The organism is Microbacterium schleiferi (assembly GCF_015565955.1).
Taxonomy (GTDB): domain Bacteria; phylum Actinomycetota; class Actinomycetes; order Actinomycetales; family Microbacteriaceae; genus Microbacterium; species Microbacterium schleiferi_A.
In genome coordinates this window covers 225897-341239 of sequence record NZ_CP064760.1, presented here as the reverse complement: position 1 = coordinate 341239, position 115343 = coordinate 225897, and the positions used below count along the sequence as shown (strand labels likewise).

Sequence of the window (115343 nt, the reverse complement as noted above, 5' to 3'; positions counted from 1 at the left end):
CCGCCTCGTCGGGGAGGTCGAACAAGAAGTGCTCGAAGCGGTGCTGCGCGCGAGCGAGAGCGTCGTGACGCACCGACGCCGGTACCGCGGTGGGCTCTACGCGAGTGGCGTGATCGACCTGCTGGTCCGCGACGCCGAGAACCCGCGCTCGCTCCGATTCGCCGTCACCCGCATCCGGGAGCACCTGGCAGCCCAGCCTCTGTCGACCGGGTCGACCCGTCCCGAGCGGCTCCTCGACCAACTCGAAGCGCAGCTCGAGGAGGTCCAGGTCGCGGACCTTGCCATGGCCATCGACGACCGTCGCTCGATGCTGCACGACACGCTCACGGATGCCGACGCGCAGCTTCGCGAGATCGCCCGCGCCATCGAAGCGCTGCACTTCTCGGCGGGGCCACCCCTGCAGACCTATGCATCACTGTCGCTGACCGAGCTCACCGGAGCACTCTCGTGACGGGAACTGCCGAGCGAGCCGCCGCATGAAGTACCTCGTCTCGCATCGCACGGTCTACGAGTACAGCGAGGACGTGCGCAACAGTCTCGGCCTCGCCCACGTCGCCCCGCGCCCGGTCGCGTGGCAGCAGATCGCCTCCCACGACGTGACGATCGATCCGGAACCGAACGACGTCAGCCACGAGCGCGACGCCTTCGGCAACGTCGTGACCTACTTCCACGTCACGGCGCCCCACCAGCGCCTCATCGTGGACGCGCGCACGGATGTCACCGTCGACTCCCCCCGCTACGACGACGCAGCCCTGGCCCTACCGTGGGAGCTGTCGCGCCCGCTCCACACACCGGACACCCCGGGTGCCTGGTCGGCTGCCGAGTTCGCCGTCGCCTCCCCGAAGGCCGAGCACGTCGCCGAAGCTCACACGTACGCCGCGGCAACCTTGACGCCGGGACGGTCGATCGGGGAAGCTGCCACCGACCTCATGCACCGCATCAAGGCCGACTTCGACTACGACAAGACGGCGACGACCGTCACGAGCTCGGTCGCCGAGGTGTTGCGGACCCGCGCCGGGGTCTGCCAGGACTTCGCGCACCTCGCCCTCGCGTGTTTGCGAAGCCACGGCGTCGCCGCGCGCTACGTCAGCGGGTACCTCGCCACCCAGCCACCTCCGGGCCGGGAACGGATCGTCGGAGCCGACGCCTCGCACGCGTGGCTCGCGGTCTGGCTGCCCGGATCGGACGAGTGGCTCGCGATTGACCCGACCAACGACCAGTGGGCGAACGACCGATATGTCACGGTCGCCTGGGGCGGGACTACGGAGACGTCTCCCCCGTCAAGGGGATCATCTTCACTACCGCGAAGCGCTCGACCCTGCGCGTCTCGGTCGATGTCGCCCCGGCACCGGCATCCTGACCCGTCCTGAGGTGCTGGGGCTCCCGCCCGGTCGCGGCTCATCCGTCCCGGAGACGTCTCGACTCCCGGCCGGTCGCAACGGCGCATCCGTGAGGCAACACGCCGCCCGCCGGCCCATCCGCTCGGCGGGTCGCAGAATCCCTGCGCCGTTGCGACCACGACCGGAACGCGAATCGGCCCGAGCGCAAGCCCCCGCTGCACGGCGAGTTCGTGTGCGAGGATTCGCCCGTGAGGTCCTACACCTGCCGCGTCTGCGGGAACCGCCTGTTCTTCGAGAACTCCGTCTGCGTCTCGTGCAAGACACCGCTCGGCTACTCCCGGACAGAGCGCGACATCGTGCCGATCGACACCGACGATCGCACGTACACGGATGCCGAGGGCACGGTGTGGCACGTGTGCGCGAACCTCGGGCTGTCGGGCTGCACCTGGCTCACGACCGAGGCCGGCGGGCTGTGCTTCAGCTGTGGCCTGACCCGGACCAGACCCAACGACGCCGACCTCGAGGGCATCTCGAACTACGCCCCCGCCGAGCGCGCCAAGCGGCACCTCATCGCGGAACTGGATGAACTCGGCATCCCGATTCTCGACCGCACCGACGACCCGCGCGGCGTCGCGTTCGACCTGCTCTCCAGCGTCGCCGAGCCGGTGACGATCGGACACGCCGACGGCATCGTGACGATCGACCTCGCCGAGGCCGAGGACGCGCACCGCGAGAAGGTCCGGGCGATGCTTGACGAGCCGTACCGCACGATGCTCGGGCACTTCCGGCACGAGGTCGGGCACTACTACGAGGCGTTTCTCATCACGGATGACGAGACCCGCGCCCGCGCGCGGGACCTCTTCGGCGACGAGACCGAGGACTACCAGGCCGCGATCGACCGGCACTATGCCGAGGGTGCTCCCGCGGACTGGCAGCAGCACTACATCTCGCAGTACGCGACCATGCACCCGTGGGAGGACTTCGCCGAGACCTGGGCCCATTACCTGCACATCAGTGACAGCATCCAGACCGCTGAGCAGTTCGACCTCCTGCGGCCCGCTCCGACCGCGTCGTTCCGGGAGCGGATCACCAAGACGTGGATGCCGCTGTCAACCGCGCTGAACATGATGAATCGGTCGATGGGGTCCGAGGATCTCTACCCGTTCGTGCTGTCGACCCCGGTGCTCGACAAACTCGAGTTCGTCGCCGATCTCGCGGCGGCGTCAGGGAAGGCGCCAGCCGCCGAGGTCGACTAGCCCGGGGCGAGCGTCGCTAACACGCTGGGGCAGGCGTAGCTAACTCCTCAATATCAGCGGTGGGACGCCTGTCCACCGACCTCCCAGCGGTGGTTTGACGCCGAGCATGAGGAGTTCGCCACGGCGGGCGGCTACCGTCGCGCTCGCGCCCGCCGCCGGGTGTGGTCGACCACGATCAGGGCCGCTCCCGCGACGAGCAGAATGGCCGGCATCGCCCAGGATGGCGCGGCTGCGGCACCCGTGTCGGGAAGCCGCGTCGACGTGGGGCTCGGGGTGGGGGTGGGGGTCGGGGTCGGAGCGGCGAAGGTGTCGGTCACCGTCACCGAGACTGTCGAGGATGCAGCGGCGACGACGGATGCCGGGACGATCGTGGTCGAGGCCAGCACGGCATCCGCGGTGTGGCCGTCAGCCGTCTGGCTCGCGGTGCATGTCGCCCCGGCGGGAACGGCCGAGAGCGTCACGACGCGGGTCGTGCCGGCGGCAGCACCCGCGGGCAGGGTCCCGGAGTCCTCGATGACGGTCGCGCCATCGTCGCAGCGGGCCGTCACCGAGATAGCACCCTGTCGACCCGCGGCGGCGCCGGCGACCGTGACATCGACAGCGAACCAGCCGGCGGCCATCGGTGAGATCGCGGCATCCGCACGGATCGGAATCGTCGCCTGAGCGGCGAGGATCAGCTTCTGCGCGCTGCTTCGGCCAGGGTTTCCCCGTCGTAGAGGAAGACGTTGCCGGCCTCGACGGTCTGGGATGTTTCGAGCGTGAATCCCTCATCGGCGGCCGTCGACACGTACCGGGCCCACAGCGAGGAACCCTGCGCCACCGCGGCGCCACCGGCGACGGGCGCGGTGCCGGCGGCATCCGAGAACATATCGAGTCCTCGGATCGAGATCGTCGATGATGACACCGATCCGCCCACGGCGAAGGGCCCGACGATGTCGCCGGTCGTGGGCACAGTTCCGCTGTCGGGTGTGATCGTGAGGGTCGGCAGCGGCGGCGCGGGCGTTGATCCGCCAGCCAGAGCCGTCTGGGTTGCCTGGACGATGTCGCGGATCGCCGCGTGCTGCGCCGGATAGCCGAACTGCGGCACGACGAATTGATCGGTGAAGTACCAGATCGCGCCCTGGACGGCGGCGACCTTCTCGGCATCCGTCGACAGGGCTGGCATCCCGGACACGACCGGGTAGTAGTTGTTGAGGATGTAGGTCACGTAGTCGAGATTCGGCACGTTCGCCGAGGTCCAGTCCCCGAGTTCGTAGTGCACGCCGATCTCGGTTTCGGTGGCCAGGTCGATGCAGTAGGTCAGGATGTCGCCGGGGCTACTCGACTCGGGATCGTTGAGCACGATCTGCGCCGTCTCGACGGTGCGCCCCGATCCGGTGATCGTCGTTGGATATGGAGTCTGCGGATCCGTGATCGCTGTCTCCTGTGCACCGTAGAGACCACCCTGGTGCCGCATCGCGACGATGGTCGCCTCGGTCGAAGGCTGCGGCGGGTCACCGACACCGGGACCTAAGCCCGGTTCAGCAAGGGCGGGGCCGGCTCCCGTGCCGACCAGGATGGCGGCGATCAGGGCTGCGGCGAGGACGGTTGGGGTGGTGCGCATGGGGATCCTCCGCGTGCCACTCTCCCACATCCGTCGGGTCGCCCGCCGTGCCGCGGCCCCGGGCTACTTGCATGGTGTCGGCGCCCATGGACGCGCAGCAGGGCGCGACGCGCTCACTGCGCGTCTGGCTCCCCTGCGTAGTAGTCCACAGCATCCACGTCACGGAAAATCGTGGTCGGTCGCGCCCTGGTGTACGCCATCGTCTTGCCGGAGTCCGGGTATCCGATCACATCCGGGTCGCCGGTCGTGTCCACGTCGACATAGCGCAGCGGCTCCGGCCCGGTTGCAGTGATGCGGTGCGCGCCTGCCGGCCCGGGCGGAAAGACGACGACCTCTCCCGGCCCGACGTCAAACTCGGCGTCCGGGGTGCGCACCCGACCCGTCCCCGACAGGATGACGTACGCCTCCGTGATGCCCGCGTGCCAGTGATAGGGGAAGGCTGACTGCCCCGGGGGATCTCCATGAACGCCACCTGAAGTTGCGTTCCCTCCTTGGGGACGACGACGTGCTTTGCGAACGTGAAACGCCCGCGATCCGAGTGCCGCGCTGGGAAGTCGTTCTGTCGTCCGTGTACCACCTGGTCGAGTGCCATGGCTGCTCCTTCGCTCGGAACGTCACGGTACTGGACCAGGCGGCTCACGTCGATGGCGGCTACCGCGTTGCGGGAACGCCGATCGCGACACCTGCGCGGCGCACGGTGTTCATCCGCGTCAACGCCGCAACGAACTCCGCAGTTTCTGCCGACGTTCGCAAGAATCCGGCCCGCCGGTGCGATTCAGGGCAGACTCTGCGGACTTCGCGACCAAGATCCACGACATCCGCGACCGGCAGTATCCGCGACGGGGCCGGATGTCGGGGGTGCGCGCGAAGATAGGGGGATGGCGGATGTGCTCGAGAGGTTCGGTCCTGCCACGCAGGACTGGTTCCGCGGCGCCTTCACCGCACCGACGCCCGCCCAAGCCGGGGCGTGGGAGGCGATCTCGGCTGGCCGGCACGCGCTCGTGGTCGCCCCAACCGGGTCGGGCAAGACGCTGTCGGCGTTCCTGTGGGCCATAGACCGGGTCTTCCGCGAGAAGGCTGAAGGCTCGCAGGATGCCGCGGGCACCCGCATCCTCTACATCTCGCCGCTCAAGGCCCTCGGCGTCGACGTCGAACGAAACCTCCGCTCGCCGCTGGTCGGTATCGATCAGGCAGCACGGCGCCGCGGCCTCACCCTCCCCGGAGTCTCGGTCGGCGTGAGATCAGGCGACACGCCCTCGGCGGAGCGGCGCAAGCTCGTTGCTTCGCCTCCCGACATCCTGATCACGACGCCCGAGTCGCTCTACCTCATGCTCACGAGCCAGGCAGGTCGAACGCTCACCGGCGTTCATACGGTGATCGTCGATGAGGTCCACGCCGTGGCCGCGACCAAACGTGGCGCGCACCTGGCGGTGAGCCTCGAGCGCCTGGACGCCATGATCCGCGCCGAGAACCCGGACGCGGCACAGGTGCAGCGCATCGGACTGTCAGCCACCGTGCGGCCGATCGACGAAGTCGCGCGGTTCCTGGGCGGCGCTGCTCCCGTTGAGATCGTTGCGCCGCCGGCATCCAAGACCTTCGACATGCGCGTCACCGTGCCGGTCGAAGACATGCTCAACCCGCCGCCAGCCGCGACATCCAGCACCGGAGGCCCGGGCGGCCGGTCGACGGATGCCACACCGCCGACGCCGGCATCAGGCGAGGACTGGTACGCGCCGTCCGGGGGCGGCGCGACCCGCCCCGAGAACACCGAGATGACCGGATCGGTGTGGCCACACGTCGAAGAGGCGATCGTCGACCGCGTCCTCGAACACCGGTCAACGATCGTCTTCGCGAACTCCCGGCGCCTGGCGGAGCGCCTGACCGCGCGACTCAACGAGATCTACGCCGAACGGCTCGGGGTGGAGCTTCCCCCGCCGGCCATCGCCGCCGCGATGCCCGCCCAGGGCGGACAGACTGCCGGGGCCGGGCCCGTCCTCGCGAAGGCGCACCACGGCTCGGTCTCCAAGGAGCAGCGGGCGCTCGTGGAGGAAGAGCTCAAGGCCGGCATCCTGCGGTGCGTCGTTGCCACCAGCAGCCTGGAGCTGGGCATCGACATGGGCGCCGTGGACCTCGTCATTCAGGTCGAGGCGCCGCCGAGTGCGGCATCCGGCCTGCAGCGCATCGGCCGCGCCGGGCACCAGGTCGGCGAGATCAGCCGCGCCTCGCTGTTCCCCAAGCATCGCTCGGATGTGCTGCACACCGCGATCGTCACGGAACGGATGCTGGCGGGCCAGATCGAGGCCATCCAGGTGCCGCAGAACCCGCTCGACATCCTCGCGCAACAGACCGTCGCAGCATCCGCGCTTGCACCCCTCCACGTCGAGGAGTGGTTCGAGACGGTCAAGCGCAGCGCGCCGTTTCGGGCACTACCGCGATCGGCTTTCGAGGCCACCCTCGACCTGCTAGCGGGCCGCTTCCCGTCCGACGAGTTCGCCGAGCTCCGGCCCCGCGTCGTGTGGGACCGGGATGCCGGCACCCTCACCGGCCGCCCGGGCGCGCAACGCATCGCCGTCACAAGCGGCGGCACGATTCCCGACCGCGGCATGTTCGGCGTGTTCGTGGCGGGCGAGAGCCAGAACGCCCGCGTCGGCGAGCTCGACGAAGAGATGGTCTACGAGTCGCGGGTGAACGACGTCTTCACGCTGGGCACCACCAGTTGGCGGATCGTCGAGATCACGCACGATCGGGTGAATGTGCTTCCCGCGTTCGGACAGCCCGGGCGGGTGCCGTTCTGGCATGGCGACGGGATCGGCCGCCCCGCTGAGCTCGGCGAGGCCCTCGGCGCCTTCACCCGCGAGATCGCGGCCGCAGCGCCCCCGTCGCTGACGCGCGACTCACGGGTGCCGGGCTCGAGCCGAACGCGAAGACCAACCTGCTCGCGTACCTTGCCGACCAGCGCGAAGCCACCGGTACCCTTCCGACCGATCGGAGCCTCACCGTCGAACGTGGCCGCGACGAGGTCGGCGACTGGCGCGTCATCCTGCATTCCCCGTATGGAATGCAGGTGCACGCCCCCTGGGCTCTCGCGGTCAACGCGCGAATTCGGGAACGGCTCGGCGTCGAAGGGTCTGCGGTCGCGAGCGACGACGGCATCATCGCGCGGGTTCCCGACACGACGAGCGAACCGCCCGGCGCCGAGCTGTTCGTCTTCGATGCCGACGAGCTCGAGCCGCTCATCACACAGGAGGTCGGCGGTTCGGCGCTGTTCGCATCGCGGTTCCGCGAGTGCGCCGCGCGGGCGCTCCTGATGCCGCGCATGAACCCGAACCGCCGCAGCCCGCTCTGGCAGCAGCGGCAGCGGGCCGCCCAACTCCTCGAGGTCGCGCGGCGGCATCCGACCTTCCCCGTGATCCTCGAGACCCTGCGCGAAGTGCTGCAGGACGTATACGACGTGCCGGCGCTGCTTCGGATCACCCGCTCGATCGCCGACCGCCGCATCCGCCTCATCGAGGTCGAGACCCCGCAGCCCTCGCCGTTCGCCCGCGACCTGCTGTTCGGCTACGTCGGCGCGTTCATGTACGAAGGCGACTCGCCGCTTGCCGAGCGCCGCGCCGCCGCCCTCGCCGTCGACCCGGCGCTGCTGTCGGAACTGCTCGGCACCGTCGAGATGCGGGAACTCCTCGATCCCGACGTCATCGCGCAGTTCGAAGCCGAGGCTCAGCACGTCGCGCCCGACCGCCGAGTCCGTGGTCTTGAGGGCGTGGCCGACCTGCTCCGCCTGCTCGGGCCACTGTCGGCGGCCGAGGCCGCCGAGCGACTGGTGTCAGCATCCGGTACCGCCACCGAGAGGGAAACGTCCGAGGCTGAGTCCCCCGGCCCCGCGGCAACTGTCGCCGAGGCCAGGGCCCACCTCGAGACGCTCGTGGCCAGTCGCCGGGCGATCGAGGTCACGATCGCGGGTGTCGACCGGGTCGCCGCCATCGAGGATGCCGGCCGTCTGCGCGATGCGCTCGGTATTCCGCTCCCGGTCGGCATTCCGGTCGCGTTCCTCGAACCGGTCGCTGACCCCTTGGGTGACCTGGTCGCCCGTCAGGCCCGCACGCACGGGCCTTTCACGACGGCTGCCGTCGCCGAGCGGCTCGGCATCGGCAGCGCCGTCGCGCGGCTCACTCTGCTGCGGCTCGAAGCGCAGGGCCGCATCACGAGCGGATACTTCCTGCCCGCGTCGTCCGCGCTCGACGGCGGTGAGAACGAGTGGTGCGACACCGAAGTGCTGCGTCGCCTGCGGATGCGCTCACTCGCCGCGATCCGCGGGAGCATCGAACCGGTGCCGCAAACCGCGCTCGCCCGCTTCCTCCCCGCCTGGCAGCACCTGACGCGCCCCTCGAGGGCGTCGACGGCGTGCTTGCCGCGATCGAACAGCTGGCCGGCGTTCCGGTCCCTGCGAGCGCCTGGGAGTCCCTCATCCTGCCGGGGCGCGTGCGCGACTATCGCCCCGCGCTCCTGGATGAGCTCACCGCGACCGGCGAGGTCATCTGGTCGGGGCACGGGACACTCCCGGGGCGAGACGGGTGGATCGCGCTGCACCCCGCTGACACCATCTCGCTGAGCCTTCCCACCCGAGCGAGCGACGACATCGCCGCGGATTCGCTCGAGGCCGCCATCCTTGACGCGCTCGCCGGCGGCGGGGCGTACTTCGCGGGGCAGCTGCGCGCTCTGACGGATGCCGCGAACGAGCAGTCGGTCGTCGAGTCGCTGTGGGCCCTCACCTGGGCGGGACGGGTCACGAACGACACGTTCGCTCCCGTGCGCGGTCTGCTCTCGGGCGGATCGCAGGCGCATCGCAGCGCACGTCGCGCCCCCGCGCGCGGATGTTCCGCGGGTCATCCATCGCCGCGACTCTCCCTCGTCCTGCCGCGGCCGCCCCGCGCGCGAGCACGGGAGGTTCGGGAGCGAGCGGACGCTGGTCGCTCCTCCCGGACGCCGAGCCGGAGCCCACCCTCCGCGCGGCGGCGACGGCAGGCATCCTGCTCGACAGGTACGGCGTCGTCACCCGCGGGTCGGTGCAGAGCGAGGCGGTGCCCGGAGGGTTCGCGCAGGTGTACCGCACCCTCGCGGATGCCGAGCGCGCCGGGCACTGTCGCCGCGGGTACCTCGTCGAAAGGCTCGGCGGGGCCCAGTTCGCGGCATCCGCGACCGTCGACCGCCTGCGCGAGTTCGCTGCCGTTCCTGACCCCGCACCACTGACGGCGATCACCCTCGCCGCCACTGACCCCGCGAACGCCTACGGCGCCGCGCTCGCCTGGCCGGCGATCGACGGCGTCGGCCACCGGCCAGGCCGCAAGGCAGGAGCTCTCGTGACGCTCGTCGACGGCGAACTCGCGCTCTACCTCGAGCGCGGAGGCAAGTCTGCCCTCGTCTTCAGCGCCGACGACGCGGTGGTGACGGCCGCGACAGCCGACCTCGCGGCGACCGCGCGAGTCCGACACCTCGACACCCTCACCGTCGAGCAGGTCAACGGCGAGCCTGTCTACGGCACCGCGTTCGCGCGAGCACTGCGAGATGCAGGCTTCGTCGAGACCCCGCGCGGGCTCACCCTGCGCAAAGCGTCGGGGTCGCCGCGTGCCTGAGGGCGATACCGTCTTCCGGGCGGCACGGATGCTGGATGCTGCGCTGGCCGGCGGAACCGTGACGCGATTCGACCTGCGGGTGCCGCAGCTGGCGACCATGGACCTCACGGGCGAGACCGTCCACAGTGTTGTCCCGCGTGGGAAGCACCTGCTGGCCCGGATCGGGTCGTGGACGCTGCACTCGCACCTCAAGATGGAGGGCGAGTGGCACCTCTACCGCCCGGGTGAGCGCTGGCGGGCACCCGCCTTTCGGGCGCGGGCAATAGTCGCGACGACGGATGCCGAAGCCGTCGGGTTCGACCTCGCCGAGCTCGCGCTGGTTCCCACCGACCGTGAGAGCGAGCTCGTCGGATACCTCGGACCCGACCCCCTGAGCGACGCGTGGAACCTCGACGAGGCGGCCCGGCGGGTGGGCGCCGACTCGCGAGCTATCCATGTGGCTGTCCTCGACCAGCGCAACGTCGCCGGGTTCGGGAACGTATACGCCAACGAGATGCTGTTCGTGCGCGGCATCCATCCCGAGACGCCGGGAACCGACGTCGACGCGCGGGGCGTGCTCGAGGTCGGCACGCGGATGATCCGCGCGAACCGCGACCGCGTCGAGCGCACCTTCACGGGAGTCGACCGCCGCGGTGAGCGGATGTGGGTCTACGGCCGCGAGAGGAGGCCGTGTCGCCGATGCGGGACGCCGATCCTATCGGGCTCGCTCGGCGCCGACCCGACGCGGGAGCGCAACGTCTTCTGGTGCCCGCGCTGCCAGACGTGACTCCCGCGTCGGCCGCGGGGCAGATCGGTCAGTGCCCGATGTAGCGGCCCGGACGATGGTTCATGGCCAGCACCAGGTTGAGCACGACGGCACCGAGCGCGCTCAGCACGACGTTGGGCCACGGCACCACCAGCAGAGCCGCGGCCACGATGATCACGTCGAAGATCATCTGGGTCCATCCGGCTCGGAACCCCCACCGGTCCTGCACGATGAGCGCGACGATGTTGATGCCGCCCAGGCTCGCCCGGTGCCGGAACAGGATGAGCAGACCGACCCCCGCCAGCAGGTTCCCTCCGAGAGTCCCATAGATCGGGTTCAGATCCTGGATCGGGAACAGGGCGTGATGCACGACCGACCAGCTCGAGACCATGGCGATCGCGATCGCGGTGCGGATCGTGAAGCTCCAGCCGCGCTGCCAGGCCGCGAGCGCAGCGAACGGCAGATTGATGATGAGGAACAGCATCCAAAACGGCAGGCCGGATGCGTACTGGATCAACAGGGACAATCCGGCAGTGCCACCGGTCACGGCCTCGGATGCTTGCAGCAGGTAGAGCCCGAGCGACGCGGTGAACGTGCCGGTGAGGATGCCGAGGATATCCTCGGCGGGCGAGTGGGCGGTGGCACGCTCGTCGAACACGAGCGTCGGCGTGGTCTCCGGGGCGGGACGTGCGTGCTGTTCCGGGGTCGCCGGTTCAGCATCGGGCGCGTGGCCGAGATCGTCGGTTGGCATGCCTCCCATTCTCTGCCAATCCGAAATCGCAACCGTTCCGAACAGTTGTCAAGCCGGGAGACGACGAACCCGAGATCCGGCACCATTGCCGCTACGCACTCATCAGCGGCACACGGATGCAGGGGAATGAATCTCCGTACCACGGCGTTGGGGATCGTACTGGGGCCGAACGGCCCCGTGGAGGAGATCGTGGGCAAGAACTACGTCGACATCGAGAACGACCACGGCGAGACACTGCGGTATCGCAAGCACGCCAACGGCCGAGGACTGATCGCGCACGGGGCCAAAGTGCACCCGACGGCGATCGTTGAGGCTGGCGCGTATGTCGAACCGGGAGTTCAGATCGCCGCGGGCGCACGCATCGGACGTGGCGTGTGGGTCGAGTCCGACGCGCTGATCGGGCCGGAGGTCATCGTTGCGCCGCACGCGCACATCGGCCCCGGCGCAGCGATCGGCGCCGGCGCCAAGATCGGCATCCGGACGGTGATCGGCGCTCATGCGCGCGTCGCCGTCGGGTCTCTGCTCGGCGACGACGAAACCATCAGCGAGAACGAACGCGTCGCTACTGACCGTCGCGGCCTCCGACTCGCCGCCTGAGGCGGCAGCGACGGCAGCCGTCGTTCGCGACGGCGGGAGCGAACCCGAGGGCGAACGGCCCGGACGCCGAGCACCCGATGCCCGCGAGCGCCAGATACCCTGAACGGCATGGGAAGGCGCGACCGATCGAACCGGAAACAGGACGCTCCTCCAGCGACACCACCGGCCGAGGTCTTCCGGCTGGGCGCCGTTCCCGGTGCGACGCCGGGCAAGTGGATCTCGCTGTGGCGCGAGCGGATGCCGCGGACGCGGCTCGACCTGGTTGAGATCGCCCCGACCGATCAGCGATCGGCGCTCCTAGGAGGGCAGGCCGACGCGGCTCTGATTCGCCTGCCGGTCGAGAGGACGCACCTGCACGTGATCGCGCTCTACGACGAGGTTCCGGTGGTCGTCATGTCCACGGACTCCGCGCTGACGGTGGCTGAGGAGCTGTCGCCCGACGACCTTGCCGGTGAGGTGCTGATCACGGCGGACGATGACGTGCTTGGTTGGCCCGTTGCGGGCACCCGGGAGCCCGCGTTCGCGGCTCCGGCTGAGACGAAGGCTGCCATCGAGCTGGTCGCGACCGGCGTCGGCATCCTGATCGTCCCCATGTCACTCGCGCGGCTGCACCACCGCAAGGACGTGACCTACCGTCCTCTCACGGACGGCCCGACCTCGACGGTCGCCCTCGCGTGGCCCGAGGATCGGACCACCCCCGAGGTGGAGACCTTCATCGGCATCGTGCGCGGGCGCAGCATCCGTTCCTCCCGGTCCTGATCCGCGGCATCCGGCGGCATCACCCACGGGCGCAGGCGAACTCCGCAAGGCAGGACGATTCACCCCCGAATCCTCCTACCTCGGTGATTTCTCCGACCTCGGCGACGGGCCGCCGCGAGTGGTGGGGCGACGCCGCGTGCCGGAGACGGGGTCAGGTGGCACCCTGGGGCGGATGCCGAAGCAGCTCGACCCGCTCGCGAACGTAGCTGTCGGCATCCGTGAAGCCCCCCGCGGCGCTCCAGCGCACGCGGAGCTGCCCATCGATGACAGCGAGCGGCAGATCCGCGGATGCCGGTTCGTCGAGCGTCGAGACATCGAGCCGGCGCCACCCGAGGTGCACGGCGGTTCCGGGCAGGATGCCGCCGCGAAACGCGGCCTCTGCCAGCCCTGCCCGCGCGCGCTGGGACTCCGCCGTGTATCCCCGCCGCGCCGGCTCGCGCGAGCGCACGACCTCACCCGTCGCGTACAGGTCCTCGGCGCCGAGGAGCAGAACACCGAGGTGCCAGACCTCGTCGCGGAGCGCGACCCGTGGCGAACGCGGGATGCCGAGCATCCGTGGCGTCACGACCTCGCCGAGCAGTTCCCGCGGAGTATCAGCGAGTTCGGCTCGCGCCCCCGCGAGAAGCTCGGTCAGGTCACCGGGTCGCACCGGGTCACACCGCGTCGTCGAGCTCAGCAGGGACGGGGCGGACGCGCTCGCCCCGCAGCAGCATGCCGACAAGCGGATAGATCAGCACCGACAGCATCCCCGCGGTGACGAACAACGCCGCCTGCGCCGATGTGAGGAGCTTCTCGTCGACGCCGATCGCGGTGACAGCAACGATGATCGGCAGCCCCGTCGCGCCGAGCAGCCCGAGGGCGACGCGGTCGCGAACGCTCGAGCCCGGCGGCGCGACGAGCAACGAGGGAAGCCCGCGCACGATCAGCAACGCAAGGAGCACCACGGGCACGAACAGCAGCAGCATGGGATTGGCCAGCAGCGCGGCAAGGTCGAAGGTGACACCGGTGTAGATGAAGAAGATCGGCACAAGGAACCCGAACGCGATGCCCTCGATCTTGCTCTCGACGGCTTCGCGGTTCTCCTCCGACGCGTCGCGCATCATCAGCTGCCACACGATGCCCGCGGTGAACGCACCCAACAGGATGTCGAGGTCGAGCGCGATGCTCAGCGCGAGCAACGCGCCCAGGATGAGGAAGACAACACGGATGGCGTACTGACCTGACGTGTGCAGGGTCGCGCTCACGACTCGGTGCATCATGCCGTGGGGGATGCGGAAGGCCAGCCAGATCGCCAGCCCGGCGATCACGAGGAAGCCCGCGAGCACGATGGAGGCTACGCCGGGGTCGCGTCCGCCCAGGAAGACAGAGATCGCGACGAGCGGTCCGAACTCGCCGACCGCGCCGACGGCCGCGACGGCCTTTCCGAACGGGGTTTTCAGTTCGCCGGCGTCGCGAAGGATGGGAAGGATCGTCCCGAGGGCCGTCGACGACAGCGCGATGCCGATGATGATCGCCGCCCCCAGCGGACCCACGAACAGGCCGATGAGGATGCCGATCCCGAGCGAGAGGAGCCATCCGACGGCGGCGTTGCGGCCCGTCCGTCCCCGGAAGGCCGCGAAGTCGAGCTCGGCCCCGGCGACGAAGAACAGCATCGCCAGCCCGAACTGCGCCATCGTCGCGAGAAACTCGATCGGTTCGACCCAGGCGAGAACGGACGGCCCGACCAGAATGCCGAGCACGAGTTCGAACACCACGATCGGAACCGCGAACCACCGCCCGATCACCCGAGTCACCAACGGAGCGAGCGCTGCCAGAAGGGGAACGATCAGGAGGTTCGCGGCCATCCCCTCACGATAGCGAGCGCGACGCCGCCCGCGGCTCAGGGTCGGGCGGGGCCTACGATCGCGGCAGAGTCGGGGGCGAGGGTGATGAAGGATGCCGCGCCTGGCGATTCATGCCGGAGTGCGGCTTCAGCGCTCTCAGCGAGGCCTGAGGCATCCGGAGTTCCCGTGTGCAGCAGAACCACGGCATCCGGCGGGGCCGCGAAGGTGTGCGATGCCCCGGTGAGGTTCACGAGTACCGAAAGCTCGCCGCGTTGGAGTACGAACCACCGTGCTCGCGGGTCCTCACTGTCGGCGCCGCTTCCCGACAGGGCGTCGCAGTCGGCGAACAGCGGGTCCGTCAGCTCGGGCCGCTCCCGACGCAGAGTCGCGAGGTCGCGGTAGAGCTGCAGCAGTCGCGCGTGGTCGACGCCCACCTCCGGCGAGGTGGATGCCTCGGCCCAGTTCAGCGTTGACCGGCGGAACGTTTCGGGATCCTGCGGATCGGGCACGATCGCCGGGTCCCAGCCCATGCGCGCAAACTCCTCGACGCGACCGGTCGCGGTAGCCTCGCCGAGTTCTGGCTCCGGATGCGACGTGAAGAACTGCCACGGCGTGGAGGCCCCCACTCCTCGCCCATGAACAGCATCGGCGTGCCCGGGGTGGTGAGGGTGAGGACGGCAGCGATGGCGAGCCGGTCGGTGGAGAGGGTCTGGCTGAGCCTGTCACCGGCGGCGCGGTTGCCGATCTGATCGTGATCCTGGCCGAAGGTGACCAGGCGCCAGGTGGGAACCGCGGGCGGGATCGGGAAGCCGTGATCGCGCCCCCGGAACGACGAGTAGGTGCCGTTGTGGAAGAACCCCTCGGTCCAGACCTTCGGGAGGGCGCCGAGCGCGCCGAAGTCCTCGTAGTACCCCACGGTCTCGCCCGTGATCGCGACGTGCAGCGCGTGGTGGTAGTCATCGCTCCACTGCGCGGTCAGCCCGTATCCGCCAGCCTCCCGCGGCAGGATCAGGGTCGGATCGTTCATATCGGACTCCGCGATGAGGCTCAGCGGCGTGCCCTGATGGGCGGAGAGCGCGTCGGCGGCCTCGGCGAGTTCCTGCAGGATGTGGGTCGGGCTCTCGTCGTGGAGAGCGTGGACGGCATCCAACCGCAGTCCGTCGACGTGATAATCGCGCAGCCACATGAGCGCGTTCTCGACGATGTAGTCGCGCACCTCGCGCGCGTCCAGGTTGACCGACAGACCCCAGGTGTTGCGGGCGGCATCTCGCAAGTACGGCCCGAACTCGGGCAGATAGTTGCCGCTCGGCCCGAGGTGGTTGTAGACGACATCCTGGATGACCGCGAGGCCCGCGGCGTGCGCGGCATCCACGAACCGCTGGTAGGCCGCGGGGCCGCCGTAGGCCTCGTGCACGGTGTACCAGAGCACGCCGTCGTAGCCCCAGTTCCAGACGCCGTTGAAACCGTTGACCGGGAGCAGCTCGACGTGCGTGACCCCGAGCGAGACGAGGTGATCGAACCGCTCGATCGCCGCATCCAGGGTGCCGTCGGGAGTGAAGGTGCCCACGTGCATCTCGTAGATGAGGCCGCCCGCCAGTTGGCGCCCGGTCCACGCGGCGTCGGTCCACGAGAAGGCGTCGGGGTCGAAGAACGCGGAGGCCTCGTGCACGCCGCGGGGCTGGCGACGCGAGCGCGGGTCGGGGCGCAGGTCATCACTGTCGCCGAGGACGAACCCGTACTCCTCACCGTCGGCCAGGAGTACCTCGGCAGCCCACCACCCGCGCACCCCCAGCGTCATCTCCAGATCCGGATGCCCAGGTCTGCGCATCCAAACCCGCTCCGCTCGGGGCGCCCAGACGTCGATCATGCGTCCTCCGTTCGTGTCAGCGCTTCCCCCAGACCCGAGACACCGTGGCCTGCGTCAGACACCGCGCGAGCCGGGGTGTCTGGACGCACGGCAGGAGTCTCGCGGGTCAGGAGTGCGACCGGGTAGTCGCGCAGAACCTCCGCCACCGGCAGCTCGCCGCCGGGATACGCGCGTCCCGTGAGCGCGTCAGTCCAGGTGCCGCCCGGGATCAGCATCCGGGTATCGCCCCAGCCGCCCCGCGAGGCAAGCCCGACGGGGAGGCGCGTAGCCACGGCGATCGCCCCGCCGCGGTCGAACGCGATGGCGTGGTCGGATGCGTCGCCGAGCAGCTCCACGGGAAGATACCGCGTGAACAGCTCGGGATGCTCGCGGCGCAGCCTTAGCGCGCGCGAGGTGACGAGAAGCTTCGCGGCCCCGGCCCCGTCGATGGGGGCATTCGTCCCTCGTCGGCGCCACGGTTGAGGTCGGCGAGCATCGCCGCGCGCTGCTCGAAGTCGACGGCGCGGCGATTGTCGGGGTCGACGAGCGAGGTCTCCCACAGCTCGGACCCCTGGTACACGTCGGGAACGCCGGGCCCGGCAAGCTGGATGAGCTTCGCCGTGAGGGAATTGCTCCACCCGGGCTGGGCGATCTCGGCGACGAAACCCTCGACCCGTTCCCGGCCCGGACCATACGCGGCATCCACGACCGCGTGCATCCGTCGCTCGAAGTCGGCATCCGGATTCCACCACGTCGTCGCTTCCGCAGCCTCGCGCGCGGCCTTCTCGGCGTAGGCGTGCAGCCGCTCCGGCGTTGCCGGCCACGAGCCGATGATCGCCTGCCACAGGAGCGCGTCGAACGGGCCATGGCCCGTCGAGGCGATACCGCGCAGCTCCTCGAGCACGGCAGCCCAGCGATGCGGGATCTCGGCGAGCACGGAGAGCCGCGCGCGCACATCCTCGCCGCGCTTGGTGTCGTGCGTCGACAGCGCCGTCATCGATGCGGGCCGCTGCGCCTGCCGCCGGGCGAACGCCTCGTGTAGGCCCGCGACGGGTAGCGAGAACACCGACGGGTCGCCGCCGACCTCGGTGAGGGTGCCGAGCCGGGTTGCGCGGTAGAACGCGGTGTCTTCGACCCCCTTGGCCATGACCGGGCCCGTCGTCTGTTGGAAGCGGCGCGCGACCTCGAGCGTCGGGTCGGCCAGCAGCGGCGCAAGGGCCTCGATCGCTTCGCGGAGGTCGGGGCGCCGTTCGGATGCCTCGGCGAGCGCGGCCACGAGCGCCTCGCGCCCGGCCGGGAGGTAGGAGCGGTACACCGGGAAGCACGCGAGGATCTCGGCCAGGGCGTCTGCGGCATCCGCGACCGGCTCGGGAAGGCACCGCACGAGCCGGTTGATCTCGCTCCGCTGGATGGTGTCGGCGATCATGCGTTTGGTCTCGTGGATGAGATCTGGCCAGGTCGGTGTGGGTGGCAGGTCAGTCGCGCTGCGCAGGCGCTCATCGAGCGCGTCGAGCGCCCCTTCGCCGTCGGGGTCGATGAGGACGCGATCGATCTCGGCCATGGCGTCGTAGCCGGTCGTGCCGTCGGTGTCCCACCACGCCGGGAGCAGCTCCGGATGCGGCGTCGCGCTGTGCTCGAGGATCTTCTCGACCAGCGTGTACCGGCGCCCGGTGAGCGCGCCGAGTTTTTCGAGGTAGCCGCCGGGGTCGACCAGCCCGTCCGGGTGGTCGATACGCAACCCATCGGCCAGCCCCTCACGGAACCACCGGGCCACCTCCTTGTGGGCCTCGTCGAACACGACGGGGTCCTCGACCCGCACGCCGGCGAGAGTCGAGACCGCGAAGAACCGGCGGTAGTTCAGCTCGGATGCCTCCAGCTGCCAGAACAGGAGCTCGAAGTGCTGGCGGGCGAGAACCTGGCGCACGGCATCCGGGTACGAGGTCGCCTCCGCCGGAGCCGTGCCCTCCGCAAGCGGAAAGACATGGTCGAAGTACCGCACGGTGCCGTGCGGTGCGAGCGCCGTCGGCGCCGGATCCACCCGGATCTCCATCGCATCGATGACCTCGTCGGCCTCCGATCCGAGCACGGGCACCCGCACCCTGCCGCCGCCGAACTCCCAGTCGATGTCGAACGCGGCGGCGTAGCGAGAGTCCCGCCCGCGCAGCAACACGTCCCACCACCACGGGTTCTGGGTCGGGTCGGAGATGCCCATGTGGTTGGGGACCGTGTCAATGAGGATGCCGAGCCCGGCCGCGCGTGCGGCAGCCGTGAAGCGTTCCAGGCCGTCACCGCCGCCCCGGGCTGGATCCACCCGCGTGGGGTCCACGACGTCATAGCCGTGATCAGAGCCGGCCGTGGACTGCAACAGGGGCGAGAGGTAGACCCAGCCCACGCCGAGATCGCGAAGGTAGCCGAGGACGGCCGCGGCGGCATCCAGGTCGAACGCGGCGCGGATCTGCAGGCGGTACGTCGACGTGGGATGCATCACTACCTCGTCATTTCCTCTTTGGGAGCAGCTCCCGGTACCTCGTCGATCTGGATCGTGCCCGTCGACAGCGACGCCGCGACGAACCTGTCGACCTCGACCTCTTCCTCGACGTGCTCACTCAGGACCACCACCGACTTGGAGGCGAGCTCGACGCCCGCGCCCGGGCGGACGGGTTCGGTGTTGGCGAGCGTCCCGGCGGTATCCACCAGCACATCCCAGTTCGGGCTGAACTCCACATCGGGGAGGATGAACTCCACCGGCTCGTCGCCGGCGTTGAACAGGATGAGGAAGTGCGCATCGGTGATGGGCTCGCCGCGTCGGTCCCGCTCCCGGATGCCGTTGCCGTTGAGGAAGACCCCGATCGACCGACCGAATCCGGAGTCCCAGTCCTCGGGCTGCATCTGCGTGCCGTCGGGCCGCAGCCACACGATGTCGGGGATGCGCTCGACCTCTTCACGGCGCACGGGGCGGCCGTCGAAGAAGCGGCGGCGGCGGAACGTGGGGTGGTCGCGGCGCAGCCTGGCCAGCGCTGACGTGAAGTCGATCAAACCCGAATCGACGTTCTCCCAGTCGATCCACGTGAGCTCGTTGTCTTGCGCGTAGCCGTTGTTGTTCCCCCGCTGGGTGCGGCCGAGCTCGTCACCGTGCAGCAGCATCGGCACGCCCTGAGACAGCAACAGAGTGGCGATGAAGTTGCGCTGCATCCGTACCCGCAGGTCGTTGATCTCCGGATCGTCGGTCGGGCCTTCGACCCCGAAGTTCATCGAGCGGTTGTCGTCGGCGCCGTCGCGGCCGTCCTCGCCGTTGGCGTCGTTGTGCTTGTGCTCGTACGAGACGAGGTCGCGCAGGGTGAACCCGTCGTGGGCGGTGACGAAGTTGATGGATGCCACGGGCCACCGACCCGAGTGCGCGTAGAGGTCGCTGGAGCCGGTCAGCCGGGAGGCGAACTCCCCGAGAGCCTGGGGCTCGCCGCGCCAGAAGTCGCGGACGGTGTCGCGGTACTTGCCGTTCCACTCGGTCCACTGCGGCGGGAAGTTGCCGACCTGGTAGCCGCCGGGGCCGACATCCCAGGGCTCGGCGATGAGCTTGACCTGGCTGACCACCGGGTCCTGCTGCACGAGTTCGAAGAAGGTCGCGAGCCGGTCGACGTCGTAGAACTCACGGGCAAGAGTTGCCGCGAGGTCGAACCGGAAGCCGTCGACGTGCATCTCCAGCACCCAGTACCGCAGCGAATCCATGATGAGCTGCAGCGCGTGCGGGTTGCCGACATTGAGGCTGTTTCCCGTGCCGGTGTAGTCGGTGTAGTACCGCTTGTCGTCATCTTCGAGCCGGTAGTACGCCTCGTTGTCGATGCCGCGGAACGACAGCGTCGGCCCGAGGTGGTTTCCCTCAGCGGTGTGGTTGTAGACGACATCCAGGATCACCTCGATGCCGGCCTCATGAAGCGCCCGCACCATCCCCTTGAATTCCTGCACCTGCTGACCACGCTGGCCGGAGGAGGCGTACGTGTTCTGCGGTGCCAGGAAGGCGATCGTGTTGTAACCCCAGTAGTTCGACAGACCCTTGTCTTCGAGGATCGAATCGTTGATGAACTGGTGTACCGGCAGCAGTTCGATCGCCGTGACACCGAGCCGCTTGAGGTGCTCGATGATCAGCGGATGCGCGATCGCGCTGTAGGTGCCGCGGATCTCGTCCGGAATGTCCGGGTGGCTCATCGTCAGGCCCTTGACGTGGGCCTCGTAGATGAAGGACTCCGAATACGGGATGCGCGGCGGGCGGTCGCCGCCCCAGTCGAAGAAGGGGTTGATGACGACGCCCTTCATCATGTCGGCGCCGGAGTCGTCGTCGTTGCGGGAGTCGGGGTCGCCGAAGGTGTAGCCGAAGACCGATTGGCCCCAGTTCACCTGGCCGTCGACGGCCTTGGCATACGGGTCCAACAGCAGCTTGTTCGGGTTGAAGCGCTTGCCGGATGCGGGGTCATACTCGCCGTGGACGCGGTAGCCGTACCGCTGTCCCGGCGCGACGTTCGGCAGGTAGGCGTGCCAGACGTAGGCATCCACCTCCAGCATGTCGACGCGGGTCTCGCGACCGCGCTCGCCGAACAGGCACAACTCGACACGATCCGCGCCCTCGCTGAAGAGCGCGAAGTTGGTGCCGTTCCCATCGAAGGTCGCACCCAACGGATACGCCGACCCAGGCCACGTCTGCACTCGGTACCTCTTCCTGATGGGGTTCCCACACTAGTCGAGCCGTGATTCGGGACGGGGGTGGTTGCTGTCGGCAGCACCGCCCTGGTAGAGCGTGGAGCGTGTGGGGGTCGGCGTGAGGTTCAGACCTCGAGGGTGCGAGGCGGGGCGGGGCGGATGCCGTGCACCTGCCGGTGCAGGCGCTGCATCCGTTCGTCAAGTTCGGCGGCGCTGGCTGCGGCATCCTTCAACTCCGCGAGGAGCGTCTCGGGCACCTGGCGGTCGAACTTGTAATAGATCTTGTGCTCCAGGCTCGCCCAGAAGTCCATGGCGATCGTGCGGAACTGCACCTCGACCGGCACGTCCACCCGGCCCGTCGAGAGGAACACGGGAACGCGCACGATCGCATGCAGGCTCTTGTAGCCGTTGGGTTTCGGCGCGGCGATGTAGTCCTTGACCGAATGCACCTCGATGTCGTCCTGCTGCGTGAGCAGATCGAAGAGGCGGTAGGTGTCGGCCACGAAACTGCACGTGACCCGGATGCCGGCGATGTCGGTGATGTGCGTGCGAATCGAGGAGAAGTCTCCGTCGATGCCTTTGCGTCCCACCTTCGCGACGAGACTATCGGCGGATTTCACGCGACTGGAGATGTGCTCGATCGGGTTGTAGTCGTGCAACTGCAAGAACTCGTCCCGCAGAATCTCGACTTTCGTCTCGATCTCTTTCAGCCCGAACTGGTACGGCAGAAGGAACCGCTGCACCTCGTCCCGGGCCGCGCGCAGTTGCGAGAGCGAGACGGTCACCTCGTCGGATTCCAGCTCCGGGAGCTGGGGGATCGCGGGGTCCGTGGCCGGCGCGTGACTCATGCCTCCAACCTACGAACCGCGGGTACGAGATCGCTGTGAACCGCGCTCCGGATGCAGGTTCCTGGCCCGCCCCTGCAGTCGCACGGTCGGGGAGAGCGCGTGTCAGGCGAGGACGGTCGCGGCCTGACGGGCGGCGCCCAGGGCGACGTACTCGGCGGGGGTCGGGACCTCTACCGGCATCCCGAAGACCGATGGGGCGATCACGCGGACCGCTTCGGACTGCGCGCCGCCGCCGATCAGGAGCGCCCGCCGGAGCGGCACGCCCAGATCGCGCAGCGCATCCAGCCCCGCCGCAAGTCCCGAGAGCATGCCCTCGACCGCGGCGCGCGCAAGATTCTCGCGGGTCGTCGAGGCCAGCGTCATGCCCGTCAGCGATGCCGTCGCGTCAGGGAGGTTCGGCGTGCGCTCGCCCTCGAAGTAGGGCACGAGGGTGAGGCCTGCAGCACCGGGCTCCGCGGCGAGCGCCAGGGTGCTCAGCTGCGCATGGTCGGCACCCAGGATGCCGCCGATCGCGTCGAGCACCCGGGCGGCGTTGAGGGTCGCAACCAGCGGGAGGAAGTGGCCGCTCGCATCCGCGAAACCGGCGACCGTGCCGGACGGATCGATCGTGCGCTGCGCACTGACCGCGAAGACCGTACCGCTCGTTCCGATCGAGACCACGACATCACCGGGACCGGCGCCGACCCCGAGGGCCGCGCCCGCGTTGTCTCCCGCGCCGGGGGCGACACGACGTCCGTCGGCATCCAGGACCCACTCACGCGGTCCGAGCACCCGCGGCAGCACGGCATCGTGGCCGAGCGCCGCCAAGAGGAGGTCGCGGTCGTAGCCGTCGTCCACGAGCTTCCCTGACGCGTCTGCCTGCCAGTCATCCGGCGACCAGTACCCGGTGCCCGAGGCATCCGAGCGGTCCGTCACGAGTTCTTCGAGCACGGGCCCGCGCGGTGAGTCGCCGCGGGGGCCGAACCCCCGCAGCCGCCACGTCAGCCAGTCGTGCGGCAGGGCCACGGCGGCGACCCGCGCGGCATTCTCGGGCTCGTGGTCGCGGAGCCACCGGAGCTTCGTGATCGTGAACGATGCCACCGGCACGAGGCCTGTGCGGTGGGCGAGATGCTCGGCGCCGAACTCGGCGATCAGGTCGGCTGCCGCACTGGCCGATCTGGTGTCGTTCCAGAGCAGCGCCGGACGGATGACCTGCCCCTCGGCATCCAGCACGACCATGCCGTGCTGCTGGCCGCCGACCGACCACGCAGCGACATCGTCGATCCCGCCGGCCGCGGCGATCGCCTCCTGCAGCGCGTCCCACCAGGCGACGGGGTCGACCTCGGTGCCAGCCGGATGGCTCGCACGGCCCTCGCGCACGATGACGCCGCTGTCGGCGTCCATGATCACGACCTTGCACGACTGCGTCGACGAGTCGACGCCCATCACGAGTGCCATCGCTTCTCCTCAGGTGTTCTCGGGCGCCGTCGCGGTCGGTAACTCCTCAACGTCGGGGGCCGTCGGGCCGGATCGGCGAACCACATCCGGCCCGAGCCGCGAACGATGAGGAGTTAGCCGCCGCGGGCAGCAGAGCCGGCGCGGTCGTTCGGTCGCTTAGCGGGCGCCCATCAGGTGCTCGGTGGCGAGCTGCTGGAGGCGGACGAAACCGAAGCCCTTGGCGCCGAAGTACTGCGACGGGTCGAAGTCCTCGTAGGCCGACCGGTCAGCGAGCAGGTCGTCGTAAGACTCACCCGCACCCAGGGTCGTCACCGACAGCTCGGGAACACGGGATGCCTCGAGCGCCTCCTGCACCTCGGGGTCAGCGCGGAATGCCTGCGCCCGCTCCTTCAGGAGCAGATAGGTGCGCATGTTCGCGGCGGCAGAATCCCACACGCCGCTCTCGTCCTCGGTGCGGCTGGGCTTGTAGTCGAAGTGGCGCGGACCCTCGTAGGCCGGCCCACCGTTCGGGCCGCCGTTTTCGAGCAGGTCCACGAGGGCGAAGGCGTTGTGGAGGTCACCGTGACCAAACACGAGGTCCTGGTCGTACTTGATGCCCCGCTGGCCGTTGAGATCGATGTGGTACAGCTTGCCGTGGTAGAGCGCCTGGGCGATCCCGGCGGCGAAGTTCAAGCCTGCCATCTGCTCGTGGCCGACCTCGGGGTTCAGGCCCACGAGCTCGGGCCGCTCGAGCGAGTCGATGAACGCGAGCGCGTGCCCGACGGTCGGAAGCAGGATGTCGCCGCGGGGCTCGTTGGGCTTGGGCTCGATCGCGAAACGGATGTCGTAGCCCTTGTCGGTCACGTAGTCACCGAGGAGGTTGACGGCTTCGCGGTAGCGCTCGAGGGCGGCACGGATGTCTTTCGCGGCGTCGTACTCTGCGCCTTCGCGCCCGCCCCACATGACGAAGGTCTTCGCGCCGAGCTCGGCAGCAAGGTCGAGGTTGCGCAGCACCTTGCGGAGCGCGAAGCGGCGAACCTGGCGATCGTTGGAGGTGAAGCCGCCGTCCTTGAAGACGGGAGCCGAGAAGAGGTTGGTGGTGACCATCGGGATGATCAGGCCGGTGTCGGCGAGGACCTTCTTCAGACGATCGATCTGCGTCTGGCGCTCGGCGTCGGTCGACCCGAAGGCGAACAGGTCATCATCGTGGAAGGTGAGGCCGTAGGCGCCGAGCTCGGCGAGCTTCTCGACCGCATGGACGACATCCAGTGCCGGTCGGGTCGGCCCACCGAAGGGGTCGGCGCCGTTGTAGCCGATGGTCCAGAGACCGAAAGAGAACTTGTCGGCGGGGGTGGGCGTGGGCATGACTGCTCCTTTGCACGAGGCACGCGGGTTATGTTGTCAAAGACAACCTATACCACGACGGATGCCGCCGCCATCCCCTACAGTGAACGCATGATCGAGCCGGGAACCGACAGCGTCAGGACCCGCAATCTCGCTCGCATCCTCGGACAGGTTCATCTCGAAGGGCCCCGGTCGCGCGCGGCATTGACCCTCGCGACGGGCCTCAATCGCTCGACGATCGCTGACCTGGTAGCCGAGCTGTGCGCACGCGGTCTTGTGACCGAGACCGCACCCGACCCGTCACGACGCGTGGGGCGCCCCTCGCCGATCGTCGCGGCTGATCCTCGGATCGTCGCGATCGCCGCCAACCCCGAGGTCGATGCCGTCACGATCGCCGCGGTCGGCCTCGACCAGTCGATCGCCGCGCGGCTCCGGATCGAGCGCACCGAGCTCGTCTCACCCGAAGAGACGGCGGCGCTCGTGGCCGAGACGATCGCACACTGGCGGGACGCCGCCTTGTCAGCTCACCGCATCGTGGGCGTGGGTGTCGCGGTTCCCGGGCTCGTCCGGGCGCGCGACGGCCTCGTGCGCACCGCTCCCCACCTCGAGTGGCACGACGCACCGATCCGCGAACTCGTGGCCGATGCCACGGGGCTGCCGACAGCCGTCGACAACGACGCGACCCTCGGCGCGATCGCCGAGCACCTCTACGGCGCCGCCCGGGGCCTCGAGCATGTTGTCTATCTCAACGGCGGCGCCAGCGGCATCGGTGGGGGGCTCATCGTCCACGGGATGCCGGTGCGCGGTGTCTCCGGCTACGCCGGCGAGTTCGGCCAGAACCGCCCTGGCATCGCCGCCACGACCGACCAGCAGGCCCCTGAGGGCGTCCTCGAAGACGAGGTCAGCCGCGCGCGTCTCCTGCGGACGCTCGGGCTCACAGGCGTTGACGATCCGACGCTGGCGGCGGCCCTGGCAGCATCTGGCGACCCCGCCGTCGCAGCCGAGACCGACCGGCAACGACGAGTCCTCGCGACCGCGCTTGCCAACGCCGTCAATGTCCTCAACCCCCGCGCGATCGTGCTCGGTGGCTTCCTCGCGATGCTCGCCGAGGGCGCCGCCGACCAGCTCACCGGCCTCGTGCGGTCGCAGTCGATGCCCGCGAACGCCGAGGATGTCGACATCCGCGCTGCGGTCCTCGCGGATGATCGACTTCTGATCGGCGCCGCCGAGGCCGCGTTCGCGGGGCTGTTGGCAGATCCCCTCAGCCAGCTTCGGGATCGCCCTGATCCGGAAGCAACGCGGTAACAGCGTCCAGCAACTCCACCTTCGAGAACGGCTTGGTCACGACGGCAGAGAATCCCTGCGCACAGGCGTAGTCGTGCTCGGCAGGGTCTGACCGAGCGGTGAGAAGAAGCAACGGCATGGAGGCCAGTGCGGCATCCGCCCGGACGGCCTGCGCGACCGCGATACCGTCAAGGCCGGGCATCATCCAGTCGACGACGGCGAGGTCGGGTTTGGCGGACTGGATAGCCTCGAGTCCCGACGTGCCGTCGTAGTACTCATCGACCTCATGGCCTGCGCGCTCGAGACGGATCGCGACGAGGCGGACGATGTCCGCGTCGTCATCGATGACAATAATGCGCGCCACCCGACCCCTCCGTTTCGCAAAAGACTGCTTCAGACCTGCGAAAGGCCTTGCTGTGAGCCATGCTAGTCCGAAGGGGTGGGCAGGTCAGAAGGGATCGTGAATGACGCGGCCTAGCGTTGCAGCGACGGTTCGCCTGGCGCCGCCGGTCTGGCGAGCGGTCTTCGTCACCGGACTGGTCGCGCTGGGCGGGGTACTCGCCGTCGTGTTCGCTCTCGAGCAGCGTGGCGAGATGAGCCTCGCCTGGTGGTGGCCGACGGCAGCCATCGGCGCCGTCGCGGCGGCGGCGTCACCGCGACGATGGCGATGGCTGACCGCGATCGGGGTGGGTCTGGCCTCAGGCGTGGGCTCGGCCGTCGCCGGTCGTCCCCTGCTGGTGATCGTTCTGGGCGCGATCGGCACGGCGGCCGAGGCGTGGCTGGTTGCCACGGCCCTCTCGAGCGAACAGGACCGCCCTCGGCTGACCACGCTGAGGGATGTCGGCCGTTTCGCGATCGCGGCGATCAGCGGCGCCGCACTCGTGGGGGCCCTGATGGGAGTCGCTCGCGAATTCAGCGGCGGCGACTTCGTCGAGGTCTTCTGGACGATCGGCTCGTCACACCTCTCGGCGATGGTCTTGATCGCTCCTCTCGGGCTCATCGCCATCCCGCGCGTGGCGTCAGTGCGGTGGTGGCGCAGCATCGTGCTGACCGTCGCGATGCTTGCAGCCACAACCGCGGCGTTCTTCCCCGGCACCCCCGTCGCGGTTCCCATTCTCGCCATGCCGCTGATGGCATGGGCGGCGGTTGCCGAGCCCATGTACTTCGTCGCGGTGCAGCTACTCGCCGTGGTCGGCACTGCTGCGGGGTTGACCGTCATCGGTGGCGGCGCGTACGCCGCCGCAAGTCCCGACCTCGCGACAGCGACAGCGCTCCAGGTCTTCACGATCTGCCTGGGCGCGACGACGCTCGCGATTTCGGCATCCCAGAACGACAGACGCGCACTCGAAAGCAAGCAGATGGCGGTGTCCCACCTGTTGCACGATGCGTTCCGACAGTCCAAGAGCGGCTTCGCGATCTTGCAGGAAGACGCTCCGGGCAAGTACACCGTTCTTGAGGTCAACGCCTCAGCCGTCGTGATGCTGCGCAGCGAATTCGAACGCTCGGACACGGGGCGGTGGCGTTTGCGCGAGGACGCGCTCCTGCGCCCCTCGCTCTCGGAGGCCACCTACGACGTCTCGGTGACGGTGGACTGGGAAGAGGTCGCACCGGGCAACCCGCCAGCCACGATCACCATCGACGCGGTCAATCGAACGGGCTTGAACCGCGTGCTCCTCGTCTCCGTGCAGGACCTGCGCCCCCTCCGCGAAGCCGAGCGGGAGATGGAATGGCGACTGGAACGAGAGCGTCAGGTCAGCAGAACGTTCCAGGCGCTCACGCAGCAGAAGGTCGACTTCGTCGCGAGCGTCACGCACGAACTTCGAACCCCGATCACCTCGATCCTCGGGTTCGCCGAGGAGCTCAGCGACACGACGGATGACCCGAGCGTTCGCGCTCAGGTCGACGTCATCCTGCGCAATGCGACGCGGCTGCGCGGGGTGATCGACGATGTTCTGCTGGTTTCCAAGCTCAGCCGCGGGCCCGCTGCGGCTGACGCCCTGCCGGTCATGGATGCGGGTCTCGCTCTGCAACGCAGCATCGAGGATGCCAAGCACAGCATCCAGCATCGCAAACTGCGGGTCGCCACGGAGATCGAGGCGGATCTCCCCGTCCACGGGCGTGAGATCGACCTCACCCGCGTGTTCACCAACATCCTCACCAACGCGATCAAGTTCTCACCCGACCGCGGAACGGTGTCGGTCGTCGCCTACCGCACCGATCACCAGGTCGTCGTGACGATCTCGGATGAGGGCGAGGGAATCGCCGACGAGGACCTGACGCACATCTTCGATCGGTTCTACCGAAGCTCTTCGAGCACGAGCCGTGGCGTGCCGGGGACAGGTCTCGGGCTCGCGATCGTCAAGGAACTCCTGTCGGTCATGGACGGCAAGATCGAGTTGGCTCGGGCAGAGCCGGTCGGCACCTGCGCGCAGATCACGCTTCCGATCGCCGATGTCGGTGCGCCCCCGCATCCGAGTGATTCGGACACGCCGGCACGCTGAGTCGCCCGTTCCCTACCGGCGCAGCGGCAGCGCACGACGATCCTTCCCGTGGCGGTCACGCCGGGTCCACCGCACGAGGGGGAACCGTTCATCCTCGACGCATACCGTGTGGGTTATGGGTGCATGGAGTGTTGAGCCGTTCGGCAATGATGTCGCGGCCGACTGGGCAGGGGAACTGGAGGAGGAGTCGGATTGGCGCGTCATCGACGACGCGCTTGCCGACGCCCTCGACACCGGTGGGGATATCGATCACGACACGGCGATCATCGCTGTCGCAGCGGCAGAGGTCGTTGCTCACGGGGTGGGCCGTGCGACGCAGCAGGATGCGTACACCGAGGAAGTCGACTCCTTCATCGCGCGCGCAGGTCGGCCGACCGATGACACTGTCGCGCTCGCGATGGCGGCTGTGACCGCGGCGTGCGGCTCGAGCAGCGAACTGGCGGCGGAGTGGGCGGGAGCCGGGGATCCGGGGTGGGGCGAGGCCATCGACCAGCTCCGTGCCGCGCTGAGCGCCTGAGCCGCGCCCGCCAGCCCCGAGGAGGCGAGCGGTGTCGCGCTAGGGTGATGATTCAGCGATCAGGGAGGACCGATGGGTACGCGGTTTCCGCACTCTGTCTACCGTCACGGTTCGGAACCGGATGTCCGGTTCACGCTGGCCAACGAACGCACCTTCCTCGCCTGGATCCGCACCGCCCTTGCCCTCATCGCTGGCGGCGTCGCCCTCGAGGTGCTCGGTCTTGCGCTGCACCCAGGTCTGCGCCTGGCAGCGAGCCTCGTGCTGATCGTGATGGGGATGATCACCCCCGCCCTGGCTTGGTTCGGGTGGCAAAGAAGTGAGCGCGCGCTGCGACTGAACAGCCCACTGCCGGGGTCGCTCCTGGGTGCGGTCACGGGCGTGGCGGTGACCGTGTCAGCAGCGCTCATCCTTCTCGCCATCGTCTTTGCGTGAACTCGCGCACCCGTGAACGACGAACTCTTCGACCCCGGCCTCCAACCGGAGCGCACCGAGCTCGCGTGGCGCCGGACCGCGTTGAGCGTCGCGGTCGGATCGGTCGTCGCTATGCGGCTGCTGCCGGATGCCCTCGGAAGTGGTTGGTGGATTCTCCCGGGCATCCTCGGGGTGATCTTCTCTGCCGTGCTGTGGCGGTGGTCACGCCGCCGCTACGAACGGCTGTCATATGCCACCGTCGACATCCGCGATCACACGCTGGTTCCCGACGGCGCGCTTCTGCTGACTCTGGCGGTCTTCGTCGTCCTGGTCGGGGCGCTCGGCATCGCCGTGCTGGTCGCGCTACCCCTAGGGTGACTGCCTCGGCGGGGCTGTTGTCGCACGCGGGATGAGCTGCGTAGCCAGGCGCACATGGCGCTCGGGCGGCTCCTCGCCGTTCATGAGCGTCGTCAGCAACGACATCGCCGCGGCTCCCAGACGCCGCATCGGTTGGCGGACCGTCGTCAGCGGCGGCGACATCCGGGATGCCTCGAGCACATCGTCGAACCCGATGACCGACAGATCGCGGGGAACCTCGAGCCCGATCTCACGCGCGACCTCGATGATTCCGATCGCCGAGAGATCGTTTGCCGCAAACACCGCTGTCGGACGCCGGGGAGAGTCCAGCAACGACAGCGCCGCGGTGCGCGCCGCATCCTGCTCGTAGAAGCCGACCCGCACGACCTCGGGGTCGTAGGGGATGCCGGAGTCGGACAGGGCGCGCCGATAGCCGGCGTCGCGGGCGCGAGAGGATCGAAGGTCGGGGCGTCCGGCAACGAAACCGATGCGACGGTGACCGAGCTCGATCAGGTACTTGACGGCCGAGACCGCGCCTCCGAAGCTGTCGGCTTCGACCGTGGGCACGCCGTCGCCCGGCCCCACGTGGGGGTCGATCGCAACGACCGGGATATCGGCGACGATCGCTTCCACGGTCGGCGTCACGATGATCGCACCGTCGATGAGGCTCCCGGCAAGTCTCGCGAGCGAGGTGTTCTCCCAGCCCGCGCCGTGGACGCGTCGGGGCGTGCTGTAGGCGAGGACGTCAAGCTCCAAAGGCCCTGCGGCGGCCCCGACGCCCTTGAGAACCTCGGCGCTGAACGGCTCGAACTCGGCGACAAGCACGCCGACGACGCCCGTGCGCACGCCGCGCATTCGGCTGGCGACGAGGCTCGACTCGTACCCCATGTCGGCGACGACACGCATGACCTTCTCGACGGTCTCGGGGGCCACGCCGTACCGGCCGTTGACGGCCTTGGAGACGGTGGCCACCGACACCCCCGCTGCCGTAGCGATGTCGGTGATCGTCGGACGTCGTGCCATGAACCGTCACACTAGCGGATCTTGAAAAGGTTTTCGAAAACGTTTGACACGTTTTGTGTGCCGTGGCGACACTGTTCCCACGTCGCCCCCACGGCACGCCGGACACGGGTAGCTCACCCGGCGAACACCGTGACCACGCAGCGGCGGCTCGATGGACGAGCCGCTCCTCAACGAAGAGAACAGGTGAGAATCACATGAGATACAGCAAAGTCCTCACAGCGTCGGCAGTCTTCGCCGTCGGCGCGCTCGCACTGAGCGGATGCAGCGGCTCGAGCGGAGAGTCGGGAGACGGACAGGTCACGCTGACCGTCTGGCAGAACTCGACGACCGGTGACGGCGTGCAGTACTGGGAAGATGCCGCAGCCGCCTTCATGGCGGAGAACCCGGATGTCACCGTCGAGGTCCAGTCGATCCAGAACGAAGACATGGACGGCAAGCTCCAGACCGCCCTGAACGCGGGCGACGCGCCCGATGTGTTCATGGCCCGCGGCGGCGGCAAGCTCGCGGACGTGGTCGATGCCGGTCAGGTCATGGACCTCACGGGCAAGATCTCGGCGGAAGCAGAGTCGGCGATGTCGTCGTCGCTGAGCGCCTTCACGATCGACGGCAAGGTGTTCGGCATGCCCCTCGCCGTGCTGCCCGAGGGCATCTTCTACAGCGAGAACCTGTTTGCCGATGCCGGGGTCGAGCCCGCCGGCACGATCGACGAGCTCGTCGATGTGAACGACACCCTCAAGGCCGCCGGCATCACGCCGATCGCCGTGGGCGCCAAGGATGCCTGGCCGGCCGCTCACTGGTACTACAACTTCGCCCTGCGGGAGTGCTCGCAGGACGCGATGGAAGAAGCTGCCCAGACACGCTCGTTCGACAACGAGTGCTGGCTGCGCGCTGGCGAGGACCTCGCCGACTTCGTCGCCACCGAGCCGTTCAACGATGGCTTCCTCACGACCCCCGCACAGCAGGGTGCCGGCTCGTCGGCGGGTCTGCTGGCCAACCGCCAGGCCGCGATGGAGCTCATGGGGGCATGGAACCCCGGTGTGATCGCTTCGCTCACTCCCGACGAGCAGCCGCTTCCTGACCTGGGCTGGTTCCCGTTCCCCGAGATCGAGGGTGGCGACGGCGCTCCCGGCGCCATGATGGGCGGTGCAGACGGATACTCGTGCTGGATCAATGCCCCGGAAGAGTGCGTCGACTTCCTGAACTTCCTGGCCACCAAGGACCAGCAGGAGGCCTACGCCGAGGCGTTCCAGACACTGCCTGCCAGCAACGAGGCACAGAGTGTGGTCACGACGCCGGCCCTCCAGTCGGTGCTCGAGGCCTACAGCGACGCCCCCTACGTCGTGCTGTGGCTCGACACGCTCTACGGCCAGAACGTCGGCAACGCGCTGAACGTCGCGGTCGTCGACCTGCTCGCAGGCAACGGCTCGCCCGAAGCCATCGTTCAGGCTGTCAACGACGCCGCCGCGCGAGGCTGATAGGCAACCATGTCCGTTAGCGAACGAACCTATCCGGTCACGGATGCGGTCGTGAGCGTCACGGAAGAGGGGGACGGCGCCCCGGCGTCGTCCCCCTCCCCGCGCTCGCGGCGACGCAGATCGTGGCGCTCGCGCGCCGAGATCGGCATCCTGATCGGGCCTGCGCTGATCGTCTTCCTGGCCTTCGTGATCTTCCCGGTCGTGATGGCCGCGTATTACGGCTTCTTCAGCTGGAGCGGCTACGGACCGGCCACCGACTTCGTCGGCCTCAACAACTACCTCGTCATCCTCACCGATCCGGCCTTCCAGGCGGCGCTGTGGCACAACGCGATCATCGTCGTGCTCTCGCTGGTGATTCAGGGCCCGATCGCTATCGCGCTCGCGCTTCTGCTTAATCGCAAGATGCGCGGTCAGTCGATCATCCGTGTTCTCATCTTCGTGCCGTACGTCATCGCCGAGGTGGTCGTCGGCACCGGGTGGAGTCTCATGCTCGCCACCAACGGTGCACTCAACGACTTCCTCGAGAAGGTCGGGCTCGGCGCGCTTGCACAGGATTGGCTCTCCAACCCGGATCTCGCGATCTGGACGCTGATGGGGATCATCACCTGGAAGTACATCGGATTCGCCGTCATCCTCTTCCTTGCAGGTCTGCAGGGCATCCCCGAGGAACTCTACGAAGCCGCCGCGATCGACGGGGCGTCGTACTGGCAGATCCAGCGGCGAATCACCCTCCCCCTCCTAGGGCCAACACTCCGCATCTGGGCGTTCCTCTCGATCATCGGATCGCTCCAGCTCTTCGACCTCGTGTACATCATCTGGGGGCAGTACGTCGCCTCGACCGCCGGGACCTCGACGATGGCGACCTACATGGTCGTGACGGGACGAAACGCCGGCAGCTTCGGCTACGGCAGCGCCGTCGCCGTCGTCATCTTCCTCATCTCGCTCGCGGTCGCCCTGCTCTACCAGCGCTTCGTGCTGCGCCGCGACACCGAGGGCGCCGTTACGGGAGGTAACAACTGATGGCTACCGCAACCCTGACCGCGCCCGGAGGTCGCACCGGTCGGCGTCGGCCCCAACGCACGCCGGGGCAACGCGCCGGCAACTTCTTCATCTACTTCCTCGCCTGGTCGCTGGTGGTGTCGATCCTCGTCCCGGTGGCCTACATCATCATCGGCGGGTTCCGCAGCAACTCCGAGATCACGCAGGACCCCGCGGGGCTGCCGGCAACGTGGCGGATCGAGAACTACGTCGACGTCCTCGTGAGCGAGGTCTTCTGGCGCGAGGTGCTCAACTCGTCGATCGCCGCCATTGCGACGACCCTGTTCGTCGTCACCCTGGGGCTCATGGCGGCCTACGTCCTGGCGCGCTACCGGTTCCGCATGCGCGGCGTGCTCTACGCCGTGTTCGCGGCCGGGCTCATGTTCCCGATGACGGTAGCGATCACGCCGCTGTACATCCTGGTGCGAAACCTCGGGCTCATGAACTCCCTCGCCGGCGTCATCATCCCGCAAGTCGCCTTCGCGCTGCCGATCACGATCATCATCCTGGTGCCCTTCCTGCAGGCCTTGCCCCGCGAGATCGAGGAAGCGGCATTCATCGACGGATGCAGCAGACTCGGCTTCTTCTGGCGCATGGTGATCCCGCTCTCGATGCCCGGGGTGATCACGGTCGGCATCCTCGCGTTCATCGCGAGCTGGAACAGCTACATGCTGCCGTTGTTCATCCTCAACAACGAGGGGAGCTTCACGCTGCCGCTCGGTGTCCAAGCGTTCGCATCGCAGTACTCGGTGGATACCGCCAAGGTGCTGGCCTTCACCTCGCTGTCGATGATCCCCGCGCTCGTGTTCTTCAGCCTGTTCGAACGCCGCATCGTCGGCGGGCTCACCGGAGCCGTCAAGGGCTGACCCACCCCCGGATGGCGCGACCGCGTCATCCGCTCGATCGAAGGAAACTGTGCTCGTGTTCGATGAACCCACTCCCGCTGTCAGTGATCGTGTGCGATCGCTGCACGGCGAGATGACCCTCGATGAGAAGCTGGCGCAGCTCGTCGGATTCTGGGTCGACCAGGGCGACGACATCGTCGCACCGCTGCAGGGCGAGATGGCGACCTCGACGCTCTACACGGATGCCTCGGCTCACGGGATCGGCCACCTCACCCGTGTCTACGGCACGCGTCCGGTCGACCCGACCGAGCGGGCGCGGTGGTTGTGGAGCGAGCAGAAACGCCTGCGCGAGAACTCGCGGCTGGGGATTCCGGCGATCGTCCACGAGGAGTGTCTGACCGGATTGGCCGCCTGGCAAGCCGCGACCTTCCCGACCCCGCTCGCGTGGGGCGCGGCATTCGACCCGGAGCTCGTTTCCGAGATGGCTGGACTCATCGGCGGCTCGATGCGCGAGCTCGGCATCCATCAGGGGCTCGCGCCGGTCCTCGATGTCGTCCGGGATCCGCGGTGGGGCCGGGTAGACGAGTGCATCTCGGAAGATCCCTACGTCGTCGGTGTCGTGGGCACGGCGTACGTCCGCGGGCTGCAATCGCAGGGCGTGCATGCCACGCTCAAGCACTTCGTCGGCTATTCGGGGTCGCAGGCCGGGCGTAACCACGCCCCCGTGCACGCGGGGCCGCGCGAGCTGGCGGATGTGTACCTCCCCCGTTCGAGATGGCAGTGATCGAGGGGGGTGCTCGGTCGGTCATGAACTCCTACGCCGAGATCGACGGTCTGCCGGCGGCGGCAACGCCCGCGTACCTCACCGATGTGTTGCGGGGCCGCTGGGGGTTCGATGGAGTGACCGTCGCCGACTACTTCTCGGTCGCCTTCCTCCACACGATGCACCAGGTAGCTGCCGATCGCGGCGAAGCCGCAGTGCTCGCGCTGCGCGCCGGCGTCGACGTCGAACTCCCCACCGGAGATGCGTTCACCGCACCACTTCGCGAGATGCTCGCGCAGCATCCGGAGTTCGTCGCCCTCGTCGACCGTGCCGTGCTGCGCGTGCTCTCCCAAAAGGAGGAGCTGGGACTGCTCGACGACGAGTTCGAGACGCCCCCGACAGCGGTCGATCTCGACTCCGCCGCCCATCGGGAGGTCGCCCGGCGCCTGGCCGAGGAGTCGGTCGTGCTGCTGCGCAACGAGGGTCTGCTCCCGCTGGGTGCCGGCCCGGGATTGCGGGTCGCTGTCAGCGGGCCGAACGCTGACGGTCACGCGGCGCTGATGGGGTGCTACTCCTTCGCGAACCACGTCCTCGCGCATCATCCGGGAACCCCGCTCGGGTTCGACGCCCCGAGTGTCCTTGAGGCCATTCGCGAGCGTTTTGCCGCCGCCGATGTGAGTTTCTCGGCGGGCTGCGCCGTCGAGGGTGACGACCGGTCCGGCTTTGCGGCGGCCGTCGCGGATGCCGAGGATGCCGACGTCGCGGTCATCGTTGTCGGCGACAGCGCGGGCCTCTTCGGACGGGGCACGGTCGGGGAAGGCAACGACGTTTCGAGCCTGGATCTGCCGGGTGTTCAGCGCGAGCTCGTCACCGCGATCGCCGCGACCGGCACGCCCGTTGTGCTCGTCGTGCTCAGCGGGCGACCCTACGCCCTGGACTGGGCCCTGGACGGACCTGACGCGGTCGCGGCCGTCGTGCAGTCTTTCTTCCCCGGCGAAGAGGGCGGACGCGCGCTGGCCCGCATCCTCGCCGGCGATGTCGCGCCATCGGGCCGACTCCCGGTCTCCCTCCCCCGGTCAGCGGGAGCCCAGCCTTACAGCTATCTGCATCCGCTGCTGGGTGGACCGTCGGAGATCACAACGGCCGACAGCACCCCGCTTCGCCCGTTCGGATTCGGCCTGAGCTACACGAGCTTCAGCTACAGCGACCTTGCGGCCACCGAGAGCGCACCCACCAGCGGGGACCTGAGCGTCAGCGTGACGGTCACCAACACCGGGAAGCGCGCCGCAACGGATGTCGTCCAGCTCTATGCCCGGACCCCGTATCGGTCCACGACCCGACCTGTTGCGCAGCTCATCGGCTTCGAGCGGGTTGCGCTCGATCCGGGTCAGAGCGCGATCATCACCTTCGATGTGCCCGGGGGACGATTTGCGGCGGCGGGTGCGGATCTCGTGCGCCGGGTCGAGCCCGGGGCTGTCGAGCTGTGGGTGGGAACGGCAGCTGATCGCGCGGCGTCCGGCTCGATGACGCTCGTGGGCGCGGCTCACGAAGTGGCGCTCGCGGATCGCCGAGTGACCACGGCACGGACCTCGCTGTCGCCAGCATCCTCGCAGCCTGCGCCCGAACTGTCCGCCGCCGGCTGAGCATCGAGCCGCGGAGCGTGCCCGGGGCCATCTGTCAACCGGGTGGTGCACACGCGTGTGCGGAGGGAAGCTGAGCGTCAGACCGCACGGAAGGGAGCTCGCTATGACGAACCCCACCCAGAAGACCCGCGAAGCCCAGACACGCAGCTCCACCGTTCGCAACGCCGATGAGCCGGCGCTCGCGCAACTCCACGACGAGCGTGAGAGCCCCCGCGCCGAGCGTGCCCTCACGCGACGGCTGCGACGGGATGCCGGGCCGGACGCCGCCCGAGCGGCCGCCGACCCCGGCAGCCAGGGCCGGCCGAAGATGGCGATGAACGCCCCGACGGTGCAGGAGGAGGTGCGCGGGATTCTCGCGCAGACGCGCATGGATCATCCGCGCGCGAACCGTCGCCGCCTCCGCGAAGTGCTGCAGGAGCGGCTCTGCCAGGCAGGCATCGACATGCCCGCCGACGAGGTGGACGCGTTCCTGGTGGCCATTCCCACGAACGAGAACCCCACCTAGCGCATCCGCGTGCGGCACCTCTTCCGCAGCGACACGCGCGCTGGCAGACTGGCGCCATGCTGATCGTCACGACGAACGACGTCCCCGGCCACACCATCACCGCCGTACACGGAGAGGTCTTCGGACTCACCGTGCGCTCGCGCCACATCGGGGCCAACATCGGCGCCTCGTTCAAGGCGCTCGCCGGCGGCGAGCTCAAGGGCATCACCGAGCTGCTTCACGAGACTCGTCTCGAGGCCCTCTCGAGACTGTCGGCCGAAGCGGAGTCGAAGGGCGGCAACGCCGTCGTCGCGTTCCGGTTCGAGACCAACGACTACGGTGACAGTGGCGGCGTCGAGGTCTGCGCGTACGGCACCGCCGTCACGATCTCCTGAGATTCGCCCGCCGCGCCCAGAGCGCGCATCACGCTGAGACGGGGAGCGGACCTGGCGCGCGGAGCCGCCGCAGTACCCGAGCCTCGACCATCGCCGGGATGAAGTGACGCAATCTCGCCTCACTGAGGGCTGCGACCTCTTCGGCGACCATGAGACGAACGCTCTCTTCGTCAGCCCACGGGATGCGGCGCACGAGACGGTCGACGGCGTGGTTCAGCGCCTCATACTCGTCTCGGGGGTTCGTCGCACTCACACGTCTAGGATGCTCCGTCTGCAGGCCCCCGAGGGCGAACTCTCACGTTTTGCCATCCTCACGAGTCCGAGCACCGGGCTCGCCCCCGGACAGTGATGATCTGCCGAGATCGCCGTGACCGGTCGTGCTCCGAATCACCGAGCCCCTGTCACGCGCCGTCGATCTCGACGAGCGCGTGATGGATACGCAAGAGGTCCACCATCATCGAGCCCACGAGGATCCAGTGATCGGACGCGGGTGTGGCAACGGTGAGCGGTGCGGTGAGGGCTGCCGGCTCGGGCCGACCGTGGCCAGGCTCGACCCCTCCCCGATCGGGCGCGAAGCGCACGTCGTGTGCCGCGCGCCGCAGTTGCTCGGCGATCGCCCCGATCGCCGGCTCACGAAGGAGCCCATCGTCATAGCGCTCCGTGAACGCGCGGGTCATGCCGACAGACTGCGTCACAATCGGGGTGAACGTGGTGACGAGCCGGTCGAGGGCGGCAAGTTCTGCGCGATGGCGGGGCGCCCGTGGATTGAGCGTGAGCGAGTCCCGCGCCGCGGCGATGGCGGCGGCCGCCGCATCCCTCGTGTCGCGTGTCGCGCGCGCCTGCGTCAGCAGCTCGTCCAGGCGGGTGCGATCCTGCTCGTGCTGCAACGCGTCGGCGAGGCGGTCAAGGCTGGCTGCCAAACCATCGGCGAGCCCCCGCACCGCGCGGCGCGCGGGATCGACCGAAAGAGGCGGCACGATGAGCACGTTGATCGCGAAGCCGATCGCGGCGCCGATCACGGTCTCGACGATGCGGTCGAACGCGTAATTGGGAGTTGCGGTCCCCAACGCGAGGACCAGCAGGGCGCTGATCGCTACCTGATTCCCTGTGCCCGGAGTCATCCGCAGCGCCCAAGCCAACAGGAGCGCGACAACCACGGCGACGGCAACGACCCACGTCGAACCGCCCAGCACAATCCCGAGCCCCGAGGCGACGATCACCCCGACGATGACGCCGACGCTGCGCTCGACCGCCTTGCCGAAGGACTGGTTCAGGCTCGGTTGCACGACGAGAAGAGCCGCGATTGCGGCGAAGACCGGCGGCTGCGCCGGGATGAGCCAGCCCGCGAGGAACCACGCGAGCACGGTCGCGACGGCAGACTTCACGACCTGCAGCAGAGAAGACCGGTGCGCACTGCGGACGGCCGAGAACATGCTCATGTCACCACCGTAGAGCGGGCGGGGCAGATGCCCTGATCGCGTCAGCCCGCGGTGGACTCACGCACGATCAGTTCCGGAGTGAACCGCACGTGTGTGTCGTGCGCACCACCGGGGTCAGACATCTCGGCCAACAGGATCTCGACGGCGGCGCGCCCGATCTGCGCGGCGGGCTGGCGTATCGAACTCAGCGGCACCACGGCGGCTGCGGCGAAGTCGATGTCGTCGTACCCGATAAGGGCGATGTCGTCGGGGACACGCAGATCGCCGAGGATCGACAGCCCCTGGAGGGCTCCGACGGCGACCAGGTCGTTGGCGCAGAACACTGCATCCGGTCTGTCACCGGGGGCGCGTCTTGCCAACCGAGAGCTGGCTTCGCGCCCAGCGATGACGGTGAGCTCAGGAGTCTCGATCAGCTCGAGTCCAGCGCCTGCGGCTTCTGCAACGGCCCGCTGTGCCCCCGCGAGACGCTCAGCGACCTGGGGAATCTCGCTCGAGCCCCCGAGGAACGCGAGCCGGCGGCGCCCCAGGGAGAGCAGGTGAGACGCCGCGAGATACCCCCCCTGCTCATCGTCCACCGACACCGAGCACAATCGCGCGTCGGTAGCTTCACGATCGAGCAAGACGACGGGAATGCCGGTGCGGGCGAGGCGGCCTGCGGCATCGGGGTCGGCAGATGCCGGCGTCACGAGCACCCCAGCCACGCGCTGCTCTCGGAACAGATCGAGGTAGGCCTTCTCCCGGTCGAGCGTGTCGTTGCTCGTCGTCATGAGCACGAACATGCCAGCCTCGGCGGCGCGCTCCTGCGCCCCCTGCGCCACCGCCGCGAAGAAGGGGTTGGCCATGTCGGGCGCGATGAGACCGATGCTGCGGCTCCGCCCGGCGCGCAGCTGCCGAGCAGCGTCGTTGCGCACGAACCCCAACTCGTCGATCGCGCGCATCACGCGTTCGACGGTGGCTGCCGACACCTTGCTGGGCTGATTGAGCACGTTCGAGACCGTGCCGATCGAGACGGATGCCGCCGCAGCGACATCCTTCACACTTACCGCCACGTCGCTCTCCTCGTCTTGCTGAAACGATACATGCGTCGTATGCTCTGAAACGATTCATTTACGTTTCACCATCGACACTGGCGCACGAACGGCGCCGCGAGAGAGGCATCCCATGGCACCGCTGCCCCCGGACGTGCTGGCCACCCTGGAAGGTCAGGGCATCGAGCTGCCCTCGTGGGCCTTCGGCAACTCCGGAACGCGGTTCCGCGTCTTCGGCACGCCGGGCACCCCGCGCGACCCGTTCGAGAAGATCGCCGATGCCGCCCAGGTTCACCGGTACACCGCACTGGCGCCGAGCGTCGCGCTTCACATTCCCTGGGACCTCGTCGATGATTTCGGCGCGCTGCGCCGTCACACCGAAGACCTCGGGGTGACGCTCGGCACGATCAACTCGAACACCTTCCAAGACGAGGACTACAAGTTCGGCGCCCTCACGCATCACGACGACCGCATCCGGCAGAAGGCGATCGACCACCACTACGCCTGCATCGACGTCATGCACGCAACGGGGTCACGCGACCTCAAGATCTGGCTCGCCGAGGGATCCAACTACCCCGGCCAGAACGACCTGCGCGCCCGCCAAGACCGTCTGCAGGACTCGCTGCAGCAGATCTACGCGCGCCTGGGCGACGAGCAGCGTCTCGTGCTCGAGTACAAGTTCTTCGAGCCGGCGTTCTATCACACCGACGTTCCGGACTGGGGAACCTCCTACGCGCAGGTTGCGGCCCTCGGCGAGAGGGCGATGGTGTGCCTCGACACCGGCCACCACGCGCCGGGCACGAACATCGAGTTCATCGTCATGCAGCTCCTCCGTCTCGGAAAGCTCGGTTCGTTCGACTTCAACAGCCGTTTCTATGCTGACGACGACCTCATCGTCGGCGCGGCGGATCCGTTCCAGCTGTTCCGCATCCTGTTCGAGGTGATCCGCGGCGGGGGACTCAACAACCCCGACGTCGCTTTCATGCTCGACCAGTGCCACAACATCGAAAACAAGATCCCGGGCCAGATCCGCTCGGTCCTCAATGTGCAGGAGATGACGGCCCGCGCACTGCTCGTGGACCACGAGGCGCTGGATGCCGCGCAGTCCGCGAACGATGTCCTGGGCGCGAACGCCGTGCTGATGGATGCCTTCTATACCGACGCGCGCCCCGCGCTCGCGCAGTGGCGCGAGTCGCGCGGTCTCCCCGCCGACCCGATGGCCGCCTATGCGGCATCCGGCTACCAACAGCGCATCGCCGCCGACCGCGTCGGTGGCACCCAGGCCGGCTGGGGCGCCTGACTCTCCCCTCCTCGCCGAGGGGTCACAACACGCCGCATCCGCGCGCGTTCGCACGGCGTGTTGTGACCCCTCGCGTACGACAACTCTCACGAAGGACATGGACATGACGAACGAGACCGTCGCTGAGCTCATCGAACGGAGCAACCGGTTGGGGCGGACCCGGCAGTGACCAACTATGCCGGGGGGAACACGTCGGCCAAGGGGACGGATGCCGACCCGGTCACCGGCGAAGACGTCGAGCTCCTCTGGGTGAAGGGCTCGGGGGGCGACCTCGGCACGTTGACCGAGAAGGGACTCGCGGTGCTGCGACTCGACCGCGTGCGTGCGCTCGTGGATGTCTACCCCGGACTCGACCGCGAAGACGAGATGGTCGCCGCGTTCGACTACTGCCTGCACGGCAAGGGGGGAGCCGCGCCCTCGATCGACACCGCGATGCACGCGCTCGTGGATGCCGCACACGTCGACCACCTGCATCCGGATGCCGGCATCGCGATCGCGACCGCCGCTGACGGCGAGCGCCTCACGCGCGAGATCTTCGGCGAGAAGGTCGTGTGGGTGCCGTGGCGGCGCCCCGGATTCCAGCTGGGCCTGGACATCGCCGAGATCAAGACCCAGAACCCGGATGCCGTCGGGTGCATTCTCGGCGGCCACGGCATCACGGCCTGGGGAGACACCTCCGACGAAGCCGAAGCGAACTCCTCATGGATCATCGCTACGGCCACCGAGTACATCGCCGAACACGGGGAACCTGCCCCGTTTGGCGGAGTTCGCCACGGCTTCGAGGCACTCCCCGAGGCCGAGCGTCGCGCCCGGGCTGCGGCTCTCGCGCCCACGATCCGGGGCCTGGCTTCGACCGACCGGGTCATGGTCGGACACTTCACCGACGACGAGCGCGTGCTCGACTTCCTGGCATCCGAGAAGGCTCCGGCGCTGGCGGAGCTCGGCACGAGCTGCCCCGACCACTTCCTGCGCACGAAGGTCAAGCCGATGCTCCTCGACCTGCCGGCCACGGCCTCGGTCGACGAGCAACTCTCGCGGCTGAAGGAGCTGCACGCCGCCTACCGCGCGGACTACCAGGCGTATTACGACGCGCACGCCGATGAGAACAGCCCCGCCATCCGTGGCGCTGACCCCCTCATCGTGCTCGTGCCGGGCGTGGGCATGTTCAGCTTCGGCGCGAACAAGCAGACCGCGCGGGTGGCTGGCGAGTTCTACCTCAATGCCATCAATGTCATGCGGGGCGCGGAAGCCCTCTCGACCTACACGCCGATCTCGGATGCCGAGAAGTTCCGCATTGAGTACTGGGCCCTCGAAGAGGCGAAGCTCCAGCGGATGCCGAAGCCGAAGTCCCATCAGGGGCGTGTTGCTCTCGTGACCGGCGCCGCCTCGGGCATCGGTAAGGCGATCGCCACCCGGCTCGCCGCAGAAGGTGCCTGCGTCGTGATCGCCGACCTCGACCTCGAGAAGGCGCAGGCTGCGGCCGCGGAACTCGGCGGCACGGATGTCGCGATCGGTGTCGCGGCCAACGTCGCCGACGAAGCAGCCGTTCAGGCCGCGATCGATGCGGCGGTTCTGGCCTTCGGCGGCATCGACCTCGTCGTCAACAACGCGGGCCTGTCGCTGTCCAAGCCCATGCTGGAGACCACCGAGAAGGACTGGGACCTGCAGCACAATGTGATGGCCAAGGGATCGTTCCTGGTCGCCAAGACCGCAGCGCGCGCGATGATTGCGCAGGGCATGGGCGGAGACGTCATCTACATCTCCTCGAAGAACTCGGTCTTCGCCGGACCCAACAACATCGCCTACTCTGCGACGAAAGCCGACCAGGCCCACCAGGTGCGCCTCCTCGCCGTCGAGCTCGGCGAGTTCGGCATCCGGGTCAACGGCATCAACCCCGACGGCGTCGTGCGCGGCTCGGGCATCTTCGCATCCGGCTGGGGCGCCAACCGCGCCGCGACCTACGGCGTCAAGGAAGAAGACCTCGGCCAGTTCTACGCGAACCGCACGATCCTCAAGCGCGAGGTCGTGCCCGAGAACGTCGCCGACGCCGTGTTCGTGCTCACGGGGCCAGAGCTCAGCCGCACGACCGGCCTGCACATCCCCGTCGACTCCGGCGTCGCGGCGGCCTTCCTGCGATGAGCGAGGAGTCCCGCGCTGCGCGAGAGCGCACCGCATCGGGAACCGTTGCGGCGATTGACCTGGGCGCGACGAGCGGGCGGGTCATGCTCGGCCAGATCGGCCCCGATGTCCTCGAACTCGAGGCCGTTGCACGGTTCCCGAACGGGCCGGTGCGGCTGGCCTCCGGGTTGCACTGGGATCTCACGCGGCTCTACGCCGAGGCTCTGGCGGGCCTCGCGAGCGCCGCCCGCGAGGCCCCCGATCTCGCGAGCATCGGGATCGATTCCTGGGCCGTCGACTACGTGCTGCTGCGCGGCGACCGGATGCTGGGCGAGCCGTTCCACTACCGGGATGAGCGAACTGCGGCGGGCATCGAGGCGGTGCACGCGCGGCATCCATTCGCCGACCTCTACCGCCGCAACGGCCTGCAGTTCCTGCCGTTCAACACCCTGTACCAACTAGCGGCAGAGCGGCAGGGCGGGATGCTGGAGGTCGCCGATCACGCGCTGCTGATCCCCGATGCGCTGGCCTTCCAGTTGACCGGCGTGCGGGTGTCGGAGTTGACCAACGCCTCGACGACAGGCCTCGTGCGCATCGCGGATGGACAGTGGGATGCGCAGTTGTGCGACGACCTCGGCATCCCGAGCTCGCTGCTGCCACCGCTCGTCGATCCCGGCGAACGCATCGGTTCGCTGCGTCCGGATCTGGCCGCAGACCTCGGCACCAGCGCCGAGGTGGTCGCGGTCGGGTCGCACGACACGGCGTCTGCGGTCGTCGCGGTTCCGATGACCGATCCGACGAGCGCGGCCTACATCTCGTGCGGCACGTGGGGGCTCGTGGGTGTCGAGCTCGAGCATCCGGTGATCTCGGATGCCGCGCGCGAGGCGAACTTCACCAACGAGCGCGGCGTCGATGGGCGCATCCGGTTCCTCCACAACGTCATGGGGCTCTGGCTGCTGAGCGAGTCCGTGCGGCAGTGGGAGAGGGAGACGGACGAAGCCATCGACCTGCCGACGCTCCTGGGAAACGCCGCCGAGGTTGCCGCTCCGGCAGAGGTCTTCGACGCCGGCGACGCCCGGTTCCTCACCCCCGGTGATCTTCCGGGACGCATCGCGGACTGGTACCGCGAGCGCGGGATGGCACCGCCCATCACGCGTGCGGCTATCACGCGGGCGATCGTGGAGAGCCTCGCGGAGGCCTTCGCGAGCACCGTACGCACGGCATCCGAGCTCTCCGGACAGCCGGTGCGCACGATCCACCTCGTGGGCGGCGGCGCGCTGAACCGGCTCCTGTGCCAACGCACCGCCGACCGGGCAGGGGTCCCGGTCCTCGCCGGACCCGTCGAGGCGACGGCGCTCGGGAACGTCCTGGTGCAGGCGAGGGCCGTCGGGCTCGTCGCCGGCGCACTCGAAGATCTGCGATACCGTGTGGTCAGGACACATCAGCCGCGGCAATACGACCCGGCTCCCTCGAGCCGCATCCGATGACGGAAAGGACACCGCGATAGTGCAGCGTCAGCTTCCCCAGCCCGCCGAGATCTTCGAGCTCATGAAGTTCAAGGCTCCCGAACTGAACGGCCGCAAACGCCGCCTGCAGTCGGCTCTGACGATCGCGGATCTGCGTGCGATCGCCAAGCGCCGCACACCGAAGGCCGCATTCGACTACACCGACGGCGCCGCCGAGGGCGAACTGTCGCTCGGCCGCGCGCGCCAGGCGTTCGAGGACATCGAGTTCCACCCCGACATCCTCACCCCGCCCCCGAACTGGACACCTCCGTCGACATCCTCGGGGGATCCTCAGCGCTGCCGTTCGGGATCGCCCCCACCGGATTCACCCGGCTCATGCAGACCGAGGGCGAGATCGCCGGCGCCTCGGCCGCCGGCGCCGCCGGCATCCCGTTCACGCTCTCGACGCTCGGGACGACCTCCATCGAGGACGTGAAAGCGACAAACCCCCACGGTCGCAACTGGTTCCAGCTCTACGTCATGCGCGACCGCGAGATCTCCTACGGGCTGGCGCGGCGCGCGGCCGCAGCGGGCTTCGACACCCTCATGTTCACCGTCGACACCCCGGTCGCAGGAGCGCGGCTACGCGACAAGCGCAACGGGTTCGCGATCCCCCCGCAGCTCACCCTCGGCACGATCATCAACGCCATCCCGCGCCCGTGGTGGTGGTACGACTTCCTGACGACCCCGAAGCTCGAGTTCGCATCGCTCTCGTCCACCGGCGGCACGGTCGGCGAGCTGCTGGATGCCGCCATGGACCCGACCATCAGCTACGACGACCTGGCCGTGATCCGTGACCTGTGGCCCGGGAAGATCGTCATCAAGGGCGTGCAGAACGTCGAGGACTCGGTACGCCTGATCGATCACGGGGTCGACGGGATCATCCTCTCCAACCACGGTGGCCGCCAGCTCGACCGCGCTCCGATCCCCTTCCACCTCCTGCCGCAGGTCGTCCGCGAGGTCGGCAAGGATGCCACGGTCATGATCGATACGGGCATCATGAACGGCGCCGACATCGTTGCCTCCATCGCGATGGGCGCGAAGTTCACCCTCATCGGACGGGCCTACCTGTACGGGCTGATGGCCGGCGGGCGACAGGGGGTGGATCGCACGATCGAGATCCTGCGCACCGAGATCGAGCGCACGATGCGGCTGCTCGGCGTCTCGAGCCTTGCCGAACTGGAACCCCGCCACGTCACGCAGCTGACCCGCCTGGTTCCCGTTGGCGTGGAATCGGCATCCGCTCGCGTCACGGCATAGCACCCGGCATCCGTCTGCCCGTGGTCCCCACCTCTCGGAGGCAGGAATAGTCCGGGTGGAAGGACGAATCACCACCGAACCCGCCTACCGTCGGGATATCTCCTACCCCCGTGCGGTAACGCCAAGCAGGGAAGTCGGCGTCCGACATCACGACCTGAGCGACACTGTGTTACGACGCGACTTGCGAGACCGATACCCAGGCGCCATCCTCGAAGCCATCGCAGCATGACGCGAAGCCTCGCGCCCGGGTATGTGACCGGGCACGCGCTGCGGCTCCCTGACAACTCAGCGGGCCGCCCTGGCTCGCCCGAACACGATCGGTCTGTCATGCGTCTGACGTCTCCGCCCGTCCCTGTCTTCACTCTCGACCGCGTCCGATTCGACGAGGACTACCGTCCCCTCGACAACACGCGCATCACCACCAACTTCGCGAACCTCGCGCGAGGAGAGAACCGCCAGGAGAACCTCCGCAACGCGATCCGGATGATCAACAACCGGTTCAACGAACTCGCCGATGGCGACAACGAATCGGCTGACCGCTACTCGGTCGACCTCGACATCGTCTCGGTGTCGATCGATCTCGATGAGGACGGCGACGGCGAGCGCTTCCCGATCATCGAAGTCCTCGAGACGACGATCGTCGATCACCACTCGGGCACCCGTCTCCCGGGCATCGTGGGCAACAACTTCTCGTCATACGTGCGGGACTACGACTTCAGCGTCGTGCTCCCCGCCCATAACGCGGGCGGATCCGGGTTCAGCGTCCCCGAGGACTTCGGGGTACTGCACGGCAATCTGTTCCGCAGCTTCGTCGCCTCGGATGCCTACACACGGCACTTCGCGAAGGCTCCCGTCATCTGCCTCAGCGTCTCGAGCACCAAGACCTACCACCGCACCGCCACGCGGCATCCGGTTCTCGGGGTCGAGTACCGCCAGGACGAGTACTCGCTGACCGATGACTACTTCGCGAAGATGGGGATGCAGGTGCGGTACTTCATGCCGCCGCGCAGCTCCGCACCGCTCGCGTTCTACCACGTTGGGGATCTGCTCGCCGACTACTCGGACCTCGAACTGATCGCGACGATCAGCACGATGGAGACGTTCCAGAAGATCTACCGACCAGAGATCTACAACGCCAACTCTGCCGCTCCGGCGCGGTTCCAGCCGAGCCTGACCCAGCCCGACTACTCGCTCACGCGCATCGAGTACGACCGCGAGGAGCGCAGCCGCCTCGCCGTCGAGCAGGGCCGGTTCGCGCAGGAGCACTTCATCGAGCCGCACCGGGAGACGCTCGAGTTGTGGTCGGCGCAGTTCTCTGCCCGCGAGTTGGAGGGGGTTCAGGCATGACGCTCCTGCCCACCTCCACCGCCGGCAGCCTGCCCAAGCCGTCATGGCTCGCTCAGCCCGAGACGCTCTGGTCGCCCTGGAAGCTGGATGACGACATCCTCGCCGAAGGCAAGCGGGATGCCCTGCGCCTGGCATTAGCCGACCAGCAGCACGCGGGGATCGATATCGTCAGCGACGGCGAACAGAGCCGTCAGCACTTCGTGACGACCTTCATCGAGCACCTTGAGGGCGTGGACTTCGAGCGCCGCGAGACGGTGCGCATCCGCGACCGGTACGACGCGTCAGTTCCGACGGTCGTCGGCCCCGTGGCGCGCAAGGCGCCGGTGTTCGTTCAGGATGCCGCCTTCGTGCGTGCCCACACGGACCGCCCCGTGAAGTGGGCGCTTCCCGGCCCGATGACCATGATCGACACACTCTACGACGCCCACTACGGCAGCCGCGAAGAGCTCGCGTGGGAGTTCGCAGGCATCCTGAACCAGGAAGCGAAAGAACTCGCCGCGGCCGGGGTCGACATCGTCCAGTTCGACGAGCCAGCCTTCAATGTCTTCTTCGACGACGTGAACGACTGGGGCATCGCCGCGCTCGAGCGAGCGGCGGAGGGGCTGACCTGCGAGACCGCGGTGCACGTCTGCTACGGCTATGGCATCAAGGCCAACACTGATTGGAAGGCCTCGCTCGGGTCGGAGTGGCGTCAGTACGAGCGGATCTTCCCCCGCATCCGCGAGTCGAGTATCGACATCGTCTCGCTGGAGTGCCACCACTCCCACGTGCCCATGGACCTCATTGAACTCATCCGCGACAAGAAGGTCATGGTCGGGGCGATCGATGTCGCCAGCACGACAGTGGAGACTCCGGACGAGGTTGCCGACACGCTGCGGCGAGCGCTGCAGTTCGTGGATGCCGAGAACCTCTACCCGTCGACGAACTGCGGCATGGCACCGCTGCCTCGTGACGTGGCACGCGGAAAGCTCGCCGCGCTCAGCGCCGGCGCCGCGATCGTGCGATCCGAGCTGGCCGGCTGAGGTCAGCATCCGTTGCCCTGCCCGCACCGAGGTAGGAAAAATCGCCGACGTAGGACGATGTGCGGCTGAAAGGTCCTACCGCGGCGATAACGCCTACCTTCGTGCGACCAATCGGCGGCGCCGCCTACCGGCTCAGCGTCCGTCCCTCGTGCGCACCGACGTAGGAGAAATCGCCGCGGTAGGACGATGTGCGCGTGAAACGTCCTACATCGGCGAGAACTCCTGCCTTCGTGCGGTCGGAGCTGACCGGCTGAGTCCGGCTACACCCGGCCGGCGACCCCGGCGATCAGGTCGACGACTTTCTCGGGTTGACGGATGCCGACAGAGAAGACGTACGTCGTCGTGAAGCCCGCCTCCCCCAGCGCTCGCACCTGGTCGGCGACGCCATCCACCGTCGACTCGGGGTTGACGCCGATCATGGCGGTCTTCTCGACGGTGTCGTAGTCGCGCCCGACGTCGTCGCAGTGAGCGCGCAGCACATCGAGTTTGCCCGTGGGTACGCCAGCGAGGGCACTTAGGTTGCAGGCATCCGCGTACTGAGCGACGAGTTTGAGGGTCTTCTTCTCGCCGCCACCGCCGATCATCAGCATCGGCTTGGTCACGTTCTGCGGCGAATTCAGCGTGCGCCCGAGCTGCCAGATCGCGCCGTCATACGGCTCTTCGGAGTCTGACCACATTTGCTGGCAGATCTGGATCGTCTCCTCCAGCTCAACGAAGCGTTGCGCGACCGGCGAGAACGGGAAACCGAGCCCGACGCACTCCTGCTCATTCCATCCCGCTCCGATGCCGAGCCCGACCCGGCCGCCCGAGAGCACGTTGAGGGTGCTCACCTGCTTGGCAAGCAGGGCCGGATGCCGGTAGATGACCCCCGTGACCAGGACGTGCAGCATCGCCTTCTGAGTGTGCGCGGCAAGGAATCCGAGAGTCGCGTAGGCCTCGAGCATCTCGTGCTCGACGGGCCCGATTCCGGGGAGCTGCCAGAAGTGGTCCATGACCGTGATGCGCTGGATCCCCGCATCCTCGGCGTGCCGGACGTGCCGCGCGAGGGTCGGGCCGAGCTGGGCCGGCCCCGAATCGAAGGTGAAGTCCGCGATGTGCAGCCCGAATTGCATGTCAGCTCCGTCCCGGGCCGGATGCCGAATCCGGCCACGCTGTCAGATTACGTCGCTGCCGGCATCCGTGGTCTCGCGCCCCACCTCACGGGCGTAGGAGAAATCCCTGATGCAGGACGATGAGCGGGCAGATCGTCCTACCCCAGGAAGAATCCCTGCCTGCGAGAGGCCGGTCAAGCCGGGGATGCCGCGTCAGGCGGCGTCGTCGAAGCCGCGCTCGCGGTAGAGGTCGATGCTCTCGCGCAGGGCCCGCAGAACGTAGGGCGGAAACTCCATGCCGCGCTCGTGCGCCCACAGCAGCTGCGCTTCGATGCGGCCGACCTCGCGCGCGTACTTGTCGAGGTCGGTGTCGAAACCGAGCGCGGTGACGACGCCGCCCATCTGCGTGCGGTAGCGATCTTGCCCGTTCGTCCCGACGAGGTTGTAGGTCTTCTCGCGCAAGACGCGAGCGAGGTACAGCTGCCAAGGGCGAAGCGCGCCGGAGTGCACGAGCTCAGTTGCGCTCATGCGGTAGAACGCGAAATGGCCGGGCTCTTGCCGACGGATGGGCGTGATGATCGTTTCGGCGATCGCGGTCTCGCCGAGCTCGGTCATCCCGCCATGGATCGTGTTGTAGGCGAGCACCGCCTGCCGTTCAGTGCTCGCGCCGGTCAGGTAATACAGCAGCCGAGCGATGTCCTGGATCGCGGAGAAATGAGCGAGTGCGCCCATGATCCGCATCTTGTATGACACGTCGAGCACTGGCTCCGCGGCGGCGCGTCCGAGGTCCTGCTGTAGCCGATCGAGGATCAGGCCGTGCTGGATTTCCTGAGGCTGCCAGACGTCCGCGTAGAACAGGCGGTCCACCTCGCTGACATCGGGCAGCAGCACGAGCAGCTCGAGCACGTTGCGGTCGACCTCGAGCTCGACGCGAGCTAGGTAGTCGATGACACGCCCGTACCGGTCGGCGACAGCTCGCGGGTCACGGATGCCGCGGTCGACGGAGTCCAGCTCGATCGGCGGATGCTCCTCGCCGAGCCTCTGGACGTGCTCGAGAATCCGCTGGGACGTCACCGGCTCAGCCATGCATCCATCATGCGGGAGAGTCCGCCCCCGTGGGGCCGCCGCCGACTACCCGGAATGTCGTCTCGCACCGGTACCATCCCTGCCATGGCTTTCATCGAGGCGAGTGGACTCGTCAAGACCTACCATCCGCGGGGTGCGCCAGTCGTCCGCGCGCTTGACGGGCTCGACCTGTCGGTGCCGGAGGGAACCGTCGCGGCGCTGCTCGGGCCGAACGGTGCCGGCAAGACAACGACGGTGAAGGTGCTGACGACCCTCATCCGACCGGATGCCGGTTCCGCGAGCATCGACGGTGTCGACGTGCTTGCCGACCCGCAGCAGATCCGTCGGATGAGTGGCGCGAGCGGTCAGTACGCGGCGGTTGACGAGAACCTCACCGGGTTCGAGAACCTCTTCATGGTGGGGATGCTCTACCACCTCGGACGGCGCCGGTCAGCGCAGCGGGCACGCGAACTCATCGAGCTGTTCGACCTCGTGGATGCCCAGAACCGGCCCGTCAAGGGATTCTCGGGCGGGATGCGGCGCCGGATCGACCTGGCCGGCGCGCTCGTTATCAATCCCCCGGTCCTGTTCCTCGACGAACCGACGACGGGCCTCGACCCGCGCAGCCGGCTCGCGCTGTGGGATGTGATCGAAGCGCTCGTCGCCGGAGGCACGACGGTGCTCCTGACCACGCAATACCTCGAGGAGGCCGACCGCCTCGCCGACTCGATCTCGATCATCGACAACGGCCGCGTGATCGCGAAGGGCACCGCAGACGAGCTGAAGTCCTCGGTCGGCGGCCAGCGCATCGCGGTCAGCCTCGTCTCCGAGAACGAAGCTGACGCAATGCGTGAAATTCTGGCACGCTACGGATCGGGGCCGGTTACCTCGGACGGAGCCCGTGGTCTGGTGGTTCCCGTGAGTAACGGCGCAGACGCGCTTTCCCGCATCATGACGGACACGGCGGCCGCAGGCGTCGACCTGCACGACGTAGGGATGCGCAGACCCACTCTGGACGACGTGTTCCTGCAATTGACAGGCCACGCCGCCGAGCAGATCGCGGACCAGGAGGAGGCGGCATGAGTGCCGAGACCGCTCGCACGGCACAACCGTCTCGTGGAACCTTGCATCCCGCGACCGGCAGCGCCTTCGTCCGTTTCCTCTCAGACGGCTACGTCACGACATGGCGCAACGTGAAGAAGCTCACTCGCGTCCCCGATATCCTCGTCTTTACTCTCATCCAGCCGATCATGTTCGTGCTGCTCTTCACTTTCGTGTTTGGATCGTCGATCCAGGTGCCGGGTGAGAGCTACACGTCATTCCTCATGGCGGGGATCTTCGCGCAGACCATTGTCTTCGGCTCCACATATTCGGGCTCTGCCATGGCGCAGGACCTGAAGGACGGCATCATCGATCGGTTCCGCACGCTGCCCATGAGCGGATCGGCAGTCCTCATCGGGCGCACGGTCGGTGACCTCGTCATCAACGTCCTGTCCCTCATCGTCATGATGCTGACCGGAGTGATCGTCGGCTGGCGGGTCACATCCTCGCCCCTCGAGTTCATCGCGGGTGTCGCACTGCTGTTGGTGTTTGCCTACGCGCTTTCGTGGGTTCTCGCCTTCCTCGGACTGATCGTCCGAAGTCCCGAGGTCATCAACAACGCCTCTTTCCTGATCCTGTTCCCACTCACCTTCATCTCGAACGCGTTCGTCCCGAGCGAGAATCTCCCCGGCCCGCTTCGGGTCATCGCGGAGTGGAACCCGGTCTCAGCCCTCGTCCAAGCGGCGCGAGAGCTGTTCGGCAATGCGCCAGCCGGCGGCGCGACGACGGATGCGTGGCCGCTGCAGCATCCGGTGGTCTATGTGCTGCTGTTCACCGTCGTGATGCTCGTCGTGTTCGTGCCGCTCTCGATCCGCCGCTTCGCAACCCTCAGCCGCTGACGCTGGTTGTCGAATTTACTGGCCTTCCGTTCATCGATTCGCTGTCGTTGCCCAGTCGGGGTCGCTCTGTGTGAGTGCGATGAGGCCACCCGCGGCGAGCATCCGCAAGAGGAAGGGCGAGGCCGGCGCGACGCGGCGTTCGATCCCGCGCGTCTCGTTGCGGAGGAACCCACCCGCAACATCCACCAGGACATGGTCGCCGTCCTCCACCAAAGCGGTCACGCCGGGCACCTCTAGCGAAGGAAGTCCGATCTCGTAGCAGTTACGGAAGAAGGTGCGTGAGAACGCATCGAACACGACACAACCGATGCGGGTCGCCCTCAGTGCCTTCGCTGCGATGGCTCGGGCGGTGTCGCACCGCGCCTGACTTCCCTGCGATCGCACACGTATGCGAGCCCGTGCGGCAGCCGAGGCGGATGGTCCTGCGCGGGGGCGCGGTCGGCGAAGACCGCAGGGCGGCCACGCGCGCTTCCGGTTCTTCACGAACGCTTCACACGGGCCGAGCGCGGCGCTTCACCAACGAGGGGTTCACTGAATCCCGATAGCACACAACAGAGAACAACCCGCAGAGGTGATCCCCATGAACACGACAACTCGAACCGCCACCGCCCTGGGTGTGAGCGCGCTCGCCGCCTTCGGCCTCGCTTTCGGTGGAACCGCGGCGTCCGCCGTAGCTCCAGAGAGCATCGGCCCGGTATCCGTGTCCGCTTCGGCCGACGTCGATGACGTCCTGACTTATATGCGTGAGGAAGAACGTCTCGCCCGCGACCTCTACGCAGCCATCGCCGACTACTACGGCGGGGCTCGCCCGTTCAGCATGATCACCCGCAGCGAGGAGCGCCACTTCGATGCCGTCGGACGCCTGCTGGAGACGTACGACATCGCGGACCCCTCCGCGGGTCTTGCGGCCGGTACTTATGCCGACGATGACCTGCAAGCCCTCTACGACGATCTGCTGTCCAAAGCGCAGACCTCGCTGGCTGCCGCGTACGAGGTCGGGATCACGATCGAGGAAACCGACATCGCCGATCTCGACGCGGCTCTCGCGGCAGACTATCCGTCCGATGTCGACCGTGTGCTGGAGAACCTGAAGGACGGTTCTCAGCGACACCTGGCCGCCTACACCGCCGCCGCAGAGGGAACGATCCGGTCCGGTGACGGTCACGAGCCGGGCGCGGGCAGCGGCGGCGAACGCAGCGGAGAGATGGGTCACCCCGGTGGCCGCGACGGGAGCGGCATCGGCCATGACGGTGGCCGCCCCGGATCGGGAGACCGCGACTGCCAGTACCCTGGCAGCTAGTCGGCCCGGTCGGCGCCTCGCCGCGCTCCGCGCGCGTCACACGCGTGCTCAGTCTGTCGCACGCGGCATCCGCATCGTGAACACAGATCCTTGCCCGGGCCCGGCGGATGCCGCCGTGAGTTGGCCACCGTGGGCCCGGGCGATCCCGCGCGCGATCGTCAATCCGATCCCCGACCCGCCGCCGCCGGTCCGACCACCCGGCACGCGGTAGAAGCGCTCGAACACCCGGTCGAGCTCCGCCGCCGCGAGCCCCTCGCCCGTGTCGGCTACGCGGATCTGGGCGCCTCCCGGATCCTCAACGACGGAGACATCGATCGCCCCACCCTCCGGGGTCGCCCGGATGGCATTTCCCACGAGATTCGTCACCACCTGTGTGATTCGATCGGCATCCACGAGCACCGGGACCTCCACCGGCGCCAGGTGAGTGTCGAGCCGGATCCCGGCGTCGTCTGCCTGCGGACGCAGTCGCCCCACTGCGGCACCGACCAGGTCGCGCAGGTCCAACTGTCGCAGCGTCAGGTCTAGGCGACCTTCCTCTGCTCTCGACAATGCTGACAGGTCGTCGGAGAGCCGTCGCAGGCGCCGAACCTCGTCGCTCACCTTGCCGAGCTGCTCGGCTTCGGGCGGCACAATTCCATCGATCATCCCCTCGACATATCCGTCGATGATGGTCAGAGGCGTGCGCATTTCGTGGGCGACCTCGCCGAGAAGGCGAGTGCGCCGGCCTTCGGTCTCGGCGAGCGTCCCCCCGAGCGTATTGACCGCTTCGGCGAGAGCAGCAAGCTCCTGATCCCTAGGCCTGTCGACCCTCGCGTCATACTCCCCGGCTGCGATCCGTTTCGTCGCCGCGGACATTTCGCGCAGCGGCTTCGCGACCCGGGCGGCGACGATGACTCCGGCACTGGCCGCGGTCAGGACGCCGACGACCAGTCCGACGGCGAGCGCCTCGGCGACGGCGATCGTCACGTCCACGATGAGCTGCTGGCGGTAACCCTGACCGGCACCGCCTCCGCCCATCGATCCCCCGCTCATCCGGACCTGCCTGTCGAAGATCACCGGGGTAAGAACCATCACGACGATGACCGTGGCGACAGCGCCGAGCACGGCGACAACGAGATGCGAGACGACCAGACGCGAACGCAACCTGTTCACGGCTTCACCTCCGGCTGCAGCAGGAACTTGTAGCCGACGCCCCGCACGGTGCCGATGATGCGGGGGTCGGCAGCATCATCGCCGAGAGTCTTGCGCAGGTTCCGGATGTGGACGTCGACGACTCTCTCATCACCGAAGAAGTCGTATCCCCATACCTCTTCGAGGAGCTGCGACCGGGAGTACACCCGTCCGGGGGATCCGGCAAGCGCTCGCAGGACGTCGAACTCCAGGGCCGACAGCGACAACTGCTTCCCGTCGACGACGACTTCGCGCCGGGCGGGATCAACGGTGAGCCCCGCGAAGCGAAGCACGCCGTCATCAACCTCGATCCCCGCACCGGGCACCCGCACACGCCTCAGCAGGGTGCGAACGCGAGCCGCCACCTCCCGCGGGCTGAACGGCTTGCGGATGTAGTCGTCGGCGCCGGTGGACAATCCGATGAGTGCGTCGGCCTCTTCCGTGCGCGCCGTCACGAGAATGACGAACACGTCAGAGCTGCGGCGCAGCCTCCGCAGCACCTCGAGGCCATCCACATCCGGGAGCTGAATGTCGAGAAGGACGACCTCGGGAGCTGTGCCATCCGTCGCCAGCGCCCGCTCGAGGGCGTCCGCGCCGGTCGCCGCCTCTGTCACGACATTCCCGTCGGCCTCCAGGTAGCCCCGCAGCACGGCACGGATCTCTTTCTCGTCGTCAACGACAAGAACCCGACGTGCCATGTCGACCTCCCGACTCCCGGCCCGGTGTCTTCACGCTAGTGCGCCGACGTCGAACGCGGCAGATCCCGCGAGTGCCGGCGGTCACGAGCGGTCGGACTGCTCACACAGCATCCAGTTCGCGATGACGGCCCGGTGGTCACTTCCTTCGATATACACGCTGTCCCAGCCCGTCGGCACGGCCCCGCGCCCAAGCACGTGGTCAATGGCGGTGAACGCGGGCACCGGCTTCTCTTGGGGCCAGGTCGGCCATGGCACCGCCCCGGCCGCCTCCGCGGCGGTGCGCAGACCCGACGTCAGATCGCGAAAGACCGGATGCGAGAACGAGGCGTTGAAGTCCCCCGCGACGATAAGGCGCTGATCGTCCGTCCCTCGGATCCACACGCCGATCGCTGCGACCCCGTCGTACCATCTGTCGGGCTGACCGATCGGCGGCGGTGGATGCACTGCAGCGAGACGGACGTCGGAGCCATCCGGAAGCGTTGCGACGGCGCTGACCTGATCGAAGACGCTCCCCGGGATCTCGGACTCGTCGCGGAGCGGGTAAGCGGAGAGAATCACGCTGCCGTTGACGGCGTAGGGACTGACTTCGCCGGTGCGGTACGGCAACTCGCTGGCGAGTCCCTGCCCCGCCAGAACGGCGTCGAGCAGAGCCTCATCGGTCTCGACCAGAATGACCGCTCCGGCTCCCGAACTCCGGACGAGCTCTGCCAGCTGCTGCGGGTCGGCACCGGCGAACTTCGCGTTGAAGGAGAGCACTGTCAGCGGCGTCGATGTTTCGCAGGGGATTGCAGCCGGGAGCGGGGTCAGGACGGGAACGACCGCAAGGACGGCAGCCACGGCTAAGACGCTGGCTGCTACCCATGCGCGCGCAAGGAGCGGCACGACCGCCAGCACGAGGAGAGCGAGGGCACCGGCGGGGAGGAGTGCCTGTGCAATCGGGACCAGCCCGCCCGCGACGAGGTCGATGTAGGGCAGGATGACGATCGGAACGGCAACCACGAGGGCGACGAGGGTCCAGAGGATCTGTCGCCGCGACCCGAGTCCGACCCGTCGCGGGCGCTGTCGGGAGCGCTCCTCCTCCGAGGGCAGATCTGCGTGGTCGTCTCGGGTCACATCGCCAGTAGATCACTCCGACGCCGGGGGAAGCTGCGAATCCGCGCCACCACCAGCACGCTGCCAGAACGACGTCGACCCGGATCGTCAGTCAGAGGTCAGCCCCCCACTGGTTCAGGCAGTCCGGCGGCGGGAGCCTGGCGGGCGAACTCCCGGGAAGCGGGGACCGCGGTCTCATCACGTAGTCGCAGATACAGCCTGAGCGAGCGATCCGCCGGCCACTCCGGATCGAGCAGGTTTCGCGGGAGACCCGGATCGAGGCGGACGAGCGCAAGCCAGTCTGCGACGAGCATCACGCGCATCGAAAGCGCCGTCGAGGCATCCCGAACAGCCGAGTCCGACCATGCGTCGATGAAGCTGATATGTGCCGCACGAATGGCGTCGATGTCCCATGCAGTTCTCACGGCATCCGCGATAGGGAACCCGTCGAGTTCGCGCGCATGAAACGCGACCAGACCGGTTCCGAGTTCGGGAAGCAGGCTCGCGAGGCCCCGCTGCAGATCAACGACGCCCGGCGCGATCCACAGTCCGTCGCGGAGCGGAGCGAACCCCTCCCAGGTCAGGGTCGAGCGTAGTCGGTGGCGCAGGGTCCGCTGCCCCTCGGGAACACTGAATGTCGCGAGCGTCCAGCCATCGCCATCCGCATGCAGCGGCTGAGGATTCCGCACGCGTTCCCCTGCCTCGGCGAGCATCGCAGCGCCCCCGGCTGTGAGGACGAATGACACTTCGCGTCCGTGCCGCTCTCGACGCAGGATCCCGTTCTGCTCAAGACGGTCCAGCGCAGCGCGCGTCGCAGGAGGCTGGATGCCGGCCCCTCGAGAACCTCGATGAACAATCCCGCCCGCACCCACGTCGCCGGCTCATCGAGCAGGTATTCACCCAACAGCGCCAACGCCAACTCACGAGGCGATCGACTGCCGAGAGGGGAGGACGCGACGGTACTCATCAGTGCGCACGCACCGCCTCGCCGCGTTTGGCGCGCTGGATCTGTTCGTAAACGTGCGTGCGCAGTTCGGTGAACCGCGGCAGGGCGCGCGTCACGATCTGGTCCCGCTCGTCGGGCAGATCGATCGCGAGATCCTCTTGCACCCAGGTCGGCGACTTCGAGAGCACCACAACGCGCTCACCGAGGTAGACGGATTCGTCGATATCGTGCGTCACGAACAGGATCGACATCCCGCGTTCGCGGTGGAGCGTGCGAACGAGGTCTTCGAGATCAGCGCGCGTCTGGGCATCCACGGCAGCAAACGGCTCGTCCATGATGAGCACCTCGGGCTGGTATGCGACGGCGCGCGCGATCGCGACGCGCTGCTGCATCCCGCCCGACAGCTGCCACGGGTAGCTCTTGGCGGCGTGGTCGAGTCCCACCGCGTGCAGGGCATCATCGATGAGCCGATCACGCTCGGCGCGTGAGAGTTTCCGGTGTCGGAGCGGCAGTTCGACATTGCCCCGAACGGTGAGCCAGGGGTAGAGGGAGCGACCATACTCCTGGAAGACCAGCGCCATGTTCTCGGGTGGCTCCGTCACCGGCTGGCCATCGAGCTCGATGACACCGGCGGTGGGTCGCAGGAGTCCCGCGATGCACTTGAGCAGGGTCGTCTTGCCGCATCCGGATGGACCCACGATGCAGACGAGCTCGCCCTGACGCATCGTGAAGCTGATGTCACCGATCGCCTCGACGATTCCGGTCGAGGACTCGTACGTCTTCTTCAGGTTCTCGACCTTGAGCAACGTGTCAGGCACGTTCCACCTCCTTGATTCCGTGATACCACCGCAGCACTCGTCTCTCGACGATGCCGAACAGGGTTGCCAGCAGCACGCCGATGAGGCCGAGCAGCAGGACACCGCTCCACATCTCGGCGATCAGATAGTTCGTCTGGAAGTACTTGATCTTGTACCCGAGCCCGGACGCGTTGTTGAACAGCTCCGAGATCACCATCAAGAGCAGCGCGACCGACAGGGACTGCCGCACCCCCGCCATGATCCGGGGGCTGGCCGACGGCAGCACGAGGTACCGCAGCCGCTCCCATCGGGTCAGGGCGAACGACTGTGCCGTCTCGGTCATCACCGAGTCGGTGGCCCGCACGCCCTCGATCGTGTTCAGCAGGATCGGCCAGATCGACCCGGCCACGATGATGATCACGCGCGCGTCGTCTCCGATGCCGAAGATGATGAGCACAGGAGCGATGATCACCGGCGGCGGAATCGCCCGGAAGAACTCCAGCGTCGGCTCGAGCAGCTCTCGCAGCCACCGCACGAGCCCGATGAGCGTTCCCGCGGCGATGCCGATGACGATCGAGAGGATGACGCCGAGCGCCAAGCGGTACAGGCTCGGGATGACGTCGGTGACGAACGCGGGCCCGATCCAGGTGTCGATGAACGCCTCAAGGATGGTCAGCGGCGGCGGGAAGAACTTCTGCGGCGAGATCCCGGTCCAGATGCCCCAGATGAGGATGAGGATGATCGGGAAGCCGAGGGCGTAACCCACCTGCACCAGGAAGCTCTTCCACCGGCGGCGGGCCGGAGGTGGGGTGACGACGGTCGTCGTGTAGAGACTCACAGCACTTCCTCCCCGCGAACCGACTGATGCCACGACAACGCGTGCCTTTCGACGAAGCGGAAGACGAGGTTGACGATGAGCCCAAGGAGGCCGGCGACGAGGACATAGGTATAGACGGTCAACCAGTCCCCGACGGTGAGCGCGGTGGTGATCTGGCTCCCGATCCCCGGGATGCCGATCACGAGCTCGGCCGTGATCGTCAGGATGAGTGCAACTGCAGCTCCCAACCGCAGGCCCGTCATGAGGTAGGGCAGCGCCGTGGGGAAGATAAGGCTGCGGAACTGCGAGATCTTCGAGAGCCCGTAGCTGCGCGCCGTGTCTCGAGCGACAGTGTCGATGTCGGCGACGCCATAGAGCACCTGCACGAACACCTGCCAGAAGGTCGCGTACACGATGATCACAAGCCCCGCCTGCGGCTGCAGTCCGAAGATCAGAATGGCGACGGGAATCAGCGCGACCGAGGGAATCGGGCGGAGGAACTCGACAGTCGTGTGGGTAGCTTTGCGGGGAAAGCGGAACAGGCCGATGACGGTGCCGAGCACGATCGCGGCCACGGTGGCGATCGCAAGTCCCGCGCCCCACAGGCTCAGGGTTCGGCCGACGTTGCGCCAGAACTCGAGATCACGCATCTCACCGAACAGGTTCGCGAGCGTATCGGTGGCGTACGGCAGGTACTGCGGGCTGACGATGCCCAGCGTCGGGATCAGCTGCCACGTGGCGAGCATTCCCACGATGCCGAGAAGACCGAGACCGATCTTGCGGGCCGATCGCGCCGCGTTGGCGCTGCGGCGTCTCCGGCTCGGTGCCGGAGCGGTGGCGGTAGCCATGGGTTTCCTTCGGGTCACATCAGACAGGGGGCAGGGATGCGGAAGGGATGCCGCCAGTGTGCGGCATCCCTTCCGTCATCTGTTACTGCTCCTGGATCAGCGTGTCGAAGTTCGGCTCCGCGTCGAGCACGCCGTAGCCGACGGCCAGCGAAGCGAGCTCCTGCAGATCCGCGACGTTCAGGTCCGCCGTGAAGACAGGAAGCGTGATGCCCGCGGCAGCGGCCTCCGGGATCTCCATGTACTTCACGAGCGCCGCACGCACGGCATCCTCGTTCTCGGCAGCCCACGACAGCGCCTCGCTCATCGCGTCGGAGTACGCCGCGACCAGCTCAGAGTTGTTGTCGATCATGTCCTGCGTCGTGATGTTGGTCAGCAGTGACAGCCCGGGGATCGTGGCCTGGTAGGGGTAGACGACGATGTTGCCGCCCGCACCCGTGATCATCGACATGAACGGGTCGGGAACCCAACCCGCGTCGATGTTGCCGGCGTCCAGCTGTGCCTGCACCTCGGGGAAGGCGACCTCGACGAACTCGATGGTGGTGGGGTCGCCTCCGGCATCCTGCACCGCCTTCATGATGGTGACATCGCCGGCGGCGCCGAGGCTGTTGACCGAGACGCGCTTGCCCGCGAGGTCGGCGGGTCCGGTGATCCCGGAGTCTCCGAGCGAGACGACCGCGTTGACATCCATGCCGGCGCTGACCGGCAGGCTGCTGGCGTAGTTGCTGATGATCACGGCGCCGAGATCCTGCAGGTTCGCGCGGAACGGGCCGAAGGGCTGACCAATGGCGAAGTCGATGTCGCCGCTCAGCAGCGCGGGGATGGCTTGCGCGCCACCCTGCGCGGGAACGACCTCGAGTTCGAGACCGTGGTCGGCGAAGATCCCCTCGTCCATCGCCGCCCAGAGAGCTCCGGTCTCGGCGATCGGGAGCGCGGCGACGCGGACCGTGGTCAGCTCCCCCGTGCCCTCGGTCATGGTTTCGGTCGGTTCCGGAGCGGCACCGGAGTCGGTGCATCCGGAAAGGAACAGGGCTGCGGCGGCAACCGCGCCGAGTGTTGCAAGACTCTTCTTCATCGGAGGCCTCTCGTTGGCGAACAGGGTGAGAGCGATACCACAGGTGCTCGGCTCGATCGTGTTCTCGCCGGCAGCACCGCGTTGTACCGTCGCAGCAATGGTGCGACGAGCCCGAGCCCTTTGTCAAGAAAAAGTGGACGACCGTCACAAAATAGTTGAACTTAGCGCCACCGAGGCATCCAACGACCCGCCGACCTCATCCCGTTCTCAGGAGTCGAAGCCGATCCCGAAAGCCCCGGCGAGCTTCAGCAGTGGCCCGTCCTTTCCGCCGTTTCGGTCGGAGGCGGCGACGGCCTGGCGCATCATCTGAATCAGCGGGTACGCGAGCGGCTCCGGCGGTATTGGAACGGGAAGGCGCCGCGACATCTTCAGCCGGGTGCGCTCGGTGTCGGCGCCCTCGAGCATGTCCAGCATGACCTCCGCACCGAACCGGGTGGCGGCGACGCCCAGCCCGGTATACCCGGCGGAGTACGCGACGCGACCGCGGCGGGCCGACCCGTGGAATGCGACAAGTTGCGTGCACATGTCGATGGCGCCGCCCCACTTGTGGGAGAAGCGGATGCCCTCCAGCTGCGGGAACGTGCGGGAGAAGTGGTCGGCGAGCCTCTCGAAGGTCTCGGGTCGCTGATCCTGCGCCGCGGCCACGCGCCTGCCCCGGTGGTAGACGGCGTCATATCCACCGAAGAGGATCCGGTTGTCGGCTGACTTGCGGTAGTAGTGGAACTCCCGCGAGGAGTCGGTGATGCCGTGCCGCTGGGTCCACCCGATGCCAGCGAGCTGCTCGGACGTGAGCGGCTCGGTCATGAGGACGTAGTCGTAGATGGGCACGGTGAACAGCCGCAGCTCCGGAAGCAGCGACGAGAAGACGTTGGTGGCCAGAGCGACGCGGCGAGCGCGTACCTCGCCCTGTGCGGTCTGGGCGACCATGAGGTCGCCATCGGCGCGAAGGCGCGTCACGCGCGTCTGCTCATAGATCTCCACGCCGAGACTCTCGGCTGCCGAAGCCAGCCCCCAGGCGAGCTTGGCCGGGTGCACATACGCGCTGCCCGCGCTCTCGAACATCCCCGCCCGGTACAGCGGCGAGTTGCCGCGTGCACGGAGTTCATCGCCCTCGAGAAACGTGGCGGTCGAGGACCTGGCTGCAGCATCCCGCAACCATGGGATCTGGTGGGGCTCGGTGGCGACGGTCAGAACGCCGGTCTCCTCCCACTCCGCATCGATGCCGTACCGGGTGATCGCCCGGCGGATCTCGCTGAAGTTCTCGTCAGCGAGCCGCATCAGCACCGGCATCTCGTCGGCGAAGTGCAGCTCCCCGTTCTCGTCCCCGTGGGTGAGGCTGGCCTCGCAGAACCCACCGTTTCGTCCGCTCGCGGCCCACCCCACGCGGTTTCCCTCGACAAGAACGACCCGCCGATCGGGCTGCCGCTCCTTGGCGACGACCGCGGTCCAGAGGCCCGCGAACCCCCCGCCGACCACGAGCAGGTCGGTGGACATCTGCCCCGACAACGAGGCTCGCGGCTCCGGCCGAGCGGGATCATCGAGCCAGAAGGGGGTCGTGGATGCCGAGGCCAGCGCTTCGCGGATGCTCCTCAGATCGGTGCGAATGTCATGCCCGTAGGCAGTCGGCGGGATCATGTGCGCCCTCTTCCGTGTGGATTGCTCGTGCAGCTCGGCCGGCGCGGATCATGACGTCCCGTCCGCGTCGACCACGATGTAGACCTTCCGGAGCGTTTCGGTCACGTGCCAGCGCGTCTGCATGCCCGCGTCGAGCCTGCAGAGGGTCCCGGGAACGATCTCGATGGTGCTCACGACACGCCCGCTCTCGACAAGCTCGACGGTGGCGCGCCCCGAGATGACCACGAAGACCTCGTCCACCTCGATGTCGCGCATCGCACCGGCGGTCATCTCCCAGATGCCCACGACCGCTCCCCCGACAGTTGCCAGGTCGACCGAGCCGGTGCGCGGCGTTCCTGCCAGGCATGCCTCGTCGGGCACGGGGTCAGTGCCGAGCGCGACCGCGCCGACCGCCATCGGTTCGAAGGGATCGACGCTCATCGGTCGGTCCTCAGCCCAGACGCTCGAGCGCCGCATCGATCACGCCGAGTCCGCGATCGAGGTCGGTCTCGGTGACCACGGCTGGTGGCACGACATGGAGACGATTCTCGGCGAAGAACCCGAGCACACCGTTGTCGAGAAGGTCCTTTTTCAGCGCCGCCATCCCCTCAGCGCCCAGCGGTTCGCGGGTTTCGGTGTCTGCGACCAGTTCGACGGCCCAGAACACGCCACGGCCGCGCACCTCACCGACGACGGCGTGGTGTGCTGCCATCTCGTGCAGGCGCGGACCCAAGACATCCGTGCCCATGCGAGCCGCGTTCTCGACGATTCCCTCGTCTGCCATGGCCTCAATCGTGGCGATGGCCGACGCCGCAGCAAGCGGATGCCCGGAATAGGTGAGGCCGCCGGGAAACACGCGGTCATCGAAGGCGTGGGCGATCAGCTCCGAGATGATGACACCGCCGAGGGGCACGTACCCGGAGTTCACCCCCTTCGCGAAGGTGATGAGATCGGGCGTGACGTCGAAGGCATCGAAGGCGAACCATTCGCCCGACCGCGCGAAGCCCGCCATCACCTCGTCGAGGATCAGCATGATGCCGTAGCGGTCTGCGATCTCCCGAACACCCGGAAGGTACCCGGGTGGTGGCACGAGGACTCCGGCGGTGCCGGGAATGGTCTCGAGCAGGATCGCCGCGATCGACTCGGGGCCCTCCGCTTGGATCGTGCGCTCGAGGTGGCGCAGCGCCCGCTCGCTCTCCTGCTCAGGGGTGGTCGCCCAGAACTCGCTGCGGTAGAGGTAAGGCCCGAAGACGTGGACATGCCCCGCGCGAACTCGTTGGGCACCCGCCGCCAGTCGCCCGTCGCGGCGATCGCAGCGCCGGTGTTGCCGTGGTACGAACGGTAGGTCGAGATGACCTTGTCGCGCCCGGTGAACAGCCGCGCCATCCGGATCGCGTTCTCATTCGCGTCCGCGCCGCCGTTGGTGAAGAAGACCTTGGCAAACCCCGCCGGCGCGCGGTCCAGAATCAGCTCTGCAGCCCGGGCGCGGGTCGCGTTGGCGTGAGCGGGCGCAATGGTCGTCAGCTGCGCGGCCTGCTTCTGGATCGCTTCCACCACGCGCGGATGCTGGTGCCCGATGTTCACGTTGACGAGCTGGCTCGAGAAGTCGAGGTAGTGGCGACCGTCGGCATCCCAGACCTCGGTACCGCTGCCGCCCACGATCGCCAGGGGAGCCAGCGATCGCTGGGCAGACCAGGAGTGGAAGACGTTCGTCCGGTCCCGCTCGCTGATGGACGCGTTGGTGTCATCGGGGGTGAGCTCCATGCTCCTAGTGTCCTCCGCAGAACAGGTTCGGATGGTTCACAATTGTCGTGCGACACGCCCCCGACTCGACAGATTGGCAAGCTCATGCCGGCAACGCTGGGTTCTCTTCTCGCGGACCGCACGTTCGGCCTGCGCGCCGTCGGCCACATCGACCCCGAGCGGCTCGACCTACCCGTGTCCTGGGTCCACAACTCCGATCTGCCCGACCCCACCCCGTGGCTCGAGCCCGGGCAGCTGCTCCTGACCGACGGAGGCCAGTTCCTGCCGCCGACCTCGGCAGAGCCCGATGCCTACTGCATCCGGCTGCGAGAGCGAGGTGTCGCCGGTCTCGGTTTCGCGACGAACGTCATCCATCCGGTCATCCCCGACGACGTGATCGAGGCGTGCCGTCGACACTCGGTGCCGCTGATCGAGGTTCCCCGGGCCACCCCGTTCATCGGGATCATCCGGCACGTCGCCGACGTCGAGGCAGCCGACCGCAGCGCGCGGCTGTCGTGGACACTGGAGTCTCAGCGCGCTCTCGCGCGCGCTGCGGTGCGTCACGACGGTCTGCGCGAGATCCTGCGCACGCTGTCGTCGCGGCTGGGCACCTGGGTCGCGCTCTTCGATGCCGCCGGGCGCCGTCTCAGCTTGCCGGGGATCGCCGATGTTCCGGCATCCGTCGAGGCCGAGGTCGACGAGCAGACCCGAATGCTGCTGCGAAAGTCGGCGCCGGCGAGTGTGCGTGTGGCGGGACCGCACGCAGCCACGCTTCAGACGATCGGACAGGCAGGTCGCCTTCGCGGCGTCTTGGCTGTCGGCGCGGACACACCCCTGGACTCGGGCCACGGCGACCTGGTCGAATCGGTGATCGCGCTCGCCAGCATCTCGCTGGAACAGCAGCGGGCCGTCTCGGATGCGCGCCTGCGGCTGCGCACCGGCGTGCTCGAGCTGCTGATCGCCGGGCGCGGGGGAGAAGCGGCGCGCTCGGGGGCCGCGGTGTGGGGTCGGATGCCGTCACCCCCGCTGCTGGCTGGACGGGTACCGGTGTTCTCTGGCAGCCAGTCACTGCTGGATGAGCTCGAGCTGATGGCCACGGCAGAGCCGGAGTCGCTCTTCTTCGCCGAACGCGAGGAGGAGCTCGTTCTGCTGGTCTCCCGGCATCGGCTGGCACAGCTGGGGAGCCTGCTCGCGGCGCACGACACGACTGCCGGGTTCGCGGAACTGGATCGGTGGGCAGCCCTGGGCCGCGCGCTGGCCGAAGCAGCGTACGCCGCCCAGTACGCGCGAGAGCCCGGCTCGGTCGAGTTCGCCGCGATCGCCGAGCACGGGGTGATGGGTACGCTCCGCCGCGGCGGTGGTGCGCTGGTTGCCCGCCGCATGCTCACTCCGCTCGATGCCCTTCCCGCCGAGCACCGCGACCGCCTCGTCGGTGCCGCGCGCGCCTGGCTGGATGCGAACACAGCGTGGGATCCGGCGGCACGGGCACTCGGCATCCATCGTCATACGCTTCGCGCGCGCATCGATGAGCTGGGAGAGCTTCTCGATCTGGATTTGTCGACCTTCGGTGCCCGCGCACAGCTCTGGGCCGCGCTGGAGCTCGCGGCTGAGAGTGGCGCCGCGACGAGCTGACCCCGGGCCCGAGACGACGCCGGGCCCAACACAACGACTCAGGTGTTCTGCGGGAACCCGAGGTTGATTCCGCCGTGGGTCGCGGGGTCGAGCCAGCGCGCGGTGACAGCCTTCTCGCGGGTGAAGAAGTCGAACCCGTGCACGCCGTACGCCTTCGCATCCCCGAAGAGGGACTTCTTCCAGCCGCCGAACGAGTGGTAGGCGACGGGGACGGGAATCGGCACGTTGATACCGATCATGCCGACCTGCACCTCGCTCTGGAACCGCCGAGCAGCGCCGCCGTCATTCGTGAAGATTGCCGTGCCGTTGCCGAACTCGCCGGAGTTGATGAGCGCAACACCGTCGTCGAAGCTTGCAACGCGCACGACCGAGAGCACCGGGCCGAAGATCTCCTCGGTGTAGGCGCGGCTCGTCACGGGAAGCGCGTCGATGAGCGTGGGGCCGAAGAAGAAGCCGTCCTCGTGACCCGTCACGACAAGGGAGCGCCCATCCACCACGATCCGCGCCCCGTCGGCTTCGGCGATGTCCACATAGCCCGCCACCTTCTGGCGGTGGGCGTCGGTGATGAGCGGACCCATGTCGGGCTCGGCACCGTCGGCACCAGCCCCGTTGCCGACGGTCAGCGCCGCGATGCGATCAGAGATCTTGGCGATCAGCTCGTCGGCGACGGGCTCGACGGCGAGCACCACGCTGATGGCCATGCACCGCTCACCAGCCGCACCGTATCCGGCGTTCACCGCCTGGTCGGCGACCAGGTCGAGGTCGGCATCCGGAAGAACGAGCATGTGGTTCTTTGCGCCGCCCAACGCCTGCACCCGCTTGCCGTTTCGCGCCGCGGTCTCGTAGATGTACTGCGCGATCGGGGTGGATCCGACGAAGCTGATCGACTCGACGACCGGTGAGTTCAGCAGGCCGTCGACGGCGAGCTTGTCGCCCTGCAGCACCGTGAAGGCGCCGGCAGGCAGGCCCGCCTCCGCCCACAGCGCGGCGAGCCACAGCGCGGCTGACGGGTCCTTCTCGCTGGGCTTGAGCACGACGGCGTTGCCGGCAGCGATGGCGATGGGAGCAAACCACAGCGGCACCATGGCCGGGAAGTTGAAGGGGCTGATGACCCCCACGACACCGAGGGGCTGCTTGAGGGAGTAGACATCGATGCCGCTGGATGCGTTCTCGGAGTACGCGCCCTTCACCAGGTGCGGGAACCCCGTGGCCATCTCCACGACTTCCTGACCGCGCAGGATCTCTCCCATCGCGTCGGAGAGCACCTTGCCGTGTTCGGCGGTGATGATGGCGGCAAGCTCCGACTTTCGCGCGTTGAGCAGCTCACGGAAAGCGAAGAGCACGCCCTGCCGCTTGGCGATCGACCAGGTCGACCACACCTCGAATCCCCGGCGGGCCGAGGCGATCGCGGCATCCGTCTCGGCCTGATCAGCCAGCGCGACGTGAGCCGTCACGGCACCGGTTGCCGGGTTGAAGACGGGCGCGGTGCGGCCGGATGCCGAGGGCTGCGGGGCCCCGTCGATCCAGTGCGGGATGGTCGGGATGTCGCGATCTGCCATGTCGTCAGGCTAGGCCAACCACCACAGCGAGCCGATCGACAATCTGTCACGCCTAGCGAGTGCGGATGCCACACCGGCATGCGCTTCCCGCGCATCACACGAGCAGGTACACGGCTCCTACGACGGTCAGAACGATCACGGTCTGTTCGAACAGGCGTTGGCTGATGACGGAGGCGATACGCCTGCCGACCAGCGCGCCGACGACGACCGCGGGCACAAGGATCACATCGATCAGCAGCCCGGACGGGGTGATGAGTCCCAGACCGATCGAGAACGGAACCTTCGCGACGTTCACCGCCGCGAAGAACCACGCTGCAGTGCCGAGGAACACCTGCACCGGCAGCCGCGCGGCGAGGAAGTACATCGACATGACGGGGCCTGCGGCGTTGGCGACCATCGTCGTGAACCCGCCCAGCACACCGTAGAAGCCCGCGGCTGCCGCGCCGGGCACGGCGGCGTCATCCGTGCGCCATCTGCGCCAGAGTGTCACGGCGATCACCACGAGCAGAATGACCCCGATCGTCCGCCTCACCCACTGATCCGACGCGAACGCCAGGAACAGGGTGCCCACGAGGATCCCCGCAATGACCGTGGGGATGAGCCGCAGGAGGGCCCGTACGTCGGCGTGCCGCCGGTAAGCCAGCAACGCCAGGGCGTCACCGACGATCAGCAGCAGCAGAATCGTCCCGGTGGACTGTTTGGCCGGGAGCGCGGCAGCGAACAAGACCACGGCGATCGTCCCGGCTCCGGGCAACGCTGCCTTTGACAGCCCGATGACCACGGCGCCGGTCGCGAGTGCGACCCACGCGAGCGCGCTCAGCTCCGGCACGGCAGGTCTTCGATGGTCACCATCGGCACGCTACCGGAGGCTCGTCCCCCGCGGACGTACCCGGCGCTGCCGCGGGCGCCGCTGGATGCTGGCCGACAGTCTCTGCGAGAAGGCCGGGGCCTCTTGCGCATCCCTCCTGGCGACCGTTAGGTTGTAAATCCGAACTATCACTCGGATTCGAATAACCAACCCGTTTTCGCTGGCCGAGTACCCCGACGGCTGCTCAGAGAGGAAATGCCATGGCAGAACCGATGAAGATCCTGATCGTCGGTGCCGGTATCGGCGGTTTGACGACAGCCTCGGCCCTCGCCCGCATCGGCGCGCACGTCGATGTCATCGACGTCAAGCCGGACAACAGCGTCGCCGGCGTCGGGTTCGGGCTCCGCATCAACGGGTTGCGCGCGTTGCGCGAGATCGGATTGCTGGAGAAGTTCCTCGAGCTCGGACATCCTGCTCCCGGGATCGACAACTACGACGCCGACGGCAACTTCCTGAGCAACATGAGCTACGGGACGCAGGATGAAGGCCTCCCGGGCTGCGTGACGATGGCGCGAGTGGCCTTTCTCGAGATGGCTGCCCAGCACGCTCTGGACCTGGGCTGCACCATCCGGATGAGCACGACCGTGACGGAGCTGACGCAGGACGACAGCACGGTCTCCGCCACCTTCAGCACCGGCGACCGCGGCGAGTACGACCTGGTTCTCGGCTTCGACGGCATCAACTCGCAGATTCGCCACGATCACTTCGGTCAGAAGTACGCTCCCCGGCCGGTGGGCGGCGTCGCGTGGCGCGCGGCCCTGCCGAATCGACGCAAGCTCATGCAGCCGATCATCTGCCAGGGCTACGGCGGCAAGATCATGCTCACACCACTGTCGGAAGACACGATGTACATGGTTCTCACCGTCGCCGAGGACGGGCGCCCCCGCTACGACACCGCCCAGATGGCCGAGATCATGCATGATCGAGCCGGCGCGCTCACCCGAGGATCCGAGTTCCTGGCCGACGCGCTCGAGGACGTTCGACACTCCGAGAACGTCGCCTACACGCCCTACTCAACAGTGTGGGTGCCCTACCCGTGGTTCCGCGGCCGCGTGATGATCATGGGCGACGCCGCGCACGCCATGACGCCCTACCTCGGGTCCGGCGCAGCGATGAGCATCGAGGACGGAGTCGTCTTGGCCCAGGAGCTCGCGAAGGATCAGTCGCTCGTCGATGCGCAGCTGAACGTCATGAAACGTCGCCTGCCGCGCGTGCGCGCCGTCCACGATCGCTCCATCGAATCGATGCTCGAGGAGTTCGACTCGGTGACACCAGAGACCTACCGCGATCGGGTCGAGTACCTCCGCCGCGACGAACCGATCGCGAACGAGTACGCCAATCGCCTCCTGCGGATGCCGTACTGAACGACCGCACCCACCCCGCCACGACCGAGGAGCCACGCGTGTCGCACACTGATGACTCATCCCCCGCCGTCACTGCTGCAGCGGATTCATCCACCCGAACCTTTGTCGTCGACGTCGGCGACGAGAGCTCGTTCCGACAGCTGAATGGTGTCGGCGGCATCCCCGGACCCGTCGAGGGCTACCCCCAGTTCCCGGACATGACGCCCCTGTGGCGCGAGGCGGGAGTGACGGTGGTGCGCTCGTTCGACTGGGTCTCGCGCCTCGACACGCGCAACAACCCGACGAGCCTCTTCCCCGACTGGAGCGCCGACGTCGACGATCCCGCGAGCTACAACTTCGCGGCAACCGACCAGTGGGTGGAAGCGGTGCAGTCGATCGGTGCCGAGGTCATGTTCACGGTCGCCAGTTCGATCCCCTCGAACAAGCTGCCGGCCGAGGATGTCGAGGTGTACGGCCGCGTAGTGGAGCACATCGTGCGCCACTACTCGCAGGGGTGGGCCGGGGGCCCGACCACGCCCATCCGCATCTATGAGTTCGGCGATCAGCCCGACTTCGGACCGCTGCACTTCGCGGGACGGCCCGAGGAGTTTTACGCGATGTACCGGGCGTTCTGCGAGGCGGTGCATCGCGTAGACCCCACGCTGACGGTCGGGGGCCTGCCACGGCCTTCCCCCTTGAGCTCGACGCACCGTACCGGGAAGGCTTCCTCGAGTTCGTGCGTACGAACGACCTGCCGCTGGACTTCTTCTCTTTCCTCTGGTTCACCGACGGCAGCCGCGACCCCCTCGACTACCGGTACGTATCCGAGCAGCTCCGCGCGCTGCTCGATCGCTACGGGTTCACCGATACCGACCTGACACTGAGCTATTGGAACTACCTCGCCGTTCCCAGCAGCACCGCTCCCGCGGCAGAGAAGGGCGCATTCCAGGCGGCGACGGCGATCTACCTCCAGGACACCGTGATCGACCATGCCTTCTTCTTCCGGGCCGACACCGGACTCGATCCGCACTACGGCTTCGTCGATCCCGGGGGAGTCGGCGCGGCCGACGGCAGTCCCGACGAACGCTCCCGCGCGCTCGCGATGGCTGGGCGTGCGCTGATGGGACGCCGGCTTGCCGTCACCGGCGGCGACGAGTCGGGTCTGGCCTGTGCGGCAAGCCGCGACGGAGAGACGGTGCGCCTCCTCGTGGCCAACTACGTCGCCCCCGATACAGCGCTCACCGAGCGAGCGGAGGACCGGTTCACCTTCCGTATCCCGATCGGGGAGCAGCGCATCGAACTCGGCCTCACCCTGCCGCCGCAACGCCGCGACCTGGCATCGGCGGGAGTGAGGTCCGCCCGCATCGAGATGACGAACCTCCCCTGGACCGGGCGCGCCGTGGCCGTCACGTGCACCTCATCGGCAGGAGCGGTCGACGCCCCCCGCGATGTGATCGTTTCGGACGGGGGCGCGCTCCAGCTCGACCTCGAGCTCGCACCTCACTCCGTGTTCCTGGTCGAGGTGCAGGAGCGGTAGGCGCGAGAGCTGGTGGTTACACTCCCGACGAGAGACGACACGCGAAACGGAGCGATGATGGCGACACGATCGACCGTCAACGGGGTGGCTGAGCCGAAGCAGCGCCGCAGCCGCGACTCCTTCGCGAAAGTGCGCTCCGCGGTACTACAGCTCCTCCAGGAACGCGGCAACGGACAATTCTCCATCGCCGAGGTCGCCGCCGCCGCTGGTCTATCTGTCGGCTCCATCTATGGCCGAGTTGCGAGCAAAGCCGACCTGCTGAGAGCTGTCCAGAGCGAAGAGTTCGATCGCCTCGACACCGAAACCGAGGATCGCGTCAGCACCGCGGGGGCGGGCGCCGCGGATTTCGAACAGGCCACAACCGCGATCGTGACCGCGTACGCCGAGATCCTGCGGCAGAACCGCGAGCTGCTGTCGCCGTTCTTCCTGCTCGGCGTCGAGGATCCCGCCATCAGCGCACGGGGGCGTCAGTCTGGCGATGCGGGGCAGGCAGTCTTCGTCGGCGCCCTTCTGGCCGCAGCCGACGAGCACAACCGTGCGCTGACCGAGGCACGCGCGGACTGGGCCTTCGAAGTCTTCTACAGCCTGAGCGTGCGCTACCTCGGCCTCGGCGTCGCGGCAACGGTCAGCCCCGAGAGCGACGTTGACGGGGATGAACTGCTCGGACGCCTCGCCGATACGGTTCATCTGATCCTGACGTCAGGCTGACCGCTCCGGCGAGGAAGCCGCGGAAGCCAGGGCATCCGCTCCCTGCTCCCGAGCGTGAGCGTCGGTGAGCGCCGGCTTGCGCGGCCACCAGAACCGGTCCTTCGCGATGAAGGCCATGGCCGGCACGATCACCGTCCGAACCAGCAGGGTGTCGATCAGCACACCGATGCAGACGATGACACCGATCTGCGTGAGGGTGATCAGCGGCAGCACACCCAGCACGGCGAACACGGCAGCCAGCAGGATGCCGGCACTGGTGATCACCGCACCGGTTGCGGCGAGCGCGCGAATCATCCCCTGCGTGATACCGAGGTGATCGGCCTCCTCCTTCGCGCGGGTCACGAGGAAGATGCTGTAGTCCACTCCGAGGGCGACAAGGAAGAGGAAGCTGAACAGCAGCACGTTGTTGTCGATCGCGGGGAAACCGAACAGCGGGGTCTGGAAGAGCCACCAGCTCGCGCCGACCGCAGAGAAATAGCTGATCACGACGGCCACCAGAAGCAGCACGGGAGCAAGCAGGGCGCGCAGCAGGATGACGAGAACGATCAGGACCAGAACCAGGATCAGCGGAATCAACAGAGCCTGATCACGGGCCTGCGCGTCGGCGACATCCAGAGCCTGGGAGTCCAGGCCGCCGACGAGCGCCTCACCGGAGCCCACGTCGTCGAGTTCCCCGCGGATCGTCTCGATCGTCGCGAACGCTTCTTCGGTTTCGGCGCTTGCCCCCAGGACGACATCGATGCGCACCAGATCACCGGCTTCTTCGGTGACGGCAGCCGAATCGACCCCGTCAATGCCGTCGAGCGCGGCGACGGTTTCGTCGGCCTCGTCGATGGGCGCGACGACGAACGCGGGAGAGGTTGCCCCGGCCGAGAAAGCGTCGGCGAGGATCTCTTGCCCCTGCACGGCTTCGGGCGTCTGCCGGAATCGGTCGTTCTGCGACAGACCTGTCTGCACAAAGAGCACCCCGGAAGCCAGCACGCCGAGCACGGCAACGCCCGAGAGAGCGACGACGATGGGACGCTTCGAGACGGCGCGACCGAGCTTGCCCCACGGGCTCCGTGAGATCGCGTCGGGCGATCCGAAACGCGGGATGTAGGGCCAGAAGAGACCGCGGCCGAACAGGACAAGGGCCGCCGGGAGAACGATCAGGGCGAAGGCCATCGCCACGATGATGCCGACCGCGCAGGCAAAGCCCAGAGCGCGGTTGCCGGCCAGTTCGCCCAGGAGCAGTGATGCAAGCGCCAGAGCGACGGTCGTGCCGCTCGCGATGATCGCCGGGCCGGCGCCCCGGAGGGCACGCCGCATCGCTTCGCGCCGATCCTCATGCAACCGCAGTTCATCGCGATAGCGGGCGATCAGCAGCAGCGCGTAGTTCGTGCCCGCGCCGAAGACCAACACCGACAGGATGCCGGTGATCGAGGCATCCAGCGCGATGCCGACGGCCGCCGCGACCTGACGGGCGATGATTCCGGCTGTCGCGTCGGCGACACCGATGACCGTCAGCGGCACGAGCCACAGCCACGGGCTGCGGTAGGTGACCAGAAGCAGCACGGCCACGACGATGACCGTCGTCAGCAGCAGGGTGAAGTCGGCGCCCGCGAAGACTGCTGCGATGTCGACCTCGAAGCCTTCGGCGCCGGTCAGGTAAACCCGCACATCATCGCTCAGGTCGGCGGATGCCGCATCCCGCAGTTCCTGCGCCCGTTCCGTCTGTGCCGCGACATCCTCTTCGGGCTCGAGGGGAACAACCAGGAACGCGACGTCGCCGTCCTCGGAGACCTGGGCGGGCGGCACGAAGCCGTCGGGGGTGAAGTCGGCCAGGGCGTCGAAGGCTTTCGCGTTGATCTCGGCGAGGTCCTCGTCCGAGAGTTCACCACTCTCTGAAGCAAACACGAGGATCGCCGAGGTCGAGTCGGCACTCGGGAACTCCTCGAGGAGTGCCTGCGCGCGAACCGATTCCGCAGAGTCAGGGAGACCAACCGATGGTGCAGTGTCCGATTCCTCGCCTCCGGCCAAGGCGAAGACCCCGCCGACCGCGAGTGCAGCGAGCACCAGCACGATCCACGAGGTTCGCGCAGCAGTGATGAAGCGAAGGAAGGCATCCATGGTCATTCCCCTTGTCCGATACCGGATATGCGGTTCACGGCTGTGTCAGCTCTATTGCTAGAGAAACTAGTTACCCGGGAGCTTACAGTAAATGCGCGTACGATGAGAGCGTGGATACAGACCAGCCGGTGGTGCCGCGCGAGGACCTGCCCGCGGGGACGGGACACCCGGGCCCGCCGGTCCATCGAGCAACCCAACTGCTTCGCGATCTCGTTGATGCCACCGATCTCTTTCGCGAGTCGCTTCAAGACGACCTCTCGGTGAATGCCACCGATCTCGCAGCGATGCAACACCTGCTCACCACGGGCCCGACAGCCCCCACCGGGCTCGCTCGCCGTCTCGGAATCTCCACGACAGCAACCACGACAGCCATCGATCGTCTGGTCGACCTCGGTCACGTGACCCGCGAACCTCACCCGAGCGACAGGCGCAGCATCCTCGTCGTCCCGAGTGACACGTCACGAGCGCGCGCCTTCGACCTGCTCGTCCCCCTGCTCGCCGACCTCGAAACAGTCCTCGCGGGCTTCTCGGATGAGGAACAGGCCGCGATCACGGCCTATCTCGAGCGCGCCGCGGCGGTCTACCGATCCCACGCCGAGCGCGACCAGTAGCGAGGGCCACAGCGCCGACACGGGCTCGTTCATCTCCCCGCTGCGCCAGACGAAGTGACGAGATGCAGGCACCAGGCCGCGGCCGAGTTCACAGGAGTGAACCTGACGGCGCACGTGCTCGATGATCGCGTCCCCGCAAGGATGCCGAGCGCGCGGTGGGTCGCCTCTGCCACCAGAAAAGTAAACATATGTTTACAATAGGAGCATGGCTCCTCCGACCACCGTCCGCGCACTGCGGATCCGCGACACCGCCCTCGCGTTGATCGCCCGGCCCGGCGGTGCCGCGACCACCGTGCGCGACATCGCCGCCGCCGCCGAAGTCTCCCCCGCCCTCCTCATCCGTCACTACGGGTCCATGGATGGCGTGCGCGACGCGGTCAACGCCCACGTCACCGCCACGGTGACAGCCGCCCTGTCCGAACTCGTCAGCGACGACCTCCTCGACGCCGGCGCCCAGGACTCCCTCGCTGCCGCACTCCTCGACAGACTCGGCGCCGATTCGCCGATCCCCCGCTACCTGCTGCGGATGCTGGTGGACGGTGGCGACAGCGGACGCGCCCTGTTCCGCGAGCTCTACGCGGCCGGTCGACGCACCGTCGATGCCATGGTTCGGGCGGGAGTACTCACCGACGCATCCGATCCGCGAGCGCGCGCCGTGGTGCTGACCACCCACGACCTCGCGGTTCTGATCTTGCGCGAGCCCATCACCGAGGCCCTCGGCGCCGACCCGCTCAGCCCTGCCGGGGCCACCACGTGGGGCACCGAGCTCGCCGACATCTACCGCGGCCTGCAGCCGCCCGAGACCTCTGAGGAGACATCATGAGCACCCCGTCAACCCGTCCCAGAAGGCGAAGATCCTCTTCTTCGGGATTCACGTCGTGATCGCAGCCGGAGCCATCGCGCTCTTGGTCTGGGCGTTCCCCGCGTGGTTCGGGTGGGGGCCGACGCAACCACTGCGAGCCGGCGTGCTCATCGCGATGATGCTCGTCTACCTCATCCGTCACGGGATGACCCTCTTCGTGATGCTGAACCGCCCTGTGCCGGCCGCCGAAGTGGTGCCCGTCCTGGTCTGGATCGCGATCATCGATGTCACGATGGCGGCAGCCGGATCGATCAACACCGCCCCCGTGGGCTGGATGCTGTGGCTCGGCGTTGTCCTGTACCTCGTCGGTTCGTACCTGAACACCGGCAGCGAGTGGGACCGCAAACGCTTCAAGGCCGACCCGGCTCACAAGGGCATGCTCTACACGGGCGGACTGTTCCGCTACACGCAGCACCCCAACTACCTCGGCGACACGATCCTGTTCGCCGGCTTCGCACTCGCGACCGGGCTGTGGTGGGCGCTGGTCATCCCCGTCATCATGGCCGCGATGTTCATCTGGATCCACATCCCGCGCCTGGACGCGCACCTCGCTGAGCACTACGGCGAGCAGTACGAGCGCTACAACGCGACGACGAAGAAGTTTCTCCCGCTGGTCTGGTAGCCGCAGGTTCCGCGCGGTGCGCCGGGGAGGGCGCGGCAACGCGAAAACCCCCGACTCGTCGGGGGTTTTCTCTGGCGGTGACGGTGGGATTTGAACCCACGGTAGGGGGTTACCCTACACAACTTTTCGAGAGTTGCACCTTCGGCCGCTCGGACACGTCACCGTCGTCCAGTTTACGACACACCGGCGCTGCCCGGAAACGCCGTCCCCGCCCCCACTCGCGACTCCCCAGCGCCCGCGTCGCTCTGCAAGGATGGAGTGAAGAGTTTCGCGACCCGATCGGAGTGCCATGTCCTCGTTCGACCAGCTGCTGTCTGAGCAGATCGGCCACGAATTCGCCGCCAGCCAGCAGTACATCGCCATTGCCGTCTGGTACGACGATCACGATCTCCCGCAGCTCGCGCGGCACTTCTACCGTCAGGCGGTTGAGGAGCGCAACCACGCGATGATGCTGGTGCAGTACCGCCTCGACCGCGACATGGGCGTAACGATCCCCGGCGTTCCGGAAGTACAGACCGAGTTCGCGGACCACGCCGAGCCCATCCGCCTCGCGCTCGAGCAGGAGAAGCGCGTTTCGACGCAGATCGAGGCGCTGTTCGCGGCGGCACGCGCCGAAAGCGACGGCCTCGGGGAGCAGTCGATGCTGTGGTTCCTCAAGGAGCAGGTCGAGGAGGTCGCGTCGATGACGACCCTCCTGAACATCGCCGAGCGCACGACGAACCTCTTCGACATCGAGAACTTCGTGGCTCGCGACATGCCCAACGGCGACTCGACCGAGTCGGATGCTCCGCCCGCCGCCGGCGGCGCCCTCTGAGCTGCCCGCCCTTTTCCACCGAACCCACACCTTCCACTGCGAACCCACCGGATTCGCCGGCCGAAAGGTGTGGGCTCGGCGCATGAGGTGTGGGTTCGGCGGTTGCAGCCTGAGCGACCCAACCACCGCGCCGAGCGCGTAGCGTGACGGTGTGACCTCTCGCATGAGCCGATCGCAGCGGCTCATCCTCACGATCGCGATCCTGGCGTCGTTCGTCGCCTTCCTCGACGGCACGCTGATCAACGTTGCCCTCCCCGCGATCGAGACCGAACTCGGCGGTGGGCTGACGACGCAGCAGTGGGTCGTGGATGCCTACCTCATCACCCTCGGCTCCCTCATCCTGCTCGCCGGCTCGATCTCGGACGCCTTCGGTCGGCTGCTCGTCCTGCGGATCGGCCTGTATGGATTCGCCGCGGCATCCGTGGTGATCGCAATCGCGCCGGACCCCGTCATCCTGATCATCGCTCGCGCGGCGCAAGGGGCGGCCGGCGCGTTCCTCGTGCCGAGCTCCCTGGCACTCATCACCTCCCGCTTCGACGGGGCGATGCGGGGCCGGGCGATCGGAATCTGGACGGCGATGACGACCGGCGCCATGATCGTCGGCCCGCTCATCGGCGGCGTCTTCGTCGATTACCTGTCGTGGCGCATCGCCTTCGTCATCAACGTGGTGCCAATCGGCATCACCCTGTGGCTGCTCCACACCCTCGGCGAGCGCGATGAGCGCCGCCCCGACGCACGCATCGACTGGATCGGCGCCGCCCTGTGCACCTTCGGACTCGGCGGCGCGGTCTTCGCGCTCATCGAGCAGCCGAACCTCGGATGGGGGTCGCCGGTGATCTGGGGAACCTTCACGATCGGCATCCTGCTGTTCGCGCTTTTCCTCTGGCGGCAGCGAACGGCAACAGCCCCCATGCTGCCCCTCGACCTGTTCCGCATCCGCAACTTCTGGACGGGGAACATCACGACCCTGTTCGTCTACGCGGCACTTTCGCTCAACGGATTCGTGGTCACCGTCTACCTCCAGCAGGGAGCCGGCTTCTCGGCGACCCTCGCAGGGCTTGCGAGCCTGCCGACCACCGTCATGATGGTGCTGCTCAGCGCTTCGATGGGGTCGCTGTCGGACCGCTTCGGACCGCGCCTCTTCATGACCGTCGGGCCTCTCATCATGGCTGGCGGCTCGCTGCTGCTCCTGACGGTCACTGACCCCGTCAACTACTGGCTGCAGCTGCTCCCCGGGCTCATCCTCTTCGGGCTGGGCCTCGCGATCACGGTGTCTCCCCTCACCGCCGCGATCCTCGGCGCGGTCGATCCTGCCCGGTCCGGGATCGCGTCGGCCGTCAACAACGCCGTCTCCCGCATCGCCGGACTCCTCATCATCGCCACCCTCGCGACGATCGTCGCGGGAAGCCTCGACCTGAACGGGTTCCACCGCGCCGTTGTCGTCACGGCGGGCCTCATGGTGGCGGGCGCGATCGTGTCATTCCTCGGGATCCGCACCGCCGACATCGCGCCGGCCGAGGCGAGACCGGAGCCCGCTACCGGGGCGTAACGCAGACCTGAGAGACTGTCCCCCATGAGCGTGATCGAGAACTCGAAAGTCACCGTCGTCGGCGCAGGTAGCGTGGGCTCCAGCGTCGCCTATGCGGCGCTCATCCGTGGCTCGGCCCGCCACGTCGCCCTCTACGACATCAACACCGCGAAGGTGGATGCCGAGGTGCTCGACCTCGCCCACGGCACCCTGTTCACCGGGTCGAGTGACATCAGCGGTGGCAGCGATGTCTCCGTGGCCGAAGGGTCCCACGTCGTCGTGATCACGGCAGGCGCCAAGCAGAACCCGGGACAGAGCCGCATCGAACTGGCAGGTGTGAACGCGGGCATCCTGCGAAAGATGCTCCCTCAGCTCCTGGAGGTCGCCCCCGACGCCGTGTACGTCATCGTCACAAACCCCTGCGATGTGCTCACCGTTCTCGCGCAGGAGGACACCGGGCTTCCCCCGGAGCGGCTGTTCGCGTCGGGAACCGTCCTCGACACGTCCCGCCTACGTTGGAAACTCGCGCATCGAGCGGGGGTTGCCACCTCGAGCGTGCACGCCTACATCATCGGTGAACACGGCGACACGGAGTTCGCTCTGTGGTCCCATGCGAGCATCGGCACGGTCCCGCTCCTCGAGTGGGAGTCGGATGGCCACCCCCGAATGACGGTTGATGAGCTGGACGCCATCACGGTGGATGTGCGCGACTCCGCGTATAAGGTCATCCAGGGCAAGGGCGCGACCAACTATGCGATCGGACTCTCGTCAGCGCGCATCATCGAGGCCATCCTGCGTGACGAGAACGCCGTCTTGCCCGTCAGCACGGTGCTGCAGGACTTCCACGGCATCGACGGGGTGGCGCTCTCGGTGCCCTCGATTGTCAATTCCCGGGGCGCGTTCCCGATCCGCCAGACGCCGTTCTCGCCGAACGAGCTCGCGCTGCTGCGCCGGTCGGCCGACGCCCTGCGCGAGGTAGCCTCTTCGCTGCGCTGATCCGGATCAGCTCCCGCCGCCGCCCATCGCCGCGGCAGCACCTGCGATGTAGGGGATCAGCCAGATCGCCCAGACCACGATGCTGAAGCGATGGAACACCGCCTTCTCGTGTTCACGATTGCGGATGAGCACGATGACCGCCCACAGCAGGTGGATGGCCATGAGGATGATGGCAGCCAGGCCTGTCCAACTCATGAGCGTGTCAAGCGGACTTGCCGCAACGCCAGCGGCCCGGCGGTCGCCGGCGATCTGCGACATGAGGAGTGTGCCCGTGGTGTCTGCCGCGAGTCCGAGTGCGAAGAACGCCGCGTGCCACCAGCGCAGCGTGCGCTGGATGCGCTCTGCCCACACGCCGACCGAGTAGAAGACGAGGGCGAGGGTGATGATGACGATGGCTGCGATGAGCATGTGCAGACTCTAGCAATGCTTCAGCAGAACTGAAGGACGCTGTCTGGCCGTTCAGTCGGCAGCTACCGCGCCGAACCGGCGGGTCACGAGAGCTTCGACGATGCTGACGACCGAGTAGGCCAACATCGTCATCACGGCGATCGTGACGGCAGATGCCCACATCTGATTGAAGTCGAAGGCACCAGCCGCGCGGGAAATGGAGCCTCCGAGGCCTTCACCGGTCGCCAACCATTCGCCGATCATCGCGCCGGTCACCGCCAGCGGCACCGAGAGCCGAGCCGAAGCGAACAGGGCCGGCATGGCGCTCGGAATCGAGATCTTGCGCAGCACTGTCCACGCCGTGCCGCCGTAAGCGTGCACGAGTTCGACGTGCTGCGGATTCACGGCGCGAAGCCCGTAGACGAGGTTGATGAGCGCGGGGAAGAAGACGACGGAGGTCACGACCGCCGAGACGCCGATGACATTGATGCCGAAGACGAGTGTGATCAGCGGCGTCATCACGAGCAGCGGGATGGAGCGAGCCAGCATGATCGGGGGGATGACGGCATGCTCCACCGACCGGGACATCACGAACACGATCGCGAGCACGAACGAGAACACGAGACCGAGGACATACCCCACAATGCAGTCCCGGGCTGTGATCAGCAGATTCGACAGGATGATGGCCCGGTTTTCTGCCGCGTCGTCCGCAACGAAGAGCCAGTTCCACACATCCCAGGGGCGCTTACCGACGAGCGGAATCACGTCCATGCTCTCCAGCACAATGATCCACACGATCACGGCAAGGGTCGCGGCGATCGCGAGCAGACCCAGCCGCTTGCCGATGACGGCCCAGACGCTGTCGTTCATCGCTGAGCTCCCAGGTCGGTCTCGGCAGACCAGGGCAGCACGGCACGCCCGATCCAGCCGATGATGAGGTATCCGGCCAGCGAGAGGAGCCCGATCACGAGGCTGAGCGCGAACGTGCGTGCCGGCAGGATGTCGCGTTGCGCCGCCTGTAGTGCCACGCCGATGCCGACGTCGATCCCACCGAGGTACTCGCCAACCAGGGCGCCGATGAACGCAGCCGGTACGGCCAGCTTGAGCGCATTGAACACGGACGGCAGCGCCGCCATGACCTGCACCTTGCGCAGCCGCATCATGCGACCGCCGCCGTAGGCGCGCACCAGTTCCAGGCTCGACTTCTTCGCGGCGTGGACCCCCAGCAACGACGTCACGAGGGTCGTATAGAAGACCACGAGCGCAGCCAAGAATGTGGCCGCGGTCGCACCGCCGAACATGATCATCACGAGAGGCCCGATCGCGGTGATGGGAAGGCTGTCAGCCACGACCCCAACCTGGTTGGCGACCTGGTCTAGCGACGGAAGCAGCAGAACAATGGCGGCGATCGTCAGGGCGACAGTGACGCCGATGAGGTAGCCCGGGACCATCCGCCCGAACGTTGCGCTCAGGTTCGCCCAATAGAACTCCCAGCCGTCCGAGGCGGCCGCCGCAACGATCCCGGCGGGACTGGGCAGTGCCCTGCCCGGCACGATGGCCGCCGCAACCGTCCACACGATGAGGAGGATCACGACGCCAGCGGCGCCGAGCAGGGCAGGAGAAGACGAGACAACGCGCTCACGCACGGTGGTACCGCTCATTGCTGGACTCCTTTGACGCCAACGCGTCGTCTCGTTTTCGGGTCGGGGCTCACTGAATGGTGCGAAGCTCCGGGTTTTCGTCGTACATCTCGTTCAACAGCGACAGGTCGAACAGCTCGTCGGCAGAGATGTCGTACCCGCACACGGCGAGCGTGTCGATGTTCGCCGCGATCAGCTCATCGCTCATCGTGAGCAGGCCGTTGGCTTCGGTTTCGGGCGTGATCTGGAGCGTTGCCTGGATGTTGAAGGCGTTGAGCTGCTGCTCGAAGTCGTAGTTCTGCTCCTTGCCGTAGTCATCCACGGCCGCGGTGGTGGCCACCTCCGGGTCAGCAAGCGCCGCCTGCCAGCCCTGCACGAGCGCCTTCAGATAGGCCTTGATCTTCTCCGGCTCGTTCTCGATCATCTCGTCGCTGGCGACGTAGCTCTCCGAGACGATCGCCATGTTGTAGTCGGCAAGCAGGAACTCGTTGGCGTCAAAGCCCTGGAGCTCGAGAGCGTAGGGGCCCGAGGTCGTGTAGCCGAGGTAGCCGTCGACCTGGCCAGTGGTGAGCTGGCTCGTGTCGCTGAAGGGAACCACGGTGACCTCATCCGCGGGGATGTCGTTGAGCTCCAGCAACGCGTTGAAGACGAGGATGTTGGAATCGCTGACCGCGACCGTCTTGCCGACCAGGTCGTCGGGGCTGGTGAGGGGGTTGTCTGCCAGCGAGATGATCGAGAACGGGTTCTTCTGGTATCCGGTCGCGATGATCTTGACGTCGGCGCCCTCGAGAATCGCCGGGGCGACCTGAAGCGGACCGCTGACGCCGACGAACGCCTGATCGCTGAGGACGGCGGTCACGGCCGAGGTCGATCCAGAGCCACCCGCGGTGAGGGTGACATCCGAGAACCCGGCGTCGGCGAAGTAGCCGTTGTCGATGGCGAGGTACTCGCCCGCGAACTCGGTGTTCTTCAGCCACGAAAGCTGAACGTTGATGTCTCCGTAGGATGCCGCGCCCGAACTGCTCGTGGTCTCGGGGGTGGCATCTGAGGAGCATCCGGCGAATGCCAGTGCAGCAGCCGCGGCAACGCTCACGGCAGCAAGAACGCGTCGGGCGCGTCCGGTGGAGTCGGTCACAGGTTCTCTCCTTCGCACGGTGGTCCGCGTCCGACGACGTCCACGGCAAGGTGAAGGGATACGTAGGTGGTGCAGAACGCTCGGCGTCGGACAGGGAGGGAGCGTTCGATTCGACTCAATCGCGCGGAGCCCCGACGCGGAACGTGCGATCCGCTGAAACGTGATGAGTGGATCCCACCGCGCTCGGTGGAAACGCCAGACGACGTTTCGCTGTCGTTAACGCGCGCTTACACCCGGGATCGGGCTGTGATCATCGTCCAATTCGTGCCCCCGGTGCAGCTCCCACGCACTGGAGCATGATCCAGGACCACGCCGTGGGCGTGCTCAGATGGTGTCGGGGGCACCTCTGCACAGCGCGCAGACTGGAAGGTGTGCGCAGACGAGCGCACGATGGCAGACCTGGAGCACGCTATGAAACTCGAGGAGATGCTGCGACAGGAGCGCTTGGGACTGAGCGTCGTGGTCGCCGCCCCCGATGCCCTACACCGCGACGTGACCGGCGCGTACATCACCGATCTCCCCGACCCGTCACGATTCCTCTCGGTCGGCGACATGGTCCTCACCAGTGGCATGTGGCACAACCGTCCCGATGCGGCGGATACGTTCGTCGCCGCCCTCGCCCGGCAACGCGTCGCAGCACTCATCGTCGGACTCGTGCACCTCGGGCATCTCTCGGACGACATCATCGACGCGTGCCGGCGCTACGGCCTCACGCTGCTGACGATCTCTGACCAGGTCTCTTTCAAAGAGGTGGCCGAGACCGTCACGGCGGCCCAGGCGGGCACCGCTGACGGGCTGGCTGCCAAGGGCATCCGCTTCAACTCCCGACTTGCCGAGATCGTCGCCCGCGGCGAAGGAGCCGAAGCCGTGCTGCGTGATTTCCGCATGGAGTTCGCGATCGACTGCTGGCTGGTCGACGAGATCGGCACCCTCGTCGCTGTCGCCGGCGACGTCCCCAGCACCGAGGATGTTGGGCGCGTGTGGAATCTCGTGCTCGGAAACGACAGCGCCGGTCCGATTCCTGTTCCGGCCATGGGGGCCGGCGCCCCGCGCACCGCCTGGTCGGTGACCGCCTCGAGCCAGCAGGTCGTCGGCTACTTCATCTGTGAAGGCGACCACCGCCGCCTGAGCCGAGACACCCCGATCGTGATCGACGGTGTGCGCGGGGCGTTGCGTCTGGACCTCGAGTTCTCGAGCCGGTGGCGGGGAGCCAACCACAGCCACGTCTCGGAACTGGTCCGTGTGCTCGCGGAAGACTCCGTGTCTCCGGGCGAGATCTCGGCGCGGATGCGCCTGGAAGGTCTCGACCCGAAAGACCCCACGGTTGCCGTCATCGCCGAGGTCGCGGATCGCGTGTTCCCCCCGGCGGCCGTCCTGGAGATGAGCTATCGCCTCTTTGCCCGCGAGAACACGCACATCATCGGATGCGTCATCGACAACCGAGCCGTGCTGCTTCTGAACGGTCCGGGCATCGACGGCTTCTCCCCCACGAGCACGCCTCGCGGGAGGAGTTCCTCCCCAAGCTCGGGGGACGCCAGCTCCGCATCGGCGTCTCGGATGCCCGCACGGGCGTCAGCGGACTATCGGCGGCGATCGTCAGTGCCTCCGAGCGGCTCGGAAACCTGCAGGATGCGAGTCCTATCGCGATCGCCGCGACCAGTGAAGTCCGCACGCACCGCGCGCTGATGTCGCAACTGAGCGAACGAGAGCGGCAGACCTTCGCCGCGGAGGTGCTCAGCCCGCTGTGGGACTACGACGCGCGACAGGGCGCGGACCTCGTGCGCACCCTGCGCGTGTTCCTCCAGAACGCCTGCGCCTGGCAGGAGTCTGCCCGCCAGCTCCACCTGCATACCAATACATTGCGGTACCGCATCGCCCGCGCCGAGGAACTCACGAACCGATCCCTGAGTTCGATGGACGACCGCGTCGACTTCTATCTCGCCCTCGAGCTGACAACGCCCTAACTCTGCGTCACGCCGTCCACGAAGTGCAGACTGGTCAGCCCGAAAGCCTCGGCGTCGGGACGCAACACGAAGGTCGGCGAGACCACCTCTGTCACCGTCGCCTCGACCGTGTAATGCGCCTCTGCGCGCAGCACGTGGCCGGCGTAGGCGGCGGCCCCCTGCGACTTCACCCCGACTGCGGCGTGGATGTGCGGCTTCGGTGAACCGTCGACGGTCGTGATGGTCCCCGAACCCGACCCCTCGACGTAGGCAACATCGACGGCATCCGGCAGCGGCGGTTCCTCGTCATCCAGCGGCCCATGCGTACCAATGAGGCGAACAGAGCGGAACGCCCCGAGCAGCGTGATGGTTCCCTGGGTCACGCCGGTGCGTACACACCAGTCGGTGATCGTCTCCAGGAGTTCCTCACCGGGTTCGAGGACGAGCATCCACTGGCGGCCCGTCGTGATCGGCGCGCTTCTCACCGCGCACCCCCCGCGGCCGCGACACCGGCGTCGAGTTCGGCGACCCACCCGGCGATCTCCTGCGGGGAGGCGAAGCTCGAGGTCAGCGCATTGCGCGCGAGCGTGGCGGTCTGCGCCGACGACAGGCCCAGTTCGCGCGTCACTGCCGCGAAGTTGTCGTCGATGTACCCGCCGAAGTAGGCGGGGTCATCGCTGTGGATGCTGACGTTCAGCCCCTCCTCGATCATCACCGGCAGCGGATGATCCCGCAGCTCCGGCGGCGCGGTGCGCAGCGCGAGGTTCGAGAGCGGGCACACCGTGAGCGGAATCTGGTCGTCGCGAAGCCGCCGTACGAGATCGGCATCCTCGAGCGCGCGATTGCCGTGGTCGACGCGTTCGACACCGAGCAGGTCGATCGCCTCCCACACGTACTCGGGCCCACCTTCCTCGCCGGCGTGTGCCACGCGGCGCAGTCCCTCCGCCGCGGCGCGCGCGTAGACCCGGGTGAACAGGGAAGGCGGATAGCCGACCTCACTCGAATCCAGGCCGACGCCGATGAACTGGTCGCGAAATGGCAGCGCCATATCCAGCAGTCCCATCGCCGCATCCGCGCCGAGATCGCGCTGGAAGCACATGATGAGATCGGCCGACAGGCCATCCGCGCGCGACTCGTCCAGGGCGGCGGTGAGCCCCGCGAGGATCGTCTCCATCCGGATGCCGCGCGCGAGGTGCGTGGGCGGATCGAAGAAGATCTCGGAGCGACGGACGCCGGCTGCCCGTACCCGAGCGAGGTAGCTCGCGGCGAGGTCGTAGAAGTCCTGCTCGGTGCGCAGCACCGCAACGTTCTGGCCGTAGACATCGAGAAAGTCCTGCAGCTTGCCGAAGCGATAGCGCTGGCGGAGCACGTCGGGGTCGAAGGACGGGAGCGGCAGTCCGTTTCGCTGCGCCAAGCGCACGAGGAGGTCCACCTCGAGCGTTCCCTCGATATGGACGTGCAGCTCTGCTGTCGGGTGCATGGTTCCCCCGGTATGTTGCGGTGACGGCACCCTGGATTGCGATGTGCCCGTCTGAGCCAAGCACGGGCTCTCCCCCGCGGCTTCGGAGGATCCGCCGAGAAAGAACCGTCAGGCGGCGGCAGTCGATGTGCACTTCACCAGAGCCTGGCGCCCGGGAAACCGTCGCGAAACGTTGCCGTAATGCGCCCGGGGATGCCGCCAGCACGTGAGGACGCTCGACCCGCGGAGTTGGGCAGATCGCACATGGTTCCGGCCGTCGGCCACGGCTGTACTGGGGACGTGACCGAAACGACGACCTCGACCGCCGCCACTGAGAACCGCCCCGGCATCGAGCTGCGCGGGCTCACCAAGCAGTTCCGGATGCACCGTGAGACGGTGACCGCCCTCGACAACGTCGATCTCGTCCTCCCCGAGGGCGTGTTTGCGTCCCTGATCGGCCCCTCCGGGTGCGGCAAGTCGACGATCCTGCGCATTCTCGCGGGCCTGGAGCGCCCGACCAGCGGCACCGTCAGGGTGCATGGCGAGGAGTTGACCGTCGGGAAGCGCCCCGCCGGCCTCGGGATCGCCTTCCAGGACTCGGCCCTGCTCCCCTGGCGTTCGGTGCGCAAGAACGTGCGCCTGCCCATCGAAGTGACCCGCCGCGGCGACGAGGCCGCTATCGACCCCCTCATCGACCTCGTCGGACTCAGCGGCTTCGAGAACGCGCGCCCGTCCCAACTCTCCGGCGGGATGCGACAGCGAGTCTCGATCGCCCGGTCCCTCGTCGTCGACCCCGACCTGCTGCTGCTGGATGAACCGTTCGGCGCACTCGACGACGTCACACGACAGCGCCTGAACATGGAACTGCAGCGCATCTGGACAGCCCGTCCCGCGACGACGCTGATGGTCACCCACGGGATCGCCGAGGCGATCCTGCTTTCAGATGTCGTCGCGGTCATGTCGCCCCGCCCCGGTCGCATCGTCGAGCTCGTGCCGATTCCCCTCGAGCGTCCCCGCACGATCGCAATGATGAAGTCCGCGCAGTTCCACGAACTCGAAGACCTGCTCAGCGACATGCTGTACTCCCCCGCGGGCGTGGCATGAGCGTGACACTCGTCATCCGTGGCGGTACGGTCCTCGACGGCTTCGGCACCCCCGGTGTCGTGGCGGATGTCGCCATCGAGCGAGACCGGGTCATTGCCATCGGCTCCGACCTGGAGCTGACGGGCGTACGCGAGATCGATGCGACGGGCCTGTTCGTCGCACCGGGCTTCATCGACGCGCATACTCATTCGGACGTCGTCCCGTTCATGGACGAGCCACAGCCGTTCAAGCTCCGCCAGGGGGTGACCACCGAGATCGTCGGCAACTGCGGCAACTCGGCCGCGCCGCTGATCGACGAGACCGCGGTCGAGTTTCACCGGCCCATCTCGAGCGCCGCACGCGCGGGTGTGGACACGCATCCGCGATCGTTCTCGGACTACCTCGATGAGGTCGAGGCCGCCGGCCCCACCAACCACATCGCCTCGCTGGTCGGACACCACACGCTGCGCATTAACGCCAACGGCATGGATGCTGCGCTGCGCGACGGCGCGCTCCAACGGATGCAGGACCTCGCCGACGAGGCGTTCGCCGCCGGCGCCTTCGGGTTGTCGACGGGCCTGATCTACGCCCCCGGAAGCTACGCCGACACCGACGAGGTGGCTGCCCTGGCAACCGTTGCGTACCGCTGGCATCGCCCGTACGCGACCCACATGCGCGACGAGGGCCACGGTCTTGCCGACGCGGTGGCCGAGACGCTGGAGATCGCCCGCCGCAGCGGCGTGCGGGTACAGGTCTCGCACTGCAAGGCGGCGGGCCTACCCAACCATGGCCGCGGGCCGGAACTGCTCGCCCTCCTGCACGAGGCGCGCACCGCGGGGGTCGACGTGTACGGCGACCAGTACCCCTATACGACGGGTGAGACGTTCCTCAGCGCCCTCTTGCCGGCGGACATGCAGGTCGGCGGGCAGGACGCGCTGCGCGCAAAGCTCGAGAGTGCCGCGTCCCGGGCCGAGTGGTTCCAGCTGGCCGAGACCGGCGCGACAGGAGCGGCGCGAGCGGGGGCGTGGCATCAGACCACGCCCGACGGCATCACGATCTCAATGCACGGCGACGAGAGCTTGCAGGGTCGCACGATCGCTGAGGTCGCCGCCGACCGCGGCGTCTCGGCGTGGGATGCCCTGTGCGACGCCGTGCTCGCCGACCCCGCCGCCATGACGGTCTACCGCCTGATGAGCGAGCACGACGTGCGCGCCATCCTCGCCGACCCCCTCATCGCGATCGGCTCCGACAATTCCGTCCCCGTGGGGTACGCCCACCAACGAGCCTGGGGGTGCTTTCCGACGGTGCTGGGCGCGTACGTCCGCGACATGCCGCTCCTCCCGGTGGAGGAAGCGGTCCGCAAGATGACCTCGCTGACCGCGCGTCAGTTCGGACTCACCGGACGCGGCTTCCTCGCACCCGGCGCGATCGCCGACGTGGTCGTCTTCGACCTCGACGCCATCGGCCACCCCGGCTCGCCGACCTCTCCGGCGCAGCATCCGACGGGTATCCCCTACGTCGTGCTGGCCGGTACCGTCGCCATCGACGACGGCGTCTTCAGCGGACGCCGCGACGGTCGCGTGCTGCGCGCCGGCCACCCCGAACCCCGATCCCACCCGAACCCCTGAGACGAAGGAACACACGATGACTGACACCACGATCTTCGGCGTGGACGTGTGGGACGGCCACCACGCGCTCGGCCGCGTCGACCTCACCTGGGAGGGTGGACTCATCACCGCGGTCACCCCGAGCGCCCCGGGAACACCCGCGTCGGGTCTGAGCCTCATCCCGGGCCTCGTCGACACCCACGTGCACCTGGACACCAACGCCATCACGGGCAAAGCCGACCGCTCGTGGGGGATCATCACCCCGCCCGAGGAGCGGTCGCTGCACGTGCTCGCTCACGCGCAGCGCGCCGTCCGCGGGGGCGTCACGACCCTGCGCGACCTCGCCTCGGAGTCCTCCCCCTTCGCCGTCTCTCGCGCCCTCGATGCGGGCATCGTGGACGGCCCGCGGCTGTATGGCGCAGGCCCCGTCGGGATGACGGCGGGCCACGGTGACCTGTTCACCCCACCGCACTACCCCCACCGCCCCGCGACGGCCGACAGCCCCGACGAGTGCCGCAAGCTCGTGCGCACCTGGGCACGAGCCGGCGCCGAATCGATCAAGATCTACACCTCTGGCGGCATCCTCTCGATGGGTGACAAGGTCACCTGGCGCAACCACACGGATGCCGAACTCGCGGCGACCGTCGACGAGGCCCACGCCCTCGGCATGCTCGTCGCCGCCCACAGCCACACCGCGGAGGGCATCGACCGGGCGCTCGCCGCCGGGGTCGACTCCATCGAGCACGGCACGGGGATGACACCCGAGCAGATGCGTATCCTGGCCGAGCGGAACATCCCCGTCGGCCCCACCCTCCTCATCCACGAGCGCCTCGAGGCCGGCGCCGAGGGCATCGCCGACGACGCCCGCGAGAAGTCCGCCGAGATGGCTCGCGTGCGCGGCAACCGGCTGCGCGAGGCCGGTCAGGCAGGAGTGCGATTCGTGCTCGGCACCGACGCGAACGGCGTGTTCACCAGCTTCGGCGATCAGATGGAAGAGGTGCGTCTGATGGCGCAGCTGTTCGGCTGGGATGCCGAGCGCGCCCTGCGGGCGGCGACGAGCGACGCGGCAGACGCCATCAACCTCGGCGCGCTCGTCGGCACGCTGCGGGCAGGCATGGCCGCCGACTTCGTGGTGATCGAAGGCCGACCCTGGGAAGACATCGCCGAGCTCGACACCGACCGCATTCGGGCCGTCGTCGCGCGTGGGCGCGTGCAGGCCGGCGAGCTTCCGGAAACCGTCGCATGAGCGCCGGAATTCAGCTACTCACGGCCGACATCGTCGTGCCGATGACCCGGGAGACCGAGATCCTCGTCGATGCCGGTGTCGCGATCGAGGGCGACACGATCGTCGCCGTCGATGGCATCGCGGAGCTGCGCACGCGATTCCCCGCGGCTCCGGAACGGCACCTGGCCGACCACGTCCTCATCCCGGGCCTCATCAACGGCCACCACCACTCGGGCCTGCTGCGCGGCACGGCGGAGCACCTCCCGGTGTGGGAGTGGCTGCGCCTGCACATCGACCCGATGCACCGCGTACTCCACGCCGATGACGCCGAAGCTGCGGCCCGACTCTGCTACGCCGAGGGGTTGCTCTCGGGGACCACGACGGTCGTCGACATGTGGCGCTACATGGACCGCGCCGCGGCTGTGGCCACCGAGCTCGGCAACCGCCTCGTCACGGTCAATTACGTCGGGGAACACCCCGACTACGACTACTTCGACACCCTCGACGACAACGAACGGGTCCTGCGCGAATGGACGGGAGCCGCGGGCGGGCGCATCATGCCGTGGGTTGGGCTGGAGCATCCGTTCTACGCCGACGACGCCGGTCAGCAGCGCGCCATCGCGATGGCCAAGGACTACGACACGGGGCTCTACACCCACTGCAGCGAGTCCGAATGGGACGTCCAGATCTTCCAGGAGCGCACGGGGCTGCGGCCGATGCGCGCGCTCGAGAAGCTCGGCTTCTTCGAGACGCCGCGCACGATGATCGCCCATGCCGTGTGGCTGGATGCCGATGAGATCGCGCTCATGGCAGATCGCGGGGTGAGCGTCTCCCACAACCCGGTGAGCAATATGAAGCTCGCCAGCGGCATGGCACCCGTGGCAGAGCTCATCGAGGCCGGCGTCGCAGTGGCCCTAGGCACCGACGGCGAGAAGGAGAACAACAACCTCGACATGTTCGAGGAGATGAAGGTCGCGTCGCTGCTGGGCAAGCTCCGCACGATGGATGCCGCAGCCATGGACTCCTGGCAGGTGCTCCGGATGGCCACGATCGAGGGCGCCCGGGCCATCGGACAGGAACACCGGCTCGGATCGCTCGAACCGGGCAAGCAGGCCGACATCGTCGCGGTGCGGTCTCACACGCCGCGGATGACGCCGCTTCTTCCCGCCGGCGCCTATGCGAACATCCATCACAACCTCGTTCACGCGGTCCGGGGATCGGATGTCTCACTGACGATGGTGGCAGGGCGGGTGCTCGTCGAAGACGGCGCGTTGCGCTCGGGCGACCTGCCCCGGATCATCGACGACGCCCGCGCCCGCATCCCCGACCTGTTCGCGCGCCGCACCGCCTACCTCGACGCGATCGACACGCCCCGCGGACTGTTCAGCGCCTGAGGCGCGGCGTGCCGCTACGGTAAGGCCAGCTATCGCGCCCTCACTGTCGGACGACCGCCCACCCCCTCTCCGGAGATCTTGTGATCGAACTCAGCTCCTCGACATGGCCAGACATCCGGGACGTGTTGTCAGCGGGTCCCACCGTGGCTGTGTTGCCCTTCGGGGCTCTGGAACAGCACGGCCCCCATCTTCCGCTCGACACCGACACCCGCCAATCCGAGGCGATCGCCCGCGACATCGCCGCCGCGCTCGATGCCGTGCTCCTGCCAAGCATCGAGTACGGAAACACCTGGGGAAACGCCGCCTTCCCCGGCACCGTGTCCCTGTCTCTCGACACCGTCGCGGCGATCTGCAGCGACATCGCCGCGTCGCTGGACTCGTCGGGTTTCGCCCTGTTGGTCGTCGTCAACGGTGACTACGGCAACCGGCTTCCCCTTCAGGTGTCGGTGGAGAAGCGCGCAGCGTCCGGAGCACGGATGCCGGTCCTGGTGCTCGACTACCCCGGGTTGACCGAGATCGGAGATCGCGTCAAGGAGAGCCCCTGGGCAGCGCCCGGCTTGTGCCACGCGGACGAGCTCGAGACCTCGATGATGCTCGCGATCTCTCCTGCCACCGTTCACCCGGAGCGGTTTGTGGTGGAGTACCCAGAGCTCCCGCCGGACTTTGGACAGCGGCCGCAGGCGTTGGCGGGACTCGGCGAGACGGGAGTGTTCGGGGATCCTCGCGCGGCGACGGCCGCCAAGGGGCGGCAGATCCTCGCGCACGTCGTTGCGGAATCTCTCACGGCGATCGAGCGGACGATGCGCGCCATCGGGATCCGTTGAGTCACGGTGACGGAGCAGGCGCAGCAGTCTCTGGTGAGGGCTCCCGGGTGTGCACGCACTGACCGACCGCTAACGTGTGCACAGTCGGCACCACACGTGCGTTTGTGAGGAGAACCCGTGACCACCTACCTCCCGTTGCCGCGCCCCAGCGGCGACGCCGACACCATGCGTGTCCAGCACGGACTCCTGCGATACGTGCGCGAGGCGGCAGCCCTCGGGGCGCCATTGCCGGGTGAGCTGGAGCTGACAGCGCGGCTGGAGTGCAGCCGCCAGCAGCTGCGCAACGCGATGGCGCAGCTCGAGGCCCAGGGCATCGTGAGGCGTCGGCAGGGCACGGTGACCACGGTCGATCCGATCGCGCTGCGGCTCAGCGTCCGACTGGAGGAGCAGTTCGAACACACCGAGCTGCTGGACCGCCTGGGTTATCGGGCCGAGGTGGAGGTGCTCGAGTCTCGCACCGTCCCGCTCGGCGCGGAGATCGGCGCGGTGATGGAGCGACCGGCAGACGCTACCCGCCTAGCCATTCGCAAACGGTGGCGCGCGGATGGCGCCGTCGCGATGATCGCCGACGACACTGTCCCGATCCCGGGCGATCTGCCTGACGAGTTCGACCCGAGCGAGTCGGTCTTCAGCTTCGCGGCGCGCATCTGGGGCGAGCCGGTCGTCTGGGAGGTCACCACCCCCGGGGTCGCGACGCTCTCCGGGGAACTCGCCGAACTGTTCGAGAAGGCCGAGGGGTCTCCGGTCATGACTCTGGAGGTCATCGGGATCGGCACGAGCGGTCGACGCATCCTGCACAGCCTCGAGTATCACGACCCCGGGATCGTGTCGTACTCGCTCGTGCGGACCGTGCGGCCGCCGTGGAGCGCGCTGTAGGCAGTCCCCGCAGTCGGATGCCGCGGGCTGGCGAGCGCTAGACCCAGAACCCCTCGTGCACGACAGAGGCCTCGTCCTCCAGATGCGGCCCCGACACCTCGATCACGCGCTGTCCGCGGGCGAACACCTCACGGCACGGCAGCGAGAACGTCGGGTTCTCGGGGTGGTCACCGGTGAGCCCAAGGAGGCGGTACTCCGACAGTGCGTAGACGACGCGGTCGATTCCTGCCCAGTAGGCGGCGCCCGAGCACATGACGCAGGGTTCCGCGCTGGTGTACAGCGTCGATCCCTTCATGCCCTCGATCCCCAGATCGCGCGCGGCTGCGGCAACGGCACGCAGCTCGGCGTGCTGGGTGGGATCCCCCGTCGGCGGAAGAGAGTTGTTTCCGGCTGTGGCAACGACCGCGCCGGATGCATCGACCACGAGCGCGCCGAACGGATGGGCGCCGGCCTCCCGCGTCTGAGCGGCGATGTCGATCGATTCCCGCAGACGCGCGAGGTCGAGGTCGGTCAAGTCAGCCACAGAACGCTCCCTTGTGAACAAGTTGAAGTAGTCGCGCTCGAGTCTACGTCGTAACATCCCGTAATTTCGGGCCTGGATTACGGCGTTGTTACAGGTGTCGAAAGGTTACGGGTCAACTTGTCAACAAGTCCGCGTTGGCGGATAGCGTGCTGAGAGCCGACCCGAAAGGCGCTGCATCCTCATGCCGACCCCCGCTCCCCCGCCACACGCATCGACGAGCAGGCGATCCGTGCGCTCCCGAAAGCCGAGGTGCACATCCACCTCGAGGGCACCTTCTCGCTGCACGACATGCTCGTGCTCGCGAAAGAGAGCGGCGTCTCCCTACCGGGGCCGGCGCGGACGATCTTCGACATCTCGACGCACGACGACTTTCTCGCCCCCAGCGTGACGACGGGTGGCGGTACGGGTGCTGGCTCGGCAGGGCTGACCGGCTTCCTGCGGTTCCTCGACTGGCAGTGCGGCCTGGTGCGTACTCCCGAGCAGGCAGCGCGCGTGGCATACGCGTTCGCGGCTCGGCAAACCGCCTCTGGCATCCGGTACGCGGACGTCATCGTCAACCCGACCCACTGGAACGCCTGGCGCGGACGCGAAATCGAGCTGCTCAGTGCCCTGTCGGAAGGGTTCGATGAAGCAGCCCAGGACGGCCTGTGCGAGACCGGCATCGCCTACTCGCTGCTGCGAAGCCAAACGGCCCGCGAAGCCGAGGACATCGTTGCCGCGTTGACCTACCAGCGTCCCGATCGCGTGATCGCCCTCTCGGTCGACGGAGACGAGAAGGTGACGGGCCGGACCGGTGAGAAGTTCCAGACTGCGTTTGCTCGCGCAGCCGTGGCGGGCCTCCGCCGCACCGTCCACGCCGGCGAGTCGAGTGGCCCTGCCGGGGTGTGGGATGCGCTCGATCTCCTCCAGGCCGAGCGCATCGACCACGGTGTGCGCTCGATCGCGGATCCGGCGCTGATCGAACGGCTGGTCCGCGATGAAATCAGCCTGGGCGTGTGTCCGCGGTCGAACGTGTCCCTCGGCATCTACCCCGACTGGGCCTCGCACCCCCTACCCCGCCTCCTGGAGGCCGGCGTCCGCGTCACGCTGAACACCGACGATCCGGTGCCCCTCGGCACGACGCTCGAAGCCGATTGGGCTGTCGCGGCCGCGCAGTTCGGTTTCACCGAAGCCGACCTCACGGGCTTTGCTCGCCGCTCGATCGAGGCATCCTTCGCGTCGGACGATCTCAAGCGCGACCTGCTCGCCGAACTCGACGCACACGAGGCGGCATCGACATCATGAACGCGCTCCGCCCTCCGGTCACGATCGCCTCCGCGGCACTTGTCGCGTCGACGGCGATCGCCCTGATCTGGGCGGCGAGCGCACACGCCAGCGATGACAACGCACCGTTGGCACCGATCGTGGCGAGCTGGCCCGACGAGTTCGCGGTCGTCGGCACGAAGGCAGAACCGCTCTACACCGAGCGCATCTCGTTCGCGCGTTCCAGCGAGGACTTCACGCTCGAGATCGAGGTTCTCTCGCAAGGAAACGCCGCCCTCGGCACGCAGACGAGCGCTGTGGCGGTGGAGGGAGATACCGTCCGGTGGGTCGAGGGCTGCCCGAAGACCGACGCCCTCTGCCAGGACGACACCACCCTCCGCGGCTTCCTCACCACCGCACTCGTCGTCGCCGCCGACCGTGCGGGCACACTCCCGGCATCCGGAGTCATCCGCAACCTGCACGGCACCGATGTCGTCTGCATCGACGACGCCGACCTCTATCCCACCCCGTCCACTGTCGCCCTTCACCCCTGCTTCGACATCGCCTCCGGGGCTGTGCTCGGGCAGTGGTCTCCCGACTCCCACGCGTTCGTCGGCGCCACCCTCGCTGACGGATTCCACATCACCACCCCTGCACCATCACTTCCCTGACGCTCCCGAAAGGACACAGCATGCGCATCTCCCGCTCCCTCGCGTTCATCGCGACCGCCGCGACCGCCGCGGTCGTGCTCGCCGGATGCTCCGGCTCGACCGAGCCCGCGGCATCCGACGAGCCCGCCTCCGACGTCATCACCGTCGGTGCCCTCACCCCCGGAAACGCAAACGACGGCGCGTTCAACCAGGCCCTCGCCGACGCCCTCGCCGAGCTCGAGGACGAAGGCCTCATCACGTACGAACTGCGCGAGCAGATGGCCGACCCCGCCGAGAGCGAGCCGGTGATCGCCGACTTCGCGAGCCAGGGCGTCGACCTCATCATCGGACACGGGATCGAGCTGGGCGACGCGATCTTCTCGGTCGCCGAGGACTTCCCGGACGTTTCGTTCACCGCATCGGGCGGTGCCGACATCCTCGAGAAGTACACCGACAACGTCGAGACCTGGACGTACGACGTCGCGCAGGTCGGCTATCTGTCGGGCTACATCGCTGGGCTCACGCAACTCTCTCCGGTGGGACGCGTCGAGAGCATGGAGCTGGACTTCGTCGTTGCGACTGACGCCTTCTTCCAGCAAGGCGTGACCGCAGCAAACCCGGCCGCCGAGCTGCTCCCGGTGGTCTACGCCGGAAGCTTCGATGACGCCGAGGCTGCCGCATCCGCCACCACAGGCCTCATCGGCCAGGGAGCGCAGGTGGTCTATACGACCGGTGACGGAATCGCCGCCGGTGTCGGCGCTGCCGCCGCTGAGGCCGGTGTTCCCACGGTCGGCGTCTCACCTGCCGCCGGCGAAGAGGCTCTCTCGGTGAACGTGTCCACCGTGGATCTCGACATGTATCCGATCGTCAAGGCGTGGGTCGAAGAGGTCGCGGCCGGCGAGTTCGGCGGCAAGGGTGTGGTCTCGACGCTGCAGAACGGCGGCCTTGCCTACCAGGAGATCAACGACGTCGACGGCACGATCCCCGCGGATGTCGCGACGAAGGTCGAGGAGCTCATCGCGGGCCTCACCGACGGAAGCATCACGATCTCTTGACCAGCACCCCCGCCCTCGAGACCGACCGGGCCGTGATGGCTCGGTCGGTCTCGAAGACCTTTGGCACCACGCGCGCCCTCGACGCCGTGGACATTCTCGTGCGCCCCGGAACGGTTCACGCCCTCGTCGGCGAGAACGGTGCCGGCAAGTCCACACTCGCCAAGATCCTCGCGGGGATCGAGGCCCCGGATGCCGGCACCATGACCATCGGGGATACCGCCTACGCTCCGCGCGACCGTGCCGAGGCCAAGGCGCGCGGCGTGAACATGGTTCCGCAGCACCTGAGCCTGGTCGGAGAGCTCTCGCTCCTCGACAATTTCCTGCTCGTCAGTCCCCGACGTCTTCTCCGACGCCGCGCCGCCCACGCCCTTCTCTCCCACACACTCGAACGCGCCGAGGTCGATGTCGACCTCACCGTCCCCACGCGCAGCCTGACCCAAGCACACCGGCAACTCGGTGAGATCGTCGTCGCTCTCGCCGAGGGTGCGACGACTCTCATCTTGGACGAGCCCACGGCGAGCCTCGGCCCGCGAGAAGTCGGCGGCCTGTTCACCCACCTGCGATCGCTGTGTGAGAGTGGCACCGCAATCGTCCTCATCACTCATCGCCTCGAGGAGGTCGGGGCCGTCGCCGACGATGTCTCGGTGCTCTCGCACGGCAGGCTCGTGCATCACGGTCCCGCCGCAGACCTCAGCCCGCAGCGGGTTGCTCGGCTCATGGTCGGAGAGCTGCCCCCGCCTGCCGAGCGCGCACTCCGCAGCCCGGGAGATCCGGTGATCTCCCTCCGCGAGGTCACCGCGGTTTCCACCGCGGATGCCGATCTCGACGCCGTCAGCCTCGAGGTGCGCGCGGGAGAGATCGTCGGCGTCGCAGGAGTCGCGGGAAGCGGCCAGAACACGCTCATGGATGTGCTCGCGGGATTGACTGCCCCGCAGCATGGCTCGTTCCGAATCGACGACCTCGACGCACCGCGCGCCGTGGACCTCCTCGCTCGTGGCGTCGCCTGGATCCCCGAGGAGCGCAGCGACGGCCTCGTCCCGACCCTCAGTCTCGGAGATACCCTCTCGCTCTACGACACCGCCGCGAAGCCGGGAGCGTCGCGCTCGAAGCCCCGTCGGGTCGGCGAGCGCCCGGATGCCGCTGCGACCCTCCGCGCGTTCGACGTGCGCCCCGCCATTCCTACCCTCGCCGCTGGCGGCCTCTCGGGCGGGAACCAGCAGAAGCTCTTGGTCTCTCGGGAGCTCGGTGCCGAGCCGCCGCGCGTCGTGCTGGCCTACGGTCCGACGCAGGGCTTGGACCTGCGCGCCGCGCAGTCGATCCGCGAGCGGCTCGTCGCGGCGGCCGAAGCGGGCGCAGCGGTGCTCGTGGCATCGCACGACCTCGAAGAACTCCTCCACCTCGCCGACCGCGTCGTCGTGATGTTCTCCGGCCGGATCGCTGGCGAATGGCCGATCAGCGAGGTCACGACCGACAAGGTCGGTGCAGCCATGGCAGGCCTGACTGCCGCCGCATCCCCCGGCGCCGCAACCCCCGGCGCCGCAACCGCCACCACCGCAAAGGAACCGTCGTGACCGAGCTGAGCAGTCTGGTCCCCACGACCGAGGAACTCGTGCGCGTGCGCGCCGTTGCAACGGGGAACGAGGTTCCCGATCTGATCGTTCGCGGCGGGCTCGTGCAATCTCCGGGCACCGAGGAGTGGCTCGAACGGGACGTTGTCATCAGCGGGCGACACATCGCCACCCTCACGCCGTGGGGTCACATGCGCGAAGCGCGGCGCGAGATCAACGCATCCGGCAGCTACGTGGTTCCGGGCTTCATCGACGCGCATCTGCACATCGAATACACGAACCTCACCCCGGGTGAACTCGCTCGCCTCTCGGTCTCCCGCGGCACGACGACCGTCCTGGTCGACCCCAACGGCGCGGCGAACGTCTGGGGGGCGGACGGCATGGACTTCATGCTCTCCACCCGCACGCCGCTGCACATCTTCCAGCAGGTGTCGCCGACCACCCCGGGAGCACCTCACCTCGAACTCGGCGGCGCCGTCATCCCCGAAGAGACCGTCCGCGCCCGGCTGTGGGATGACGTGACAGCCACGCTCGGTGAGACGAACCCGTTCGACTACAGCGAGCGCTCGACGGGGCGGTTCCGCGAGGCGCTGGCGGCGCGGCGCCGGATGACGGGTCACACCGCCGCGCAGACCCACGAGTCGCTCTGGGGGTACCTTGCTGCGGGGATCAGCGACGACCACAACGCGTCGACTGTCGATGAGGTGCTCGAGCGCACACGGCTCGGGGCGATGATCACGATCATGGCTTCGTCGCTCACCGACAACACGCCGCAGCTGTTCAGCGACCTCGACGCGATCGCGCCGGCACTCCGGAGCCTGTGCTTCTGCGCCGACGACAAGCACGCCCTCGACCTGTCGACCGAGGGCCACATCGACCACCACATCCGCCAAGCCATCCGTTTCGGTGTGGATCCGCAGCTGGCTTACCGGATGGCAACGACCCAGCCGGCGCAGTACTACCGGATCGACCAGGTGCTCGGCATCCTCGCTCCCTCACGCCTGGCCGACCTGCAGATCATTCCGGATCTTGCCGAGGTCCGACCTTCGCACGTGATCATTGCCGGGGAGGTGCAGGCCGAGGAAGGCGCGCCCCTGTTCACCAACACCGACGAGCTTCCCGCGTGGACCCTCGACACCGTGCATCTTCCGGCCGAGCTTCCGGCTGACATCTTCGCGTTGACCGCCCCCGAGGGCGCCGAGCAGGTCCGGGTGCGTGCGATGGAGATGTACAACGGCTACTTCAAGCGGGAGTTCGAAGCGAGCCTGGAGGTCGTGGACGGCCAGGTCAGTTCCGACGCCGAAGCCGACGTCTTGAAGATCGCCGTCATCGATCGTCACCACGGAACTGCCGAGACCGGCATCGGATTCGTGCGCGGATTCGGGCTGTCACGCGGGGCGGTGGCGATCACCATGAACTGCCCCAACATGAACGTCGCGGTGGTCGGCGCTGATGACACGTCCATGCGACTGGCTGTCGAGGAGCTCGCCCGCATGGGCGGCGGCTTTGTCACCGTCGCTGACGGCGAGGTCGTCGGGCGCGTGCCGCTGCCCGTCGGCGGGATGATGAGCGCTGCGCCCTGGCAGCAGACTGCCGAAGCGCTTGCTGCAGGTCACGCCGCCACAGCGGCGCTCGGATGCCGCATCCCCTCGCCCTACATCATCCTGTCGTTCGTCGGTCTCTATGTCGTGCCCGACCTCGGGCTGACCGAGCGTGGTCTCATCGACGCCGCGACGCAGTCGTTCGTCGACGTGCTCCTTCCCGGTCCGGCCGGCGCCTGCGGTCACACCCACCCACCTCGCGATGAGGCGCACCCGTGAGCGGCCGACGGCGCGGGTGGGTGCTTGCAGGCGCCGTTGTCGTCGCGGTCCTCGCTGTCGCAACGGCGCTCATCCTGCTCGCGGGGGCCGACCCACTGACCGGTCTGCAGGGGCTCGTCGCCGGGGTATCGAGCTCTCCGTATCGTGTCGGGGAGTTGCTCGTGGGGGCGGCGCCGATCGCGATCGTCGCCCTCACACTGATTCCCGCGTTACGCGCCGGTGTCTTCTCCGTCGGCGCTGAAGGCCAGGTGATTCTCGGTGCGATCTTCGCCACCGCAGCAACGCTCGGCACAGCCAACCTGTTCGGCGAGGGCGTTCCTGCGCCGGTGTACTGGGTGATCGGGATGGTCTCGGGCGCCCTCGGCGGCGCGGCCTTCGCACTGCTCCCGGCCTGGCTCGCCGAGCGCTGGCACGTGAATGTCATCCTGTCGACCCTGCTGCTGAACTACGTCGCGGCCGGCTTTCTCGGCTGGACACTGCGCACCTGGCTGGCAAGCGGTGAGAACACTGCCACTCCGCAGAGCGAACAACTCCCCGAGGCCTCCGCCCTGCCCGACCTGATTCCCGGCACGCGCGCGCACATTGGTGTGCTCCTGATCATCGTGGTCGCCGTCCTCTTCGAGTGGTGGCGCCGCACCTCGCAGGCCACCCGCATCGGCGTTTTCGCCGAACGCCCGCGCCTGGCCCTGCGGCTGGGCACCACCCGCGCCAGCACCCTGTACGGCACGATGCTCGTCTCGGGCGCCGGCGCGGGCGTCGTCGGCTGGTTGCAGGTGGCGGGCGTCAACGAGCGTCTCTTCAACTCCGTGTCGGGCGGTGTCGGGTTCTCGGGACTTGCCGTCGCTCTCCTCGGCGCGCTCCTCCCCGGCGGCATCCTCCTGGCTGCCCTGTTCTTCTCGGCGCTGACCGCGGGAGCTCTCGGCATCCAGTCGGCGACGGGAACCGTACCGTCCTCGATCGCCGACGTCATCAAGGGCGTCCTGCTGCTCGGGGTCGCCGCGGTCGCCGGTGTCACGGCACGGTCGGGCGGAGCGCGGCCCGCCGCTGCACCTCCGTTGACGGATGTCGCGTCCGTCACGCCCGACGGCGAACCGACCCCGGCCTCGACAGCGGAGGAGCGGTCATGAGCATCGAGCTATGGGCCTCGATCCTGGCCGGAGCGATCGTGCTCGCAACACCCCTCGTCATCGCCGGGATCGGCGAAGGGTTCGTGGAGCGGGCAGGCCGACTGAATCTCGGTATCGAGGGGATGATGATCCTCGGGGCGTTCGTCGCGGTGTTCGTCGCGAGCTTCGCGGGGATCGTCGCAGGCCTTGCCGCGGCGGTGGTCACCGGACTCGTCCTGGCCGCCCTCATGAACCTCATCGTCTACCGGCTCGGCGCGAATGAGATCGTCGTGGGTCTCGCGATCACGATGCTCGGCCTCGGACTGTCGACCTACCTCTACCAACTGTGGGTTCCGGCCGGTCAGACCAACGTTTCAGTGCCGACGGCGCCGAAGGTGGACCTCGGGCCCCTCACCGACATCCCACTCATCGGACCTGCTCTCTTCGGGCAAAGCCCCCTGGTCTACGGCGCCCTCGTGCTCGCCGTCGCTGCGTGGGCCGTCTTCCGGTTCACCCGCTTCGGCCTCCAGGTACGTGCTGTCGGCTCCGACCCGGTCTCGGCGGCTCTCCGAGGCGTCCGCCCGAGACAGATCGGAGCCCGGACTCTGCTCATCGGCGGAGCGCTGGCAGGACTGGCAGGCAGTGTCATCACTCTCGGCTCGATCGGCGCCTTCAGCCCCGACATCACCGCCGGGCGCGGCTACATCGTCCTGGCCATCGTGATCATGGGGCGCATGACGCCCGTCGGCATCGCGATCGGGGCGTTGCTGTTCGGATTCCTCCAGAGCTTCTCGTTGCTCGCGCAGGCCACCGCCATCCAGCTTCCGAGCGAGCTCTACCAAACCTTCCCGTATGCCGTCACCCTCATCGTTCTCGTGCTCACGTCTCGGGCAGCGCTGCGGCGCCACCTCGGTCGGCACGTGCGCCCCCGTGCGAGCCGCAACCAGGCTCGAACCCTCCCCGCCTGACCTCTTCCGACCGAAGGGAAAACCCATGCTCACCCGACACTCCCCGTTCGCCGTCCCCGCCGCCGAGCAGGACTGGATAGACACCGTCACCGCGCTCGCTCAGGAGTTCGGAGCCACGGTCGCCGCGGATGACCGCGATGCTCGGCTGCCGATCGAGCACCTGCACACCCTGTCCGACTCGGGGCTCGATGCCGCATTCCTCCCCCGGAACACGGTGGGCAGGGTCTTTCTTACGTGACCCTGGCGCACACGGTCCGCATCCTGGCCTCCCACCACCCTGCCGTGGCCACCGTATGGCTCATGCACATCGGCGCCGCTCACGCGCTCGTGACGATGTCGGCACCCGACCAGGCGGCGTTCTTCGCGGCCGAGCTGCGCGCGGGCAAGCGATTCGTCAACGCGCTCTCCGAGCCCGCAGGCGGCAGGTTCTTCCTCGCGCCCCAGCAGAACGCGACCCCTGTCGGCGAGGATTGGGCACTCACCGGCCGCAAGGTGTTCGTCTCGGGCTCGGAAGCTGCCGACCACATGCTGGTCAACACGAGCATCGACGGAGCCCCGGCCTTCTTCGGAGTGTCGGTCGACGAGAGCATCAGTTTCCCGCCCATCGACGAGACTGTCGGCATGCGAGCCACGCGCAGCCGCACCGTGCTGTTCGAGAACACGCCGCTGCTGGCATCTCGTCGCTGCGGCTTCCCGCCAGCTGACTACGCCAACCTCATCACTGTCGGTTTCGGCATGCTCTCCATCGGTATCGCCGAGTCGGCGATGGATGCCTACGCCGCCTCGGCCCGCAAGAGCAAGGGCGGCGCCCCCTCTGCGTCTGAGAACCAGTGGGTTCAGATGGAAACCGGCATGCTGTGGACGCAGCTGCAGGCGGCGCGCCTGTTCGCGGAGCGCGTCGCGTGGCTCGCGGACGAGCGTTCGGAAGAAGCCATGCCGGCCGCCGCGGAGTCGAAGATGCTCGCGAACGAGGTGGCGAAGCAGGCCGCGGCCGAGGCGCTCCGCATCGGCGGCGGCGGAAGCTACCTGCTGAGCTCGCCCATTCAGCGGATCTTCCGCGACGCGCAGGCCGGAGCTCTCATGGCCTACTCGGTGCCGTTGACCCAGCAGGCCGTCGGCGAAGCAGTCCTGACCGCCGGCTGACCCCCGGCATCCATCGCCGGCGTCCGTGGCTAACTCCTCAAGAGCGACACCATCTCCGCATGAAACGCCAACCTTCCGGCGCCGCCGCCGTCGAGAGCGAGGAGTTAGCTGCGGGTCGCGTGGCACCAGGCTGATCGCCGCAGGCACCGACCAGTCCCCGCCAGCCACCGCCACAGTCCGTGGCTAACTCCTCAAAGCCGCCGATTTCGGCGCTCCGGCACTGCCTTTCGGCCTGCACTCCGGCCGGATCTGAGGAGTTAGCCACACGGCAGGGCGTGCCCGGGCGGTGGTGTCGGATGCCGCGACTAGCCTGATCGCATGGCCAAACGTCCGACGACCACCGCCCCGTTCCGGTGCACCGAGTGCGGGTGGACGACGGCCAAGTGGGTCGGACGGTGCGGCGAATGCCAGCAGTGGGGCACCGTCGTCGAAGCCGCCGAACAGACCGGGATCGTTCGGACGCTCGCCCCCGCGACGCCGAGCGCAGAGCGTGCAGCTCAGCCGATCACGCGGGTGTCGGCATCCGATGCTCCCCGCCGCACGACCGGCATCGGTGAGTTCGACCGCGTCCTCGGCGGTGGGCTCGTACCCGGCGCGGCGATCCTGCTCTCCGGCGAGCCGGGCGTCGGCAAGTCAACGCTCCTGCTGGATGTCGCGGCACACTCCGCGGCATCCGGTCACCGTGTGCTCTACGCGAGCGCGGAGGAGTCGGTCGCGCAGGTCAGGCTTCGGGCGTCACGCACGGGGGCCCTGCACGACGAGCTGTATCTCGCGAGCGAGACCGACCTGGCCACGATCCTCGGCAACGTCGATGAGGTGCAGCCGAGCCTCCTGATCGTCGACTCGGTGCAGACCGTCTCGTCGGCGATGCACGAAGGCGCGGCGGGCCACCCGTCGCAGGTGCGAGAGGTCGCGTCGACCCTCATTCGCGTGGCGAAGGACCGAGGCCTGCCCGTCATCATCGTCGGACACGTCACGAAGGACGGCTCGATCGCCGGGCCCCGCATCCTGGAGCACCTGGTCGACGTCGTCTGCCACTTCGAGGGCGACCGGCAGAGTTCGCTGCGCTTCGTCCGGGCGCTCAAGAATCGGTTCGGGCCCACCGATGAGGTCGGCTGCTTCGATATGACAGGCGACGGCATCCAGGAGGTCGCCGATCCCAGCGCCCTCTTCCTCGGACACGGAGACCCGGTCGCGGGCACATGCGTCACGATTGCGATGGAGGGGCGCCGGGCGCTCCCCGTCGAAGTCCAGGCTCTGACGATCAAGACCTCAGCGCCCAACCCGCGCCGCATTGTCAACGGCGTCGAGGCGTCACGGGTGGCGATGGTCCTGGCCGTGCTCGAACGCCGCGCTGGCGTTGTCGTCAGTGACCATGACGTGTACGTCTCAACGGTCGGTGGGGTGCGCCTGGTCGAGCCCGCGGCAGACCTCGCGATCGCGGTGGCCGTGGCCAACGCCGTCAGCGAGACAGCTCTTGCCAAGGGAACGGCGGCCATTGGCGAGCTGAGTCTGGCAGGTGAGGTCCGGCCGGTGATGCAGGCCGCACAGCGGCGCGCCGAGGCAGAACGGCTCGGCTATCGGACGGTGGTCGACGCCGGATCGAAGAACCTCCGCGGGGCACTCGGCGACCTCAGTCTCCACGCCGTGCGACCGGGGCGACGCCGAGAATCGAGCAGCAGGCCCGACGACGAGCCGGGCTTCTAGCAGCCCGCGGCGTCAGTCCTCGACACGGACCTCGAGCGCTGCCAGCACGTCGACGGGGCTCGCCTGCATCGGATGCGGGCCTGCGAGGTCGAAGAAGACCGTCGTGATCTCGTCGCGGTGCACCTCGAGGAACGTCATGAGGCTGGCCGGCGGCATCAGCGCGACCGCTGGCGGAAGCGTCGCGGGCTTGTTCGCGGCATCGCTGAACAGCAGCAGAGCGACCTGACCGGTGTTCGGGTCGCGGAACGTCCACACCTCCCCGACATCCAGCGGATTGTCGCGCTGACCTGGCTTCATGAGCGGCACGATCGTCGGACCGTGCCTCAGCGCGAACGCGACAGCAGCCATGTCCTGCGTCTGGAGCGCGTCAGCGAGCTGCGCGTTGCGAAACTCCACCGGCGGCTTTCCTCGCTTCTTCCCGGCCATCCCTCCAGCGTAGTTCGCGGACGCCTCAGCGTTCCCTCGCTTTCGCCGAGCGCGAGCGGTCGGTCCGGACGATCGCGAGCAGCAGTGCACGGAAGGAGCGAGCGCGCAGGCTCGACCACCACACCCCGGCACCGTAGGAGAGATCGTCGAGGCGCCGCGCGACTCCGAATCGCACCGGGTCCAGACCCGGCCGCAGCCGCGCGTACTCCCAGGCGGCATCCGCGACCGCTGCCAGCACGGTCGCGCGACGGATACGCCGCGACACCAGGGAGCCGACGATAGCGAGCGGCCACCAGTGCCGCACGAACAGGGCGATGCCCTGGGCGGTCGCGGCGAGCAGCCCATCGCGGACAAGACGCAGCGACTCACGCCACGGATGACGCAGATGCGGGAGCTTCCCAGCGATCCGGACGACGACCACGCCGACGGTGACGGCGATCACCGGCGCAGACCACCGCCGCTGCGAGACCGCGGCAACGAGGACGAGAACGCTCCAGGGAGCGAGCACGACCGGCGCGACGTTGCGTGGATGACGAGCCGCAAGCGGCTGCGCACCGGTGCCGTAGAAGAATTTCCGGGCCAGCCAGGTACTCGGCGCGGTGCGATGCTCGTGCTGCGCCACCGCCGCGGGTTCGAAGCGCGCTCGAGAGCCGGACTCGACCAGTCGCCAGACGAAGTCGACATCCTCGCCGGCACGCAGCGCCGGGTCGAAACCGTCGCCCAGCCGATCCGCGCGGACGATGACGCAGGTCGTGGGCACCCACGAGACACGGGTGAACGGCTTGACCGGTGCGGTCTCGGCGCCGAGGTCCAGCGACGACCGCGCATCCTCGTACCGACTGATCCACGTCGAACCCGAATCTCTCACACCCGTGATGCGCGGCGCAGCAAGCGCAAGCTGCGGATCGGCGAAGTGTCGAAGAAGGAGGGGGAGGCAGTCCGGCTCGAGGACGACATCCGTGTCGATGAAAGCGATGAACTCGGTGCGCGCCGCCGCAGCCCCAGTGTTGCGCGCGGCAGCGGGGCCGAGGTTGGTCGCGTGCACGAGCAGCCGCGCGTCGGCGGCGGCCACGGTCGCCGCGACAGCAGCGGGGTCGTCGGAGCCATCGTCGACGACGATGACCTCGGCGAGACCCTGGGAAGGCTCACAAGGAGGCGCGCGAGCAGGCGCGCCCGGTCTTTCGTGGGGATCACCACCGACAGTCGCGAGAGCTCGACCGGCGGCAGACGCGTCACGATCGGATCGGCCAGGCCGTTCTCCAGCAGGTACTCCGCCAGGGAGCGCGATGCCGCGTCGGCGACCACCACGACGCCATCGGCGACGAGGGCACGGGCAGCCGGAGCCAGGCGCGCGACACGCGCAGGCGCACCCCCGACCAGCACCGCCCCGTCGTCGATGACCCGGGTGTGGCGGCCGATCCGGACCGCGAAGCCGTCAGGAAGGGTCATTGCTGCTCCGCCTGCGCCCGCTGCCACGCGCGGTCGCACATCTGAGCCAGCAGGTCCGCACCCTCGCGCGCGCTCGCTCCCGTCGGGTCTCCCAGCACACCGCTGGGCGAGACCCCCGCAACTCCCCGTTCCCGCAGTGCCGGCAGGATCTCCGTCAGAGGGCGGTCCTCCCCTTCGCCGCTCGCTCGAGGCGCACCGCCGCGGCATCCAGATGCAACATGACGGATGTCTCGGTTCTGCCCGCGTGCGCGTCAGACCCCGGCACCCCGCAGGGAATCCAGGTCACGTCGCGGCCCTCGCCGCGCAGGAGCGTCACGGCGCTCGTGACCGCGTCGAGGTTGCCGCCGTGCCCGTTCACGAACACGAGGCGGTCGGACCATTCGCTGACGGACCGGCCGATCTCGACGATCACCTGGCGCAGGGCATCCGTGCCGATCGAGATCGTCCCCGCGAACCCGGCGTGCTCGCCACTGGCTCCGAAGGACACCACGGGGGCGACGCTCGCGTCGCGGCCGGTGGCACGCCACCGTCGCACCAGGTCCTCGCTGACCGCTACCGCGATGCGGGCATCCACATCCAGCGGAAGGTGCGGGCCGTGCTGCTCGGTCGATCCGAGGGGAACGACCAGGATGCCGCCCGCCTCCTGCCACGTCCGGGACGTCAGTCGAGGGGCACCACCGGTCGAGACAACCGGCTCGGCGGAGCGGGGGGAATCCATCCTGCCATCATGCCGTCGTCGCCGAGGATCCGCCCTTGCTCGAGGCTGCCGGGCGCCTGCGGGGACGTGGCGCGGCTACGGGAGCGCCGAGCGTGCGCGTGAACTCCGGCGGAATCCACAGATCTGCCGGCGAGAGCTCGGAGATCGAGGAGTGCCCGAGACCGAGCACCGCGGAGTCGAGCCCCATCCGCATCAGGTCCAGGACGTTCTCCACGCCGGTCTGACCGTTCGCGGCCAGTCCCCACAGGTAGGCGCGGCCGATCATGACGGCACGCGCTCCCAGCGCCAACGCTTTAGCGACATCGCCACCGCGTCGGACCCCACCATCGAGCAGCACCTCCACCTGACTGCCGACGGCCTCGGCGATCGGCTGGAGACACCGGATCGTCGCGGGCGTCGTATCGAGGTTGTTCCCGCCGTGGTTGGACACCGAGATCGCGTGGACCCCGATGTCGACGGCGCGCTTGGCGTCGTCGACGCGGGTAATGCCCTTAAGCAGGAACGGGCCGCCCCACTCCTTGCGGAGCCACTCAACGTCCTCCCACGAGGGCGGCTCGGTCTGCATCCACTCGTAGTAGGCACCGAAGAACGTGGGCGCAGCACCGTCCGGGGCTGCAGGTTCGGGGCCGTGAGATCGGGCAAGCCACTCCGCAGGAAGTCGAGGGTCCACCCCGGTCGACGGACGGCCTCAGGTGCGAAGGTGACCATCGACTTCAGGTCGAGCTTCTCCGGAATCGAAGGGCTTCCCCAGTCCCGTCCGACCGAGAACGACCAGTCGAGGGTGGCGATGAGAGCTTTCGCGCCGGCGGCGCGAGCCCGGTCCATGCGCTGGATCATCTGCTCTTTCGAGCCGGTCCAGTACAGCTGATAGAAGGTGTTGGGGTTGGCGTCGACGACCTGCTCCACCGGCTTGCTCGCGAACGAACTGAGCCCCATGATCGTGCCGCGAGCGGCGGCGGCGCGGGCCACGGCCACCTCGCCCTCGGGGTCAACCGCTTGCACCCCGGTCGGCGAGATCAGCACCGGAAGCGAGATCGGGATGCCGAGCACTGTCGTGGACAGATCCCGCTCGGGCTGATGACCCGCCACGTGCGGCGCGAACTCCAGCTCTGCGAACGCATCGGTGTTATCCCTCGGCGTCGTGCCGCGCTCGGATCCGGCGACCAGCGCCGCGTACACCGACGGCGGAAGCCGCTTCTTGGCGCGGCGCTGGGCTTCCAGCACCGTCTCGAACCACGGGTTCTGTCGCCATGGCCACCAGCTCATCTGTCCTCCTCTTTCCCTCGCGAGCTCAACGGCCCGCGAAGATCTCGCTCACGGCCGGCGCAACATCCCGGTATCCGTGGATCACGCGGCACAGGCCGCGCCCCTGGGCCGCGAGTTCGCGGCCCAGTTCGATGTCCTTCTCGCCCGAGGCATCCAGCAGCACGTCCAGTCGAGGCAGACGCGCCGCGAGCGGCCGCGGATCGGGCCCGGCGTTGTGCACGCAGTCCGAGAGCAGCAGCACCCGCGCATCGCGAGCGGGAACCCGCGCCAGCTGCTGATGGGCAAGCTCCAGGGGAAGGCGACGTTCGTGAGCCCCTGGGCGGGAAGCCGCAGGATCTCGTCGAGAAGCTCCATAGGCTTCACCGTCGCGCCCAGCCGCAGCAAGATCGCCGCATCCGACCAGAACGCGATGACCGCGAGGGCGTCGGAGCGCAGCTCCGACGAGACGGCACCCACCGTCGCCGCCGCGGTCTTGACGCGCTCGCCCCGCATCGATCCCGAGACATCCACCAGCAGCACGACCGAGCGCGTCGTACGCATCCGTTCGCGCACGACGATGTCGTCGTCGTCGGGGACCGGATGCTCGGCCAGCACCTCGATCGTGCGGTCGAGGTCGATCTCGTCGGAGCCACCCCGGTACGGGGCGCTCACCAGATCGCCGATCCCCCGCCGCCGCGTCACATCCCGGCGTGCCCGGCGCAGCGACAGACGTGAGGCGATCTGTCGGGCGAGGGCACGCACCGACGGATCCACCGTCGCGTGCTCCCGGGGGTGAGCACCAGTTCCGCGACTTCGTCGGTTTGCCCCGGCGCCGTCGCCCCGCGGGTCGATGTGCCCGCGCGGGGTTTGCCTCCCGTCGCGCGCAGAATCGTCCCGCTGCCCGATCCTGTCGCATCGAACACGGTCGGCGCTTCGTCGAGCTTCTTCGGGACGCGCCGCAGCGGCACCCCCGTCGTGGTCGAAGTGCGCCGGCGTCCGCTCGCGAGCGGCGTGTCGGCGGCCACATCCCTTCATCCGGGCGCCGCCTTGTGCGGGTCCAGCACGAAGCGATCCTCCCAGATCTCGCGCAGCACGGCCTCGGGCGTTCGCTCGGCAGATTCGTCGAGGTGGATGCGGCCCGACAGCGCCACGATCATGGCGTCGAAGTACAGCTCGGGGTAGCCCTCGGCATCCGGGGCCTCGAGGCCTCGGAGCTCGGAGAGGCGTCCCGCGACCAGGACGGTGTCGATCGCGCCCCGCACACTCGATCCCTGCCGCAGGTCGGGGTGCTCTCGGGTGGCGCGGGTGACCGCAACGGCGTCGGCGATCATCCGCTCACCGAGGGCGCCGGATGCTCCCGTGCGCAGCGCAACGATGCGCTCCTCCTCCGCGGGCGACTGGTAGTCCACCGCGAGGCGGTTGAGACGGTCGTGCACGCTGGTCGAGAGCCGCGTCGTTCCGACGTTGTCATACGGGTTCATGGAGGCGATGACCCGGAAGGTCGGCAGCGCCTCGATCCGGCCGACCCGCGGCACGGTGATGGAGCGGTCGGCCATCGCCGTCAGCAGGGTGTTGAGGGTGTCTTCGGGTGCGCGGTTGAACTCCTCGATGTACAAGAAGCCGCCCTGCTGCATGGCTTCCAGGAGCGGGCCGGGCACGAAGTTGTCCGGGGAGTAGTCCTCCCGCAGCACCCGTGCCGGGTTGTGGTGGCCAACGAGCTTCGCCGGTGTCAGGTCGGCGTTTCCCTCCACGAACAGCAGGGGGATGCCCCACTCGTCGCTGATGGCGCGCAGGATCGTCGTCTTGCTCGTACCCGGGGGCCTTCCAGAATGATGTCGCGCCCGGCGGCCACGGCCGCGAGCGTGAGTTCCAGCTCACGCTCGCGGCCGACCAGACGCGCGCCGATGCGCGCACGGTTCTCGCGGAGAGTCTCCGCGTCCTCCACGGCGGACAGTGCGGGCATCGTCATGTCGTCCCTTTCGGCTACTTCACCGCAGCGCCGGCATCGACCGGAAGCGCCACACCGGTGATGTAGCGAGCCTCGTCGGATGCCAGGAACAGCAGCGCGTTGGAGATGTCGACGGCTTCGACCCACGGGATCGGCAGAGCGTTCATCTGGATGGCCGCGTCCGCGAAGTCCTGCTTGCCCGGGTTCTCGAGGTCCGGGCGGAACAGCCGGTAGATCGCGTCGTTTTGCACCATGTCGGTGTCAACGGTGGTGGGACAGATCGCGTTGACGCGGATCATGTCGCGTGCGAGCTCGAGCGCGAGCGTGCGCATGAGCCCGATGACCCCGTGCTTGGCGGAGACATAGTGCGAGATGTTCTCGTAGGCGAAGAGCCCCGCATCCGAGCTGGTGAGAACGACCGAGCCGCCCCTCCCGCCGGCCTTCAGGTGCGGAATCGAGGCGCGGACGGCCCGCCACACGCCGGAGAGGTTGATGTCGAGCATGTCCGACCACTCGTCATCCGGGATGTCCTCTGACCTGTTCGGCCGACCCGAGATGCCCGCGTTGGCCGAGACGATGTCGAGGCGCCCCAGCTGCGCGACGCCGTCATCGACGGCTTTCTGCACCTGCGCCATGTCGCGCACATCGGCCTTGGTCGCGATGATGCGTCGGTCGAGTGCCTCGACCTGGCGGACGGTCTCGGCCAGATCCTCCTCGGTTGCCGGGTCATACGGAACCGCATTGATCGGCTCACAGACGTCGATCGCGATGATGTCCGCGCCCTCCTGCGCCAGCCGGATCGCGTGAGCGCGACCCTGTCCACGGGCGGCTCCGGTGATAAAGGCGACCTTGCCTTCTACTCTTCCCATGATGGTTCTCCTTCCGTCGTTCTTGGTGAGGGGTCAGCGCTTGTTGAGGAAGCCGGCGTCCACGGGCAACGTCACGCCCGTGACGTAGCGCCCGGCATCCGAGACGAGGAACAAAATCGCGTTGGACAGATCCACCGGCTCGATCATCGGCACCGGAAGGGCGTTGGCCATCGCATTGCTCAGTAGCGGGTCGCTCTGCAAGAACTCCTGCATCACGTCGTTGACGACCATGGGCGTGTTCACGCCGGTCGGGTGAATCGTGTTGACCCGGATGCTGTGCTCGGCGAGCTGGTTGGCATACGAGCGCATGAGTCCCACGACACCGTGCTTCGCCGCGGTATACCCGAGCCCACCGGGTGCGCTCCCGCCGATACCGGCGAGTCCCGCCGTCGAGCTGGTCAGGACGATCGCCCCGCCGCCTCGATCGATGAGTGCCTGCTTGGACACCTCCACGGTCTGATACACGCCGGTGAGGTTGACGTCGACGACGTCGAACCACTCCTGGCGGGTCGGATGCATGGACAGCGGCGCGATCCCGGCGTTAGCCAGCACGATGTCGACGCCGCCGAGGAGGGCGACGCCGCCGTCGAACGCCGCCTGCAGCGCCTCGCGATCACGCACGTCGGCCTGCACCGCGTGGATGCGGCGGTCGAGCGCTTCGACCTGTTTGACGGTCTCGGCGAGATCCTCTGGCGTGGCCATCGGATAGGGGACCGAGTCGATCTGCGCGGCGATGTCGACCGCGATGATGTCTGCGCCCTCTTGGGCCAGACGGACGGCGTGCGAGCGTCCTTGCCCACGCGCGGCTCCAGTGATGAAGGCAACCTTGCCTTCGAGGACTCCCATGATGATTCCTTCCTTCTCAGTACTCGGTGTTGCCCGCGTCGACCGTCATCGAAAGCGCAGTGACGTAGCGGGCCTCGTCACTGGCCAGGAAGAGGACCGCGTTGGACTGGTCCCGCGGGTCCGTGGCCTGGATGGGCAGCATGTTCGCGAGCATTCCGCCCAGCGCCGGGTTCTTCTCCAGCAGCGGAGGGTAGGCGGCGCCCATCTGCCCCATCGGCGTATCCACACCCGTCGGGTGGAGTGTATTGACTCGGATGTTGTGCTGGGCGAGCTCGGCGGCGAACGCCTTGCCCATGCCGGTGACGCCGAACTTCGACGCGACGTAGGGCATGAGGAAGGGCAGCCCCTTCAGCCCGGCGGCCGAACTCGTCATGATGATCGACCCACCACCTGACGCGATGACGTGCGGCGCGGCCAGCTGCACGGTATTGAACACGCCGGTGAGATTGGTCGAGACGACCTCGTTCCAGATCTCGGGTGTGACCTCATCCCAGGGCGCGATGATGCAGATCCCCGCGTTGGCCACGATGATGTCGAGCCTGCCCAGCTCGGCGACACCGGCGTCGATGGCAGCCTTGAACGCATCGCGGTCGCGAACGTCGGCCTTCGTGGCAATGATCCGGCGGTCGAGCGCCTCGACCTGGCGGACGGTCTCGGCGAGATCCTCCTCGGTCGCGGGCGGATACTGCAGGTTCGGGACGGGGGCGCACAGGTCGACGGCGATGATGTCGGCGCCTTCCTCTGCCAGGCGGAGCGCGTGGCTCCGACCTTGACCGCGCGCTGCTCCGGTGATGAGGGCGACCTTGCCCTCGACTCTTCCAGCCATCGATGTACCTTTCGTTGGGCGCACGAAACCACCGCGACCGCGGCGCGGCCGTCGACGAGGCATGGTTTCAGGCGGTGTGGGAGCGGATACCTCCCGGAAGATCGGCACCCTCGTGGGTGTCGGTCGACGTGGGGTCGAACCCGGCGAGCGGGCTCTCAGCGCAGGCACTCACGGGCGGCGCGGCGATCTCGTCGCGTCGCCGGATCGTCACACGCACCGGGCGGGGCCGGGGCGGTGAGGTGAGATGCGAGTGGTCTTGCGACGGCTGGGGAACGCCGCCGTTCTTGTTCTTGAGAGCTTCTTCACCGAAGCCCCGGACGCACTCAGGATCGGGACCGTCGAGCGGGAGGCCCGTGAAGAACTTCGCGGCCATGCAGCCGCCCTTGCAGGAGTCGAAGAACTGACACGAGGAGCACGCGCCCCCCGATTGGGGCTCGCGCAGGCGGGTGAACAGATCCGACTCCCGCCACACCGACGCGAAGCCCGCGTCGCGGACGTTGCCGGCGAGGAACTCGTCGTGAATCGCAAACGGGCACGCGTAGACATCCCCGATCGGATCGATGAGGCACACGACCCGACCAGCGCCGCACAGGTTCAGCCCGGGAAGCGAGGAGCCATACGCCGACAGGTGGAAGAAGGAGTCGCCGGTCAGGACCTCGTCGCCATGGCGGACCAGCCAGTCATAGAGTTCCCGCTGCTGCTCGCGCGTGGGGTGCAGGTCGTCCCACACGTCAGCACCGCGGCCGGAGGGACGCAGGCGGGTCAGCCGCAACTGGGCGCCGTATCGGTCAGCGATCGCTTTGAACTCGTCGAGCTGCCCGATGTTGGTGCGGGTGCAGACGACGGAGAGTTTGAAGCCGCGCATCCCGGCATCCGAAAGATTCTGCATCGCGCGCAGCGCCGTCTCATACGAGCGGGGGCCACGAATGTGGTCGTTGACCTCGGCAGTCGCCCCATCGAGCGAGATCTGCACGTCGACGTAGTCGTTCGCTGCCAGTCGAGCCGCGACCTCCGGGGTGATCTTCACGCCGTTGGTGGAGAACTTCACACCGACGTGGTGAGCGGTCGCGTAGTCGACGAGCTCCCAGAAGTCGGAGCGGACAGTCGGCTCGCCACCGCCGATGTTGACGTAGAAGACCTGCATCCGCTCAAGTTCGTCGATGACCGACTTACACTCGTCGGTGCTCAACTCGCGCGGGTCTCGCCTGCCGGAACTGGACAGGCAGTGCACGCACGAGAGGTTGCACGCGTAGGTGAGTTCCCACGTCAGGCAGATGGGGGCGTCCAGTCCCCGCTCGAAGTGGTCAACGAGCCGAAGCGGGCGGGCGGGCGGGGCATCGGAAACGAGAGTCATGCCGTCCTCTGTTCGATCATCGCCGAGTCGGCGAGCGTCTCGAGGGCACCGAGGTACCGCTCGCGGTCATGCGCGTCGAGGCCCACGGCGTCGCACGCTTCATCGAGCGAGTCGACGACGTCAAGACGTTCGACGAGCTCCAACAGCGTCCGGTCCTTCAGGAACGAGAGCTTTCGCGTTCCGAAGTGATAGAGCAGTGCGCCGAACGGCTCGGGACGTACGGACACCTGGGGGCTCAGCCGCCAGGGAATGTCGCGATCCATGATCTGGCCAGGCGGCGCGCGATCAGTAGACCCCGCACATCCCGTCGATCGACACTTCTTCGACGAGCGAATCGGACTCGATCACTGTCTGCTCCGAGGTGGTGACTTCAGGTGCGGTCTTCGTGGGCTCCATGGGATGCTCCTCCTGGGTGTTTCGACACGTCCTTGGCGAAACCTTCGTCGTGGCCGATACTAATGACACTCAGTGCCGAATGGAAGAGCCAATGGGGAAAACGCAGGTGAACGAGCGTCCGCGC

The 115343-nt window shown here is 68.0% G+C and carries 99 protein-coding genes, 1 tRNA gene and 10 pseudogenes (1 of these 110 only partly in view); 55 read left to right on the top strand and 55 right to left on the bottom strand.

All coding sequences use genetic code 11. The features are described from left to right. The 3 genes from IT882_RS16175 to IT882_RS01665 all read left to right on the top strand — a co-directional run. Positions 1-451 carry the 3' portion of an alpha-E domain-containing protein gene (locus IT882_RS16175; protein ID WP_418887802.1) on the top strand. Its footprint begins 746 nt before the window's first position, so the window shows 451 of its 1197 coding nt (coding positions 747-1197); the start codon falls outside the window, past its left edge; it ends in the stop codon at positions 449-451. Between the two features lie 25 nt (positions 452-476). After that, the gene (locus IT882_RS01670) at positions 477-1370 is read left to right on the top strand and encodes a transglutaminase family protein (RefSeq protein ID WP_229382235.1); all 894 of its coding nucleotides are present in this window, start codon (positions 477-479) and stop codon (positions 1368-1370) included. Between the two features lie 218 nt (positions 1371-1588). Further along, complete coding sequence (locus tag IT882_RS01665; RefSeq protein ID WP_195692900.1) at positions 1589-2596, top strand: zinc-binding metallopeptidase family protein; 1008 nt, start codon at positions 1589-1591, stop codon at positions 2594-2596. A gap of 131 nt (positions 2597-2727) precedes the next feature. On the opposite strand, the gene IT882_RS01660 is transcribed toward IT882_RS01665, so the two are convergent. The 3 genes and pseudogenes from IT882_RS01660 to IT882_RS01650 all read right to left on the bottom strand — a co-directional run. Further along, positions 2728-3216: a DUF5979 domain-containing protein gene (locus IT882_RS01660; RefSeq protein WP_195692899.1), complete on the bottom strand. Its 489-nt coding sequence runs from the start codon at positions 3214-3216 to the stop codon at positions 2728-2730. A 53-nt stretch (positions 3217-3269) separates the two neighbouring features. After that, a complete protein-coding gene (locus IT882_RS01655) occupies positions 3270-4199 on the bottom strand; it encodes a thioester domain-containing protein (RefSeq protein WP_195692898.1) in 930 nt (309 codons plus the stop codon). Between the two features lie 113 nt (positions 4200-4312). Then, positions 4313-4642, bottom strand: a pseudogene (locus tag IT882_RS01650) (cupin domain-containing protein); the annotation flags it as partial. Positions 4643-5077: 435 nt separating this feature from the next. On the opposite strand from IT882_RS01650, the pseudogene IT882_RS01645 reads away from it, so the two are divergent. Together IT882_RS01645 and IT882_RS01640 are read left to right on the top strand one after the other, a co-directional pair. Continuing rightward, positions 5078-9829: pseudogene (locus IT882_RS01645) on the top strand (ATP-dependent helicase). Then, positions 9822-10595 (top strand): Fpg/Nei family DNA glycosylase, encoded by a 774-nt coding sequence (locus IT882_RS01640; RefSeq protein WP_195692897.1) that lies wholly within the window; start codon positions 9822-9824, stop codon positions 10593-10595. The pseudogene IT882_RS01645 and the gene IT882_RS01640 overlap by 8 nt, the downstream one beginning before the upstream one ends. A gap of 28 nt (positions 10596-10623) precedes the next feature. Here the strand turns inward: IT882_RS01640 and IT882_RS01635 are convergent, their stop codons facing one another. Further along, positions 10624-11325, bottom strand: a complete 702-nt coding sequence (locus tag IT882_RS01635) for a YitT family protein (protein WP_195692896.1) — start codon at positions 11323-11325, stop codon at positions 10624-10626. Between the two features lie 189 nt (positions 11326-11514). Here IT882_RS01635 and IT882_RS01630 point away from each other — a divergent pair, with 189 nt between their 5' ends. Together IT882_RS01630 and IT882_RS01625 are read left to right on the top strand one after the other, a co-directional pair. Further along, positions 11515-11922 carry a transferase gene (locus tag IT882_RS01630; RefSeq protein WP_195693990.1) on the top strand — a complete coding sequence of 136 codons (408 nt, stop codon included), beginning with the start codon at positions 11515-11517 and terminating at the stop codon, positions 11920-11922. A 108-nt stretch (positions 11923-12030) separates the two neighbouring features. Further along, positions 12031-12681, top strand: a complete 651-nt coding sequence (locus IT882_RS01625) for a LysR family substrate-binding domain-containing protein (RefSeq protein WP_195692895.1) — start codon at positions 12031-12033, stop codon at positions 12679-12681. Positions 12682-12832: 151 nt separating this feature from the next. Here the strand turns inward: IT882_RS01625 and IT882_RS01620 are convergent, their stop codons facing one another. The 8 genes and pseudogenes from IT882_RS01620 to xylA form a co-directional block, all read right to left on the bottom strand. After that, positions 12833-13330 (bottom strand): glutaminase, encoded by a 498-nt coding sequence (locus IT882_RS01620; RefSeq protein ID WP_229382233.1) that lies wholly within the window; start codon positions 13328-13330, stop codon positions 12833-12835. Between the two features lie 4 nt (positions 13331-13334). Further along, positions 13335-14525, bottom strand: a complete 1191-nt coding sequence (locus tag IT882_RS01615) for a cation:proton antiporter (RefSeq protein WP_195692894.1) — start codon at positions 14523-14525, stop codon at positions 13335-13337. Positions 14526-14560: 35 nt separating this feature from the next. Continuing rightward, positions 14561-16371 (bottom strand): annotated as a pseudogene (treZ, locus tag IT882_RS01610) (malto-oligosyltrehalose trehalohydrolase). A gap of 101 nt (positions 16372-16472) precedes the next feature. Then, positions 16473-18835 (bottom strand): annotated as a pseudogene (gene treY / locus IT882_RS01605) (malto-oligosyltrehalose synthase); the annotation flags it as partial. A gap of 2 nt (positions 18836-18837) precedes the next feature. After that, positions 18838-21048, bottom strand: a complete 2211-nt coding sequence (gene glgX, locus IT882_RS01600; protein ID WP_195692893.1) for a glycogen debranching protein GlgX — start codon at positions 21046-21048, stop codon at positions 18838-18840. A gap of 119 nt (positions 21049-21167) precedes the next feature. Beyond that, positions 21168-21890 (bottom strand): GTP pyrophosphokinase, encoded by a 723-nt coding sequence (locus IT882_RS01595; protein WP_195692892.1) that lies wholly within the window; start codon positions 21888-21890, stop codon positions 21168-21170. A 102-nt stretch (positions 21891-21992) separates the two neighbouring features. Next, positions 21993-23327 carry a xylulokinase gene (gene xylB, locus IT882_RS01590; RefSeq protein ID WP_195692891.1) on the bottom strand — a complete coding sequence of 445 codons (1335 nt, stop codon included), beginning with the start codon at positions 23325-23327 and terminating at the stop codon, positions 21993-21995. Between the two features lie 156 nt (positions 23328-23483). Then, positions 23484-24671, bottom strand: coding sequence for a xylose isomerase (gene xylA, locus IT882_RS01585; RefSeq protein WP_195692890.1), 1188 nt, complete (start codon positions 24669-24671; stop codon positions 23484-23486). A gap of 90 nt (positions 24672-24761) precedes the next feature. Here xylA and IT882_RS01580 point away from each other — a divergent pair, with 90 nt between their 5' ends. Next, on the top strand, positions 24762-25955 hold the full coding sequence (locus tag IT882_RS01580) for an ROK family transcriptional regulator (RefSeq protein ID WP_195692889.1): 1194 nt from the start codon (positions 24762-24764) through the stop codon (positions 25953-25955). On the opposite strand, the gene IT882_RS01575 is transcribed toward IT882_RS01580, so the two are convergent. After that, positions 25912-26298 carry a response regulator transcription factor gene (locus tag IT882_RS01575; RefSeq protein ID WP_195692888.1) on the bottom strand — a complete coding sequence of 129 codons (387 nt, stop codon included), beginning with the start codon at positions 26296-26298 and terminating at the stop codon, positions 25912-25914. The genes IT882_RS01580 and IT882_RS01575 overlap by 44 nt on opposite strands. 100 nt (positions 26299-26398) lie before the next feature. On the opposite strand from IT882_RS01575, the gene IT882_RS01570 reads away from it, so the two are divergent. The 4 genes from IT882_RS01570 to IT882_RS01555 all read left to right on the top strand — a co-directional run bounded on the left by IT882_RS01570 (position 26399) and on the right by IT882_RS01555 (position 29741). Beyond that, a complete protein-coding gene (locus IT882_RS01570; RefSeq protein WP_195692887.1) occupies positions 26399-28435 on the top strand; it encodes an ATP-binding protein in 2037 nt (678 codons plus the stop codon). Between the two features lie 115 nt (positions 28436-28550). Beyond that, positions 28551-28952 (top strand): DUF4259 domain-containing protein, encoded by a 402-nt coding sequence (locus tag IT882_RS01565; protein ID WP_195692886.1) that lies wholly within the window; start codon positions 28551-28553, stop codon positions 28950-28952. A 72-nt stretch (positions 28953-29024) separates the two neighbouring features. Further along, positions 29025-29384: a YidH family protein gene (locus tag IT882_RS01560; RefSeq protein ID WP_195692885.1), complete on the top strand. Its 360-nt coding sequence runs from the start codon at positions 29025-29027 to the stop codon at positions 29382-29384. Between the two features lie 12 nt (positions 29385-29396). Beyond that, on the top strand, positions 29397-29741 hold the full coding sequence (locus tag IT882_RS01555; RefSeq protein WP_195692884.1) for a DUF202 domain-containing protein: 345 nt from the start codon (positions 29397-29399) through the stop codon (positions 29739-29741). Here IT882_RS01555 and IT882_RS01550 read toward each other — a convergent pair. Further along, a complete protein-coding gene (locus IT882_RS01550; protein WP_195692883.1) occupies positions 29733-30743 on the bottom strand; it encodes a LacI family DNA-binding transcriptional regulator in 1011 nt (336 codons plus the stop codon). The two genes, IT882_RS01555 and IT882_RS01550, sit on opposite strands and share 9 nt — an antisense overlap. Positions 30744-30937: 194 nt before the next feature. On the opposite strand from IT882_RS01550, the gene IT882_RS01545 reads away from it, so the two are divergent. From IT882_RS01545 to IT882_RS01520, 6 genes and pseudogenes are all read left to right on the top strand, one after another. Beyond that, complete coding sequence (locus IT882_RS01545; protein ID WP_195692882.1) at positions 30938-32218, top strand: extracellular solute-binding protein; 1281 nt, start codon at positions 30938-30940, stop codon at positions 32216-32218. A gap of 9 nt (positions 32219-32227) precedes the next feature. Further along, on the top strand, positions 32228-33238 hold the full coding sequence (locus tag IT882_RS01540) for a carbohydrate ABC transporter permease (RefSeq protein WP_195692881.1): 1011 nt from the start codon (positions 32228-32230) through the stop codon (positions 33236-33238). After that, positions 33238-34122 (top strand): carbohydrate ABC transporter permease, encoded by an 885-nt coding sequence (locus tag IT882_RS01535; protein WP_195692880.1) that lies wholly within the window; start codon positions 33238-33240, stop codon positions 34120-34122. Before IT882_RS01540 ends, IT882_RS01535 begins: the two co-directional genes overlap by 1 nt. Positions 34123-34234: 112 nt before the next feature. Further along, positions 34235-36507 (top strand): annotated as a pseudogene (locus tag IT882_RS01530) (beta-glucosidase). Between the two features lie 103 nt (positions 36508-36610). Then, entirely contained in the window at positions 36611-37012 is a 402-nt protein-coding gene (locus IT882_RS01525; protein ID WP_195692879.1) for a hypothetical protein, read from the top strand. Positions 37013-37068: 56 nt separating this feature from the next. Further along, positions 37069-37386: a YbjQ family protein gene (locus IT882_RS01520; protein WP_195692878.1), complete on the top strand. Its 318-nt coding sequence runs from the start codon at positions 37069-37071 to the stop codon at positions 37384-37386. A 28-nt stretch (positions 37387-37414) separates the two neighbouring features. Here the strand turns inward: IT882_RS01520 and IT882_RS01515 are convergent, their stop codons facing one another. The 3 genes from IT882_RS01515 to IT882_RS01505 form a co-directional block, all read right to left on the bottom strand. Continuing rightward, positions 37415-37639, bottom strand: coding sequence for a three-helix bundle dimerization domain-containing protein (locus IT882_RS01515; RefSeq protein ID WP_195692877.1), 225 nt, complete (start codon positions 37637-37639; stop codon positions 37415-37417). Between the two features lie 148 nt (positions 37640-37787). Beyond that, positions 37788-38825, bottom strand: a complete 1038-nt coding sequence (locus IT882_RS01510) for an FUSC family protein (protein WP_195692876.1) — start codon at positions 38823-38825, stop codon at positions 37788-37790. Between the two features lie 41 nt (positions 38826-38866). Further along, positions 38867-39874 carry a LacI family DNA-binding transcriptional regulator gene (locus tag IT882_RS01505; protein WP_195692875.1) on the bottom strand — a complete coding sequence of 336 codons (1008 nt, stop codon included), beginning with the start codon at positions 39872-39874 and terminating at the stop codon, positions 38867-38869. A gap of 112 nt (positions 39875-39986) precedes the next feature. On the opposite strand from IT882_RS01505, the gene rhaI reads away from it, so the two are divergent. The 6 genes and pseudogenes from rhaI to IT882_RS01475 all read left to right on the top strand — a co-directional run bounded on the left by rhaI (position 39987) and on the right by IT882_RS01475 (position 48405). Beyond that, positions 39987-41153: an L-rhamnose isomerase gene (gene rhaI, locus IT882_RS01500; RefSeq protein WP_195692874.1), complete on the top strand. Its 1167-nt coding sequence runs from the start codon at positions 39987-39989 to the stop codon at positions 41151-41153. A gap of 103 nt (positions 41154-41256) precedes the next feature. Next, positions 41257-43292 (top strand): annotated as a pseudogene (locus IT882_RS01495) (bifunctional aldolase/short-chain dehydrogenase). Then, a complete protein-coding gene (locus IT882_RS01490; protein WP_195692873.1) occupies positions 43289-44758 on the top strand; it encodes a rhamnulokinase in 1470 nt (489 codons plus the stop codon). Before IT882_RS01495 ends, IT882_RS01490 begins: the two are co-directional and overlap by 4 nt. A 16-nt stretch (positions 44759-44774) precedes the next feature. Next, a pseudogene (locus tag IT882_RS01485) lies at positions 44775-46036 on the top strand (alpha-hydroxy acid oxidase). 327 nt (positions 46037-46363) lie between these two features. Then, positions 46364-47383: a DUF1852 domain-containing protein gene (locus tag IT882_RS01480; RefSeq protein WP_195692872.1), complete on the top strand. Its 1020-nt coding sequence runs from the start codon at positions 46364-46366 to the stop codon at positions 47381-47383. Continuing rightward, a complete protein-coding gene (locus tag IT882_RS01475; RefSeq protein ID WP_195692871.1) occupies positions 47380-48405 on the top strand; it encodes a methionine synthase in 1026 nt (341 codons plus the stop codon). The genes IT882_RS01480 and IT882_RS01475 overlap by 4 nt, the downstream gene beginning before the upstream one ends. A gap of 260 nt (positions 48406-48665) precedes the next feature. Here IT882_RS01475 and IT882_RS01470 read toward each other — a convergent pair whose 3' ends face one another. Both IT882_RS01470 and IT882_RS01465 read right to left on the bottom strand, forming a co-directional pair. Continuing rightward, positions 48666-49517 carry an LLM class F420-dependent oxidoreductase gene (locus IT882_RS01470; RefSeq protein ID WP_195692870.1) on the bottom strand — a complete coding sequence of 284 codons (852 nt, stop codon included), beginning with the start codon at positions 49515-49517 and terminating at the stop codon, positions 48666-48668. Positions 49518-49709: 192 nt separating this feature from the next. Then, complete coding sequence (locus IT882_RS01465; RefSeq protein WP_195692869.1) at positions 49710-50582, bottom strand: GTP-binding protein LepA; 873 nt, start codon at positions 50580-50582, stop codon at positions 49710-49712. 84 nt (positions 50583-50666) lie between these two features. Between IT882_RS01465 and IT882_RS01460 the strand changes: the two genes are divergently transcribed. Next, a complete protein-coding gene (locus IT882_RS01460; RefSeq protein ID WP_195692868.1) occupies positions 50667-51644 on the top strand; it encodes an ATP-binding cassette domain-containing protein in 978 nt (325 codons plus the stop codon). Then, entirely contained in the window at positions 51641-52501 is an 861-nt protein-coding gene (locus tag IT882_RS01455; RefSeq protein WP_195692867.1) for an ABC transporter permease, read from the top strand. The genes IT882_RS01460 and IT882_RS01455 overlap by 4 nt, the downstream gene beginning before the upstream one ends. A gap of 30 nt (positions 52502-52531) precedes the next feature. Here IT882_RS01455 and IT882_RS01450 read toward each other — a convergent pair whose 3' ends face one another. Further along, the gene (locus IT882_RS01450) at positions 52532-52723 is read right to left on the bottom strand and encodes a hypothetical protein (protein WP_195692866.1); all 192 of its coding nucleotides are present in this window, start codon (positions 52721-52723) and stop codon (positions 52532-52534) included. A gap of 358 nt (positions 52724-53081) precedes the next feature. Between IT882_RS01450 and IT882_RS01445 the strand changes: the two genes are divergently transcribed. After that, positions 53082-53801 carry a ferritin-like domain-containing protein gene (locus IT882_RS01445; protein ID WP_195692865.1) on the top strand — a complete coding sequence of 240 codons (720 nt, stop codon included), beginning with the start codon at positions 53082-53084 and terminating at the stop codon, positions 53799-53801. 48 nt (positions 53802-53849) lie between these two features. Here IT882_RS01445 and IT882_RS01440 read toward each other — a convergent pair whose 3' ends face one another. The 11 genes and pseudogenes from IT882_RS01440 to IT882_RS01390 form a co-directional block, all read right to left on the bottom strand. Continuing rightward, positions 53850-54953, bottom strand: coding sequence for a sensor histidine kinase (locus IT882_RS01440; RefSeq protein WP_229382232.1), 1104 nt, complete (start codon positions 54951-54953; stop codon positions 53850-53852). Further along, positions 54950-55669, bottom strand: a complete 720-nt coding sequence (locus IT882_RS01435; RefSeq protein WP_195692864.1) for a response regulator transcription factor — start codon at positions 55667-55669, stop codon at positions 54950-54952. Before IT882_RS01435 ends, IT882_RS01440 begins: the two co-directional genes overlap by 4 nt. A gap of 81 nt (positions 55670-55750) precedes the next feature. Then, positions 55751-56782 carry an endonuclease/exonuclease/phosphatase family protein gene (locus tag IT882_RS01430; RefSeq protein ID WP_195692863.1) on the bottom strand — a complete coding sequence of 344 codons (1032 nt, stop codon included), beginning with the start codon at positions 56780-56782 and terminating at the stop codon, positions 55751-55753. Between the two features lie 98 nt (positions 56783-56880). Further along, positions 56881-57507: a PaaX family transcriptional regulator C-terminal domain-containing protein gene (locus IT882_RS01425; protein ID WP_195692862.1), complete on the bottom strand. Its 627-nt coding sequence runs from the start codon at positions 57505-57507 to the stop codon at positions 56881-56883. Positions 57508-57727: 220 nt separating this feature from the next. Beyond that, positions 57728-58525 carry an ABC transporter ATP-binding protein gene (locus tag IT882_RS01420; protein WP_195692861.1) on the bottom strand — a complete coding sequence of 266 codons (798 nt, stop codon included), beginning with the start codon at positions 58523-58525 and terminating at the stop codon, positions 57728-57730. Further along, entirely contained in the window at positions 58518-59342 is an 825-nt protein-coding gene (locus IT882_RS01415) for an ABC transporter permease (RefSeq protein ID WP_195692860.1), read from the bottom strand. The genes IT882_RS01420 and IT882_RS01415 overlap by 8 nt, the downstream gene beginning before the upstream one ends. Beyond that, the gene (locus tag IT882_RS01410) at positions 59339-60169 is read right to left on the bottom strand and encodes an ABC transporter permease (protein WP_195692859.1); all 831 of its coding nucleotides are present in this window, start codon (positions 60167-60169) and stop codon (positions 59339-59341) included. Before IT882_RS01410 ends, IT882_RS01415 begins: the two co-directional genes overlap by 4 nt. Positions 60170-60251: 82 nt before the next feature. Further along, positions 60252-61241, bottom strand: a complete 990-nt coding sequence (locus IT882_RS01405; RefSeq protein ID WP_195692858.1) for an ABC transporter substrate-binding protein — start codon at positions 61239-61241, stop codon at positions 60252-60254. Positions 61242-61448: 207 nt separating this feature from the next. Beyond that, a complete protein-coding gene (locus tag IT882_RS01400; protein ID WP_195692857.1) occupies positions 61449-62876 on the bottom strand; it encodes an NAD(P)/FAD-dependent oxidoreductase in 1428 nt (475 codons plus the stop codon). 48 nt (positions 62877-62924) lie between these two features. Beyond that, positions 62925-63296 carry a cupin domain-containing protein gene (locus IT882_RS01395; RefSeq protein ID WP_195692856.1) on the bottom strand — a complete coding sequence of 124 codons (372 nt, stop codon included), beginning with the start codon at positions 63294-63296 and terminating at the stop codon, positions 62925-62927. A gap of 10 nt (positions 63297-63306) precedes the next feature. Further along, positions 63307-64619: pseudogene (locus tag IT882_RS01390) on the bottom strand (aspartate aminotransferase family protein). Positions 64620-64703: 84 nt separating this feature from the next. Between IT882_RS01390 and IT882_RS01385 the strand changes: the two are divergent. Next, positions 64704-66230, top strand: coding sequence for a PucR family transcriptional regulator (locus IT882_RS01385; RefSeq protein ID WP_195692855.1), 1527 nt, complete (start codon positions 64704-64706; stop codon positions 66228-66230). A 38-nt stretch (positions 66231-66268) separates the two neighbouring features. Here IT882_RS01385 and IT882_RS01380 read toward each other — a convergent pair whose 3' ends face one another. Both IT882_RS01380 and IT882_RS01375 read right to left on the bottom strand, forming a co-directional pair. After that, complete coding sequence (locus IT882_RS01380; RefSeq protein WP_195692854.1) at positions 66269-67789, bottom strand: CoA-acylating methylmalonate-semialdehyde dehydrogenase; 1521 nt, start codon at positions 67787-67789, stop codon at positions 66269-66271. Positions 67790-67883: 94 nt separating this feature from the next. Next, the gene (locus tag IT882_RS01375; protein WP_195692853.1) at positions 67884-68618 is read right to left on the bottom strand and encodes a sulfite exporter TauE/SafE family protein; all 735 of its coding nucleotides are present in this window, start codon (positions 68616-68618) and stop codon (positions 67884-67886) included. 239 nt (positions 68619-68857) lie between these two features. On the opposite strand from IT882_RS01375, the gene IT882_RS01370 reads away from it, so the two are divergent. The 3 genes from IT882_RS01370 to IT882_RS01360 all read left to right on the top strand — a co-directional run bounded on the left by IT882_RS01370 (position 68858) and on the right by IT882_RS01360 (position 72245). Beyond that, a complete protein-coding gene (locus IT882_RS01370; protein ID WP_195692852.1) occupies positions 68858-70021 on the top strand; it encodes an FAD-dependent monooxygenase in 1164 nt (387 codons plus the stop codon). Between the two features lie 715 nt (positions 70022-70736). Beyond that, positions 70737-71537 carry a hypothetical protein gene (locus IT882_RS16170; protein WP_229382231.1) on the top strand — a complete coding sequence of 267 codons (801 nt, stop codon included), beginning with the start codon at positions 70737-70739 and terminating at the stop codon, positions 71535-71537. A 57-nt stretch (positions 71538-71594) separates the two neighbouring features. Next, positions 71595-72245, top strand: coding sequence for a TetR/AcrR family transcriptional regulator (locus IT882_RS01360; protein WP_195692850.1), 651 nt, complete (start codon positions 71595-71597; stop codon positions 72243-72245). Here the strand turns inward: IT882_RS01360 and IT882_RS01355 are convergent. Further along, positions 72237-74354, bottom strand: a complete 2118-nt coding sequence (locus IT882_RS01355; RefSeq protein WP_195692849.1) for an MMPL family transporter — start codon at positions 74352-74354, stop codon at positions 72237-72239. The two genes, IT882_RS01360 and IT882_RS01355, sit on opposite strands and share 9 nt — an antisense overlap. Before the next feature lie 110 nt (positions 74355-74464). On the opposite strand from IT882_RS01355, the gene IT882_RS01350 reads away from it, so the two are divergent. From IT882_RS01350 to IT882_RS01340, 3 genes are all read left to right on the top strand, one after another. Then, positions 74465-74965, top strand: coding sequence for a MarR family winged helix-turn-helix transcriptional regulator (locus IT882_RS01350; protein ID WP_195692848.1), 501 nt, complete (start codon positions 74465-74467; stop codon positions 74963-74965). A gap of 205 nt (positions 74966-75170) precedes the next feature. After that, positions 75171-75788: a TetR/AcrR family transcriptional regulator gene (locus tag IT882_RS01345; protein ID WP_195692847.1), complete on the top strand. Its 618-nt coding sequence runs from the start codon at positions 75171-75173 to the stop codon at positions 75786-75788. A 55-nt stretch (positions 75789-75843) separates the two neighbouring features. Further along, the gene (locus IT882_RS01340) at positions 75844-76449 is read left to right on the top strand and encodes a DUF1295 domain-containing protein (RefSeq protein ID WP_195692846.1); all 606 of its coding nucleotides are present in this window, start codon (positions 75844-75846) and stop codon (positions 76447-76449) included. Positions 76450-76521: 72 nt separating this feature from the next. On the opposite strand, the gene IT882_RS01335 is transcribed toward IT882_RS01340, so the two are convergent. Next, positions 76522-76612: transfer RNA gene (locus IT882_RS01335), tRNA-Ser, on the bottom strand. A 126-nt stretch (positions 76613-76738) separates the two neighbouring features. Between IT882_RS01335 and IT882_RS01330 the strand changes: the two genes are divergently transcribed. The 3 genes from IT882_RS01330 to IT882_RS01320 all read left to right on the top strand — a co-directional run bounded on the left by IT882_RS01330 (position 76739) and on the right by IT882_RS01320 (position 79787). Continuing rightward, positions 76739-77263, top strand: a complete 525-nt coding sequence (locus tag IT882_RS01330; protein WP_195692845.1) for a ferritin — start codon at positions 76739-76741, stop codon at positions 77261-77263. A gap of 163 nt (positions 77264-77426) precedes the next feature. Continuing rightward, entirely contained in the window at positions 77427-78812 is a 1386-nt protein-coding gene (locus IT882_RS01325; RefSeq protein ID WP_195693984.1) for an MFS transporter, read from the top strand. 24 nt (positions 78813-78836) lie between these two features. Further along, complete coding sequence (locus IT882_RS01320; RefSeq protein ID WP_195692844.1) at positions 78837-79787, top strand: L-lactate dehydrogenase; 951 nt, start codon at positions 78837-78839, stop codon at positions 79785-79787. Between the two features lie 6 nt (positions 79788-79793). Here IT882_RS01320 and IT882_RS01315 read toward each other — a convergent pair whose 3' ends face one another. The 4 genes from IT882_RS01315 to IT882_RS01300 are packed head-to-tail and all read right to left on the bottom strand — an operon-like array spanning position 79794 to position 82949. Then, the gene (locus tag IT882_RS01315) at positions 79794-80195 is read right to left on the bottom strand and encodes an HsmA family protein (protein ID WP_195692843.1); all 402 of its coding nucleotides are present in this window, start codon (positions 80193-80195) and stop codon (positions 79794-79796) included. Between the two features lie 51 nt (positions 80196-80246). Continuing rightward, complete coding sequence (locus IT882_RS01310) at positions 80247-81044, bottom strand: ABC transporter permease (protein WP_195692842.1); 798 nt, start codon at positions 81042-81044, stop codon at positions 80247-80249. Continuing rightward, positions 81041-81835, bottom strand: coding sequence for an ABC transporter permease (locus tag IT882_RS01305; protein ID WP_195692841.1), 795 nt, complete (start codon positions 81833-81835; stop codon positions 81041-81043). Before IT882_RS01305 ends, IT882_RS01310 begins: the two co-directional genes overlap by 4 nt. Before the next feature lie 49 nt (positions 81836-81884). Then, positions 81885-82949: an ABC transporter substrate-binding protein gene (locus IT882_RS01300; RefSeq protein ID WP_195692840.1), complete on the bottom strand. Its 1065-nt coding sequence runs from the start codon at positions 82947-82949 to the stop codon at positions 81885-81887. A gap of 390 nt (positions 82950-83339) precedes the next feature. On the opposite strand from IT882_RS01300, the gene IT882_RS01295 reads away from it, so the two are divergent. Both IT882_RS01295 and IT882_RS01290 read left to right on the top strand, forming a co-directional pair. Further along, positions 83340-84635, top strand: coding sequence for a PucR family transcriptional regulator ligand-binding domain-containing protein (locus IT882_RS01295; protein ID WP_229382230.1), 1296 nt, complete (start codon positions 83340-83342; stop codon positions 84633-84635). Next, positions 84635-84913 (top strand): PucR family transcriptional regulator, encoded by a 279-nt coding sequence (locus tag IT882_RS01290; protein ID WP_195692838.1) that lies wholly within the window; start codon positions 84635-84637, stop codon positions 84911-84913. Before IT882_RS01295 ends, IT882_RS01290 begins: the two co-directional genes overlap by 1 nt. Here IT882_RS01290 and IT882_RS01285 read toward each other — a convergent pair. Both IT882_RS01285 and IT882_RS01280 read right to left on the bottom strand, forming a co-directional pair. After that, on the bottom strand, positions 84910-85377 hold the full coding sequence (locus IT882_RS01285) for a PPC domain-containing DNA-binding protein (RefSeq protein ID WP_195692837.1): 468 nt from the start codon (positions 85375-85377) through the stop codon (positions 84910-84912). The genes IT882_RS01290 and IT882_RS01285 overlap by 4 nt on opposite strands. After that, a complete protein-coding gene (locus IT882_RS01280) occupies positions 85374-86372 on the bottom strand; it encodes an adenosine deaminase (protein ID WP_195692836.1) in 999 nt (332 codons plus the stop codon). Before IT882_RS01280 ends, IT882_RS01285 begins: the two co-directional genes overlap by 4 nt. Positions 86373-86651: 279 nt before the next feature. Here IT882_RS01280 and IT882_RS01275 point away from each other — a divergent pair, with 279 nt between their 5' ends. The 6 genes from IT882_RS01275 (at position 86652) to IT882_RS01250 (ending at position 93360) form a co-directional block, all read left to right on the top strand. Continuing rightward, positions 86652-87455, top strand: a complete 804-nt coding sequence (locus IT882_RS01275; protein WP_229382229.1) for an ABC transporter ATP-binding protein — start codon at positions 86652-86654, stop codon at positions 87453-87455. Next, entirely contained in the window at positions 87452-89062 is a 1611-nt protein-coding gene (locus tag IT882_RS01270; protein ID WP_195692834.1) for an N-acyl-D-amino-acid deacylase family protein, read from the top strand. The genes IT882_RS01275 and IT882_RS01270 overlap by 4 nt, the downstream gene beginning before the upstream one ends. A gap of 16 nt (positions 89063-89078) precedes the next feature. After that, positions 89079-90287, top strand: coding sequence for a metal-dependent hydrolase family protein (locus tag IT882_RS01265; RefSeq protein ID WP_195692833.1), 1209 nt, complete (start codon positions 89079-89081; stop codon positions 90285-90287). Then, positions 90284-91660, top strand: a complete 1377-nt coding sequence (locus IT882_RS01260; RefSeq protein WP_195692832.1) for an amidohydrolase family protein — start codon at positions 90284-90286, stop codon at positions 91658-91660. The genes IT882_RS01265 and IT882_RS01260 overlap by 4 nt, the downstream gene beginning before the upstream one ends. An 80-nt stretch (positions 91661-91740) precedes the next feature. Next, entirely contained in the window at positions 91741-92484 is a 744-nt protein-coding gene (locus tag IT882_RS01255) for a creatininase family protein (protein ID WP_195692831.1), read from the top strand. Positions 92485-92601: 117 nt separating this feature from the next. Next, on the top strand, positions 92602-93360 hold the full coding sequence (locus IT882_RS01250) for a GntR family transcriptional regulator (RefSeq protein WP_195692830.1): 759 nt from the start codon (positions 92602-92604) through the stop codon (positions 93358-93360). 37 nt (positions 93361-93397) lie between these two features. On the opposite strand, the gene IT882_RS01245 is transcribed toward IT882_RS01250, so the two are convergent. Next, positions 93398-93883, bottom strand: coding sequence for a nucleoside deaminase (locus tag IT882_RS01245; protein WP_229382227.1), 486 nt, complete (start codon positions 93881-93883; stop codon positions 93398-93400). A 171-nt stretch (positions 93884-94054) separates the two neighbouring features. Between IT882_RS01245 and add the strand changes: the two genes are divergently transcribed. The 10 genes from add (at position 94055) to radA (ending at position 105142) form a co-directional block, all read left to right on the top strand. After that, positions 94055-95167 carry an adenosine deaminase gene (gene add / locus IT882_RS01240; RefSeq protein ID WP_195693982.1) on the top strand — a complete coding sequence of 371 codons (1113 nt, stop codon included), beginning with the start codon at positions 94055-94057 and terminating at the stop codon, positions 95165-95167. Next, entirely contained in the window at positions 95164-95796 is a 633-nt protein-coding gene (locus IT882_RS01235) for a hypothetical protein (RefSeq protein WP_195692828.1), read from the top strand. The genes add and IT882_RS01235 overlap by 4 nt, the downstream gene beginning before the upstream one ends. A 20-nt stretch (positions 95797-95816) precedes the next feature. Continuing rightward, positions 95817-96830: a BMP family lipoprotein gene (locus IT882_RS01230; RefSeq protein WP_195692827.1), complete on the top strand. Its 1014-nt coding sequence runs from the start codon at positions 95817-95819 to the stop codon at positions 96828-96830. Next, a complete protein-coding gene (locus tag IT882_RS01225) occupies positions 96827-98401 on the top strand; it encodes an ATP-binding cassette domain-containing protein (protein WP_195692826.1) in 1575 nt (524 codons plus the stop codon). Before IT882_RS01230 ends, IT882_RS01225 begins: the two co-directional genes overlap by 4 nt. After that, positions 98398-100218 carry an adenine deaminase C-terminal domain-containing protein gene (locus IT882_RS01220; protein WP_195692825.1) on the top strand — a complete coding sequence of 607 codons (1821 nt, stop codon included), beginning with the start codon at positions 98398-98400 and terminating at the stop codon, positions 100216-100218. Before IT882_RS01225 ends, IT882_RS01220 begins: the two co-directional genes overlap by 4 nt. Then, positions 100215-101345, top strand: coding sequence for an ABC transporter permease (locus IT882_RS01215; RefSeq protein ID WP_195692824.1), 1131 nt, complete (start codon positions 100215-100217; stop codon positions 101343-101345). Before IT882_RS01220 ends, IT882_RS01215 begins: the two co-directional genes overlap by 4 nt. After that, positions 101342-102292 (top strand): ABC transporter permease, encoded by a 951-nt coding sequence (locus IT882_RS01210; RefSeq protein WP_195692823.1) that lies wholly within the window; start codon positions 101342-101344, stop codon positions 102290-102292. The genes IT882_RS01215 and IT882_RS01210 overlap by 4 nt, the downstream gene beginning before the upstream one ends. Positions 102293-102317: 25 nt before the next feature. Beyond that, positions 102318-102530 (top strand): hypothetical protein, encoded by a 213-nt coding sequence (locus IT882_RS16165; protein ID WP_229382225.1) that lies wholly within the window; start codon positions 102318-102320, stop codon positions 102528-102530. Then, positions 102527-103435 (top strand): acyl-CoA dehydrogenase family protein, encoded by a 909-nt coding sequence (locus IT882_RS01205; protein WP_229382224.1) that lies wholly within the window; start codon positions 102527-102529, stop codon positions 103433-103435. The genes IT882_RS16165 and IT882_RS01205 overlap by 4 nt, the downstream gene beginning before the upstream one ends. A 318-nt stretch (positions 103436-103753) precedes the next feature. Beyond that, positions 103754-105142: a DNA repair protein RadA gene (gene radA / locus IT882_RS01200; protein WP_195692822.1), complete on the top strand. Its 1389-nt coding sequence runs from the start codon at positions 103754-103756 to the stop codon at positions 105140-105142. A 12-nt stretch (positions 105143-105154) separates the two neighbouring features. Here the strand turns inward: radA and IT882_RS01195 are convergent, their stop codons facing one another. From IT882_RS01195 to mftA, 13 genes and pseudogenes are all read right to left on the bottom strand, one after another. Next, complete coding sequence (locus IT882_RS01195; RefSeq protein ID WP_195692821.1) at positions 105155-105568, bottom strand: dehydrogenase; 414 nt, start codon at positions 105566-105568, stop codon at positions 105155-105157. A gap of 25 nt (positions 105569-105593) precedes the next feature. After that, the gene (gene mftF, locus IT882_RS01190; RefSeq protein WP_229382428.1) at positions 105594-106688 is read right to left on the bottom strand and encodes a mycofactocin biosynthesis glycosyltransferase MftF; all 1095 of its coding nucleotides are present in this window, start codon (positions 106686-106688) and stop codon (positions 105594-105596) included. 483 nt (positions 106689-107171) lie between these two features. Then, a complete protein-coding gene (gene mftE, locus IT882_RS01185; RefSeq protein WP_229382223.1) occupies positions 107172-107735 on the bottom strand; it encodes a mycofactocin biosynthesis peptidyl-dipeptidase MftE in 564 nt (187 codons plus the stop codon). 7 nt (positions 107736-107742) lie between these two features. Then, positions 107743-108405, bottom strand: coding sequence for an alpha-hydroxy-acid oxidizing protein (locus tag IT882_RS16160; protein WP_229382222.1), 663 nt, complete (start codon positions 108403-108405; stop codon positions 107743-107745). 41 nt (positions 108406-108446) lie between these two features. Further along, positions 108447-109001, bottom strand: a pseudogene (locus IT882_RS17020) (alpha-hydroxy-acid oxidizing protein); the annotation flags it as partial. Positions 109002-109082: 81 nt separating this feature from the next. Beyond that, positions 109083-109754: a VWA domain-containing protein gene (locus tag IT882_RS01175; RefSeq protein WP_229382221.1), complete on the bottom strand. Its 672-nt coding sequence runs from the start codon at positions 109752-109754 to the stop codon at positions 109083-109085. 257 nt (positions 109755-110011) lie between these two features. Further along, a pseudogene (locus IT882_RS01170) lies at positions 110012-110788 on the bottom strand (AAA family ATPase); the annotation flags it as partial. Between the two features lie 175 nt (positions 110789-110963). Next, a complete protein-coding gene (locus IT882_RS01165) occupies positions 110964-111797 on the bottom strand; it encodes a mycofactocin-coupled SDR family oxidoreductase (RefSeq protein ID WP_195692820.1) in 834 nt (277 codons plus the stop codon). Between the two features lie 33 nt (positions 111798-111830). Further along, positions 111831-112643 carry a mycofactocin-coupled SDR family oxidoreductase gene (locus IT882_RS01160; RefSeq protein ID WP_195692819.1) on the bottom strand — a complete coding sequence of 271 codons (813 nt, stop codon included), beginning with the start codon at positions 112641-112643 and terminating at the stop codon, positions 111831-111833. Between the two features lie 16 nt (positions 112644-112659). Continuing rightward, entirely contained in the window at positions 112660-113469 is an 810-nt protein-coding gene (locus IT882_RS01155; RefSeq protein ID WP_195692818.1) for a mycofactocin-coupled SDR family oxidoreductase, read from the bottom strand. Positions 113470-113536: 67 nt separating this feature from the next. After that, positions 113537-114823, bottom strand: a complete 1287-nt coding sequence (gene mftC, locus IT882_RS01150) for a mycofactocin radical SAM maturase (protein WP_195692817.1) — start codon at positions 114821-114823, stop codon at positions 113537-113539. After that, a complete protein-coding gene (mftB, locus tag IT882_RS01145) occupies positions 114820-115086 on the bottom strand; it encodes a mycofactocin biosynthesis chaperone MftB (RefSeq protein ID WP_195692816.1) in 267 nt (88 codons plus the stop codon). Before mftB ends, mftC begins: the two co-directional genes overlap by 4 nt. A 22-nt stretch (positions 115087-115108) precedes the next feature. Further along, the gene (mftA, locus tag IT882_RS01140) at positions 115109-115219 is read right to left on the bottom strand and encodes a mycofactocin precursor MftA (protein ID WP_195692815.1); all 111 of its coding nucleotides are present in this window, start codon (positions 115217-115219) and stop codon (positions 115109-115111) included. Positions 115220-115343: the final 124 nt, after the last annotated feature.

Coding starts and splice junctions, on each gene's coding strand:
- IT882_RS01475 (WP_195692871.1), top strand. CDS start 47,380: ATGACGCTCCTGCCCACCTCCACCGCCGGCAGCCTGCCCAAGCCGTCA.
- radA (WP_195692822.1), top strand. CDS start 103,754: ATGGCCAAACGTCCGACGACCACCGCCCCGTTCCGGTGCACCGAGTGC.
- IT882_RS01445 (WP_195692865.1), top strand. CDS start 53,082: ATGAACACGACAACTCGAACCGCCACCGCCCTGGGTGTGAGCGCGCTC.
- xylB (WP_195692891.1), bottom strand. CDS start 23,327: ATGGCACTCGTGATGGGCGTCGACTCGTCGACGCAGTCGTGCAAGGTC.
- IT882_RS01670 (WP_229382235.1), top strand. CDS start 477: ATGAAGTACCTCGTCTCGCATCGCACGGTCTACGAGTACAGCGAGGAC.
- IT882_RS01360 (WP_195692850.1), top strand. CDS start 71,595: ATGGCGACACGATCGACCGTCAACGGGGTGGCTGAGCCGAAGCAGCGC.
- IT882_RS01535 (WP_195692880.1), top strand. CDS start 33,238: ATGGCTACCGCAACCCTGACCGCGCCCGGAGGTCGCACCGGTCGGCGT.
- mftA (WP_195692815.1), bottom strand. CDS start 115,219: ATGGAGCCCACGAAGACCGCACCTGAAGTCACCACCTCGGAGCAGACA.
- IT882_RS01465 (WP_195692869.1), bottom strand. CDS start 50,582: ATGGCTGAGCCGGTGACGTCCCAGCGGATTCTCGAGCACGTCCAGAGG.
- IT882_RS01235 (WP_195692828.1), top strand. CDS start 95,164: ATGAACGCGCTCCGCCCTCCGGTCACGATCGCCTCCGCGGCACTTGTC.
- IT882_RS01435 (WP_195692864.1), bottom strand. CDS start 55,669: ATGGCACGTCGGGTTCTTGTCGTTGACGACGAGAAAGAGATCCGTGCC.
- IT882_RS01230 (WP_195692827.1), top strand. CDS start 95,817: ATGCGCATCTCCCGCTCCCTCGCGTTCATCGCGACCGCCGCGACCGCC.
- IT882_RS01305 (WP_195692841.1), bottom strand. CDS start 81,835: ATGAGCGGTACCACCGTGCGTGAGCGCGTTGTCTCGTCTTCTCCTGCC.
- IT882_RS01280 (WP_195692836.1), bottom strand. CDS start 86,372: ATGCACCCGACAGCAGAGCTGCACGTCCATATCGAGGGAACGCTCGAG.
- IT882_RS01460 (WP_195692868.1), top strand. CDS start 50,667: ATGGCTTTCATCGAGGCGAGTGGACTCGTCAAGACCTACCATCCGCGG.
- IT882_RS01160 (WP_195692819.1), bottom strand. CDS start 112,643: ATGGGAGTCCTCGAAGGCAAGGTTGCCTTCATCACTGGAGCCGCGCGT.
- IT882_RS01385 (WP_195692855.1), top strand. CDS start 64,704: ATGCCGGCAACGCTGGGTTCTCTTCTCGCGGACCGCACGTTCGGCCTG.
- IT882_RS01540 (WP_195692881.1), top strand. CDS start 32,228: ATGTCCGTTAGCGAACGAACCTATCCGGTCACGGATGCGGTCGTGAGC.
- IT882_RS01290 (WP_195692838.1), top strand. CDS start 84,635: ATGTCGCAACTGAGCGAACGAGAGCGGCAGACCTTCGCCGCGGAGGTG.
- IT882_RS01410 (WP_195692859.1), bottom strand. CDS start 60,169: ATGGCTACCGCCACCGCTCCGGCACCGAGCCGGAGACGCCGCAGCGCC.
- IT882_RS01545 (WP_195692882.1), top strand. CDS start 30,938: ATGAGATACAGCAAAGTCCTCACAGCGTCGGCAGTCTTCGCCGTCGGC.
- mftC (WP_195692817.1), bottom strand. CDS start 114,823: ATGACTCTCGTTTCCGATGCCCCGCCCGCCCGCCCGCTTCGGCTCGTT.
- xylA (WP_195692890.1), bottom strand. CDS start 24,671: ATGCCCACGCCCACCCCCGCCGACAAGTTCTCTTTCGGTCTCTGGACC.
- IT882_RS01370 (WP_195692852.1), top strand. CDS start 68,858: ATGGCAGAACCGATGAAGATCCTGATCGTCGGTGCCGGTATCGGCGGT.
- IT882_RS01510 (WP_195692876.1), bottom strand. CDS start 38,825: ATGAGCATGTTCTCGGCCGTCCGCAGTGCGCACCGGTCTTCTCTGCTG.
- IT882_RS01295 (WP_229382230.1), top strand. CDS start 83,340: ATGGCAGACCTGGAGCACGCTATGAAACTCGAGGAGATGCTGCGACAG.
- IT882_RS01400 (WP_195692857.1), bottom strand. CDS start 62,876: ATGATCCCGCCGACTGCCTACGGGCATGACATTCGCACCGATCTGAGG.
- IT882_RS16165 (WP_229382225.1), top strand. CDS start 102,318: ATGCTCACCCGACACTCCCCGTTCGCCGTCCCCGCCGCCGAGCAGGAC.
- IT882_RS01195 (WP_195692821.1), bottom strand. CDS start 105,568: ATGGCCGGGAAGAAGCGAGGAAAGCCGCCGGTGGAGTTTCGCAACGCG.
- IT882_RS01165 (WP_195692820.1), bottom strand. CDS start 111,797: ATGGGAAGAGTAGAAGGCAAGGTCGCCTTTATCACCGGAGCCGCCCGT.
- IT882_RS01155 (WP_195692818.1), bottom strand. CDS start 113,469: ATGGCTGGAAGAGTCGAGGGCAAGGTCGCCCTCATCACCGGAGCAGCG.
- IT882_RS01270 (WP_195692834.1), top strand. CDS start 87,452: ATGAGCGTGACACTCGTCATCCGTGGCGGTACGGTCCTCGACGGCTTC.
- IT882_RS01480 (WP_195692872.1), top strand. CDS start 46,364: ATGCGTCTGACGTCTCCGCCCGTCCCTGTCTTCACTCTCGACCGCGTC.
- IT882_RS01455 (WP_195692867.1), top strand. CDS start 51,641: ATGAGTGCCGAGACCGCTCGCACGGCACAACCGTCTCGTGGAACCTTG.
- IT882_RS01595 (WP_195692892.1), bottom strand. CDS start 21,890: ATGAGTCACGCGCCGGCCACGGACCCCGCGATCCCCCAGCTCCCGGAG.
- IT882_RS01560 (WP_195692885.1), top strand. CDS start 29,025: ATGGGTACGCGGTTTCCGCACTCTGTCTACCGTCACGGTTCGGAACCG.
- IT882_RS01580 (WP_195692889.1), top strand. CDS start 24,762: ATGATCGAGCCGGGAACCGACAGCGTCAGGACCCGCAATCTCGCTCGC.
- IT882_RS01355 (WP_195692849.1), bottom strand. CDS start 74,354: ATGGATGCCTTCCTTCGCTTCATCACTGCTGCGCGAACCTCGTGGATC.
- IT882_RS01470 (WP_195692870.1), bottom strand. CDS start 49,517: ATGCAATTCGGGCTGCACATCGCGGACTTCACCTTCGATTCGGGGCCG.
- IT882_RS01625 (WP_195692895.1), top strand. CDS start 12,031: ATGGGAAGGCGCGACCGATCGAACCGGAAACAGGACGCTCCTCCAGCG.
- IT882_RS01310 (WP_195692842.1), bottom strand. CDS start 81,044: ATGAACGACAGCGTCTGGGCCGTCATCGGCAAGCGGCTGGGTCTGCTC.
- IT882_RS01565 (WP_195692886.1), top strand. CDS start 28,551: ATGGGTGCATGGAGTGTTGAGCCGTTCGGCAATGATGTCGCGGCCGAC.
- IT882_RS01345 (WP_195692847.1), top strand. CDS start 75,171: ATGGCTCCTCCGACCACCGTCCGCGCACTGCGGATCCGCGACACCGCC.
- IT882_RS01330 (WP_195692845.1), top strand. CDS start 76,739: ATGTCCTCGTTCGACCAGCTGCTGTCTGAGCAGATCGGCCACGAATTC.
- IT882_RS01570 (WP_195692887.1), top strand. CDS start 26,399: ATGACGCGGCCTAGCGTTGCAGCGACGGTTCGCCTGGCGCCGCCGGTC.
- IT882_RS01210 (WP_195692823.1), top strand. CDS start 101,342: ATGAGCATCGAGCTATGGGCCTCGATCCTGGCCGGAGCGATCGTGCTC.
- IT882_RS01395 (WP_195692856.1), bottom strand. CDS start 63,296: ATGAGCGTCGATCCCTTCGAACCGATGGCGGTCGGCGCGGTCGCGCTC.
- rhaI (WP_195692874.1), top strand. CDS start 39,987: ATGGCACCGCTGCCCCCGGACGTGCTGGCCACCCTGGAAGGTCAGGGC.
- IT882_RS01550 (WP_195692883.1), bottom strand. CDS start 30,743: ATGGCACGACGTCCGACGATCACCGACATCGCTACGGCAGCGGGGGTG.
- IT882_RS01405 (WP_195692858.1), bottom strand. CDS start 61,241: ATGAAGAAGAGTCTTGCAACACTCGGCGCGGTTGCCGCCGCAGCCCTG.
- IT882_RS01655 (WP_195692898.1), bottom strand. CDS start 4,199: ATGCGCACCACCCCAACCGTCCTCGCCGCAGCCCTGATCGCCGCCATC.
- mftB (WP_195692816.1), bottom strand. CDS start 115,086: ATGGATCGCGACATTCCCTGGCGGCTGAGCCCCCAGGTGTCCGTACGT.
- mftE (WP_229382223.1), bottom strand. CDS start 107,735: ATGGATTCCCCCCGCTCCGCCGAGCCGGTTGTCTCGACCGGTGGTGCC.
- IT882_RS01260 (WP_195692832.1), top strand. CDS start 90,284: ATGAGCGCCGGAATTCAGCTACTCACGGCCGACATCGTCGTGCCGATG.
- IT882_RS01660 (WP_195692899.1), bottom strand. CDS start 3,216: ATGGCCGCCGGCTGGTTCGCTGTCGATGTCACGGTCGCCGGCGCCGCC.
- IT882_RS01525 (WP_195692879.1), top strand. CDS start 36,611: ATGACGAACCCCACCCAGAAGACCCGCGAAGCCCAGACACGCAGCTCC.
- IT882_RS01265 (WP_195692833.1), top strand. CDS start 89,079: ATGACTGACACCACGATCTTCGGCGTGGACGTGTGGGACGGCCACCAC.
- IT882_RS01325 (WP_195693984.1), top strand. CDS start 77,427: ATGAGCCGATCGCAGCGGCTCATCCTCACGATCGCGATCCTGGCGTCG.
- IT882_RS01320 (WP_195692844.1), top strand. CDS start 78,837: ATGAGCGTGATCGAGAACTCGAAAGTCACCGTCGTCGGCGCAGGTAGC.
- IT882_RS01380 (WP_195692854.1), bottom strand. CDS start 67,789: ATGGCAGATCGCGACATCCCGACCATCCCGCACTGGATCGACGGGGCC.
- IT882_RS01520 (WP_195692878.1), top strand. CDS start 37,069: ATGCTGATCGTCACGACGAACGACGTCCCCGGCCACACCATCACCGCC.
- IT882_RS01615 (WP_195692894.1), bottom strand. CDS start 14,525: ATGGCCGCGAACCTCCTGATCGTTCCCCTTCTGGCAGCGCTCGCTCCG.
- IT882_RS01635 (WP_195692896.1), bottom strand. CDS start 11,325: ATGCCAACCGACGATCTCGGCCACGCGCCCGATGCTGAACCGGCGACC.
- IT882_RS01490 (WP_195692873.1), top strand. CDS start 43,289: ATGAGCGAGGAGTCCCGCGCTGCGCGAGAGCGCACCGCATCGGGAACC.
- IT882_RS01315 (WP_195692843.1), bottom strand. CDS start 80,195: ATGCTCATCGCAGCCATCGTCATCATCACCCTCGCCCTCGTCTTCTAC.